Source organism: Clostridium sp. C8, from assembly GCF_001010885.1.
GTDB classification, from domain to species: Bacteria; Bacillota; Clostridia; order Clostridiales; family Clostridiaceae; genus Clostridium; species Clostridium sartagoforme.
This window is the reverse complement of sequence record NZ_LBMX01000045.1, coordinates 1-81,743: the sequence shown is the minus strand read 5'-3', so window position 1 is coordinate 81,743 and position 81,743 is coordinate 1. Positions and strand designations below refer to the sequence as shown.

The following is an 81,743-nucleotide window of genomic DNA, read 5'->3' as shown; positions in this document are numbered from 1 at the left end:
ATTAGTGCGACAGCCCCTTTTATTAATCTCTCTTTATTTGCCAGTAACATCTTTTTGGTGAATAAATCTTTTCTTCTTTTTTAAGTTTATCCATTACCTTTGATACTTCTTTTTTATCTATTCCTGTTCCTTCTGCAACTGCAGTAGCATTTAATGGTTTATCATTTTTAGTAAAGAAATCTAAAACTACATCATAATTTTCCATATTATACATCTCCTTTTCATATTTATATAACTTTAAGTTACTATTATTTTACATAATATTTACTATAAATTTCAACTATTAATTAAAAATATTTATTATATAATTTAAATTAATGATTTTACATAGAACTATAGCTAAATATAAGATAGTCATAATAATTAATATAGTTAAAATTTCATTATGTATTTTTTATTATATACAAAGATTTGCAAGATAAGTAATATTTATTAGCATCAATACTATTTGTATATTTATAACTATTTTTTTAATTCTGCTAGTATATCATTAAATGATTTTAACGAATTCATATCTGAAATTATAGTTTTATTTTCTATTGCTTTCTTTAAAATCATTGAAGCTTTAGTATCTCCCACAAGGATTGCTCCTATTATTTTATCATCTTTAAAGAATAGTCTTTTGTAGACTTTTCCATCCTTCTCATCCTCTACTATTGTTTTATCGAAACTTTCTTCTATATTCCCCACTGAAAATAGTGAAGTATTAAAAGCGTTCATCATTGTAACTGGTGTTAAGATAGAATAACTTGCTTCTTTACCTGCAATGTTATATCCTGCAACCTTTCCTTCTTCAGATGCTACATTCCAAAGTCCACCTATTTGCCCTGATAATTCTGCAACATCCCCTGCTGCATAAATATTTTCTACATTAGTTTGCATTTTATTATTAACTATGATTCCTCTAGCTACATTTACTTCTGTATTTTCTAAAATCTTCGTATTAGCTCTTATTCCAACAGAATAAACTATCATATCACACTTAATTCTAGTTCCATTATTTAAAATAATGCTCTCTGCTTTACCTTCTCCAATTATCTTTTCTACCTTGGAGTTTAAAAGAACTTTTATATTAAACTTTTCTATTAAATTCTGTAAGATTTCAGAAGCTCTCTTATCTAGTTGACGTGGCATTAATCTTTCTAAAGCTTCAACTACAATAACTTCTTTATCTTGTTGGCTAAAAGCCCATGCACCTTCTAATCCCTGAATTCCTCCGCCTATATTTAATATAATTTTTTTATCTATTACACTATCCTTAATAGCCTTTACATCTTCAAGTTCCCTTATTGTAAAAATATTTTCCTTGTTTATTCCATCTATTGGAGGCTTAAAATTACTAGCTCCTGTTACTATTAATAATTTATCATACCCAAAGCAAATGCCATCATTTAAATTAATTTTATTATTTATAGTGTCAATAGAAAGTACTTCTTTATTAAAATATAATTTCACATTATTTAAATCATACCATTCCTTTTTTTGAAGTAATATTTTCTCCTCCTCAAGATTATCAAAAAGACCTTTGGTCAATTTAATTCTATAGTAAGGATAATATTTTTCATTTTGAAATATGTGTATGTTTATTTCTTTATCAACTTCTCTAATTGATTTTACTGCACTTACAGCTGCAACTCCACCACCAATTATAACTACATTTTTGCTCAATTAATTCACCACCAATTATATTATTAAATAATTATTTTTAACTAAAATATAAACATTAATACAAAGTTTTCTTTTTAGCTTTTTAACTACGAATTTATTATAAAATTTTTGTTTTAACTTTTTAATTCTAGTCCTATTATAAATCTATATTAATAATATTGATGTGATTCAAGTCACAAATTGATAACTATTATCAATTTGTATTCTTAGTTAATTTAGTTTGATGATCATAAGAATTAAATATTATAATATAACAAAATAAGAGCCATCAATGGGACAGCTCTTATTTATATTATCATTTTATAAGCTCAAAAATGCTTCAAATCTTTCTCTTGTCTTTTCTTCTCCTATTATTTGCATAATAGTATATAGATCAGGAGTATTACTTCTATGAGATAATGCAGCTCTTACAGCTCCTGCTACATCTGAGATCATTCCTTTGTATCGATCTGGATTTGCTTTGTATTCTTTTCTGTTAGCACAGTATCCTAATTCTAATCCTATTTCTTTTAAATCTTCAAACCAAGCTTCTTGACTTCCTGCATTAAAGTTAAATTTATCTTTATAAACTTTTATTATTTCTTTTGCTGCATCTAAAGTTAAGTTCTTTGGAAGTTCAACATTTTCTGCAGTTTCTTTATTGAATAATTTGTCAAAGAAATAATCTACTTTTCCTCTTACTTCATCCCATTTAGCAAAGTCTTTTCTTGGCTTTGGACCTTCTTTATCTATATTGAAGATTTCCTTAGACATTTCTTCATTTGCAGTTACTAAATCATACATTTCTTTATCAAATTCTTTAGCCCAAGCTATATAATTATTGTAAACTGCATCAGCCTTCATCTTACAAATAACTTCTTTACTTACATCATTTAATTTAACTATATCAAATAATGCACCTGATTTACTCATCTTATCTAAAGCTATTTCAAATTCATGATAATCTACAGTAGAATTTTCAGCTCTCCAATCTTCAAAAGTTGAATTTATTATATTTAATAAATATTCAATAACTGATTGAACAGGATATCCAACTTCTTTATAATATGAAACTGCAGCTTCTGCATCTTTTCTCTTAGATAATTTTCTCTTAGAACCATTATCATTTTTCATTATTGTTGGAATATGAGCATAATTTGGTCTTTCTAAACCTAACACATCAAATAATTGTACATGTATTGGTAATGAAGATAACCATTCTTCTCCTCTTATAACATGGGTAGTTCTCATTAATGCATCATCTATAGCATGAGCAAAGTGATATGTTGGAAGTCCATCTCCCTTTATTATAACTATATCTTGATTATTTTCTGGGAAGCTTATATCACCCTTAATTAAGTCATGGAATTCTACTCTATTTTCTATATTTCCAGGTGACTTAAATCTAATTATATACGCATCTCCATTATTTATTTTTCTTATTGCTTCTTCTTCTGTTAGATTTCTATCCTTAGCATATTCTCCATAATACCCTGGAGTTATTTTAGCAGCTGTTTGTTTTTCTCTAAGCTCTGCTAATTCTTCTGGTGTATCAAAAGCTGGATAAGCTAATCCCTTTTTAATTAAATCCTTAGCAAAGGCTCTGTATATATCTGCTCTTTGACTTTGTCTATATGGACCATATTCTCCCTTAGAAGTATCATCTCCAGTCATTCCTTCGTTAAAATCCATACCAAAGTTATGCATAGTTTGAATAGTATCTTCTATAGCACCTGCAACTTCTCTTTTTTGGTCAGTATCTTCTATTCTTAAATAAAAAACTCCGCCTGTTTGGCTTGCTAATCTTTCATTTATTAATGCTGCAAAAACTCCTCCAATATGTTGAAATCCAGTTGGTGATGGTGCATATCTAGTTACAACTGCACCTTCTTTTAAATTTCTCTTTGGATATTTTGCAATATAATCTTCTGGTGTTTTATCAATATTAGGGAATATTAATTCTGATAACTTTTCAAAACTCATCTTTATCTATCCTTTCCTTTAGTTATAAAATTTTATAAAAATAAAAAGCCCTTCATCCTATAAATATTAGGACGAAAGACAAAATTCCGCGTTACCACCTAAATTGGTTAATAAAAATCAACCCACTCATTCTCTTTAAGGGGAGAACCCACAAACCTACTTGCAAAATTTTTAATATGCTGTTTCAGTTTATAGCTCTAGAGCTTCCTTCAATAGTATCAAATTTTAAGCTTCCACCACTACTTAAATCTCTGTAATATGACTATCTATCTACTTTTCTCTTTCATAGCTTATTATTATACTTTACCATAAACATTATAACTATACCTTTAACATTTGTAAATAATTTTATACCTTTTAGTTAGCTTCAATAGCCTTTTTAATCTAAATTACTTTTATAAATCATCTCTAATTCATCCTTCGGCATTAAAGCATGAACTAAATATCCCATTATTATTACTCCAGGTATATCAATTAAAAGCCTTGCTAATGTAAATTTATATCCTAGTGAAGAAATTTCAAACATTAAAGTAGATATTTTAGTTACACACCAAGCATTCATAAAAATTATTATATTGCTAAATCTAACTCCTTTTTTTAGAAGAACCTTTGTAAATGGAAAAGCTGCATACATAGGTCCTGCAGCTATTGATCCTATCAATATTGCAAGAGAAATTCCTTTTATACCTGAATCATCTCCCATGTACTTCATCATGGCTTCTCTTGGAATCCAAACATCTATAAGTCCAAGTATTATCATTATTGGAGGAACTACAGAAATCATTTGTTTAAAGCTAGAAAATGCAATATTAAATGATCGTAACCCTATATCATCATTAAATACAGTTATCATTATAGTTATTAACAATGCTGTAATAAAGAATATATACCTTTTTGCTAATTTCTTAATCATATAATTTTCACCACCAATCCAACAAAAAATGCTACTATAATAGAAAAAATAAAAGCTACTAAATTTCTATAAATAGCTGCTTTTTTTCCTATATATTTTACTTCAAGAGGTATAGTTACTATCCCTATTAAAGTAAGTGTTGAAATAAGTGCTGCAACTTGCGCTATTCCGGCTCCATTTTTAAGTAGCATATCTCCTGTAGAAAATGCTACAAATGTAGGCATCATAGCAATGCTTCCTAAAATTGCTGATAATAATACACCAAGTATATTGGAGTTGCTTCCTATTATCTTCGATATAATTTCAGGATTTAATATACTAAGGGTTAAACCAACAATTAATATTATTCCTAAAAATTGAGGTAATATATTTTCTATAGCTTTCACCCCAGTTAATAACGCTTTTTTAGTTTTTCTTCTATCCCTTTTATAAGATATTAAAAATAATAAAAAAGCTATTAGATAAAGAATTATACTACTCATGATACTCACTTCTAAAAATTATTCTTATCATTAATATATAATAAATAAATATCTATGTGATTAAGAAATTAGTATAGTTTTATAAACTTACTCATTCTCTAATTAGTTATATACAATTAATTAAACTATTAAAATGGAAATAATATAACTTTTTTTATATTATAATATTGTATTTGTCAATTAATAATTATATTATGGGTATAATTATTAATAAAGTGATTAAAAAATAAAATTGGAGACTTATAACTATGAAAAAATTTATATTAATTGTTCTTTTTGTATCTTTATCAGTACTTTCTGGTTTTTTAGTAAATAAGCTTTTAAATGGTAAGACTATTATTACAGACAAAAATAATATCAGTGATAATACTGATTCTAATAGCAATGACAACAATGATAATACTAGTAATAATAATGATATTTCTGAAAATAACAACAATAGCAGCAATCAAAATAATAATCAGACTAATAATAACCACTTAATATCAAATAAGGAAAAGGCCTCTAAGATTTTAGCTAATATGTCTTTAGATGAAAAGGTTGGCCAAATGTTTTTTGTTAGATGTAGAAAAAATACTGCACTTGAAGATTTACAATTATATAAAGTTGGTGGATTTATTTTATTTGATGATAATGTAAAAAATGAAACAAAAGATTCTTTATCTACTACATTAAAATCTTATCAAGATAATTCTAAAATAAAACTACTTATAGGTATTGATGAAGAAGGTGGAATTGTTAATAGATTAAGTCGATACACTACTTTTAGAGGTGTTCCTTTTTACTCTCCTCAAGATTTATATAATGAGGGAGGAAATCCTTTAATAATTAGCGATACAAAAGAAAAAGCTACACTTTTAAAAAGCTTAGGCATAAATGTTAACTTGGCTCCTGTTTGTGACGTATCTACTAATTCATATGATTATATTTATCCTAGAGCCTTTGGGAAAAATGCAATAGAAACATCTAAATATATAAAAACAGTTGTTACTACAATGAAAGAAAATAATATAGGTTCTACATTAAAGCATTTTCCTGGGTATGGTAATAACTTAGACACTCATACTGGTATATCTATTGATGAAAGGAGTTACGAAATCTTTAAAACTTCTGATTTTCTTCCATTTGAGGCAGGGATAAAAGCAGGTGCTGATAGCATACTTGTTTCTCATAATATAGTAAAATCTATGGATGAAAATCTACCAGCTTCACTTTCTTCTAATGTTCATAATATAATTAGGAATGAATTAAACTATGATAAAGTCATAATGACTGACGATTTGCAAATGGATGCTATTAAAGAGTATATCGGAGATTATAATTCTGCCGTATTAGCTATAAATGCTGGAAATGACTTATTAATAGCTTCTGATTTTGATGTTCAAATTCCAGTTGTACTACAAGCAATACAAAACGGAGAAATAAATGAAGAACGTATTAATGAATCCGTACTAAGAGTTCTTTTATGGAAAATTGATTTAGGACTACTTTAAAATAAATTGCGAAGCAATTTATATAGTTCACAGCGCACAATTCACAGTTCACAGTTTTGGGAATAAAATAAAAACAACTGTGCACTGTGCCTTGTGAATTGTGAACTGAAAAATGCTTCACATTTTATTACTATTTTTATCTAATTATTTTGTTATTAAAATAATTGTATTCGTACCAGTTTTTAGTAGTAACTTTTTTATTAAACCATCTAAAATAATACTGACTTTCTATTATGCCTTTTTCATATCCTTCTTTTACTGCATTTTGAGCATCTAAAGATAGTGTAGATAAATATCCATCATCTATTTCGTATTTTGTACTAATTGTTTCTAGATTTTGTTTAGCTATATAATTATCTATATTAAAATAATTTAAACCTACATATATAACTAACCCTGCAATTACTATTGGCTTGAATAAATATTTATTTTTCCATATAAATATAAGCAATGTAATTAAACAAATACATAAAAATACAGTAAATACTTGAACTAGAATTCTTAGTCTTGTATATCCAAATTCTTTTATATATAAATTCATTTTATATATAGCTGAAGCTCCCATATTTATAGTTAATACTGTTATTAAGCTATATAAAATATTTAAAATATTTTTACTTTTAATGCTATTAACTGCTGTCTTGAAATTCATTGCTGTTATTATTGATATATTTACTACCACTAAAGTTACTAATTGAAAGAATCCACTTCTTGCATAATGTGCAAAATCAAATCCAATTGGCAATTCTTTATTTAAATATAAATATGATACTTGTATCTTAGTAAAAGTTAAATATAAAGCTATTAGAGAAACCAATATTGTTATTATAGTTGTTGAATTAAATGATTTATTGATCTTTCCATTTCCAACCTTTTTTATTTTAGTTGAATTAAGAGTATAATATAATCCAAACACTAAAAACATAATTATTATTGCTATTAAAAATTTTAATATAAAATCATATATATTTTCGATATTCAGAAAATTCCATATATTTTTCAAATAATAATTAAAAACTTCATCAGCACCTGCAAGTAAAATTCCTGTAAATATAAGTAATGGTACTGATATTACTAAACCTATTATTATAGATTTCATATTTTTATTTTCTTTTACATCATTTTTCTTAGATACTTCTTTAACTACTAATGGAAGCTTACTTGTATTTTCTATTGATTGACCTATAATTATTTCTAAAAAAGCCGCTCCAAAATTTAGTAACTTAAAGGGGATATTATTATATGTTAATAATAAAAATCCAGAAAATAATGTTATGGGAATAATTAAGATATTCATGGCTCTAAATAATTCATTTGTAAAGATTCCATAACTGCATGATAGAATAACACTTATTACTAAAAAGAAATATCCCAATATACTATTAGTTTTTATATCTACCGAAAATATAAATATTACTATCATTAAAAGAGTTAATATTGGTACTGAAACTCCTAAATATCCAAAGATAAATCTTGAAAATAATATCCCAATTAATAAAGACAAGATAATAAGTATTATAGCCTTATTATTCTCCATTTTAGTCTTTTCAAAATCTATTAATTGGCTTTTTACTTTATACTTACTTTTCATATTTACAGACTCTCTTAAAGATACGATTGCTGGAGATTTATAACTCTCTATTTCGCATTGAGTTATTATATATCTAAATAATTCATTTTCAAATCTATTTAAATTATTTGCCCACATGCAATCTTCAAAAACTAAATTTTCATCAATTATTTTTATATCTAGATTGGTAGCATCCATAAAAATTAGACTGATATTATAATCTTCTATAGCTACTTTTTTATTATATTTAACACTAGGTAAATTTTCCGATTCAAAATTCTGTTGTTTCCATCTATTTATACATTCCTCTTCTGTTTCCTCATTTTTCATAGTTATTATTGGTAGACGATTTTTTGAACGTTTCAATAAAAGAAGTTTTTTATCTTTCATTAAAACTAAAGCAACTGCATTAATCATATATACCTCCATTAATAATTTATAATGTCAAAACACATTCATCAGTCATTTATAAATTCTAAAATATCCCCTGGTTGACAATTGAGTTCTCTACAAATAGCTTCTAAAGTAGAAAACCTAATTGCCTTCGCTTTGTTGTTTTTTAATATAGATAAATTGGCATTAGTTATTCCAACCTTTTCTGCTAGTTCATTTAATGAAATTTTTCGCTTTGCCATCATGACATCTAAATTTACGATTATTCCCATGCTTTTCTCCTTTGTCATACTGTTAAATCATTTTCTTCTTTAAAGGTAACTGCCTTATCAAAAACCTTTGATAATATAAAGATAAAGGCTGATGCAAATAAAAATATAAATACTTCCATATCAGTATGGATTCCCATATTATCAACATATATAAATTTAAATTCTTTAAAATTAGAATTTATAAATAAATTAATTAAATAACATAAAGCTATAATTAATGATGATATTGATATTTTCTTGAAAGCTATAGCATTTGATCTAACAAAAGGATCGCCTAATATTAATGTTTTTATTATACCTCTAAGCTGGAATACTATATAAAATAAACTGCTTATTCCCACAACTAGTAATAGTACAACTACCCCCTCATTCGTAATAAAATCTACTATATTTCTTTTATAAAATGTAGTATAAAATACTCCAATTGTAAGAATTACTCCAAATACAATGCTAATATTTAAAATTGCTGCCAGTATCTTAGATAAAAACTTTTCATCTTTTAAATTCATAATTTTTCTTTAGTAAGTGAATATATAAAATGTATTCCACCTACCAAAACTCACCTCTTTTCTTTCTATTTTATTAACCTCATACTGTTAAATCATTTTCTGACTTTATATCTATAGCTTCTTGTAAAAGTCTTTGAAGAACAGCAGAGAATACTGTAATTATCATTGAAGCAAATATAGGAACCATTCCAATTATTATAAGCCCTGGTGCATCATCTTTATCTGCTAAAAGATAAACAAATGGCATTATTGCTACATATAAGATACTTATTGTTACTGCGCAGTATTTTATATTGTTTAAAGCTTTTATGGAAATTAGTGAGAAAGCTTTGTTTTTATCAATATAAATTAAAAGTCTAAAAGCCATATATAATGCAATGTAAAATGGTATTGTTGATGCATATATACCTATTAAAATAGGATATAATATATATGAATAATTAGAATCTACTGGATTATTTCCTAACCAATACATCCCAAACATACCTAATGCGATAATAGGAATTCCAATAATAGTAATGGCTAATTTTAAAAATAGTGTTGTTCCTCTTTTCATAAAAACCTCCTCATTTTTTCTAAAAATCATATAATCCTTTGAAAGTATGAAATTGGTAATGCTACTTGTAATAATTAATATATATTTATTCCCATTATCGATAGTAATATATAATTACGTTTCTCTTTTGTAATTTTCATAGCTTTTACCTAACTTTCTGAATCTATTATAGATTACTACTTAATTAATTGTTTTTCAAGTCTTTTTTATTGAAAAACAATATATTTTTATTTGTTATTAATATAATTTTATTATTTATCACGAAACAAAAGTTGTTCCAACCCTAATGTTGAAACAACCCCATTAAAAGCATAAAATAAAAATTGTTAATTATTTTGCTTGCAAAATCCACACCTGTTATCTGTTCCCTCTTCCCTGTTACCTGCCTCTGTTCCCTTTGACCTCATTCTTGTTCCTTGTTATCTAAATAAAAAACTACACTGTACTTTGTGAATATACTGGAAAGTCTCTATCTTACTATCTTCTTCACTAAAGATCCTGTTCCTATTCCCATCATTAATACTCCGATTATCATTTCTATATTGCTAAGCATATATGATATTGGTGCTGGTTGAGCTTCATTCATTCCTACTGCTGCAAACATTCCAACACTTAAATTTAAACTTTCATTATAATCCTTTAAGAATTTTCTTATTATAAATCCATCATTTGTCCAGGTATATCTAATTATTTCTTCATCTACTTTAATTCCAAATAATAAATATAATATGGAGAAAATAAATATTGCAACTAAAGAAAAATATGCAGCATATAAAGGTCTTTCTCCATAACCACAAGTTATTAATCCTAAGAATGATGAAATTTTTGGTAAAGGTTTCAATACTTTCATTTGTGTCTTTCTGCATAAGAAATAATATTCTCCAAAATTATTATTTAAGTTATTATCTTTAAATTTATCTGCTATATTTTCATAAACTGTATATATTCCTTCATATTCTTCTCTGTTCTTTTTTCTTAACTTTATTTTATCTATAAAAGTTTTTTCATCTAATTTACTTTTATATTTATCTCGAAACTCCAAATCTTCTATATATGAACCAACTATCTTTACCCCTGATAAATTAGTATCTATTACTATTATCATTTTTAAATCACAATCAAAAATCATTCCATCGCTCATATCACTTAATTCAAAATTAGTATCTTTTAAATAACATTTCTTAAATATAATATGACTTAAATCGCAATTTAAAAACTTTACGTATATTTTACATTCATTAAATTCACAAGATAAATTATCTTCTTTATTGAGATTAGGAATTGTATCACTTTCCTGCTTAACAAAAATACACTCTTGAAATAATGCTCCTCCTCCAATAAATTCACAATTAGTAAACTTACAGCCAATAAATCTACACCCACTAAATTTTATGTTAGAAAACTTACAATTTATAAATTTAGTACAAATTATATCTATATTGCCTACTTCTTCAAAATCCTCTTCTTTTTTTGAATGTCCCCCGCCAAAAACTACATCATTAAACTCTCTATAACTATACTTTTCATTTGGAATGTAATCATTAGATAGCTTATTACTATCTTTTATTTCATTAAATAACTTTTCATTATTAATAACTCTCTTTTCTAATTGAATTTTAGCTACATATACTTCTTCTTTAAAATTTATATAAGCCATAATATAATTTCTCCTTTTAATAATCATATAATCTACTTATATTATTCCTATATAAAAATTAATTATCAGAATAAATGTTATATATTCCATGCACTTTTTAATAATATTATAGCCTCTTCCATATCACTATTATTTAAACTTGCGTACCCTAAGAAAATTGTTTTTGTATCAAATTTTATATCATCATATGAATTGGATAGTCCCAAAATCCTTATCCCTTTTTCTTCCGCATTTTTAATAAGCTCATTTTCTGACATTCCATTGTTAACCTTTAATAGCAAATGTAATCCTGAATTAGTTCCTATTATTTCGGTATTACTTAAATATTTTTTGATTAATGAAACTAAGAACTCTCTCTTTTTTTTATAAATATTCCTCATTTTATTTAAGTGTCTTTCAAAATACCCATCTTCTATAAATCTATATAATGCTTGTTGATCTAATCTAGAAACTGTACAAATTAGAAAACTAAAATTTTCTCTATATTCTTTTATTAATTCATCTGGCAACACCATATACGCTATTCTAATTGAAGGAGCAAAGGATTTCGAAAATGTTCCAATATATATAACTTTCCCTCTTGTATCTAAGCTTTGAAGGGCTGGTATTGGTTTTCCTTCAAATCTAAATTCACTATCATAATCATCTTCTATTATATATCGATTTACACTTTCTTCTGCCCAAGCTAGAAGTTGCATTCGTCTGCTTATTGGCATTATTTTACCTGTTGGAAACTGATGTGATGGCGTTATATGAACAATTTCAGCATTGCTTTTGTATAATTCATCAACATCAATTCCTTGATTATCCAACCTTATAGACTTAATTTCTGTTTTTCTAATTTTTAATATCTTCTTAATTTTATAGTATCCTGGTTCCTCCACTGCATAAATTTTTTCACTTCCCAAAATGCTTATTAAAATCTGTACTAAATATTCTGTTCCTGCTCCAATAACTATATTGTCTGCATTAGAATTTACTCCTCTTGAAAATCTTAAATACTCCGAAATAGTCTCTCGCAAATTTTTATCACCTTGTGAGTGACCTATTTGTAATAATTCTTTATTTTCTTCATTAATTAAATCTTTATTTATTTTTCTCCACGTTGAATAAGGAAAACTTTCAAGATCCACTCTACTTGAAAAAAACTCATACTTATATTTCTTTTTTACAGATTTTTTATTACTATTTGTAATGTTAGATATATTTATTTTTATTATCCCTTGCAGCTCTGAAACATAATAACCTTTTTTAGGAATAGATGTTATATATCCTTCAGTAATAAGCTGACCATAAGCTGCTTCAACAGTATTTTGACTAATATCAAGATACTTAGAAAGCTTTCTCTTAGAAGGTAACTTACTATTAGATTTTAAATTTCCATTTTGTATCTGAGATTTTATGAAATCATACAGTTGTATATATAGAGGAATTTCACTATTTTGTCTTAAGTTTATGCCAATAATATCCATAATAATTTCCTTTCATTTTACCTAGTTCATATTTAGGTAACAGGGCTCAGGGAACAAGTAGCACGTAATAATAAAATAAATATATAAATTGTTAATCATTATTTTTTAATTATCTTACCTCCAAAAATTTAATACTTATCCCCTGTTTCTTATTCCCTGATAGCTCTGCTACCCTATTTCTTATTAACCATAACCTTGATAATAATTTGCACTGTTAGCTGTAAGAAACTCTTTTCATAAAAAAATCCCTTAATGATTTTTCTCTATAATTTTTTCATTTTAAATTATTTTGCTCCGCAAAATAAAACTGACCTCATTAAATTGATGTAAACTGGTACTTATCAAACACTCAGTTTATGTATATAATAATATCAATGATATTATTAACAAGTCAAATAATAATAAGGAGTTTTAGATATGAATTTATTACATCCAATTTGGGCAGAAATTAATTTGAATAATTTAATATATAATATAGAGCAGATAAAGAAAAAATCTAATAATAGTAAAATAATTGGAGTTGTAAAAGCAAATGCTTATGGTCATGGAGCTGTTGAGGTATCTAAGATTTTACTTAACCATGGAATTGATAAACTTGCCGTTGCAAATATCGTAGAGGCAATTGAGCTTAGAGAAAGTGAAATTAAAGCTCCTATAATGTTACTTGGAATTAGTGAAGACTACGCAATAGATGCATTATTAGATTATGACGTAGAACCAACTATATCTAGTTATGAATTTGCTTTAAACCTTAATAATAAAGCAAAACTTTTAAACAAAATAGTTAAAATTCATATAGCTATAGACTCTGGAATGGGGCGAATAGGCTTTAGAAAAAATGATAATTCAATAGAAGAAATAGTAAAGATATCAAAATTAGATAACTTAGAAATAGAAAGCATTTTCTCTCATTTTTCCACTGCAGATTTTAAGGATAAGAGCTATTCTTTAAATCAACTTGAAATTTATAATTCATTTATGGATGTTCTTAGTGAAAAAGGAGTACCTGTTAATAATAAAAATTTATCTAATAGTGCTGCAATAATGGATTTACCTGATAGTCATTATGATTATGTAAGACCTGGCATAATTCAATATGGTTATTATCCATCAAATGAAGTTGATAAAGTTAACTTTAATATAAAACCTGTTCTAACATGGAAAACTAGGATTATTCACATTAAAGAAGTAGAAAAAGATGAATATATTGGATATGGTAAAGCCTTTAAAACAAAAAGAAAAACAATAGTTGCAACATTGCCAGTTGGTTATGCTGATGGGTATTCTAGAGGCCTTTCTAATAAAGGTAAAGTCATTATTAATGGACAATTTGCCCCAATTATAGGGAATGTTTGTATGGATCAGTTTATGATTGATATAACTGATATAAAAAATGTTTCTCTTGGCGATGAAGTAATTTTACTTGGTTCTGATGGTTCTATAAAATTTGATGCTGACGATATGGCTGAAATTTTAAATACAATAAGCTATGAAATTCTTTGCCTTATTGGAAGAAGAGCTCCTAGAATATATATAAAAGATTATAAGACACTTGGTATAAGATATCTTATGTAATTAAAGTATATTTTTTAATATATAAATTTTATCATGTTTGAATGTATAATTTAGGAGTTGTATTTCTACAGCTCCTTTAATTTTTAATATTATATTATATCATCTAAGTTATCTATCAAAGAATCTAATTTTACTAATAACTCCTTATCTAAATTGCCAGCTGACTTTAAAATATTATTTATATCTTCTTCAAAATTCTTTGGTATTTTAGTACATGTATTTTTAATTATATTTATTAGTCTTTTTTCTCCAGGATGAGGTATCTCATTAATAGCAAATATTATATCAAAATAGCTTGCCATAAAACCTGCTAGTCTATGATTAATACTATTTATATCACTTCTACTTATTGCTTTACTTATTTGATTATAGTAAGAAGAGATATTGTTTTTTAACAAAGGATAATTCTTTTCTATAATATTTTTCTTTAGTTTAACTGGGTACTTGCAGTTTGAAATTTGTTTTAACTTAGCAAATCTTCCTTCTCTATCAAAAATTATGTCTGAATTTTTTATATTATACCAAAAGCACGTACTGTATCCTACAGATGCATTATAGTTAACCAGTATATTATTTACTATATCTTCTATCCATGATATTCCAAAATAAGCTATATCTATTGGAATATTTTTATTTTTTAATATAAATTCATCACCTTGCCCCCAATAATCATTTCCTACTTCTTTATACTCTGCATACTTGCTGATTATTTTTTCTCTTAATTCTACTGAGATATCAGAATAAGTAAATATATCAATATCTATATCTGATAAAGAATCATTTCTTTTTGATGTAGAAGATCCTGCAAAACTTATAGCTGCAACCTCTTTCATATTTTTAAAATCTTTTATTAACTCTTCTAAAATTAATTTTAGTTCTTTATCCATTATCTCTCCCCCTTTTATTCTCTATTAAATTTTACTACGTATATATTTATAAATGAATTATAAATATATACAAAAAATAATCTATTTATATGTATTTTTTCAATAAAAGACTAGTATTGTATATAATTTAGAATTTTAATAAGAGCTGTTATTAAGCAGCTCTCATTAAATCTATATTAACTTTACTTTATATCCACTTAACCAATTATTCATTTGAATTAAATATGCTATCATTTGTGGTCCTGTCATTAATTGACCAAACCAAGGTGTCTTATATGCTGTACCTTTTGTATTTACAATTTCTCTTACCTTATCTTTATCTATTATTTCTAAAATAGGTGAAGATTTGTCATCTAATATTCTTGTCATTATACTACAAACCATATCAGTATATATAGGATTATGAGTCTTTGGATATGGGCTCTTTTTTCTATATATTATTGAATCAGGTAGTATTCCTTCTAATGACTTTCTTAATAATCCTTTTTCTCTGCCATCTAATAGCTTTATATTGGATGGTATATTAAATGCATACTCTACTATTCTATAATCCGCAAAAGGGACTCTAACCTCTAAACTATTTGCCATACTCATTCTATCTTTTCTGTTTAATAAATTAACCATAAACCATCTTAAATTTAAGTAAAATAGTTCCCTCATCCTATGCTCCAATTTACTTTCTCCTGTCAAATGTGGAACTTCTTTTAAAGTATCACTATAAGCTGCTTGAGCAACTTCTTCTATTTTTAAGTTTTTTAAACTTGGATTTAATATTGCTTTTCTTTCACTTATAAATCTAGACCATGGAAAAGTGTTGGCATTTATCATTTCTTCATTTGTGAACCATGGATATCCTCCAAACAATTCATCAGCACATTCTCCAGATAATGCTATTACAAAATCCTTTTTTACTTCTTTACAAAATAAATATAAAGATGAATCTACATCAGCCATACCAGGTAAATCTCTCCCTATCATAGCATCTTCTAAAGAAGTAACTAAATCTTTATGATTTAATACAACCGTTCTGTGATTGCTTCCTATATATTTTGACATAAATTCGGCAAAGTGTTGATCAGAGGTTGGCTGAAATAATGATGATTCAAAATACTTTTCATTATCCTCATAATCTATTGAGTAAGTTGTTAATATTTTATTTTTTTTCTTATATTCCTGAGCTGCGACTGCTGATATGGCTGAAGAATCTAATCCTCCTGATAAAAATGTACAAAGTGGTACATCCCCTACCAATTGTCTATCAATGGCATCAATTAATAATTCCCTTACATGTTCAACAGCTTCTTCTTTTGTTTCTTTAAAGGTCTCTGCTTTAAGTTCCCAGTACATATCTTTTTTTATAACATCTTCCTTAACTATTATATATTGAGCTGGCTTTACTTCCTCTATTCCTTTATATACTGTTGTTCCTGGTATAACTGCAGGTCCCAAAGCAAATAATTCTGTTAAGCCATCTTTATCTACTACTGGTTCAACATATGGATGCTTAAATAATGCTTTTATTTCTGATCCAAAAATAAATGTTTCATTTTTGATAGTATAAAATAATGGCTTAACCCCCATCACATCTCTTGCAAGTAGAACACGTTTTTCATTTTCATCATAAATTGCAAAAGCAAAGATGCCATTTAACCTTTTAAGACAATCTACTCCCCATTTAATATAAGATACAAGTAGTACTTCTGTATCTGAATATGCTTCGAAAGTACATCCTTCCTTTATCAGTTCTTTTCTTAAATCTTCTGTATTATATAATTCTCCATTATATATAATCACATATTCTTTTCCATTTATAACCTTTTTCATAGGTTGTTTTCCACCTTCTGGATCAACTACAATAAGTCTTCTATGTCCAAACATTACATTATTTGATATATAAGTGCCCTCGGCATTTGGCCCTCTATTAATTAGTGTATCTGTCATAGCTTTTAAGGTTGAAATATTATTCTTAATGTTCTCCTTAAAATTTACAAATCCTGTTATTCCACACATAATCATCCTTCTTTCTATATTTCTCTATTATATATAGTTATATGATTATGTTTTGACAATAGTTCGTTAAAAATACGGGAGAGAAATTAAAAAGTGAAAGAGTGCAAAGTGGAAAAGTTGTTGAAATAATCTAGTGAACTAGATTATAGAAAAAAGCTTCTTAGGATAAAATCCTAAGAAGCTTTTTATTATCAATAATTCAGCAAATCTGAATTATTTCCTTAACTCTTTAACTTTTAACTTTTAGCTATTTCCTAGTATGAATTTTTCTATTACCTTAGCAACTCCATCATTTTCATTTGTATCTGTAATGTAATCTGCTATTTCTTTTATTTCATCAAAGGCATTTCCCATTGCAACTCCAAGTCCTGCATATTCAATCATATGAATATCATTTCCTGCATCACCTAATGTTATTATTTCTTCTCTTTTAATTCCTAAATGATTTGCTAATAATTCTACTCCTACACCTTTATTTGCCTCTTTATTTAAGAACTCTAGAAAATACGGTGTACTTCTTACTACTGTATATTTCTCATATACTTCTTTAGGTAACTTTTCAATAGCTGGACCTAAAATCTCTGCTTCATCTATCATCATTATTTTTATCATAACTTCATCATCAGCTATAGAATCTATATTCATTTCATGAATGTCTATATTATTAATTTGAGCTTCAACTTCTGTGTACTTGCTATTTTTAGGAGTTATTAAGCCCTTTTTCTCCCAAAAAGCATGAATATTAACACCTAATTCATCACTTAACTTTTTTAAATAATGTAAATCAGAACCTTTTAGTGCCACTTTAGTTATTGCTTCTTTGCTCTTTGTTTTTTGAACTAATGCACCATTGTAACTAAGTACATAATCATGTTCTGTAAGCATATCCAATTCTTCCAAATATCTCAAAACACCTTCAATTGGTCTTCCAGTTGCTAATACTACCGTAACATCCTTTTCTCTTGCTTCTTGAATAGCCTTCTTAGTTCTATCTGATATACTTTTATCTTCTCTAAGTAAAGTACCATCCATGTCCATTGCTACTAATTTATACATCCTTAGTCCTCCGTTTATAATTGTAGTTATTTTGATTATAACATAACTACAATTATAAATGAATTTTTATATTAAGATTAAAAACACTATAAAATTTAACTTAATTTATCAAATTCCATGTAAGCTTTTAAAATTGATTTAAAGCCATCTCTTTTTAATACTTCAAACACTACACCGATTACTTCATAGCTTGATGTAATTAAAGAATCTTTTCTTATATTTAACAAATATTTTTCAACATCCTTAATTATTATTTTTAAATCGGACTCATTTACCATTGCTCCACTATCTCTTGCTGCATTCTCTATACTTATTTTCACTTTTTTAATATTAAAGTCCTCAAGCCTTCCATTCTTTTTAATTATTTTCATAAAATTCTACCTCCCATAATAAGTATTTTTAAGATTATTAAAATTAAGCTAAAGTGTTGTTGCAACTTCTTTATTATTAATATTTATATTATTAAACCTCACTACAAAATCCTCGAAATCTTTTGAGTTCAACGGCTTACTTATATAAAATCCTTGTATTTTATCACAATTTATATCCTTAAGTAAATCCATTTGACTTTTTATTTCTACCCCCTCACATACTACATCTAAATCTAAAGTATGTGATAACTTTATTAATGTCTCTATAATTGCTAATGTTTTTTTATCAGTTTCAACACTAATTAATAAACTTCTATCTATTTTTATTGTATCCAAAGGTAGCATCTTTATATAATTAAAAGATGAATAACCCACGCCAAAATCATCTAAGGATATTTTAAAACCTAATTTTCTTAAATTATTTAGTACATCAATAACAAATTCCGTATTATCTATTATTTCATCTTCCGTTATTTCTAACTTTATAGATTTAGGAGTAATATTAAATTGATTTAATATTTGAAGAGTTTTTTCTATGAAATCTTCTTGTTTTAATGCTAAAAGAGATACATTTACTGATATCTTAAAGTCTTTTTCTCCTAAAGCTATCATTTTTTCACAGTATTTACAAGCTTCCTTCAATACAAATTCATCTATTCTTATTATTTCTCCATTTTTTTTGGCTAATGGTATAAACTTTATAGGTGAAATTATTTCATTACTCATTATCCACCTAATAAGGGCTTCTGCACCTACAACTTTTTCTTGCTTAACTTTATATATAGGTTGATAATATACTTCAAATTCATTGTTATCTAAAGCCGTTATTAATTTATTTTCTAATTCTATCTCTTCAACCATATCCTTAGAAAATATTTTAGCTATGTTTCCACCATACTGCTTTCCCTTATACATAGATATATCTGCATATTTTAATAAAGTAAATACATCTTTTGAATGCTTAGGATATTGACTTATTCCTATACTTGCTTTTAAATTAAAGCTATATCTATTAATTTGAATTTTTTTATTTAATAAATTCAATATTTTATCAGCAAGCTTTCTAATTGACTCTGAGTCTGAATTTCCCTTTTCTACTATAATAAATTCATCTCCCCCCAATCTACCAACAGTTATATTGTTTGAGGATAATTGAGTCAATCTATCTGATACTATTCTTAAAACTTCATCTCCTGTATTATGACCTACTGTATCATTAATATTCTTAAAGTTATCTAAATCTATAAAATATATGCTAAATTCTTTACTTAAATTTGTTAACTCCATTAAATACTCTAATAAGTTATTTCTATTTAATAAGTTTGTTAAAATATCATAATTAGTTAGATACGTCATATTTTTTTCATATTTCTTTATTTCAGTAATATTATTTATTATTATAGAAAAATACCCATCACTAAGTGAGTATACAGATACTAATCCCCATTTATCATCTATTATGTTTATTTCTCGTGCAATACATTCCGATTTTGATTTTTTAATTCTTTTAAATATTTGTATTATCTCTTCTTCATCTCTATATAAATTCATATATAAGTTAGAAAATCTATTGTTAATAATTTCTTTTCTAGATAATCCCAATAGCTCCATTCCTGCAAGATTTACATCCGTAATTTCACCATCTATATATTCTCCCTTATCATTTACTATAGCTTTCAAAGAGAAAAATGCATTAGACATTGCATTTAATATATTAGAATAATTTTTTTCTTCTTCTTTTAAATTATTAATTGTATTTATAAGTTTTTTCTTAGTTACATTAGCTTCATTACTAAGAGCATTCACTTTATCATAAATGCAATTTATTTCATCGTCTTCAAGGTTTATAATATTTTCTTCTTCAAGTAAACTTGATTCGTTTATATTTTGCTTAATTACTGTTAATCTTTTTATTACATTTTTATTGATGAATATATATGTGCTTATATTTAAAATAACCATTAAAAATATTATAAAAAAGGATATTAGCCTGTAATCTATAATAAAGACTACAGAAGCACTTTTTAATTTGTAAATTATATTTAAAAATATTGCAATTATAATAATAGATATAGATAATGTGGAATAGAATAAAAATGTAGCTAATTTCTTTGAAAGCTTCAAATTTTCCACCATCCCAATTCTTATAATTCTTCTTTGTTTTATTATACAATTTTTTGTATATATCATTCAATACTTTTACTTGATAATTCAATTAATATATATTAATTAATAATTTATATGAATAAATAAACATAAATACCATATTATATTCATTTTTTGTTAACACAAAAAACAAGAGATATATTATACTATAAATAAATATAACATATCTCTTGTAAAAAAATTGAAATACTATCTCTATTAACTTTTAGCCTTACTGATTTTAACTACTTTACCTTTTAATTTTATTTCTTTATATCTCTTTAAAAGTATATTTCCTTTACCATTTAAAATATCTACAAATGAATATCCATCTTGAACGTCTATTATACCTATATCTTCTCCAGTTAGTTCTTCCAAATTACTTAAAGCTCCTAATATATCTATATTTCTTATTTTTTTCTTTTTACCAGCTGATAAGTGTATTTTTATTACTTCGCTATGAATATTTTTCTTTGTGCTTATTTGGTTTCCATAATTATTTTTCTGATTCTCAAAAAATCTTTTTCTTCCATCTATTATTTCTTCATAAGAAGGTATTTTTATTTCTTCTATTTTATAATTAATGTACTCCTCTATCTCTTGTAAAAATCTATTTTCATTTTTTCCTACTAAAGATATAGCTAGCCCCTTTTTATTATCTCTTCCACTTCTCCCTATTCTATGTACATAACTTTCCTTTTCCATTGGAACTTCATAATTAAAAACATTTGTTATATGGTTTATATGTATTCCTCTTGCTGCTATATCAGTTGCTACTAATACCTTAAACTCCTTATTTTTAAAACTATCCATTGTTGATAATCTTTCTTTTTGCTCCATATCTCCATGTAATTCTCTTGCGTTAATTTTTTCTCTTTTTAATAATGTACTTAAGTTTTTAACTGAATCCTTTGTATTACAAAAAATTATTGCAGATTCATCTGTCCAGGCATATAAGGACTTTAATAAAAACTTAAATTTTTCTTCTTTATCTACACTTATATATTTCTCTATTATTTTATCTCTATTAAATACTTTTGATTTTATATTTAGAACTAGTGGATCATTCATATATTTAGAATATAACCCTTCTATTTCTTGTGGTATTGTTGCTGAGAATAAAGCAGTATTTTTTGAATTAGGTAATCTTTTTAATACTTCGGAAATTTGATCTATAAATCCCATATTAAGCATTTTATCCCCTTCATCTATTACTACAAATTCAATATTCTCTATATTTAAATTTCCTCTTTCTATATGATCTATTACTCTACCTGGAGTCCCACATACTATGTGTACTCTTTGTTTAAGTTCTCTTACTTGTTCATTAAAAGGTTGTTTTCCAAAGATAGCTGCACATCTAACTTTTTTTAGTCTTCCTATGTTAGATATATCTTCTTTTACTTGCATTGCAAGTTCTCTAGTTGGAACTAATATTAAAGCTTTCACCTTATTTTCTTCTATATTTACTAATTCACATAATGGAATGCCAAAACTTGCTGTTTTACCACTTCCAGTTTGAGATTTTACTACTAAATCTCTTTTTTTTAACATATATGGAATAACTTCTTGCTGAACTTCTGAAGGTTTTTCAAAGCCTAAATTTTTCAATGCCTTAAGAATTTCTTCACTTAATTTCATATTTTTAAAATTATCTATAACCATTAATTTACCTCACTTTTTTAAACTATTATTTATTTTACCCTATAGCACTAAATTTAACAATGACAGATATTATAATAAAAAGTAGAGACTACATTAATATAAACTTAGTCCCTACTCTATCTATTAAATATTTATATTTAATTGTTTTAAATCTTTCCTTAATTTCTCTGGTGCTTCAAATAATAAAGTCTTTATATTAAGTTTTTTTGCACCTTCTATATTTGCTCTTGTATCATCAATAAATATAGATTCTTCTGCAATCAAATTATATTTATCTAGAATTAAATTATATATAGCTTCTTCTGGTTTAATTAGTTTTTCTTCATAAGATACTACTCCTCCATCAAAAACTTTAAAGAAAGAGTTCCTTTTATTTACTTCCTTAAATGCTAAATCATGAAAATTAGATAGATAAAATACTTTATAATTATTATTTTTTAGATCTTTTAATATTTCTACAGTTTCTTCAATTGGCTTTAATAATCCATACCAATCTTTAAATGCTAATTCAATTTCAGTAGCATAAAAATTATTTCTTTGAATTATATTTTTTACTGCTTCTTCTTCTGTTATAGTTCCTCTATCTAACATAACCCATTCTTGACTTTCAAAAATGACTTTATATATGTCTTCTAACTTTTGTTCTCCTATTTTTTCTCTTAAATATTCCTTTGGATTAAAACTTAGTAATACATTCCCAATATCAAAAATTATGTTCTTATACATTAATTTCTCCCCCATCACTTTCTAAATAAACCAATACCCAAAAGCATACCCTGCATATATAAATACCGCATTCCAAATAGCTATTCCTATTGTTGAATATATTGAAAATTTTATTATGTTCATTCTAAACATCCCAGCTACAAAAGGTATTAGAGTTCTTCCCACTGGAATTAACCTTGTTATTAAAACTCCTTTATCACCATAATTCTCTACATAAAAGCATACTTTATCAATAGATTTCCGAGATTTAGGAAATTTATTATACACTTTTGTTAATATAGGTCCTCCAAACCAATAAGATAGGGCAAATAAAATATAACTTGCTAAGGCTCCTGCTAAGATAGATATTCCTAAAGCTACAAAAAAATTTATTCCCGCCTTAGCAATTGCTATTCCTAGCGCAGGCATTATTATTGCTGCCCCTAATCCGGGGAAATTTAAATATTCTAAAAATATAACTACAAACAAAAATATTAATCCATATGTTGAGAAATATTCTATTATTATTTGTATCTTATCCATATTTATTTACACTCCAAATTTATATTTAATGAATGTTATTATACCCTATCTTTCTTAATATTAAATATAAAGATTCTTAATATTTACTTAACTCTATCTGTATATTTACTGAATTATATATCCAATAAGTAGTTTTATTGTATTTTCTAAAGCCTCATAGTGGGTTCTCTCCATTCCATGAGATGCATGAACTCCTGGTCCTATAAGTGCTCCTCTTATATTATTCCCACCTCTTAATGCAGCTCCAACATCTGAACCATAAAACGGATATATATCAACAGCATAACTTAATTTATTTTCTTTTGCTATATTTATCAAATTAGTTACCATATTATAGTCATAAGGTCCACCTGAATCCTTAGCACAAATTGATACATCATATTCTGTGCAAGTTAAATCATCACCAATACATCCCATATCTACAGCTATCATTTCAGTTATATCTTGTGGAATATATGATGAGCCATGACCAACCTCTTCATATGTTGAAATAAATATTTTAGTTTTATATTTAGGTATTACTTTTTCTCTGTTTAAGAATTCTAATAACCCCATCAATGCAGCTACGCTACCCTTATCATCTATAAATCTTGATTTTACAAATCCACTTTCTGTTATAGTTGTTTTTGTATCTATGAATATAAAATCTCCTGAACAAATTCCTAATTCTTCAACATCTTTTTTGCATAAAACTCTTTCATCTATTCTAACTTCCATATTTTCTGGATCACGCTTTTTGTCCTTACTATCTGCATAAACATGAGCAGCTGGACTTGTACTTAAAAATGTTCCTGTATATATCTTTCCTTCTCTTGTTCTTATTTTACAATACTCACTATCTAAAGTTGCAGGTATTGGACCTCCAAGCAATGTAAACTTCAAAGTCCCATTATTAGTTATGGATCTTACCATTGCACCTAAAGTATCAACATGAGCAGAAAGTCCTATAACTTTCCCTTCTTGTTGACCTTCAATAGTAATTATTCCACAACCTTTATTTGTTCTTTCAAATTTATACTCAAAGCTTGTAGCTATTTCCTCAATAATATTCATAATATCAAAACAAAATCCCGTTGGACTATCAAATTCCAATATTCTCTTTGCTGTATTTAATACATAGTCTTTATTAACATTAAACTTCATATTTTTACTCCTTTTACATTAATTTTCTAAGTCAATTTTATCATTATACTACTATTATTTCTATAATTTAAATATTTAATAATCTAATATAAAATATCTTATTTACTATATCATCTATTTGTAAAAATATATATTTTTATCTAGAACATTAAAGTTCCCCAGCTACTGAATTATAAGTTCTTTTTCAATAAAAAAAAGAACTCTTAATACAATATACTTGTACTAAAAGCTCTTTTTTAACTATTTAAGTATTTTACTATTTAATTTTTTCACAATCCAAAATTTCGCCAAAACTATTTATTACAACAACATAAATAGTTTCTGCTTTCTCAAGGTCAATAGTTTCTTGCTTATTACTATTACCTATAACCCAAGTTATTTTAGCTAACCCTGTTTTTTCGATACTTTCTTTAATGTCGTCAACAATTTGGTATACATTCCCTTTAAATTCATCTATGTCTATTTTATATTTACTTTCTATACATTTCTTAGATATATTAATCAATGTGTTAATTTCTACATCTTCAAATTTTAAGTCATCATCAATATTCTTAATATCACCTAATTCCTTTGATAACTCACTTTCATTCATTAATACATCTTTTTTTATTCTTTCTATAGGCTTTTCTCTTGCTACTATAATAAATAAGCAGCTGCTTATTACTATAAAAGTAAATATAATATACGAAATTATCTTTTTATTAAACAAGTTTTCCTCCTAAATTTTAAAGGTTTATAAATTTTCAGCTAATGAAATTTCTCCATCTTCAATTTTATATACCTTATCACATAATATCCTAACATCTTCATATATATGAGTTGCCATTATTATAGTTTTTCCTTGGGATTTTAATTCTAATAATAAATTTCTTATTTCAGTAATTCCAGACTTGTCCAAGCCATTCATTGGCTCATCAAGTATATATATATCTGGATTTTCCATAATTGCTTGTGCTAGTCCCAATCTTTGTCTCATTCCTAAAGAATATTTACCTACATGCTTTTTACTCTCAGGATCTAAGCCTACTTTTTTAATAACTGCTTTTATTTCATCATTATTTATTTTGTTCTTTATCATAGAAAGCAACTTTAAATTATTAAAACCACTATAATTAGGTAAAAAACCTGGATTTTCAATAATTATTCCAACATTCTCAGGTATATCTATGTCTTTTCCAACAACTTTGTTATTAACTGCTATTTCACCTGTTGAGGGTGGAATAAGCCCACATATACATTTCATTAGCACAGTTTTTCCAGAGCCATTTCTTCCAACTAACCCATATATCTTACCTTTTTCAAAATTTAATGTAACATCTTTCAATACAGTATGCTCTTTAAACTGTTTGCTTAAATTTTTTATTTCTATTATATTATTCATTTTATCATTCTCCTAACTATTTGTACATCAATTAACAATCTTCTTAACTGCTTTAACTAAAATAATAGATAAAATACTAATACTAACTATTCCAAAGGTTAAAGCATGCCATACAGTTGGTGACATTCCATTGGAAACCTTATCTAAAAGATCTATTCTCGATAATGAAACTGGTGAAATATATGCATATTTAAAGTTAGGAAAATTAGCGAATATTGCTCTATCTAGAAACACTATAGAAGTTGCTACAATTATCCCAATTGATTTTTTAAATTTTATGTTTATTATAAACATAATTAATGAAATAATTATTCCTGTTAAACAAGAAAGTAATAAGCTAAGTAATGTTGCAGTAATAGGATTGTATTTAACAAGTATCTTAAAACTTATTAATAACTCAAAATAATCACTTGTATCAGAATTGGAAAATGTTGTTATAAGCCGCCCCCAATCAGATGATATAAATATATTAGGTATTGTCAAAATAACTGTAAAAATAAAAGTTATAACAAAATACGCCATGGTCCCTGTAACCATATATAATATTTGTCCTAAAGCCCACTTTTTTCTTCCACTTCTTATTAATATATATTTATATTCATCATCTATAAATGGTGCATCTGCAAACATAACAATTACACCTAGCATTAAAAATAATTGAGACATTTTATAACTAGTTATATGACTAAATAACCATGGGGTTAATCTTACTCCAACTGTTTTAGATAAATCTACAATTGGTGATATTAAATACCATAAATAAATAAATTGTAATATTAGTAATATATATATTCTAGGGGTATTAAATAATTTTTTATAATTGTATTTCATTATATAATATATAGATTTATCTTTTAACATTTTTAACTACCCCCTTATAAAATATTAATAAGCCTAATGAATAAGTTAATATTCCAATAACTGTAACATAAATAATGTTAGTCATTGGTTTCCCTAAAATAAAATCTCCATTCATAAGTCTATTTACACTTAAATAGGTTGGCAGCTTCATAGCTCTGGAAATTTGATAAAAAATAAAATAGCTAATTATTGGTGCTGTTATAGCTAAAAATTTATTATTTATATAGGTTGTAATTGTTAATCCTATTATTGAAAACATTGAACATATGACCGCTGTAAAAAAGATTTCAATTATGAAGTATAAAATAAAATTTTTATTAATTAAAAGGTAACCGAAAGTTTGATTTATAAATACTTCATAATTTCCAGTAGTTTCAGAAACTAATGGTAATTTAGTCATTAAAAATAAAATGATGCACGCCTTTCCAACGAAAACACTGATAAATGATGATACAATACATACTATTATCTTAGAAAGTGCATATTTAAAGCTATTTCCTCTTATTATTAAAAATCTTATATAGTTATTTTCAATATCCTCACAAAAGCTCATTGTAAAAGGTAATGCTGCTAATAGTATTGTTAATTCTGAAAAATATCCAATAGAGCTGCTAATCTTCATAAATGACAATACATCGAACCTTGATATATTCATTGTTAAGTCTCCAAAATCACCTAAGAAATAACTCAAACTTATTCCTATTACAGCTATAAAAAACCAAATTGACGTAAAACATCTTTTTAAATCTGCCTTGATATATCCCATATACTCTCTCCCCTATATAATTTCTTCTCCAGTTATTGCATTAATGTTTATATAATTAATGGTTTTAGATTCTTCATTTATTTTTTTATTAAAACCATTAATTTCAACCTCAAAACACCAGGATGGAATCATTTCGTATTCTGAAGAATTTTTATTATTTTGTATTGGAATATACTCCAATGAAATATCTGTAATAGTAATTTTATCTTCAGTTATTATATTTGTATAAATTGAACCAACAGTGTCAATAGCTGTATTTATATCTATTAACTTTGGATTTTCTTCTTTAATTTCTTCAATTGAATATATTGAACCATAACTATTAAATTGAGCTACTCCATCTTTATTTATTATGAAAATAATATTTGTTCCCTCAATCATTTTATCAACGCTTTGTAATGTAATATTTTGAGAGTATATAGGCACTTCTTTTAAAATAGCTGATAATTCAATTACATAAGCTTCACTTTCTTTTGAAACTTCTTGATTTAAATAATTCGGTTTTAGCATTCCACTTTCAACCATTTTATTAAATTCATCACTTAATGTTTCATAATCTATAGCTGTTGTATTAATACTATTTTTATCTATGTCAATTCCCAATTTATTACATGTATCAATTGCAATTTGTATTGCAGAATCCTTTGACATAAAATCTAATTCTTCTTTTTTCCATAATTCTGAATCTATCCCTCGCATAATACCTAAAATATAGTTTTCATATTGATTATAATCAATAAATCCATCTTGAACTGTTAATACTTCATTTGAATTACTTTGAAAATCTGTCCTAGTCATTTTTTGTCCAAATATTTCAACAACTTCTTCAGTTTTATTTACTTCAGCATTCTTCATCATAACTTCTTTAACTTCAAGAGGATTAAATTTCCTTTTTGAAGCTTTTAAAATAGATACTTGTTTTACTTCAGGGATTGTAACGTTAGCTTTAACAGTAACATTAGATGCTATTTCTTTTTCATAAAATTCTTCATTATTATATTTCTTATCTTGATTTATATTAGTACTTGTATTTGCTTTATCATTATACTCACTACAAGATATTAAAAATATGCTGCTGCTAAGACATATCAATATTAATAAGCTTTTAATAAACCTTTTATTCATAATATGATCTCCTTCTAAAGTATTTACTTCTATTCTTTGTACTATAATAAGGCATTTACTTAACTTATATTAAATAAATGCCTTAAAATTACTTATGCTTTACTAAGGCTCCCATATTCCTGCTGTACTAACACCTAACACATCACTTTGAGCATATAAGTAGTAATAGTTACCATTAACACCATATTCCTCTGTAAAGTACAAAGTATAGTTTGCATTATTAGAAGTTATTCTCTTAGCTTCAGTAGCATAATTAGCACTAGAATTTCTTACTCGCATTCATACTTCATCTGCTGAAGTTATATCACCATATTGCGTAGTAACTCCTGCATATTGTATTGAATCAGTCTTTTTCACACCAGCACTTGATTTTCTTTCACCAGCCTTTAAAAGGAAGGCAAAGACACCTGTATTAGCATGTGCTTGTGTTACTGCTGTTCCTGCTAGTACTAAACTTAACATTGAAAGTGTTACTAGTTTTTTTAATTTCTTATTCATATTTTCCCCCACTCCTTTAGATGTTATATTTACATATTAATTATAAGGGGGGGCTCTGTATATAAATAACCAATAAGTTGTTTCAAAGTTGTAAACTTATTATATTTGAATATCTTTCTCATCTATTCCTATTCCAAAATCTTTAACAAATAATATTATTCACACAAAAAGAAAAACCATGCGTAGCATGGCTAGGTATCTAAATTTATTAACATTTTAACATTCACCTAAAAAGTAATAGAAACTATAGAAAAGAGACTCAAATTTGTTATGACTATTACATAGATATAAAGATCCAACTCATGAGTAGCTATTAGGACATATAAAACAATATAAAAATATTTTTAATATTCCTCTTAAATTGGTAAAGCACTATTTCTAATAACCTAATTAGAGCATTTCTTTGAGTATATGCTTAAAATTGAATCTAGGAATCTTATAACTTGTTTTGAATTATAGAAAAATTTAATGTATATTATCATTTTTAGTTGTTTTATATAATTCATAAAAATATCCTTCTCGTTTAATAAGTTCTTCAAACTCTCCAGACTCTATAATATTACCTGACTTCATAACTATTATTTCATCGTATTGTTTAAGTAATTTTTCATTTAAATTATGCGTTATAGTTACAATCGTCAAGTCTTTCATGTTAAGCAATAAATTTTCAATCTCATAAGCAGTTTTAGAATCTAAAGCAGATGTACTTTCATCTAAAAATAAAATAGGCATTTTTTGAATAATTGCTCTTGCTATACTTATTCTTTGCTTTTGTCCACCAGATAAATTTGAGCCATTTTCATGGATTAATGTATCTAATCCTTTTGGAAGACTATATATAAAATCTTTTATACCACTTATTGATAAAGCTTCATCTATTTCATCATCAGAAAACTTCTTATTTAAGCAAATATTATCTCTTATACTTTCATTAAACATATATATATTTTGATGAATGACTGCAGATATCTTAGATATATTATTATTGTATTGTTTTAAAGATATATTATCTAAAAGAATATCTCCAAAAAAATTCTTATAATAACCTAACATAGTTTTTATAAAAGTAGTTTTTCCACATCCACTTTCACCTAAAATTATATATTTTTTATTCTTTATAAAATTATAAGATATATTATTTATTGCATTTTTTTTATTATCATATGAAAAGGTTAAATTTTTAATTTTTATATTTTCATTAAATCTATTAATATTATTAGTTTTATCAGTTTCAAATACATTAATTAAACTTAATAGCTTCTTTATTATTCCATTCATACTTTTAATGCTTGTAATATCTTGAGTTATCTTCTTTATTGGTCCAAATACACCATTTCCTAATTGTAAAATAGCAACTAATACACCTGCAGATAAAGTTTTATTTATGACAAAAAAACCAGCAACTATTACACCAGAAAATTGACATGCAACAGATAAAAATAGGGAGGTTGCGTTTGCCTTACCTGTTAAAACTCTATTTTTAAATTTTTTATCTTCTAAATTTCCATTTACTATATTAAATTTATTAATATAATTTAATTCTATATTATACGCTTTAATTATTTCATATCCCCCTAAAATATCTTTAACTTTATTTGTAAAGTTAGTTAAACTATTCGAAACATCATTTTGAGATTTTTGAATATATTTTCCCCATATATATGGAACTAATAACATAATAGTTCCAACTAAACACAAAACAATTGTTACATATATATTTATATATATAAGTACAATTATAGTAAATATAAAGGTAAAAATTTCTTCAAATATATCTATTATTAAACTCAAATAATTATCTTCAACTAATTTTAAATCGTTAGTTAAATTAGATATATATTCAGATGAGTTTTTAGAATTAAAAATTTCATAATCTTCATGTATTATTGAATAAAATATATCTTTTTTAAAAAATGATAATGTTTTTCTTAAATATACAGATTTAGTATATTCATTTAGATAATACACTACTGATAAAATTACAAAGTATGTGATAGAAAACATGGACACTTTTATAAATAAATCCTTATTTCCATTAATTGCTGTATCAACTAATTTTTGAATAACAATAGAAGTAAATACCCATAATAAAGAAAATATAAATCTAAATATTATTGCTACAATTAAATTACTACGATTAGCTAGTATATATTTTCTCATACCTCCTCCTGAACCATGATATTTTCATAGTGTTCCATTAAACTATCATCTAATAAATAGTTTGGGAGATTATTATATATTTCTTCACATTTTTCCCTAATTGTTTTACAAAGACTTTCATTTGCTTCAGCTTTATCAGCTAGGCAAATGTTACAAGTAAATTTTGCTACGCATTTACTGCATTTTTCGATATTTAAATATTTTTTATTAAAAATATTTCTATTTAATAAAAGTTCTTTTTTATTAAAATTATATATATTTGATAATCTTGACTCTTTTTCAGATATAAATCTTTGGCATGGATAAATGCTACCATCTGAATATATTAACATAGACCTATTTGCGGCACCGCATTTAAAATCATTATTTATATAATTAGATTTACTATTTAATATTGCATTAATCGTTAAACCTAATAATACATTCTTCTCATTCATTATGCTATTAATTACATAATTTTCATTTTCTGTATATATAGAATTTTTATTATTAACATCATTTGATATAGTTAAAAATTTAAATTTAAAGTTTTTATCGAAATATTGAACTAAATCATCTTTAGACATATGATTACTTGTAAAATCAGTATATGTCCCTTGAACATTTATAATATCTATATTATTGTCTTTTAACTTTTGTATATTATCCATTATAATCTCAAAAGTAGGCTCCCCTTCTTTTGTTATTCTAGAATTATTATGAATATCAGATGGTCCATCTAAGCTTAGCCCTACCGAAATACTATATTCCTTTAAAACATATAATATTTTATCATTTATTAATGTTCCATTTGTAATTAATTTAAATTTTTTATCTTTAAATTCACTACAAATATATTCAATTATATCTATATTTAACAAAGGCTCGCCACCAAAGAAAAAAATTGTCTCTATGTGATTAAGATTATTTTTTATAAAAGTAACTATATCTTTAGCAACTTTCTTACTCATTAAACTATTGGGCTTTGTATAATTCCCACCATTAGCATAGCAATATTTACACGCTAAATTACAAGCATTTGAAATATTTATTCTAATTGTATCTATATCTAGAATGTTAATATTGTAATTATTTTTTCTTTCTCGATTTGCTTTTATAAAATTATACATTTCTTCTTCATCTTTATTAAGAAAATTATTAGATTTATATATAGATAAAAAAGTTTCTTTATCGTCCAATAAAAATAAATCTCCATTATATAAATCCACTAAATAATTACTATTATCACATAAAAATACTTCAATATCTTCTAAATACATATTATTCCTCCATCTCTAATAATAAAAATATTGTTGGGAAAATTCCCAACAATATTTTTTTATTTAGCCCCCTATTGCACAAATGCAATGTTTTTTACGACCTTCTCTTTTTACAGGCACTTTCATCATATAACCCCACCCCCTATTTGTATGTTATAATTTACATATTAATTATAAATGGGGGGATGTATATAAATAACCAATAAGTTGTTTCAAAGTTGTAAATTCATTATATAATTATCCTTATCTCTGTTCCTTCATTAAGCTTACTATTTATTATTATCTTACCGTTGTGGGCTTCTATTATCTTTTTACATATGGCTAATCCTAATCCAGTTCCATTATTCGACCTAGACCTGGACTTATCTACCATATAAAATGGTTCAAGTACTCTTTCAATATGTTCATTATCTATTCCAATTCCAAAATCTTTAACAGATAATATAAAGTTATTTTCCTCGTTATACATATTTATAATAATTTTTCGACCTTTTTTTGATGCCTTAACGGAATTGGTAACTAAATTAGTAATAACTATTTTAAATAATTCTTTATCAATCTTACATTTATCTGCTGAACATTTTATTTCTAGTTCCATTCCCTTATCTTTTACTAACTTTTCAATTATAGGTTTAATTTCCTCAATAAGTTCCTGTGTCTTTTCTATTTTTAATCCTTCTGCTGCATTAAGTGAAATTAAATCAATTAACTTTCTTGATATATTTTCTAATCTTTTTGCTTCTGAATGTATATATCCCATACCTTTTATCATGTTCTCTTCATTATATTTTGTATCTCTTAATAATTCAGAATAACCTATTATAGAAGTAAGAGGAGTTTTTATTTCATGAGACAAACTTTGTATGAATTGTTCTCTTTCTATTGCAGTTTTATTTAGCTCATTTATCTTTGATTCTATTTCACTAGCCATATTGTTAAAGGACATTGATAATTCTCCAATTTCATCATAAGTAACAATTTTTACTCTTTCTGAATAATTTCCATTTGCTATTAACTTAGCAGTATTTCTTAATTTATTAATAGGAGATATTATTATCTTTAAAAAAATATATAAACTTAAAGAAAACACTATTCCAACAATAATGTTTATTATAAAGAATAAATTATATTGCTCCTTTCTTTCGTTATAGACTAAACTTATATCTCTAATATAACTATATTTATAATCTCTTCCATTTATGGGAAGACTATTAGAAATAAATATATAATTTTTATCTTCAATTTCTCTTATTATATATTTTCTCTCTGAAGTTAATGGGATTTTTAGTTCTTCTCGATTTTCATAATTATTTATATCTAAATTGCTAAAAATTATATTATTTTCATTATCTATTACTTCTAAATATACATTATTAGCTTTATAATACTTCATATAGCTTTTTAAATACATTTCTAAAAATTCATTAAAAAAGCTAAGATTTGATTCAAATTCGTCACTTAAAATATTACTTGTTGTTTCTAACCCTGAATAAATTGTTAACTGTTCATTTAATGCTAATTTTATTTCTTTTTCTAAATTCTTATTGAAACTAGATTCAATTATTATCCATGCTACAACATTAAATACGCTTTCAAATATAATAAATAAGCATAAAAACATTTTTATCCATAATTTCATATATTATGCTCCATTCTATATCCATATTTATAAACAGTTGCTATTCTAACTTTATTATTTAACTTTTTTCTCAATCTTTGAATATGAATATCTACAGTTCTAGTTTCTCCAATAAAATCTATTCCCCATATCTTTTCTAATAACTTTTCTCTAGAAATAGCCTTATTTTTATTTTTAGCAAGAAAAAGTAGTAATTCATATTCCTTATTAGTTAAATCTATTCTTTCTTTATCAATTGTAACAACATGCTGTTCATCATCTATTATTACTTCATCTATAACAATAATACTATTCGTAGGGTTATATCTTCTAAGAACTACTTCTATTCTTGCTAAAAGTTCTAAAGTTTCAAAAGGCTTAGTAATATAATCATCAGCACCTATTTTTAAACCCTTTAATTTATCACTTAAAGACGATTTTGCTGTTAAAAAGATTACTGGTATTTTATAATTTCTAATTTTCTCTAATACTTCAAAACCATCCATCCCATGTATCATAACATCTAATAATATTAAGTCATATGATTCTTCTTGTAAATTTAATATAACTTCTGTTCCATTATATATTTGTTTATATTTATAACCTGCTATATTAAGATTCATAGCTATTAAATCTGAAATAGCCACCTCATCCTCAACTATTAAAATATTTTTCATATTACCCCCGTTAAAATTTAATATAGATTTTTTATTTCATTTAAACTAAGATTTTGATACATATTATACCATATATGTATTAAAGTTAAAAATCCTTGATTTAATAGCCCTTTATATCTATATTATTATTTAAAATAAATATTTTTAACACTTGCAAAATATTATATTCTACTGATAATAATAATAACTTCAATGTTTTTTATAATAAAATTGATAGAATATATAATGAAAATAAGAGCTTTTAATACAATATCTTTTGTACTAAAAGCTCTTTTTTTTGAAAATCCCTCAACTGTGAACTGTGCCTTATGCACTGTGAACTAACTAAACCTGTTCCCTGTTCCCTGTCACCTGTTACCTATTCCCTGTTCCCTGACACCTGTTCCCTATTCCCTGTTCCCTAAATAAACTTCAACACTTCAAGTATTCCCTTGGCAATCTCTCTTTCTTCTCCTTTATATGGATATGAGTGAATATGAATAGCAGGATTAAAATTAAGCTCTATTATTGCATAATTTGAATTTTCATCTTTGTAGTCTTTTATCATCATATCAACACCACAAATATTAGCACCTACAGCTTTTGCTGAATTTACTGCTATATCCTTAAACTTTTTAGGTATTAAATCTGTATAGTCTATGCTATCTCCACCAGTACTAATATTAGAATTTTCTCTAAGATATACAATTTCATCCTTTTGAGGAATGTATTCAAAATCTTTATTTTCTTGCTTTAAAAATAACTTTACATTATTGTCTAAATTGATTTTTTCTAGTGGGGTTTTATATCCCTTACCTCTTAGTGAACTTTTATTCTTTTCTTCTACAAGTTTTGTTATAGTGCTTTTTCCATCTCCTATAACATTAGCTGGAACTCTGTGAAGTATTCCTGGAACTTCATCTCCAACAACTAAAAATCTATATTCTTTTCCCTCTATAAATTCTTCAACTAGAACTGTAGTATCATTTTCAAAAGCAATTTTAAAGGCTTCTTTAATATCTTCTTCTCCTGCTCCATCTTTAAATATAGATATTCCTATACCAAAATTTGTTGACTTAGGTTTAACAACTATTGATTTATTTACAAATTTATTAACACTTTCAAGTGCTTCATTTAGAGAAAAGAATTCAAAACCTGAAGGAACTTTAATATTATTTTTATTTAAGATTTCTTTTGTAACAACTTTATTTTCCATCATTAGAATTGTTATATAACTATCTTTAGAAGTTTTTGTTGCTTGTTTTACATATTCTATATGATTTCCTTTTTGTAATGAAATAAAATTTTCACTTCTATCTATTAAATCGACTTTTATACCTCTTTTTATGGCTTCTTTCATTAGTATTTGTGTTGATAATTCTAAATCCTCAAAACCTCCTAATTTAAACCTGTTTTTATAGGCATCTTCACGATATTCTTTTGCTAATTTAATATGTCCTTCTAAAAATCCTTCTTTCTTAACCATTTCTGAAAGTTTATATGCATAGGTTAATTTAGGATTTAATACCTTTTCTATCATGTTATCTACTACTTCTTCCTTACCTAAACATAACTCATTATTCATAACTCTGATTTCGCTTAATATCTCTAAAGCCCAGTCTTTCTTAGATATAGTCTTTCCATTTTTATTTAAAACCACATCCATTTGCCCATACATAGAAATTATATTTTGATTATTTTGAGCTTCTTGTTGCCAAGTTTCATAAGAACTTTCCTCTTTTATAAGTAAGTATATAGTGAATATATTTATAAAATTCAAGTCTTCTAAGGATATTCCAGCCTTACTAAATGGATTTATATCTATACTTCTTATTTCCAAGTAATTTATTCCATCATTTAATAAAGACTCTAAGAATTTTGTGTTATCTATTGCTTTTAATCTTATCTGTGTATATAACTCTTTATGACTATCTATAAGTTTATCATCTATAAATCTATTAACACTTGTAACATAATCTTTAACTGAACTGTAGTCTGGATATAAATCTATAGGATTTTTATATCCACATTCACTATTCCTATAAGATACTACTCCATCATTACTAAAACCATCTTTTGATACTTTATCTAAGTTTACTACGCACTTATCACCAAAGCTTTCATGCATTATAGTAGTTCCACCTAATAAATATATAAGAAGCCATCTATATCTTAAATAGTTTCTAACTACTTTTAAGTAGATATTATCTCTAAACTCCCTATAATCTTCTTCTTTTCTCAAAAGTTTATATAAGTCCTTTATTAATTCTTCATTAAAGGAAAAATTATAATGTATTCCTGATATTAATTGTTTTTTTCCACCATATTTTTTTAGTAGCTTTTTTCTATAGTCACTTGCACCTTTCCCGTTACCACAATCTCCATAATCTGCAACTGGAATAAAATCATCTTCTGGAATACTACATGGCATAGATTGAGGCCAAAGAAGTTCATCTTTTATTTCTAAAGCTGTAATATCATAAAGTAAATTTAAAAAACTATAGGTCTCTTCTACTGTATTTACGGTAGGAGTTATAAGCTCTATTTGACTTTCTGAAAAATCAGTTGTTATATATGGATGACTGATTTTACATTCAAATACTTTAGGATGCTTAGTTAATGCCAATTTCCCTTCTCTATCTATTCTCAGTGTTTCACGCTCTACCCCAAAATTTCCTTTTAATAATTTATTTTTATATTCAAGTGATTTGATCACATTTAACATCTTTGTACTCCTTCCATATTCTTAATTTATAAATCAAATAAGATATAACTCCTTTTAAAATACTTGAAATTGATATTGCTAACCATATTCCATTTACATCAAAAAACCTTATTAGTATTAAAGCTATAGGTATCCTTAGTATTGTAAAAACTATACTTATTATTGCTGGGATTTTAGGTAATCCAAGGCCTGTAAAAACTCCATTCGATATCATTTCTATAGTTGAAAATATCTGAGATACTCCTATAATTCTTAGATAATTACTTGCAATATGAATAGTATTTTGTTCCCTAATAAATAATTTGACTAAAACTTCTGGAGTAAATATAAAAATTATTGTTATAAATAAAGAATATATAGCTCCAATACCTACTGATGTATTATATCCTTGATTTATTCTTCTAAATTGCTTTGCTCCATAATTTTGTCCTACAAAACTTGTTATGGCTCCATTTAATCCACCAATAACCATATAAATTATTGATTCTATTTGAAGTCCAATTTTTTGTGCAGCTATTGCCTCTGATCCAAATCCTCCAACTATCCTAGCTAAAATTATATTTATTAATGTAAATAAAATTCTTTGCATGGCCATTGGAGTCCCTAAAATTGTTATTTCTTGTATCTTTATTATATCTATTATATTTTCCTTATTTATTTTTAAAACTGTTTTTCCATTATATAAAAGTAATAGAAAAACTATTACTGTTCCTATTAAAGAAGCTATAGCAGCTCCACTTACTCCTAATTTTAAGCCATATATAAATATAGGATCTAAAATTATATTTACTACTATACCTATAATATTTATTATTAAAGCACTTTTATTATTTCCAAAACTATTAAAAATTCTAATAAATAAAGTATTAAAGAATGAAAAGAATAAAATTGGTCCATTTATAGCCAAATACTTATATGCTTCATTTTCCACTATAGGATTCCCTGTATTTAAAAATCCTATAAGATTTCTACCAAATATTAAAACTACAATACAATATATTGATGCAACAAACAAATTTAGAATTATGCCTGAAGATATATACTCCTTAACTTCATTTTCCTTTTTTTCACCTATTGCATGAGCTACCTTTATTCCTGTACCTATTACAACAAAAGAGTTAATAGAATTACCAAGTCCAATAAAAAAACTCGCCGAACCTATACTTGCTACTGCATCACTCCCAAGATTTCCAACCCATATCATATCAATTATATTATATGCAAATTGTAGAAATGAACTTGCCATTATAGGGATTGCTAAAGTTATTAAAACATTAAGAACTTTCCCTTTTGTAAGATCTATCTTTTTCATATTTTCTCCTACTCTAAATTTATTCTGACTTTTTATTTGCGCTACATATACATTTTTCTTTACTATTTAATATTATATTTAGAAATTTCATAAGATCATTACAAATTTCATTATCTAAGCTATAATATATCCAGGTTCCTTCTTTTCTACATTTTACTATTCCACAATCTATTAAAACTTTCATATGATGTGATAATGTTGGTTGAGTAAAATGAAAACTTTCTAATATTATGCAGGCACATTTTTCACCACTTGATAACATATCTATGATTTTTACTCTATTTATTTCTCCAAGAGCTTTAAATATTCTTATATTTTTTTCATAGTTTTTAATCATAGTAACCTCCTTATATAGATTGTTGTCTATATATTAATCTTAAAATATATAGACACATATCTATATATATCATACTTAAATATAGATTATTATCTATATTTAGTCAATATAATTTCATTAATTATATAATAAAATTATAAAATAAAAATGATATTATATCTTTATATAAAAATATAATATCACTTTACCTTGCTACTTTTTACTTAAACTTTTTAGTTTATCTAGCTCTTCTTTTTGCTCTTCTATAACTTTTAAAAATTCTTCCTCTTTGTTAAACCATTCTTTACTAAGATCATTAATTAAAGATGCCATTTCATCAGCACTTCCTACAATTCTGTTAAATAAAAGAAGATTTGATTTTAATATTTCCGGTATTTCTATATGTGAGTATCTTAATCTATGGTCTATTTCTCCATAGCCTTCTTCAAATATTGTTCTAACTTGAATTTCAGCTATAACTTTTTCGTTAGTTGGATAAAACTCAACTAAATAATGAACAGATCTATATCCTGATATTCTTGATCTTACTTCAATATCTAGTTCTTCAAACTTCTTAGTATTATCCCCTTCTCTTACATTTGCAGTAACCTCAATAACCTTCCAAGTCTTAGTAATAAATTCATGAATATCTTGCCATTGATCTTTAAATATGTGTATAACCCTAATCCCAATTAAATCATTTATTTCATTTTTGTAATTTTCTAAAGTGAATTGAAAGTCATCACCATATTTTAGTTTTCTATCTTGAGTTTTTCTTATAACTTTTTCGATTAACCTATCTGGATCCTTTATTCGTGATTTTACGGAATGGATTGCCGGCTGAGATCGTAAGATATTAGATATAAAATCTGCTTGATTGTCATAAGACATCTCATAAGCTACAAAATCATTATAAATATCCTTTAAAACTTCAATATCTATATTGTTTTCTTTAATTATTTTTTCTGTATATGGATATTTTGATATAAATTCATCTATTCTAAAACTCTTTTTCATTTACTTATTCTCCTTTGGCTATAGGATTATTATATATTTCAATTTTATCTTCCTTGTCTGCTAATTTTATTATTTCTTGAACTTGATTTTTTCCCTTTAAATCTTTCATGTTTTTCTCTAGTTGTTAATTTCCCATTTGAGGTAGGTTTATATTCCATTTTTGTATTTGATTTTGCTCCTGCCTTGGAAGAAGAACTTGATTTTGATTTTAACTTAGAATTTGATTTTCTTGATTTTGAATTTACTTTGGCTATTGCTTCTTCTTTTCTCATTTTAGAAATATATCTATCAGCTTTAGATTTTATTAAGCACTTAGGACCATTTCCTATTAAATCTTCTCTTCCTGCTTTAACTAGAGCATCATGAACTAAATTATAGTTTTTAGGATTTTTAAATTGAAGAAGTGCTCTTTGCATAGCTTTTTCTTCTCTTGTCTTTGGAACATAAACTTCTTCGCCAGTTATAGGATTTATACCTGTATAAAACATAGCAGTTGATAAAGTTCCTGGAGTTGGATAGAAATCTTGAACTTGCTCTGGTTGATATTTGGTATCTCTTAAATATTCAGCTAGTTCTACTGCTTCGTTTAATCCACTACCTGGATGGCTTGACATCAAGTACGGTATTAAATATTGTTCTTTTCCTAATTGCTTATTTATCTTAAAGAACTTTTCTCTAAACCTATCATAAGTATCACCCGATGGCTTACCCATATATTTTAAAGCATTAGGTGCAACATGTTCTGGTGCGACTTTTAACTGTCCACTAACATGATGCTCAACAAGTTCTCTAAAGAATGTATCGTCCCTATCCGCCATTATATAATCATATCTTAAGCCTGAACGAACAAAGGCCTTTTTTACTTTAGGAAGTTTTCTTATTTTTCTTAATAGTCCTAAGAATTCACTATGATCTACTATTAAGTTTTTACATGGCTTTGGAGTTAAACATTGTTTGCTCTTACATGCACCTATAGTAAGTTGAGTTTTACAAGCTGGCTTTCTAAAGTTTGCTGTTGGTCCTCCAACATCATGTATATATCCCTTAAAGTCTTTAAGATTTGTTATTTCAACCGCTTCATCTAATATAGATGATTCACTTCTACTTTGAACTGCTCTTCCTTGATGAAATGTAATTGCACAAAATGAACAGTTACCAAAGCATCCTCTTGAGCTTACTATACTAAATTTAACTTCTTCTAAAGCTGCAATTCCTCCAAATTCATCATATATAGGATGACATTCTTTAGTATAAGGAAGAGAATAAACCTTGTCTAATTCTTCTCTTGTAAGTGGCATCTCTGGAGTGTTACAAACTACATATCTATCTCCATGCTTCTGCACAAGAACTTTTCCTCTTACCGGATCTTGCTCTTCGTACTGTATTTTAAAAGCTTCAGCATATTTCATCTTATCCTTTGTAACTTCTTCTCTTGAAGGTAACAATTTATAATCACCATAAATTTCTTCTAATGAATCTATTGCATATGTAGTTCCATTTATATGTCTTATGTATTTTGCTTCAAATCCATCATTTAAAGAATTTGCAACTTCTACAATTTGCTTTTCACTCATTCCATATATTAAAAGGTCAGCACCACTATCTATAAGTATTGAATTTCTTACATTATTATCCCAATAATCATAGTGAGCTAATCTTCTTAAACTTGCTTCTAACCCACCTATAACTATATCTATATTTTTATAAGCCTCTTTTATTTTATTACAATAGACTATTGTAGCTCTATCTGGTCTTGCACCCATTTTCCCACCTGGGGTATAAAGATCTTTATCTCTTTTTCTCTTACTTACAGTATAATGATTAACCATAGGGTCCATATTTCCACCATTAACTAAGAACGCAAGCCTTGGTCTTCCAAGTTTCATAAAGTCATCTGTACTATGCCAGTCTGGCTGTGGAATTATACCCACTTTGTATCCTGCGCTTTCTAAAACTCTTGAAATAATTGCTGTTCCAAAACTATGATGATCTATATAAGCATCACCTGTAACTATAATAAAATCACATTGTTCCCATCCACGTTCTTGCATATCTTCTTTACTGATTGGTAAAAATCTGTTATTTGACATTTAAACACCCACTTTTTTAAATTGAAAATTAATAATGTAATCTTGTATTAGTTCTTATATATCAATATTAACATTACGTCTAATGATTATAACATTTAAAATGAATTTAGGCATTTATTTTTTATATTTTATTAGTCCACAAAAAAATAAATTGTGCATCATTTATAAATAAATAATAAAAAAATAAAAAATGAAAGAATTAAGATTACTCTCCATAACTCTTTCATTTCTCATGCATAATTTTATTTCACAAAATTTAAAATTAACTTCTATTTACTTACTGAAATCTTATCCTTATGGATATATCTAGAATTCTTATTTATTGCTAAAAACATAATTATTGCTGCTATTGATGCAAGTAGAACTAAAGATTGTATATACGGCATAAAGTTATAGCTTCCTTTTTGCCAGAAATCAATAAAATCACCACATATATAAGTTGTTGGCAACAAATATGCAACTTTCATTAATAACTCTGGAAAATCTTTTGCTTGTACTCCAAACATTCCACTTAAAATCATTATTGCAAAATAAAGTAACATTGTTATAGAATAAGTTGGTCCAAACTTCTTAAAAAATAAAGATATCCCATGAGCCAATGCAAAAAATATTATAGCAAGAAAATATAGTGAGCCTATTAAAACTAATGCTGAAGAAAATGATGGAACCTGTATTTTTAATGTTAAAAAAGATACTATTCCATAAATAATTATAGCTACTGTCATAAAAATTAAATAAGCTAATATTTTAGATATAATCAAATCTTTTTCACGATATCCAAACAATCTAAAACGAAGAGGAATTCCTTTTTCAAGTTCTTGTGAAAAAGTTGCTGAATATGATACAAACACAGTAGCTAATGGAATCATTAAACTATTACTTATAAATATACTAGTCATTATAACTTCTCTAAATTCTTCTGGAGATTTTGAAGAAATTATATTCCCTAAAAAAATAGACATGAATATTGGGAAAACAACTCCAAATATTATTGAAAATATATTTCCTACTAAATTTCTTAATTCATACTTAACTAAATTATATCTAACTAATTTTGCTTTCAAGGGTCTCACCATCCTTTTGATAAACTTCATTTTTACTTTTAGCATTAATACTCATTATTTCTATATCTGAATTACTTCTTTTAAAGCTTATATCTTTTTCTATTAAAAGCTTTGATATTTCTAATTCTTCTTCTATACTGAAACTAGGAATTGCTATTAAATGCTTTGGAGATTTTATTTTTCTAAAATCCTTTGTGATTTCAGTATTTTCACTTGTTTTAGATAAAGTTATGATGGAATTTCCACAATATTTTTTAAACAATTCTTCTTTACTTCCAAAATCAATAACTCTACCATTTTCTAATATTAATATTTTATTAGTTAATTGCTCTAGCTCTTCATAATAATGAGATACTATACAAATAGTTGTATTTTTATTTCTGTACCATTCTTCAATTTTACTCATTAATTGCTGTCTTGTTTCAAAATCAAGGCCTGAAGTAACTTCGTCAAAAAATACTAGTGGTGAATCTTGAATTAAAACCAATATTATAGTAAGTCTTTGTTTTTGCCCTCCTGAAAGTGCACTATACCTTTTATTTAAGCACTTATCAAAGTCGAAAAAATTAATTAAATCTTGTAACCTTTTATTCTTATTAATTTTTGTATCTAAAACAGCTTCTATTATATGCTTAACTGCCATTGTCTCTGCATAATTATTGCTTTGCATATGTGCAGATATATCCTCAGGCCTTATATTAGTATTGATAGATCCGTTATAATTAATAAGTCCTAAAATTGATTTAACTAAAGTAGTTTTTCCTGCACCATTTGAACCTATTATTCCAATTCTATCTCCTGCCTCAAATTTAATAGGAGATTTTATTAATAAAGCTACTTCTTTTCCATATTTAACTTCTAAGTTATTTATAGTAATCACTATTGCTCCCCCTTTGTCTTAATTTCTATACTCTAAGTATATTACCTTGGTATGAATTTCCTGTGAATTTAATATGCAAATGTTCTGTAGCTTTAATTCATGTTAATAGGAATTTATTAAAGATTATTCAAAGGGTAAGTTTTTATAAATTCCTAAAAATTAAAATATACTATTGCTTCTACTCCATTGCTTATATTATTAATTTCTATCTTATAACCTAATAAATTTGAATAATAATATGCTATATAAAGCCCTAAACCACTTCCCCTATTTTCTGAATTACTTGATACAAAAGCATCAAATATATTAGGCAAAAGTTCTTCATCTATATGAGCTCCATAATTTACTATTATAAGGCTGCCTTCATTTAAAGTTATTTTTATATTATTTTCTCTATCTGTGTATCTTACTGCATTTGCAATTAAATTATCTATAATCTTATACATTAAATGATAATCTGTATCTAAGTTTATATTCTTTAATTCTCTTTCTACATTTATAAATTTCTCTTTTATTTGGATTTCATGTTGAATTAATATTTCTTCTATTAAATCATTTATATTAATCATTTTCTTATTTATATCTTTATTATTAAGGTTTAATATTTCATCAATAATCTTTCTAATCGATTGGAGTTGAGCTTTAACTTTTGGCAAATATTCCTTTGTATTTTTATATTTTCCTACTTCATCTATCATTCCTTCTACAAGTAAAAGCGATGCAGCAACTGGTGTTTTTAATTGATGCGAAGATGCCCTTAAAAATACATCTTGTCTTTTATTTTCAGTAATCAATAATTTATTTTTTTCTTCTAAACTTTTAAAGCTTTCATTTAATTTAATATATAGTTCGTTTAATGTATTTCCTAAAACCGAAATTTCATCTTCTCCTTGAATTTCTATAGGATAAATATTATTTATGTTATTATTTTTTATAAATTCAGCATGATTAGCTAACCTTTTTATTGGAACTATTATTTTTCTTGAAAAATAATATGTTGAGAGCAATATTATTAATATAAGTACTGATACTATCATTGGTAAGCTTTGAAATACTATTGATGTAATTTCCTCTATCTTTGGAGTCATTACAGATAACAATGAAATTATAATATCTCCATTTCTTATTGTAATTGCAGAGTAAACTGTATAATAATTTATTCCATCAAAGCTATTAAATTCATAAATAATAGTATCATCTGAAGCAATACTCATTTTACTTGAATCCTCAGTAAATACATTAACATTATTACTTTTACTAAATTCAAATTTTACTGGTAATTCTTCAATAAATACTTTTTTATTGAAGCTTTCTTTTAATGTATCCAAAACCTTAATATCATAGTTTTCAAGTTCTTTAATTTCATCAATATTATTAGAATAATATCTAAACTCATCTATTAATTTAATTAAATTGCTATCTTTAATGGTAAACTTTGCTGTTCCAAATCTATTAGCCGCATATACATTATCTCCACTTGATGGAATCATAAGACTTATTGTACCTGATGGATTAGGTGAGTATATACTATTATAATCCTTATTTTCAATATAGTTCTCTTGAATCTTCTTTATAGATTGATAATGACTTTTTCTCAAATGATCAATATATAATGAGGGTAACATAACCACAAAATAAATTATTATTAGTGATACAATTGTCCCTACAAGTATAGAACTATAAATAAAAGTCTTTTTAGATAAGTTCATCAAATATCCTCCTTGTTAAACTGGTATCCTACACCAATTACAGTCTTAATATAATTATGAGGTAGTTTTTTCCTTAAGTTTTTAACATGCGCATCTATTATTCTATCATTTGAAATATAATCTTCATTGAAAATTCTCATTATCAATTGTTCTCTATTAAAAACTCTATTAGGTTCTTTCATTAAAGTTTGTAATAATAAAAATTCACTTAATGTTAAATTTAAACTTTCGCTTTTATAATAAGCCTGATAAGTATTATCATCTATATAAAACTCAGTATCATCATTATCAAATTTACCTTCTGTTAAACTCCTTCTCAAAACCGCTTCAATTCTCTTTAATAATAATAATGGAGAAAATGGTTTAATAACATAATCATCTGTCTTAAGGTTAAATGCTTTAAGTTGAGTTTGTTCATCTCCAAGTGCAGTTAACATAATTGTCGCCATATTCCTTTTGCTTTTATTTATATATTCAAGTACTTCTAAACCAGTAACCTTAGGCACCATTATATCTAAAATAGCTAAATTGAAATCTTCATTTTTTAAAATTTCCAATGCATCTTGTCCATTATTAACACAAGTAACCTCATAGCCTTGCATTTTCATATATTCAGTTGTAACCTCAAGTATATTTGGTTCATCCTCTAAAAATAAAATTTTAATCATGTCTATTCAATCCCCCAAAAAAATAAATTATATATTAATTATACAATAAATATATAATTTATTTATTGTTTGTTTTAATTTACCAATATAAAAACTATGGTAAATTATATCATTTCATAACTGAAGTTGTTACCTGTTCCCTGATAAATGTTACTTTATCTAAGAAACTGTGAACTTTGCCTTGTGCACTGTGAACTATATAAATTCTTTCAATTTTTCAATTTTATTTACTCTAATAATTTTCTATTAATTTTCTAATACTATATATGTAATCTATCTTATTTAGGAGGGAACATTTATGAAAAATGATAATAAAAGAACTCATTCAAAAGAAAATGTGCTAAGAAATGGGACAAAAACACAAAATCAATCTGCAAATAGTTCATATAACTTTACAATTAAGGAACCTGGAATAAATGAAAGTGGTGAAGAAGCAAAGAAAAGAGGCTTTTAGGTCCTAATGCACAATGACTACGTAATGGATAATTAAGGTGCAAACTTCTTTCGTAGTTTAAAAAAATAGTTAGTTTTGTTTTTATACAAAACTAACTATTTTTTACAATCTTAATTTAGCATATGCAAATTTATTATAATTTTCATTTGGTCATCACGTGACTTTATTGCAAATTTAGATTCCCTAAGCCTACGTATATAATTTATTTTTATTACTATAATATTTTAATTCAATTTATTCCACATATTATTAAAGGATTCTTCATCTAATTTAAAAGCAAAATTTAATCCTGAATAGTATATATATCCATTCTTGAATAGTCTTATTTCAGCTTTTGTTCCATCTTTCATTTTCAAAAAAATAAATTTTTGACTTTCTTCATTTATATCAGCATAATCTTCTTCGCTTGAATAGTTACTTTCTTTATCAAACAATTCATTTCTTAAGCTTTCATCCTCTAGTGAATATGGTGTTCCTTTATACATAGAATCTATAAAACTATTTACTGTATCATCTATAGTAATTTCTTTTTCTTCTATTATTCCATTATTCCAGTTATTAAAGCTTTTCCATGTAGCACTCCCTAAGTTTTCTCTTATATTCATCATTCCAAAAACATAACTACCATCAGCTAATATAAAGTCATTTAAACATTCCCATAGATTAACATATTCTCCGTATTCATTTTTAGTATAGGTTATTAATCTAAAGCTTTCATCATAGCCCTTTGCTGTATAAACTTCATCACCTTCGCTTATGCTTGCAAAATCCTTTAAAGCTTCTAAATCTATATATCCTGCTGAAGTTCCATTATCCTGAATTTCACTCATTAGGTCCCATGTAACTCCTATTTTTTTATCTATTAATTCCTTCCCTATTTCCAAAGGAAACTCTACACTTTGGGTGGTATATATTCTTCCTTTATTACTGCAACTATATTCTCATCTAAAGCTATAGTTTTCTTAAACCAAGCTGATGTTAATAAATTCTTACTTAAATTTATAGTTAATTTTATTAACCAAGCTTTTATATGATTATAACTTTCAAAGTTAATATTGCAATTTATAAATTTTATAAATACATTTTGCATTATATCCTCGGCATCATGGACACTTTTAGTCCTTGAAATAGCTAATCTATATACTGTATTTGAATACTTTTCTATAACTCTCAAAATCAGTTCTTCCCTAGGTAAAGAAAACTCATTCATTTTCTCTCCCCCTTTCACCTTTAATACAATTTAACTCTTTAAAATGTTGCATAAATAAAATAATTTTTTATGTTTTAAATTTTATATTTTTATAGTTTACTACATTATGTTAATTACATTAATTTGGCTGCCACAAGGACAGCCAAATTAATGTAATTAATAATCAAAAAATTATTAATAAACAATTATTAGTTTAATTTTTATACGCTAGCAGATTCACTATCTTCTACTTCTATGATGTCTACTACTAGAAGATTGTCTTCTTCCATTATTTGAGTTAGCATTAGCATTATTATTTGCATTACCACCATTCATGGAATTAAAAAGCATTGCTAATGGGTCCATTTGAGCATTGCTATTATTATTTTGAGAGAAATTATTTGCGCTATTTGTATTACTTGAACCATTTCCATTCATTAGCATACTAATTAATTGATTCATATCTACAGTTCCATTATTTGAGTTTCTTTGCTGAGTTCCTGATTGACCTTGATTCATCCCATTCATTAAAGCAGCAAGTGGATTGTTAGCATTGGAATTATTATTAATATTATTCATTCCACCTCTATTTTGATTTAGCATATTTAATCCATTACCACCCATTAGCATACCTAACAATTGATTAATTCCATTTCCTTGCTGATTCATGGGATTATTCATAGGGTTATTTCCCCTATTCATTCCTCCCATTCCATTCATCAGCATAGATAATGGATTATTAGCTCCATTCATTTGGTTTTGGCCTCCCATCATGGAGCCCATTAACATATTCATAAGTGGATTTCCTCCGCCTAGTCCACCTAAAGGATTTCCTCCTCCCATATTAGGCATTCCCATTCCGCCACCCATAAGACCTTTAAAAAGCATGTCCATCATTTGCATATGGCTTTCTCCTATTAAATTATTGTTACTATATAAGTATTTTATATTAACTTGTTTTGCTACAAGTATTTTATTATTTCATCTAAATCTGATATTGTGTATGTTGCCTTTGATTGGTCTAAATCGTAATCTTTTTGTTTTACTCCTACTACTTCTAAGCCAGCTGATACTGCTGAGGCTATTCCTAATGTTGAATCTTCTATAGCTAATGCTTCTTTAGGTAATATATTTAAAGCTTCAATAGACTTAATATATATTTCTGGATTTGGCTTACTCTCAGTACATTCCTCTCCACTTATTACGAAATCTATATATTCAGTTATCTCACATTCATTCATCATTCTTAATATTTCTTTTTTTTCTGATGATGAAGCAATAGCAACTTTTATATTTTTATCTCTTAGATTTTTAATTATATATTTAACTGATTTATTCATGACTTTTTTAAAATTAATTTTATTTATCTCTCTATACTTTTTATATTCTTCTCTTAATCTTTCTCTTTTATTTTTATCATCAATAATAAGCTTTTCCCATATCATACTATCACTTAATCCAATAAAATCAGTGAAATTTCTAGTTCCTGGTTCAATTCCAATACTATCAAAAAATTTCATTCTTCTTAAAAAATAAGCATATTCACTATCAATTAAAACACCATCCATATCAAAAATAACAGCCTTTTTCAATATTTATCCCCCTTTAATAATTAAATACTATATCATGAACTAATCTAATTTCTAAATCTGAAATATTTATACTGTATTCCTTTTGTACTTCTAAAAAGGAATATTTAATAATATCAACTTTCTCTTTTTGTTTATCTAAAAACTCTTGAATATCTAATTGTTCATCTAGTTTTTCTTTTCTTAAAATTCTCTCTATCATACAACTACAATGAAGATACAATAGAAATCTTATGTTATTAGATAACTTAATATCTAGTTTTTCTTCCATTTTATCTACTGCTTGTTCTATAGATTTTAATACTTTTTCAACATCTAATATTGTTAAATTTCCTATTATTTTCTTTATTGAAAAATTAAATAATATGTCCTTTTTTAATTTATCTTCATCGATTTCAAAGTTTTTCTTCAATATATTAATAAAATCTTGAATTTCTTCTCCACTAATTAATTGATCCAATCCAATATACTTAACTCCATCTATTTTAGGATCTGCTGTACCTATAATTGCAAGAACATCGTAAATTTGAAATGGCATTTCTTTTTGTTTATTTTTTTGTAGCTTATGATAATCATATGGAATAATTGCAAATGAATCTTTTGTTTCATTTAAGCTTTTATAAAGTATATCTTGTATTTGAACGGCACTCCCCATTCCAGTATAACAACATGTTAATATAGCCCTCTTCTTATTTCTATTTGGATATACTAGTTTCTTATTAATTTTTATATCCTTTAATATTTCATCATTTATTTCATTAATATTTTTTTCTTGTAATAATAAGCTACCTATCTCTAATACTATAGGTGTTGATACATAATCTATTATTAATATAGGTCCTTTTATTTTATCTTTTAGTCTATTAGTTAAGTCAGAAAGAGAGCCCATGTCTACTAATAAAATTAATCCATTTTCAGTATTATAATTATCAATAAACTCTATAACCTTATTTTCAATATCATCTATTGTTGTATCTATAGGCATATCTATTGCTTGGAAAAAATTCTTCTTTAACATTCTATTTGCAACATTTGCTATACTACTTGCTGTAGAATACCCATGAGCTAAAATTATACTGTTTACTTTATTTTTTATTTTAGGCATTTCTGTACTATTTAGATAAAATGTTATAAATATCAAATCTTCATCTAAAAATCTATAATCTAGATATTTGCTTAAGTTGTTTAACATAAGTTTTGCTAACCATAGAGAATTTTCCATATGAGTTCCAATAAACAAAAGTAATTTAGCTTTTACACTATTCCAATCTGGATGATTAATTAATATTTCACTTTCACCCTTAAAATATAAAAGATTTGCAATAGATAATATTTTATTTCCATCTTGATTAAATCCGTAGTTTTCTTCAAGATATTTGAAGGTATATCTTATATTAAATGTTAGTACTGAAAACAAACTTTGCTCTTTAGTAAATCCAGAATTGAAAACAAGATCATCTAATAATATATTTACATTATTTTTCATTTTATTTACAAAGTGTTCCCTTGTTATATTATTTTTTTCTAATTGCTTAAACTCTTCTATAAATTGGAAGTATGTTGTAGCAATACTCTTTTGTTCATTACTACTTACATTTAATAGTTCAGGACATTCGAAATCATATAATCTATCTTGATATTTGTTAGTAAAATTATAACTATCTTTAATTCTATCTTGACATTCAATAGGTAAATCAGTAGTTTTTACTTTTATTACGTCTTCAGTTCTCATTCTTGCATAACTACTTCCACAGCTATATTTAACAATATTTCTTATTTTTCCTACATTTCCTTCATAGCTACTTGAAAGCAGAAATGAAATAACATTTTTAGATACTTTTATAGTCTTTTTTAATATTTCACTTTCTATTAGAAAAAAGCTATCGATTAAATTAAGCCTTTCTTGTTGAGGCCTTTCCATAAAACTTGGAATATTAACTATGACAGGTAACCTACGGATAAATGTTGGTAAAAAAGTAGATTGTATTGATTCTGTTGTGGCAAAAATTAATCTTACCCTTGATGTTTTCTTTATACTATTATCACCTATAGGCGAATATTCTCCTGAATCCATAAAAGTAAATAGCTTTTCTTGTCCCTCTTCTGTTAATCTATGGACTTCATCAAGAAATAACACTCCTCCATCAGCACTTTCAAGAAGTCCTTTTTTATCCTTATCTGCACCAGTGAAAGTACCTTTAATATATCCAAATAATAAACTAGATAGTAACTCAGGGTTATGATAATATTGAGCACAATTTAATGATATAAATTTTGATTTTTTATCTATTAACTTTTCATTAATACAATAATCATATATACATTTAGCTAAATAAGTTTTTCCAGACCCACTTGGCCCTAAAAGCATTATAGGTAATCCATTGTTTGGATATAAAGATGCTGTTTTTATTTGTTCTATTTGCTCTTTTAAGCTTCCTCTTGCTCCTATAATATTACTTAATATATCCTTATTACATGTTGTTCCTTTATCTTCTTCAAAAAGTTCCTCTAATGATTCGTATTCATTTAAACCTGCTTTAAAATATAGAGTAGAAAATGTTTCTTTATCTAAAAAAATAACAGGATATTCCTTAACTTTAATAATATTTCCTTCTTTTACTTCCTTATTAAGATAACTACTTACAGTACTCCTACTTAAATTAATTTTTTCTGCTATATTATTTGCTGAAAATAAATTTAGATTATCTTTATTAAATTTTTTAGTTAACTCTTTTAAATAACTAGATATATCTATTTTCAATTACAAATCCACCTCTTTTCCTATAAGAATGTAAATATTATAATAATTTTATACTATTTTGTATTATTTAAAAAGCAAAGAAATCATATATATTTGATTTCTTTGCTAAATTAAATTTATCTTAGTATTCTAACTTCCACATATATCTTCTCTTTGTTAATGGATGTTGACGTGCTTCTGACAACTCCTCAGCATATACACGGAATACTGCTGTAAGTATCATAGGATTAAAATAATCAATTACAGTTTTAGGAATAACAGCTGATAATCCATAATCTAAAGCATCTACAACTGTTGCTTTAGCTTCAAAACGTTCTAAGAAAGTTAATGCACGTGAATCAATCTTACGAGTTCTACCATCATTCATCAATAATATAAATGGAACATTTTTGTCTACTATTTCAAATGGTCCATGGAAAAATTCTCCTGAATGGAATGTTCCTGAATTAATCCATTGCATTTCCATCATTAAGCAAATTGATGTAGAATAAGCTACTTCATGAGTTGCTCCACTGCTCATAACATATATTACTGGAGAATCTTTATATTCATTTGCAAATTTCTTTGCATCTAGTATTGCTGATTTTGCTGCTGTATCTGCTAAGTCATATATCTTACTAAAAGCTAATTGCATATCTTCATAGTTATCATAACCTTCAAATTGTTGTAATATCTCAACTGCTAATTCTAAAGCAAATCCCATTTTTTCTAATTTTGCTGAATAGCTTTCTGCAAATCTATGATATACTACATAATCAGCATCCTTTGTAAGGGGTGAGTCTACAGTCCTAGTTAAGCTGATTACGTGAGCTCCTAATTCTTTAGCTCTTGCATTAGCTTGTACAGTTTCTGGAGTTGTTCCTCCTAATGATGCTGTAATTACTATAGATTTATCATTTACAGCTTCTGGAGTTGCATAGTTAAATTCATTAGCTGTATAGTGGCTAACTCTTAACGCCTTAGCATTTCCATCTAAAAAATATTTTGCTGGGTATAAATCTGCTTTTGATGCTCCGCAGCCTACAAAAATTACACTCTTTATTTCACCTTGTTTTTCTTTTATTCCTTGGATAATTTCTTTTGAATTCATTATATTTTCCTCCTACTTATTAACTAGATTTTATTTATATTAATTTATTTTTAATATCATAAATTTTATTTAAAAATTCCTAATACACTAAGAATTATTCCACCTATTATACTGATACTAAGAATCCATCCTGTAGAGACTTTTTTCTTTAGCAGCCAATACATGAAGAAAGTTAATCCCAATGGGATGATTCCAGGAATAATTCCATTTAAAATATCTTGTAATATTAATTTCTCTCCAAATTTTATTGGTGTAGTTATTCCAATCATACTTGCCATCATAGATCCTATAACCATTAATCCTACTATAGAACATATATACATAACCTTATCCATAAGACCTTCATTATAAAGTTTACTTAAATACTTATTTCCCATTGAGTATCCAATCTTTCCCCCATAATAAGTAACTAAATATGATGGTATAAATGATATTATCATGGCTAAGATAGGTCCCAGTATGTTTCCTTCTCTTGCTAAGTTTATTCCAAGCCCAAAAGCTAAAACACGTATAGTTCCTTGAAAAAATGAATCTCCTACACCTGATAGAGGTCCCATCAAAGAAGTCTTCATTGCATTAATAGCCTCTGGATTAAAATTTTCTCTGTCTTCATAATATTGTTCTTCCATAGCTGAACTTAACCCTAATGCAAAAGCACTTGTTTGAGGTGTACAGTTATAAAATGCCATATGCCTTTTATAAGCTTCCTTCTTTAATTCTTCATCTTTAGGATCTTTGTATATTTCATCTAATATTGGGGCAATTCCATATAAAAATCCCATATTCATCTGTCTTTCATAATTCCATGAAGCTTGTATATTCCAAGAACGCCAAAAGAATTTTCTATATTTCCATTTATTTTTATCTTTTTCTTTTAATACATTTTTATCTTGCATATTCCTTTCCCCCCTCAAATAATCTTATAAATCTAAAGCATCTAATTCATCTTCTTGCTTATTTTTCTTAAATTTGAATTCTGACAATATAAACGCAAGTGTACATGCAAATATAGCTATACCTGTAACGCTTAATCCAGAGTATGCAGTAGCAAAAAATCCTATTAATAAGAATGGTAGCATCTTTGTTGAAAGCATTGTATTTAGAAGTAATGCAAAACCATATGCTGGTAATATCTTACTTGCTAGAGTCAATCCGCTAGTTAACCATTCAGGAATCGTATCAACAATACTTTTAACTAAATCTGTTCCAAAATATATCGCTAAGAATATAGGTATAAAATACATTAATGAATATAATATAGGTCCTAATACAATATGAACCCTATATGCTTTTTTATATTCCCCTTTTTCAATTAATGAATCAGCTGTATGAGTTAAATTAGAAAGAATAGTTCTTAATAAAATTCCAATCATTTGACCTAGTATAGCAATTGGTATAGCAATTGTTAATGCTGTTTCTGCATCTGTGTTTGATAAAATTGCAAATGCTGTTGCTATTATAGAACCCATATTCATATCTGGTGGTGCAGCAGCTCCTATATTTACTAACCCTAATGAAATCAATTCGAGAGATGCTCCAACCATTAACCCCTTTTGCATATCCCCTAAAACAATTCCCACTAATGTACTTACAATCAGTGGCCTTTCAAAATTAAGTCTTCCTAAAAGTCTTGAGTCTAAAATACAAAAAACACCAATAAAACCTAGTAATACAGATTTAAGTAACATTTTATAACCTCCCTCTATTTAAATTTAAATTTTAGATAACAAATCTTCTTTTCTTGAAGTAGGTACTTGTTGCATATATAAATTTATTCCCATGTTTTTTAATTTAACTGAATCATTTAATTCATCTTCATTAAGAAAAATTGCATTGCTATATTGTTTTGAATTATCTTTTTTAGCAATTCCACCGTAATTTATTTCTTTAATTTTATTGTAACCTTCACAAAACTTTAGTACTGAATTTGTACCACCAAATATAAACATTATATTTTCATTTAACTTTTCTACTTTTGGCATTTTAGACAAAGCTTCTTCTACAGAAAAAATATTTAATTTTACCCCTGATGGTTTGGTTAAATTTAGTGACATCTTTTTCAATTCATCTTTGGCTGCATTATTATCTACTATTATGATTCTTGAAATACTTAAGCTTTTTGTCCATGCAAAAACTACTTGTCCATGAAGTAACCTATGGTCTATTCTAACTAGTTTTATCATAAATCTTCCTCCTTTCTATCTATAAATTTGTTTAGTAACTTATTACAATTTATAATTGCACTCTGACTATCTTTAATAAATTCATCTAATAATTCATCTGAAATATTATCTGTTGTTGCTATAGAAATAACTAAAGGTAAATTCATTCCTGATATTAAATTTATTTTTGAATACTTCTTCATTAAATCCATAATTTCATTGTTTACACTTCCGCCAAAGATATCTGTTAAAATATAAATTTTATTGATATCATAGTTTTCTATAATTACTTCTTCAATTAAATCTCTTATACTAGTTTCCTCGTCTCTATATGAAGAAAAAACCTTTATTGACTCTGTATTTCCTATAATCATGTTTAAAGTATCTTTCATTCCTTTTGCTAATTCACCATGACTTGCTAAAATTATTTGATTCATATTTCTGCCTCCTTTACTCATTAATTTATTAAGCAATATATATGCCAAAGTTTATTTAAGCTTCATATCCCTTATATTTACTATATTTATATCTTCAATTACTATTGTTTCAACACTTTAAATCATACTAATAAAAGTGTTATGCAAAAGTGTTGTATATTTTGAGTAAAAAAAGACCATATAAAGTCATCTTTACAATGGCACTTTATATGATCCTTAAATTTCATTTAACTATATAACTAATCTTCTGTAATAATCTATATATTTATATTTTCTTTCTATCGCTCTTTTTCTTAAGAAGAGCACTTGTATCTAATGAGTCTTTCTTTGGAGCTTCCTTCTCTAACTTTTTCTTTGGTTTTTTACTTTCTTTATCTTTAATTTCATTTTTCTTAGCTGAATTTTGATTCTCAGCTTCAGCGCTAGATTTAATTTTAAGCTTGTTTTGTTCTTTAGCATCTACTGCTGATATATTATTTCCTTTGATAGCTTTACTTTCTACTTTCACAGAATTATTATTTTTAGCTATTTTTTCTTTTTTAACCTTATCTTTTCTCTTTTTAAAGAATCTAACTAAATCTATATTTAGTCTTCTATAAACTATATCAAGCATAAATAATAAAATACTTATTATTATTAATGGAGTTGTTAAGTTTATCTTTTTATATTCTCTTTGAAGCTTTCCTTCAAAAACTTCCTCTGGCTTATTTATGAAACTTCCCTTTGTTTCTTTAATTACTACATCTAACTTTTCTCCATTAGTATTAAATTTATATTCATCTGAGTATTGAAGAGCAAATGCGCCTTTATAGTTGTTTTTTATTTCTCCACTTTCTTCTTCTCTTATGCTGAAATTATAAAATCCTAATGAACTTAGTGGAATATTAGCCTGAAATTTCCCTGGTTCAACTTGGCTTAATTCAAATTCCCCTTCCTCTCCATTTTCCCCATTATATATCCCTTTAACCTTTGCATCCTTAGATATCTTATCATTATAAAACTCTACTTTTGCTTCATTTCCTTCTTGGCTGATATTAAGCTTTCCTTCTTCTCCATACTTTGGAATCGTAAAGTAAACCATATTTTTTATAAGTTGCGGTCCATACTCCCACGCCAAATAATTTTTACTCCACTGCCCACTAACATCTGAAGTAAAACTTACTGTTCTTCCTATTCCATATTGCATTGCAGCTAAAATTGGCTCATCATGATTAGAACTTAATATTTCAACTGCATTCTCTTTTATAGATGTTCCTATATATCCAAGTAAGCTTGGAATTCCATCTGACGTTTTTACTCCAGCTAATATTTCGTGATTACTTAATATCTTAGGAGTAAACTCTTCATTTATTATATAGGTCCCTGCTGATAAAAGAACTTCCTTTGCAAATATTCTTGGAATATCAGTATATATATCTGTATAATAACTTCTTCCCTTTCCTATTGAAGCAAGCTGATTTAAAAGATCTGCATTAGCGCCTTCACCAACGGCCACCGTTGAAAGAGTAATATTATTATCATTAAAATTCTTAAGAAGATTAGCATAGTTATCAAAGCCATATCCATCTTGACCATCTGTTAATAATATTGTGTGTTTTATCTTTGCACTACTTTTCATTTGCATATTATAACCTTGTTCAAGGGCTGGATAAATTGATGTTCCTCCTCTTATTTGAATTCCTGATATAAGTTCTTTTATAGATTCTTTATCTCCAACCTTTTGAAGAGGTACTACCTCATCATAAGTATCATCAAAAGCTATTACTAATATCTCATCTACTTCTCTTAAATTTTCTAATGCCTTCATTGCAGCTTCCTTAGCTAAAGTTAGTTTACTAACTCCACCACCTTCAGCGCTCATACTACCTGATTTATCTATTATTAAATTAATACTTATTGAAGGAACTTCATTTTTTCCTCTCTTATCCATATAAACTGGCAATACTTTTTCAAGTGAAGTATCTTTATAGCCTCCAAGAGCATAAGAATCCTCACCGCCAAATGTTATTAATCCACCACCATAATCTTTTACATAAGCTTCTATATTATCCATAAATCCATTACTTAAATCATCTCTATGAACATCATTTAAAACTATTGATTTATATTCAAGTAATTCATTTAAAGTACTTGGTGATACACTTGGAGAAATTTTCTTAATATTAGCACCTGAGTTTACTAATATTTCTTCTAATGCTTTTGAATCGCCTTTAATTCCATTAATAAGAAGAATATTTGGCTTATCCATTACATTGGTAAAAGTACTAAATTCATTATTAACTTTATTTGTATCTCCATCTGCTTCTATTAGCACTCTATAGCCTTTAAAGCCACCTGAACTTTGCTTATCTTTAAATACAAAGGAGTTTTTCCCTTTTTGTATTTGTACCTGCTGTTCTCCTACTTTGTTCCTACCTGAAAATAATGTAAGCTTTGCCTTTGTTGCATAATTTGATTTTATATCAATAGAAACAGAAAATTCCTCCCCTACAGATATATTATCTGGTACCTTTACATTATCAACGTAGATTTCATCACCTTTTTCACCAGTAATTTTATAAACTTTAAAATCTATTTTTTGCTCATTTATTAATGGTATGGATTTTAATATATCTCCTTGATTTTCCTCACCATCAGTTATTAAAACTATTCTTCTAGAACCGCCTCTTTCAAATAATCCCAAAGCACTTTCTACTGCCTCTTGAATATTTGTTGCTGTTACAACTGGCTTTTCATTTATTGATTTATATTCTTTTTTCTTATTTAATACCTTATCAATCTTCGAGTTATCACCAAATAAAACTACTCCTGCTTTATTTCCTCTTGGCATTGACTCTATAGCTGTAGATATAAAATCCTTTCCTGATTCTTCAAAGTCACTTGCACTTTCTGATACATCAAGTAAGAATACAGTTGATATATTTCTACCTTTTAAATTTATAGTTATATTTCCAAATGCTAATATTAAAAGTATAAATATTACTACTCTACTTATAAATACTGCAATTTCATTTTTACTCCATGGTTTATATTTTTTAAAGCTATAATACATAAAGGCAAAAATAACTGGAATCAATATTAAAAAGTATAAATTTCCTATTTCTATTTTCATCTCTTCTTTGCCTCCTAATTTCCTCTCTTATACATAATCCATTCAAAAGCTACTACTGAAATAGCCAATATTATAAGCAATGGAGCAAGATTTAAACCTCTTTTTAAATCAGCTTTTGCATTACTTATGTTTTCACTTTCACCAATATTATTTACATTAGTATTACTTTCCTTTTCTGATGGAAAGTTAACTGAAAATAGCTCTTTTTTTTCTAAAACATTTAATTTATAAACTCCAAGTTCCCTATCCTCTTTTATATCATCCCCTGATTTTATTTCTAATGTTTTTCCACTTGGATATGTTAAAGTTATATTATTATCTAAAGATAACCCTTTAGCTATTATCTTTTCTCCAGCTTTGAAATTACTCTTATAAACCATTCCACTTGATATTAAATTTTCTCCAAGTTCATACATTAATATAGGAAATTCCTTTTTAAGTGCAAAATCACTATTATGAAGATCAAATGATAAAGCCGCTATTTTCCTTCCATCAATTTCTCCCTTGAATCCTATATAACTTTCATCTATATTTAAGAAGCCTCTTCCATAGTAAGGAATTTCTATTGCATTATACTTAGCAGCAGTAAATGTTGTATCTTCTAAGTACTTTGAAAGTTCTCCTATAACAGCTTTAGCCTCTCCCCCTTCTCCACCTGAAACAACCTTAAAGAATTCATTGGAGCTTGGATTAATAAATAATATACTTCCTTTCGATGGGATTATATCTGGAGTAACATTATCAAATACATATAAATCATATTCATCTGCACTTGTTAAATTTGATGCATCATTAGTTTTATATACTTCTGTATTTTCAATACTACCAAAAGCTCTTTCTAAAAATACATTTTGTTCTGTAACTATAAGAATCTTATTTACCTTTTTCTTTCCCACCACATTGTTATAAGTATTGTCTCCAGAAATCATATCTTTTCTAGATAATTCTCCCTTTAATACTTCACCATTTATCTTAGGAAAGTCAAAAGTTAAAGTTTTATTTTCTCCTTCTTGCAATTGCAAACTTTCGACAGCTACAAGTTCTTCGCCATCATAAAGAGAAAAATCGCCTTCGTAAACTCCTATTCCTCTATTTGTTATAGTTGCTATAACTCTTACCTTATCCTCTAAAAACTTATGAGATACATTATCCACAGATGCATTTATTCCTGAGTTAGCTAATGATATAACCTTTCCATTAACATCACCTAATGAAAATTCTTTATCTGTAAAAGCTATAACTTCGTATTCTTCTTCAATTCCTTGGCCTATTGCTTTTATAAATGATAAAGTATCATTTATATCTCCAGTATTATAACTTTGAGGTATTGAATCAATTATTTCATTAGAGGCTTCTTTATTAAAATCTCCATTTTGAAGTAAATTACTACTTCCATCAAAGCTTATTATAAAAGCATTAGTATCATCCTTTGTTGATTGTAAAAACTCTTTTGCTAAATTCTTGCTTTCATCTAACCTGGTATTACTGCCATATTCTGCACTCATGCTTGCAGTATTATCTAATACTAAAATAATATTTTTATAACTCTTGCCTCCAAAGTTTAAAAAAGGTCTCATTAAACTAAAAATAAGGGCAATCAATGTTATTATTTGAAGTAGTAACATAATATTTTTTCTTAGCTTTTCCCATGGTGTGTTTGCTCTAGTATTTTTATATACTTCATTCCACAAAAGTGTTGAAGATATAACCTCTTCTTTATACTTTCTTTTCAATATATAAAGCATTATTAAAAGAGGAATTGTTATTAATAAGAATAAGGGCCAAAAATTTGTAAATCCCATGACTTCCTCCTTTTATTGGATTGTGCCTTAATACAATACTCTTTTCTTGCTAAATTCACCTAATATAATATCTTCAATTTCCATAGATGAATTTACACTTATGAATTTACCACCGTATTTTTTTGTAATGTCTTCAATAGATTTTTTATAAGACTTTAAAGTGTTTTTATACTCTTTTATAAGACTTGGAGTCAGACTCATTTTTACATTTTCACTTGTTTCACTGTCTATAAAAGTAATTTCATTATTAAACTCTGGATTAATTTCTTCATTTGATAGTATTTGAACTAGTATTATATCTTGCTTTTTAAATGCTAGATACTTAAGAGCGTCATCTAAACCCTTTAACCCCTCATTATTCAAAAAATCAGATACAACTACAGATACTCCTCTTGGAGTTAATTGTCTTTTCTTTATACTACTTGTAAGATCTGTTTTACCATCAAACTCAACATTTTCTAATTCTTTTAATATTCTTTGAAATGCTTTGTTTCCAGCTGCTGATTTTATACTTTGTATATCACCACTATCCATAGTACTTATATTTACTCTATCTAAATTATTTAAGGCAATATAACTTAAAGCTGCAACTACCTTTAATGCACTATCCTTTTTGTTTTCATTTCCATAATCCATTGATTTACTTTTATCAACAAAGAAATTAAAAATCCCTTCTCTTTCTTCCATGAAAACCTTTATAAAAAACTTGTCAAATCTACCATATGCATTCCAATCTATTCGTCTAAAATCGTCACCTGGAGCATATTCTCTATAATCAGAAAACTCTACAGAAACTCCCTTTGCCTTTGACTTTCTTCCTCCCTGTGTTCCTGAAGAAAGCTTAAAATTTATATGCATATTTATTTTATTTAACTTTTTAAAAAAGTCCTCATTAAATATCCTTTCGCTCATTTTCTACACAACCTTTAAATCTTCTAGTATCTTATCTATAATACTTTCTTCAGTTAACCCTTCAGTTATAGCATCAAAATTTAATATTATTCTATGTCTTAAAACTGGATAAGCTAAAGCCTTAATATCCTCAAATGATACATTTAATCGCCCTTCCATAACAGCTCTTACTTTCGCGCCACTAATAATCCCTTGTGCAGCTCTTGGACTAGCTCCTGCTTCTACGTATTTCTTAACAAATTCTGAGGTTTCTGGAATTTCAGGATGAGTTGCTAATATAAGCTTTAATGCAAATTCCTTAACTGCCTCTGCTAGCTTTATTTCTCTAATTATTTCTCTTATCTTTAATATTTCATCACCTTCAAGAACAGCATCAAATTGAACTTTATTGTTTGTTAATGTTAAATCCATAATTTCTTTAAGCTCCTGAAGATTTGGAAAATCTACATTTAACTTAAATAAAAATCTATCTAATTGTGCTTCTGGAAGTGGATATGTTCCTTCTTGCTCTATTGGATTTTGAGTTGCAAGCACCATAAATGGCTTTGACATTTCATAAGTTGTCTTACCAACTGTTACTGTTTTTTCTCCCATAGCTTCAAGTAATGCAGATTGAGTTTTAGGAGTTGCTCTATTTATTTCATCTGCCAATAGTAAGTTCGTAAATACTGGTCCTTTTTCAAATTTAAATAAAGTTTTATCATTTTCTTTAACTACTATATTTGTTCCAACTACGTCTGCTGGCATTAAGTCTGGTGTAAACTGTATTCTAGAAAAACTTAAATTCAACACTTTTCCTATTGTTTTTACTAATTGAGTTTTTCCCATTCCAGGCATACCTTCTAAAAGTACATTACCATCTGCAAAAATAGCAACTAAAACATTTCTAATTATATCCTTTTGTCCTATAATTCCTTTTGCTATTTCTTCCTCACATCTTTTTATTTTCTCTGAAACCTCTATCATTTCTTTTTCGCTTATTTCCATCTTTCTCACCTCTTAGTTTAATCCTTCAAAATAATCCTTTATAAGATTCTTTAAACTTTCTGGAAGATTACTATTATTTGCACCTTCTAATGCACTATTAGTATAATCTCCTATTACTTTATCATAATTTATTTTATTCCCATCTAAATTGAATCCATTTTCTGTTTCTATAGTTTGAGAATTTCCATCTTGATTTTTGTTTCCAGTTAGATTTTCATCCTTACCAACTTCTCGTCCTGGAATATATATTTGCTCTCCTTTTTTATTATCTAAATCATTTTTATTACCTTCATTGTTCCCTGTATCCCAGCCTGTTCCTCCTTGGCCATTTCCACTTCCATTACCATTTCCATTTCCTTGACCACCTTGACCTTGGCCTTGTCCTTGCCCTTCTCCTTCTCCAGAACCTTCCCCTTCTCCAGCTCCTTCACCACTTTTATCTCCAGGCTTATTTCCACTGCTATTATTTTGTGAATTTTGAATTGCATCCTTTAGACTTTCTGCATCAAGTTTCCCATCTAAAACTGAATTTGAAGCCTCACTCAGCGCTTCTGCAAGATTTTCATCATCCATGCTATTAGCAGCATTTGCAAGAGCTTTTGATAAATTATTTAATTCACTACTACTCATATTCCCAAGGGATTTCTTTAACTTTCCTAAGGCCTTTTCTAGAGCTTCCTTATCCTTGGATAATATTGCATCAGAAAGTTCCTTTCCCTCTTTCTTTTTCATAAGCTCATTAACTAATTTATTTAAATCTTTCTTTGCACTTTCTTCTTTATCTTTATTAAACTCATCTAGTAGGTTTTTCTGAGTTTTTTCTATAACCGCTTTACTTTTATCACTCTTTGCCTCATTCTTTTTATCTTCTAACTTTTTTTCCATTCTTTCTAAAGTCTTATTTACATCAAGCTTCTTTTCACTTTCCTTTAATTCCTTTTTTGCATCTTCCAATATCTTTTTTATAGCTTCTTTTTCTTCTTCAGTTAACTCTTCTGATTTCTCAACTAATTTCTTTTCCTCTTCAATCTTTTTAATAAATTCTTGTTGATATTTATTGAATTCCCTAATTGAATTAGCTTCCTTTTTAGCTGAAGTATCTATAAATGATGTTATAGAACATATTATTATTAATCCTATAACCATAAGAATTTGTTTTTTATCTATACTTATCTTTAAATTATTTTTTATATTAAAACTTTTAATATAAGATACAGTATCATTTTTTTGAGCAATTGAAATACTATCTTCTTCATTTATTAATTCTAAAGAAGTTGTAACTCTTTCTTTTAACCCTTTTGAGTCAACTATTAAAGCTACTTTCTTTTTATCTGGTGATTTTATAAAACCATATATTATTATTGAAATTAGTCCTACAGCTAAAACACCAAATGAAACTTCTTCAACATATGGAAATGTTATAAATAAAGATATTAACAGTAAACATAAGATTAAGCATAGTAGGTATTTTAACCCTACTATGCTTAAATTTATTATAAAGTTCGCTTTAATTCTTTTGGATGCCTTTTTTATAAAGGTTAATATTTCATTATTTAAAGAATTCATAGCTCTACTCCTTTACACTTTTATTTGCCTTAATCTTTACCTTCTTGCTTCTTTTTCTATTTAGAGGATTTAGTCTTCTTGATGCTAAGTATAGCAATATTATGCTTCCTACACTTTGAATCCCTATTGAAATATATTCTGTATATTTTGAAATCCCTAATTCTGCTATCATATAAGGGAAATTATTTCCAAGGCCTACTTGATTGGATAGCATACTTATAAATCCAAGTGCTGGACTTAAATAAGCTATAGGCGATATACTTGGTCGATTAATAGATGGTCCTCCACTCATTCTCATCATAGCAATAATCCAAATTATATAAGCTATAACTATTGTTCCTACAAATAGAAATAATACTATTGCATAAGTTAATGCAGTTGCTACCTTAGATGTTTTTACATAACTAGAAATAAAAACACCAATTGATCCAACAAATATTGTGTTTATTATGAATGATAAAACTAATACAAATATATTACTTATCTTTACTCCACCTATCAATGAACATATAGAATATAATGGTATTGTACAAACTATTAACATTATTACTTTAAGAGAAGAAGCTAATAGTTTCCCAATTATAATCTGAAATGAACTTAACCTAGTTGATAATAAAATATCTAATGTTTGTTTTTCTCTTTCTGAACATATTGAAGTTGATGTTAATGATGGTACTATAAACATTAAAAGTACAGCTTGAGCTATTGCCATTCCTATATATAATGTTACTGATCCTTGCATATTTAATCCACTTGCATATACTTCTTTACTATAAGAATTATAAAAAAGTAGTGTTCCTATTGATAAAATAGCTATATAAATAAATAGCATAATTGTAAATCTTGGTGTTCTTACAGTTAACTTACTTTCATTTCTTAAAACTGGATTCACTCTCATTTTCATCTCCCCCTTCTAATTATTATCCTCTGTTATTTGTATAAATACATCTTCTAAATTACCTATTGCCTTAGCAAAACCTATAACAGACACATCTTGTGTAACTAAAGCTTTTAGTATTTTCTTAGCTTCCTCATCTCCTCCAGTTACACTTGCTGTAATTTTGTTTCCATCTATTGAAATCTCTTTAACATCTGGCATTTGCTTTAAAACTTCTATTGCTTTTTCAGGCTCTTCTATAACAGTGATATTAATAGGTGCTGTACCTGATGCTCTAAGCATAACCTCTTCAACAGTTCCTTCGCATACTATAGACCCATTTTTTATTATTCCTATTCTAGTACATATTTCTCCAAGTTCAGATAGTATATGAGATGATACTATTATTGTCTTTCCCATTTCCTTAAGATTTTTTAATATACCCTTCATTTCAAATCTTGCTCTTGGATCCATACCTGAAGCTGGTTCATCTAGTATTAATAACTCTGGATTATGAACTAAACATCTTGCCAAACATAATCTTTGTTTCATTCCTCTTGATAAACCATCTACATTTGCATCATACTTATCTTGCAAATTAACAAGCTCTAATAAATCCATCGATAATTTTCTAGCTTCTTCACCAACAATTCCATATATTGAAGCATAAAATTCTAAGTACTCTATGGCTCTTAAATTATCATAAACTCCAAAGAAATCTGGCATATACCCTATTTTATCCTTTAAAGCTTTATTGTTTTTTATTGCATCTATTCCATCTACATAAACTTCTCCACTATCTGGGGAAAGTAAGCCAGAAACTATTTTCATTGTAGTACTTTTTCCTGCTCCATTTGGACCTATAAATCCAAATATCTCACCTTTTTCTATTTCTAAGTTTAGTCCATTTAATGCCTTAAACTTACCATAAGATTTTTCAAGGCTTTTTATAACTAGCATTATTTCTCCCTCCCCTTAACTGTTATTTTAGGAACCATTGATTGGCCTTTCATGTCGTCAACAGTCACCTTTATTTTCACTGTGTTGTTATCAATATAATCTTCTATATTTTTTATCTTCTCAAATCCTTGAGATAATGTTATTTTTTCATATCCCTTAGTCTTATAGTTATATATGTGCTTTTCTCCATTTTCTCCGCCATTATATCCATATCTATCAACACCAGATTTTACTATAACTTCTGTAACATCAATATTGTTATCAATCTTATAATCAAATACTATTTCACCTTGACCATAGATATATCCATTATATTCATCTAAATGTACATTAGCTGATGAGTTAACTGAATCAACTTCATATGAAAAATATCCGTCAGGGAAATTTAAAGTTCCGTCCTTACTCTTAAAATCTATATTGACATCTTGGACTATTGCTGTTGTATCAAATTTTGATACAGATTTTTTACCAAAATTCATTCCATATTCTATAGGTAAGTCAGTAATTGCAACTAATTTTATTTGATTGCCTGAAGTTATTTCATCAGAAACTACTGTTAATAAATTTGAATTTCTTAATATATTCTTGTACTCTTCCTTTTTTAAATCGCCCTTACTATTCCATCTTGCATCATAATATTTTTGACTTAATGTATCTGCATAGGCTTGAATACTAAAAGCTCCTGAAACCGATGCTCCTTCTATCGTTTTTTCCTCTCCTTTAGTTAATGCTCCTAAATCCCATACATTTTGCCCTACAACTAAAATTAGTTTATTTATTTGTATATCTAAATTATTTTTTACAGATCCATTTAAATTTCCATCAGATAAGTTAAAACTTGAATCAATTTTAGGCACAACTTGTTCTTTTCCTACAACCTCAAATGTCTTAATATCAAGTGCATCATTATCTTCAAATGTAAAATAAGAATTATTTCCTTTATAAGTAGTTTTTACTCTTAGTCTATCTTGTATTTCTTCCTCTGGATTTCCATAGTAATACATATCATCTGTCATATAGCTCATAGTTAAGTCTTCTGGCTTTTCTATATTTACATCATCCTTATACTTTGTTCCTATTCCTATATATCCTTTTGCTATTCCTTTACCGTCCTTGTCTACTGAAACTATATTATTTTGATTTAAAATTACATCATTCACTCTTGTTGATGACCCTATAAAGTAAATAACTAAAGCAAATATAACTGAAATTGCTGGTACAGCTATCCAAGTTAAATCTCTTTTATTTAACTTCTTTAAAACTATATAAAGTACAATTCCTATAATTAATGCATAGCAAGCAAATACTACTATTAAAGGAGTTGTTCCTACTATTTCATTTGTTGGAATAGTTTTTATAAGTTCTCTAGACCTATAATATCCTTGACCTATATATCCGCCATTCATATTCTTATCAAAGATTCCATTTGCTGCATCTGTTAGTATTAGACCTAAAAATTTACTTGCATCCTTTGATGATATTAATGGTTCTAAACCTAAATCAAAAGTTGTTATTAATATTTGTCCCTTACCTTTTTCAATAGAATATACTAAATCCTTTTCTGATGTTTTATTTTTTATTTGGGAATCTTTAACTTCTAAATTAGAAGTTATAAGCTTTAAGTTCTCCTCTACTAAGGTTATATTTTCTTCTTTAGCTCCATTAGATTTTATTTGTAGAAAATCCTTATCTATACCCCCTACAGTTTTAGCTTCATTTGCTCCTGTTCCTAATACTAAAGTTCCACCTTTATTAATCCATGAATTTATTGCAGTGTACTGCTCCTTTTTTAAATTAGACATATTATAATTATTTATAATCATTACGTCCAATCCATCTATGTTTAAATTATTTTCACCTATTATGTTTTCATCTAGATATGCACTTTCAATTGTTCCTTGAAATCCTTTATTAGAATCAAACTTTACATTTCCAACATATCCAAGTGAAGTAGCGTCATCAGTTAATATTCCAACAAACATATTTGTTTCTGTCACTCTTCCGCTTGATACTAATGTTTTCTTTTGGGCTAAAACCTTTCCATTTCCAACAATATTAACTGTCATCTTACTTGAATTTTCTAATACCTTTACAGGTATTATAACTTTACTAGTTTCACCTTTAGTTAATGAAACTTCTTTACTGTAAGCATCATAAGTTCTTGCATTAGAACTAGCTACTCTTATTTCTACTTCACCTGTAAAATCCTTTTTTAAGCTATTAACCTCTACTGTTACAGGTATATATTTCATAGCCCTATACTTACCTTGAATTCCATAACTAACTTTTATCTCATAGTTCTCTGAACTATCGGCTTTAGCCTTTACTTCCAAAGAAGTAAAAAATAAACTAGTTATTACTAATACTAAAATAGTAGTTATTGCACTTTTTTTATAAAACCACTTCATCATTATTCCCCCTAGGTTTCAATTAACAATTAATTATTATTTTTATTGAAATTTATCTATATTAATAATTGTACCCTATTTAGTATAAATTTCCCTTAACAAATTCTTAAAAATTCCTTATTTTTAACAAATTTAGTAAAAAAGCCAGTATCCTTTATTGAATACTGACTTTTATCTATTATTTAATTTTTTATATGAATATAATTACTAACTATTACTGACCTGAGATTTATTAAAATATGAACCTATAAACAAAGAAGAAATTCTGAAAGCAATATCTCTAATATTAAAAATTTTCTTCTTAAGTATTATAAAATCAATAATATCTCTATTCAAATAACTCTTATTAACATAATCATAAATGTTCCATTTCGTCTTTGTCTATTTCTACATAGTTATTTAGTAATTGTAAAGCATATTCTCTTTTTCACAGGAATACTCCTCTACTTTACATATTTATCTGAAAAGAACTTTTATCATTTGTAAATGTCTAGCACAAATTAATTAGCACTATTATATTTTAAAGAAAAGAGTCAATGAAAATAGCTATTCTTAGCTTCATTTACTCTTTTTCCCTTTTAGAATATATGTCTTTAATCCTTATCCCTTTTAGTCCATATTATTTTTCGATCCTCTACTCCATAAATTTTAATCTTTTTGAATTGATTAATCAATTTTGATATATTAAAGATACTAAGTGAAACTACTACTAAAAATAGAATACCTATAAGATAATTTTTATTTGATTCAAAAAAAAGATATAAAAAGAAAAGTGACATAATGACTGCAATTGTAATAAGAATACAGTTAGATATTAAACATGTCTTTTTCCACTTTCTATAATGTGAATTTAAAATAAAATATCTATAATCTTCAGAACCGGTAACTTCTAGTTTATTATTTATTGTTATTATTGAATTCTCAACTGCTTTTACTTCAATGGCAACAGGGATATGGAATGATCTTGGATCCGGAATTAACAGATCCAAAAGCGAAGCTAATAGTATTAGCCAAGTTTTGTCCTCAAATATACTATTAAAAAATAGAACTTTCTGATCTTCTTTAATATAAACATAATTATCTGCTTTACAATTGACGCTAAACATAAAAACATCTCCTTCTTTTATATCAGAATAACTATATTCCTTTTGCAGAGACTTCATAATATTATGTTTTATAATTTTATTTTCATAAAATATCGTATATTTATTTAAGCTATAAATAAATACTAATATTAAAGAAAGTAAAATAGAATAAAAAATTATAGAACATCTTTTATTTTTTCCCTATAAACTAAATATCTTCTACTAATATTATTAATGATTCTACATGGAATCATTAATAATATTATCGCTGGAATTAAGGAGCATACTGTATTGTCTAATATCTTCATTGTTATTAATAAATAATTGTAGTTAAAGTTTTTAATAAAACTTTCAATTACATAAGTTACTCCAATAACGTATAAAGATAATAATATTACTGTTAAAATTAAAATTCCTAGTCTCTTAAAAAATTCTCCTATTGATCTTGCTTCGAAAAGCAAATTGTATTGATACATAAATAACCTCTGTTCAAAATGTATATTTTGTTAAATAAAACTCTTCCAAGATATTATTAATTTATAGTATTGTAAAACTTTAAAATAACTTTTAATAATATATTAAGTTTTTTATATAAATATATATAGAATTTAATAACCACATACTACATATAATTATGGGAACAACAAGGATTTTTTTATGTGTTTTCTTTAGATATACAATACTAAATATTAACCCAAACAATGGAGCAATAAATTTTATTATTATTGCAATAATAATAAAGGCAAAAAATATTAAGGTTAAAATTCCCTCTTCAATATTTTTATCAGTATTAAGTATTAATGCCACAGAGGAAATTGCTGTAACTATTGATAATAATATTAATATAATTAAAAATCTTTTATTAACTTTTTTTAGATAATTAATTTTCACCTTATCTACATTATTTATACTAAGATTAGAACTTATTACTTCGTATTCTTCCCTACATTTACTGCAACCATCAATATGATCTTTCACTAATTCCTTTCCTTCTTTACTTAAGACATTTTCAATATAATTAGGTAATAAATCTTTAATTATTTCACACGATGCTATATGTTTCATTTTACTCCTCCTACCAAAAATTTAATAAATCTATATATCTATATAGCAAACTGATTATTAAATATATAACTATAATTACTAAAGATATAAAAAATGTATTTGAAACATTATAACTATTACTACCATATGAAGCTTTCTTCCATATCCAACAAAATAATAACGCCATCATTGGAATAAAATAAATACCTATATTTAATACTACCATTAAAATAATTTCTTCAGTAGAAATTCTATACAAACCAATTTGAATGTCTTTACACATCATTGATAAACTTACACAAGCTGCACTTATTATTATTAATGAAATGAATAATAATATAATTTTTAATTTAAATTTTCTAATTGTATCTATTTCACTACTTTTTTCATTAGAATTATTAACATTGCGTATTCTATAATATTCTTTTTTACAAGCATCACATTCTTTTAAATGTTGTTTAATGCAAGCATTCGTTTCTTTGCTTTCAACTTCATCAACATATATAGGTAATAAATCCCTAATTATGGTGCAAGATAATTTATTCTCCATCTTCTAACCTCCTAATAAGCTTAGATTTACCTCTATAAAATGTAACTCTAGCCCAATTTTCTGACTTCCCTAATATCTCACTAATCTCCTTAAAGCTTAAATCTCCTGTTAATCTAAGATAAATAACTTCTTTATACGGATTCTCTAAAGATTGTATTATCTTATATATACTTTTCTTATTCTCATTTGATATAACTAATTCTTCTGTAGAATCACCCTTAATTTGAATATTTTCATCATATGAAACATTTATTGTTTTTCCTCTTTTCTCCCATTCTTGAAATAGAATATGCTTAGCTATTTGACAAAGCCATACTGAAATTTTACACTTTCCGTTATATTTATGAATTGATTTAATTGCCCTTAAGAAAGTTTCCTGTGTTAATTCTTCAGATAAACTCGCATCTTTTGTATAACTAAGTAAAAAACCATATACAATCTTAGAATTCTCTTTATATATTTCACCAATAGTAAGCAATGCTTCACCTCCCATAATATATATCCTATTTTTCGTAAATCCGTTACAAAATAAGAAAAAAGTATTTCTCTATGGTGAATTAACTTCATAATCAAGAAATACTTTTTAAATTAAGTTTAATATTATTTATAATTTAATTAGAATGTATTCCATATTGCATTATAAATACTTTCTCTAGATGCTGAATCACCGCCATCTGCTATATCTATTGGATTTGCATGACTTCTTAAATAACTTAATAAAGGTGCTCCAACAATAGGACCAAGAATTGCTAATGTAGCAGGTGAAGCATAATATATTACTGCATGTGCATATATCTCTTTAGCGATTTGATACTTTGTCATAAGTCTAACTTGATAACTTCTTATTAAAACATCTGCCTTACTTAGGCAAGTATCTTTATTTAAATATGATGTTGACATAGCTAGACTTACCCCCCCCCATCAACATATTCCATTTCATCTCTGTCTATTTCTACATAGCTATTTGGTAATTGTAAAGCATACTCTCTTTTTAATACAAATATACTCATTTTATTCTCCTCCATTTTATACATATATATTTAAAAGAACTTTTAATCCTTGTAAATCTTTCACATAAAATTAATTAATTCGCGCGCTTTTCATGTTTAATTTACCATATTAAAATTTCTTTTAATGCAAAGTAACTAACTAAATTTAATTCCTATTAATTCTAAAATATATTTCATCCTTAAAGGAAACTCCTCCTCAATTCTTCGGATGAGTAACTTCAAGGTACTAAATCATAGATTTAGACTTTCAGTCACTTTTCCTGATATTGTTCCATATTCTGATTGCAATAAGCCTCCTATGACTAAAGATACTTCATCTTCTACATGTATTCTTGGTCGATCACTTGAAGGTAACATAGTTTCTATTATTAATTCTTCTTCTTTACTTGTTATAGTTCCTATTAAGCTTCCTCCTTGTAGTACCATTCCAGAAGTTAATGGCGTATTTAAATGAATAACTCCACTTTTTTGAGCAACTACTTTATATTGTTCTTTTCCTTTTTCTAAGGCTTCCTTTTGTGCTACTAATTTTGATAATTCTAACTGATATTGATTTTTTTCACTTGTAAACTCTGAAATAGTTTTATAGTAGTGCTCATCAGATTTATCTTTTGTGTTTTAGCATATTCTTCAATTTGTTTATCTTCATAGCCTTGATTCTTTATCTATATTAAATTCTTTTCTTCCTATATATGACGCATTTAATTTATTGTAAAATTCGCTTTCTATTTCATCATTTCTATCAAAGTAGCTTGTTTCATAATAATTCCTCCAAAATCTTTTTATAGTATATCATTCCAAAACTACCTACTATCCCCTAATAATTTTAATACTATGCTATAACAATTCCACTTATTATAACCTTCTCATATTTTTGTTACAATACATATATTTCTTCGGTTGCTATAATAAATTTAACTTCTTGTTAATCATTTTTATTGATTTAAGCAATTTATATACTCTATACTATATATTATTATAAACTCTTTCTTTAACTCTAATTCTCCTTCTTCTTGCTTTTGATATTAATTATTATTCCAATTAGTAATATTAAAATACCAAATATTAAACCTGTAGAGCTTACATTAGTTACATAAGATTTTAATATAGAATTTACTATTAAAACAACACCAATACTTATAACGAAAGGTCCTAAAAATTTCATTTTAAAATCTAGCTCCTTCATAACTATGCATTGGATACGGATTATATTCAGTTTCATAATGCCCCGATACATATCTTGTAATATAACCATCACCATCTGTATCTAATGCTTTAGCACCAGACCAACTTCCAATAACTGAGACAGAACCCTGTAAAACGTATTCTAGGATTTTCTGTTTTGTAATCACCAAAATTGCAGTTCCTCCTGTTATAGCACTTATCGCTACACTAAGTGCTAGACTTGAAATACCCACAGCAGTTGCATAAGCACCTACTGAAATACGTATTGTTTGTGCTGGAACCCAAGTTTGACGGCTTGATCTATATCCACCATCAACATACTCCATCTCCCCCCTATCAATATCTACATAACTACATGGCATTTGTAATGCGTATTCTCTTTTTAATACAAAAGTACTCATTTCTTCTCCTCCATTTTTATACATATATTTATTTTAAAAGAATTTTAGAATCCTGTAAATAATTAACAAACAATTATATAATTCGCGCGCTATGTTTATTAAATATTACTTTATCTAATCTTCTTTTAATGCAAAGTAATTAACTAAATTTAGTTCCTATAAGTTCTAAAATGTATTTCATCTTTAAAGGAAACTCCTCCTCAATACTTCAGATGAGTAAGTTCAATTAGCTAAATCAAAGATTTAGAATTTTACTTATCTTTTCATACTTAACCCTTGTTTCAGTTACCATACCTATTGTTAAGTTAACCTTTTCTCCCTTAGAATCTTCTAAATAAGTTTTATCTGGTTTGACTTTAACTTTAAAAAATGCATTTCCTAGCTTTTTTAATGAAACTCATCTTACAGATGAGAAAGTTCCAGTTTCCAAATCAAAGATTTGGACTGTCACTTTTTGTTGCATCTTCAATTTTTTTATAGGAAACTCCTCCTCATATCTTCGGATGAGTAACTTCAAGGAGCTAAATCATAGATTTAGACTTTCAGTGACTTTTCCTGATATTGTTCCATATTCAGATTGAAGCAAACCACCTACGACTAAAGATACTTCATCTCCTACATGTATTCTTGATCTATCAGTTGAAGGTAGCATAGTTTCTATTATTAATTCTTCTTCTTTACTTGTTATAGTTCTTATTAAGCTTCCTCCTTGAAGTACCATTCCTGAAGTTAACGGAGCGTTTAGATGAATAACTCCTCCTTTTTGATCAACTACTTTATATTGTTCTTTTCCTTTTTCTAAGGCTTCCTTTTGAGCTACTAATTTAGATAACTCTAACTCATATTGATTTTTTTCACTTGTAAACTCTGAAATAGTTTTATAATACTGCTCATCAGATTTATTTTCTGAAACTACAACACCTTGTCCTTTTACCATATAGGTTTTTACTGATTTATTTGCCAAAATTAATGCTTATTCTTGCCATTGCATACTATGGTCCATCTTGTTATCCACTTTCTAATAACTTTATATACTAAATTGTCTAAATACTCACGCATGATTTCAAGAACTTTGTACCAATACTTTTCCTTAAACTTTTCATATTTATCTATTGATATTTCTTTTACTGTTATTTTTTCATTTACAATCATCATCTCATTAATTATATCAAGTTATCTATAGGTTCCAAATCTATAATATCCTATAAATTAAAAAGCTCCAGTTTCCAAATTAAATATTTAGAGACTGGAACCTTTTCTTTATATTCGTAAATGCTTGCTACTTAAACTTTGCAAAGTCTTCTGCATACAAGCTTATATACCCGCAATTCAAACATAAATATTTTTTTATCTTTAAACTTTTAGGGCTAACCTCTATCTTCTTTGGAATTTCTATTGCTGTAAATGCCCCTTTTGTTACTATTTCTATTTCCTTTATATCTTCTGATTTACAAACACTACATATTTTCATAATCTCTCCTTAAATACATTGTTATATTTTCTAAAAATTCTTAAACTCTTTAATTTCAAGCTATTTATTAACTATTACTGAACTGAGATTTCTTAAGATATGGAATTATAAACAAGGCTGAAATTATAAAAGCAATATCTCTCATATTAAAAAAAGTCTTTTTATCTAATTCATTGAACATAAAATAGAGATAAATAAAAATAGAAATATTAATCATAGCTCCTATAATCAACGATAAATTTATCTTATTTCTAAAGTTAACAATACTATAATGTTTTTTAAAATTATTGCCTAATATATTTATTGATAAAACAAATAAACAAACTTTAAAAATTAATAAATAAGTCGTTGAGCTAGATATGCCTATAGCAATAAAGTATAATATTATTCCAATAAGACTGTATTTAGTATTAACTATTTTACTATTAACTTCTTTTTTTATATTTATTGTTAATTTATTAATATGCTTAAATGAGTAAATTAAAATACTTATGTTAATTAAAAAAGCTATAATTAATATACTACATACAATCAAACTATTAGATCTTCTATTTAGGTTAGGTAATATTATATTATAAATAAAAAAAATTGATGACTTAATCATTAATTCAACATCTAATATTTTTTTCAATTCTAACGAGCTAATATTTTTATCTTTTCTATTAATTGTAATATTAATTAATATAAGAATTAATTGTCCATAGAATAAAAGCATTAGTAATGGTCCATTTTTTAAACTTGATAAATTTTTCTCACTATTCAATGTTACTGCTATAATTAATGTACTAATATACATCATTAATGTAATTAAAAATAATTTCTTTATACTTTTCTTATTTTCCATTTGTTTCTTCTCCATTTTATTTTAAATAAGATGAGTGATAATTATTCTTTAATAATCACTCATCTAACTTATTTCTATTATATAATTATAGCTTTTAGCTAAACTCTATATTATTTATGATGCATATAAACAAGGTCCTGTAACTCCCCAATAGAATTCTATACCACGCCCTTTATCCAGTGCTTGAGCAATCTCACTCATAAATGTACCAACCTTCCATGATACATACCAAGATAAAACTTGACCTGCAAGTCCTAAAGTTCCAACTAAACCTGCTTTTATTACACCAAGTCCATATTTAATTGCATTATATACCCTAGTAAATCCTACTACTGATGATAAATATGCTGCCTCAATTCCCCATCCTATTAAATTGCTTCTTAATGTATAATTACTCCAATATCCGCCACCATCAACATATTCCATCTCTTCTCTGTCAACATCTACATAGCTATTTGGTAATTGTAATTCATATTTTCTGTTTAGTACAAAAGCACTCATTTCTTCTCCTCCATTTTTATACATATATTTATTTTAAAAGAATTTTAGAATGTTGTAAACAATTAACAAACAATTATATAATTCGCGCGCTATGTTTATTAAAGATTACTTTATCTAATCTTCTTTTAATGCAAATTAACTAAATTTAACACCTATCAATTCTAAAATATATTTCATATAAGTAATTTTTTCATATTTAACCCTTGTTTCTGTTACCATACCTATTGTTAAGTTAACCTTTTCTCCCTTAGAATCTTCTAAATAAGTTTTATCTGGTTTAACCTTAACTTTAAAAAATACATTTCCTAGCTTTTTTAATGAAACTCATCTTACAGATGAGAAAGTTCCAGTTTCCAAATCAAAGATTTGGACTGTCACTTTTTGTTGCATCTTCAATTTTTTTATAGGAAACTCCTCCTCATATCTTCGGATGAGTAACTTCAAGGAGCTAAATCATAGATTTAGACTTTCAGTCACTTTTCCTGTTATTGTTCCATATTCAGATTGAAGTAAACCACCAATTACTAAAGATACTTCATCTCCTACGTGTATTCTTGGTCTATCACTTGAAGGTAACATAGTTTCTATAATTAACTCTTCTTCCTTACTTGTTATAGTTCCTATTAAACTTCCTCCTTGAAGCACCATTCCTGATGTTAATAGAGTATTTAAATGTATTACTCCATTTTTTTGAGCAACTACTTCATATTGACTTTTTCCCTTTTCTAAGGCTTCTTTTTGTGCTGTTAGTTTTGATAATTCTAATTCATATTGATTTTTTTCATTTGTAAATTCTGAAATTGTTTTAAAATAATGTTCATCCGATTTATTTTTTTGAGTTTTGCTAAATTCTTCAATTTGTTTTTCTTCATATCCTTGGTCTTTTAATGCTTGCGTATCTACATAAAATTCTTTTCTTGCTATATAAGCTGCATTTAATTTATTATAAAATTCACTTTCTTCCTCATTATATCTATCAAAATAATTTGTTCCATTTGTTGCATTTTCTTCTGCTATTCTTAAAAGTTCTATTCTTCTGCTATAGCTGTTTATTTGTACATTTATTTGTTCTAATTGAAGATCTGTCTCTAATCCATTAGTTGTAAATAACACATCTCCTTCTTTAACTTCACTTCCTTCACTTATAAAAACATCTTTTATTTCTCCTGAGCCTTTAGTCATAATATGAGATTTATTTTCTGAAACTACTAACCCTTGTCCTTTTACCATATATGTTTTTACTGACTTATTTGCCCAAATTAATGCTGCAACTATTAATGCTGTAACTATTAAAATAACATATTTCATAAAGGCTGGTGGCTTTTTATCATAAAGGATTTTACTATCAGTAATTTCATTTAAGTTATATACTTTCAAGTAAATCTCCACCTTTCAAAGCTTCCATAAATACATCTGCTACTATATCTTCTTCTTCTTGTTTTACAAATACAGTATAAGAATCTCCCTTTAATTTAATATTATTTTCAAAGGCATATACTCCAAGCTTTTGATATGCAAATTGTAAATTTTCTTCTTTTTCTGTAAATCTAGCAAAAAGACAATTAGTTACCCTTAACTGTGACTTTAATTCATAGGGTTTTTCAACATTATTAATTGGATTTTTTAATTGAACCATTAGCTTTATTATTACTTTAACTTGTCCACTTTCATCTACTTCTACTGTAGAATAATTTATCGCTGGTCCTATAGTTGAGTTTCCCTTAGATTTAATATAACTATCCATCATATAGCTAATTTTATTTATATCGATTAATTCATTTTCACTTACTTCTCTAATTAATACATTATTAAGCTTTAAGGTTTTATTTTCTCTTAAAACTATTTTTTCAATTGTACTCATATTCCTCACCCTCTTCTATAAAATCTGCTTCTATATTTTTCTCTATATCCAAGTTATCTTTATATATAATTTCTTTTTCTTCTATTGAACCAACTTGGCTTATATAAAGCTTATAATAATATCCTTTTTTCTTTAATAAACTTTCATGGTCTCCTTCTTCTACAATTTTCCCCTTATCCATAACATAAATTATGTCACAGCTTCTTATAGTTGAAAGTCTATGGGCTATCATAAGCATTGTTATATTCTTACCTTTTTTAAATAAGGTATCAAATATCTTTGCTTCACTTATAAAGTCTAAGTTACTTGTTGCTTCATCTAGTATTAAGAAACTTGGCTTTTTAATTAAAGCTCTTGCCATTGCAATTCTTTGTTTTTCTCCACCAGAAAGTCCTCCTCCTGCTTCTTCTAAGAATGTGTCATACTTACCTGGTAATTTTTCTATAAACTCCTTGCATCCTGCATTTTCACAGGCACTCTTTATTTCTTCATAACTTGAATTAGCTTTTCCTAAGGTTATATTTTCTTTTATAGAACCTGAAAATAACTCAACGTTTTGAGGAACATATGATATATTTTCTCTTAAGTTATATAAGTCTAATTCTTCTATATTGTAGCCATTGATATTTATTTTTCCTTCTTCTGGAGTATAGTACTTTAATAAAAGCTTAGATATGGTTGTTTTACCACTTCCTGATTCTCCAACTAATGCAACCTTTTTTCCCTTAGGAATTTTTATGCTTATATCCTTTAACACTGGAGACCTGCTTCCATACCTGAAGGTAATATTATTTAATTCTATATCTCCATCTATTTTTTCTAATTTTATTTTTTCAACTTCATTATCCTCTTGTTCTTTTTCAACTTCATATATTTCGGAAATTCTTTTTAATGATATACTAGCTTCTTGAATACTTAATTGCAGTCCTATAAGCCTTCCAATTGGATCCATAAAATAACCTGACAATGTTGAAAATGCCATAAGACTACCTAATGTAATATCACCATTCATAATCATCCTAGCTCCAATATACATAAGAACAAGATTTCCTACACTTGATACTGCTCCTGATATTGAGCCTTGAATATTTGATAAAACTCCTTCTTTAAAAGCTATTTTTAAATTTCTTATATACTCTACTTCTAATTTTTCTATGCTATTTTCTTCAGCTGCATGAACCTTTATAGTTTCTATCCCTTTTAAGCTTTCTATAATCTGACTATTTAGCCTTGCTCCTGCTTCCATTTGCTCTAAATTAATTTTTTTATAAGGCCCCTTAAATATATAAATTAATACAGCACTTATTACTGTTAAAACTAAAATAACAATAAATAATTTTTGATTCATTACATATAGTATTGAAGCAGATACAGTTGCTAAAACAATATCCATAATCAAAGATAATGACACTGATGTTAATATATTTTTTATTGTAAATGCATCACTAAATCTAGTAAGTATATCTCCTACTTTTCTTGATGCAAAAAATTTCATAGGTAATTTATATACATGTTTAAAGTATCCTAGCAATAATGGAATATCTATTTTTTGGGATAGATATAAAAGGGTATGCTGCCTTATTGCACCTAATCCAATTTGAGTTATTGCTAAAAGTAAAAATCCTATTACAAATATATTTAATTGATTTTTTAAATTATATGGAAGTATTTCATCCATAAGTATTTTATTAAAAAAGGCTGAGGCGATTCCAAGCACCGTAAGTATTGCTGAAGCAACTATGCTATATATAAAAAGTGATTTTTGAGGCAAAAGTAATTGTATGAACTTAGATAATATCCCTTGTCCCTTCACTTTTCCCGGATTAAATTCATTGTTTGGTATTAATAGTAATAATACTCCATCAAATATTTTAAAGAATTCATCTATATTCTTTTTTTCTTTTCCCTTAGCTGGATCTAATATTATTACTTCTTCCTTTTTAATTTTATGTATAATTACAAAATGGCTTAATCCTTCTTTTGTAATAACATGAGCAACTGCAGGAAGTGTAAATTTTTCTTTAAAGCCCTCCTTATCAACCCTAATTGCCTTGGTATCAAAACCTAATTTTTTTGCTCCATCCTCTAAGCCTAATAAGGTTGTCCCCTTTATATCTGTTCCAAGTATATCTCTTAACTTTGTTATAGTTATTTCTTTTTTATAATACATACAAACCGTTGCAAGACAAGCTGCTGCGCAATCTGTTATATCATGCTGTTTAACTAAGTATTTATATCTCATTAAAACCCTCCCCCTTATTGTAATATTATAATATATTTTACAAATTTATACTTACATTTGGATTTAAACGTAAAAAATAAGACTTAAAAGG

Annotated in this window: 78 protein-coding genes and 1 other annotated feature; of the genes, 3 read left to right on the top strand and 75 right to left on the bottom strand. The window is 26.5% G+C overall.

Going from position 1 to position 81,743, the window contains the following annotated elements:
* Positions 1-22: 22 nt before the first annotated feature.
* The 5 genes from AAT22_RS07055 to AAT22_RS07035 form a co-directional block, all read right to left on the bottom strand.
* On the bottom strand, positions 23-205 hold the full coding sequence (locus AAT22_RS07055; RefSeq protein ID WP_047000698.1) for a MarR family transcriptional regulator: 183 nt from the start codon (positions 203-205) through the stop codon (positions 23-25).
* 257 nt (positions 206-462) lie between these two features.
* Positions 463-1,668, bottom strand: a complete 1,206-nt coding sequence (locus AAT22_RS07050; protein WP_047000697.1) for an FAD-dependent oxidoreductase — start codon at positions 1,666-1,668, stop codon at positions 463-465.
* A 300-nt stretch (positions 1,669-1,968) separates the two neighbouring features.
* On the bottom strand, positions 1,969-3,630 hold the full coding sequence (gltX, locus tag AAT22_RS07045) for a glutamate--tRNA ligase (RefSeq protein ID WP_047000696.1): 1,662 nt from the start codon (positions 3,628-3,630) through the stop codon (positions 1,969-1,971).
* Positions 3,631-3,694: 64 nt separating this feature from the next.
* Positions 3,695-3,926: a binding site (T-box leader), on the bottom strand.
* A gap of 83 nt (positions 3,927-4,009) precedes the next feature.
* Positions 4,010-4,543 (bottom strand): permease, encoded by a 534-nt coding sequence (locus AAT22_RS07040; RefSeq protein ID WP_016206034.1) that lies wholly within the window; start codon positions 4,541-4,543, stop codon positions 4,010-4,012.
* Positions 4,540-5,025, bottom strand: a complete 486-nt coding sequence (locus tag AAT22_RS07035; RefSeq protein ID WP_016206035.1) for a hypothetical protein — start codon at positions 5,023-5,025, stop codon at positions 4,540-4,542. Before AAT22_RS07035 ends, AAT22_RS07040 begins: the two co-directional genes overlap by 4 nt.
* A 248-nt stretch (positions 5,026-5,273) precedes the next feature.
* On the opposite strand from AAT22_RS07035, the gene AAT22_RS07030 reads away from it, so the two are divergent.
* Entirely contained in the window at positions 5,274-6,518 is a 1,245-nt protein-coding gene (locus tag AAT22_RS07030; RefSeq protein ID WP_047000695.1) for a glycoside hydrolase family 3 N-terminal domain-containing protein, read from the top strand.
* 136 nt (positions 6,519-6,654) lie between these two features.
* Here AAT22_RS07030 and AAT22_RS07025 read toward each other — a convergent pair whose 3' ends face one another.
* The 6 genes from AAT22_RS07025 to AAT22_RS07000 all read right to left on the bottom strand — a co-directional run bounded on the left by AAT22_RS07025 (position 6,655) and on the right by AAT22_RS07000 (position 12,947).
* A complete protein-coding gene (locus tag AAT22_RS07025; protein ID WP_052953923.1) occupies positions 6,655-8,505 on the bottom strand; it encodes a DUF4173 domain-containing protein in 1,851 nt (616 codons plus the stop codon).
* 41 nt (positions 8,506-8,546) lie between these two features.
* Positions 8,547-8,753 (bottom strand): helix-turn-helix transcriptional regulator, encoded by a 207-nt coding sequence (locus tag AAT22_RS07020; protein WP_016206038.1) that lies wholly within the window; start codon positions 8,751-8,753, stop codon positions 8,547-8,549.
* A 14-nt stretch (positions 8,754-8,767) separates the two neighbouring features.
* Positions 8,768-9,262 (bottom strand): DUF2975 domain-containing protein, encoded by a 495-nt coding sequence (locus tag AAT22_RS07015; protein WP_016206039.1) that lies wholly within the window; start codon positions 9,260-9,262, stop codon positions 8,768-8,770.
* Positions 9,263-9,341: 79 nt separating this feature from the next.
* Positions 9,342-9,818, bottom strand: coding sequence for a DUF2975 domain-containing protein (locus AAT22_RS07010; RefSeq protein WP_016206042.1), 477 nt, complete (start codon positions 9,816-9,818; stop codon positions 9,342-9,344).
* A gap of 469 nt (positions 9,819-10,287) precedes the next feature.
* Positions 10,288-11,475, bottom strand: coding sequence for a pentapeptide repeat-containing protein (locus AAT22_RS07005; RefSeq protein WP_047000694.1), 1,188 nt, complete (start codon positions 11,473-11,475; stop codon positions 10,288-10,290).
* Between the two features lie 77 nt (positions 11,476-11,552).
* Entirely contained in the window at positions 11,553-12,947 is a 1,395-nt protein-coding gene (locus AAT22_RS07000; protein WP_047000693.1) for a PLP-dependent aminotransferase family protein, read from the bottom strand.
* A 417-nt stretch (positions 12,948-13,364) separates the two neighbouring features.
* On the opposite strand from AAT22_RS07000, the gene alr reads away from it, so the two are divergent.
* Positions 13,365-14,522 carry an alanine racemase gene (alr, locus tag AAT22_RS06995; protein WP_047000692.1) on the top strand — a complete coding sequence of 386 codons (1,158 nt, stop codon included), beginning with the start codon at positions 13,365-13,367 and terminating at the stop codon, positions 14,520-14,522.
* A gap of 89 nt (positions 14,523-14,611) precedes the next feature.
* Here alr and AAT22_RS06990 read toward each other — a convergent pair whose 3' ends face one another.
* From AAT22_RS06990 to AAT22_RS06855, 29 genes are all read right to left on the bottom strand, one after another.
* Entirely contained in the window at positions 14,612-15,409 is a 798-nt protein-coding gene (locus AAT22_RS06990; protein WP_047000691.1) for a DUF4037 domain-containing protein, read from the bottom strand.
* Positions 15,410-15,580: 171 nt separating this feature from the next.
* A complete protein-coding gene (asnB, locus tag AAT22_RS06985) occupies positions 15,581-17,419 on the bottom strand; it encodes an asparagine synthase (glutamine-hydrolyzing) (protein WP_047000690.1) in 1,839 nt (612 codons plus the stop codon).
* A 243-nt stretch (positions 17,420-17,662) separates the two neighbouring features.
* A complete protein-coding gene (gene yidA / locus AAT22_RS06980) occupies positions 17,663-18,475 on the bottom strand; it encodes a sugar-phosphatase (RefSeq protein ID WP_016206051.1) in 813 nt (270 codons plus the stop codon).
* Positions 18,476-18,570: 95 nt separating this feature from the next.
* Positions 18,571-18,846 carry an ATP cone domain-containing protein gene (locus AAT22_RS06975; RefSeq protein ID WP_016206052.1) on the bottom strand — a complete coding sequence of 92 codons (276 nt, stop codon included), beginning with the start codon at positions 18,844-18,846 and terminating at the stop codon, positions 18,571-18,573.
* 48 nt (positions 18,847-18,894) lie between these two features.
* Positions 18,895-20,970 carry an EAL domain-containing protein gene (locus tag AAT22_RS18550; protein WP_172655009.1) on the bottom strand — a complete coding sequence of 692 codons (2,076 nt, stop codon included), beginning with the start codon at positions 20,968-20,970 and terminating at the stop codon, positions 18,895-18,897.
* 240 nt (positions 20,971-21,210) lie between these two features.
* Complete coding sequence (locus tag AAT22_RS06965) at positions 21,211-22,656, bottom strand: DEAD/DEAH box helicase (RefSeq protein ID WP_047000689.1); 1,446 nt, start codon at positions 22,654-22,656, stop codon at positions 21,211-21,213.
* A 123-nt stretch (positions 22,657-22,779) separates the two neighbouring features.
* Positions 22,780-23,382, bottom strand: coding sequence for an HAD family phosphatase (locus AAT22_RS06960; RefSeq protein WP_047000688.1), 603 nt, complete (start codon positions 23,380-23,382; stop codon positions 22,780-22,782).
* Between the two features lie 21 nt (positions 23,383-23,403).
* Positions 23,404-23,904 (bottom strand): DedA family protein, encoded by a 501-nt coding sequence (locus tag AAT22_RS06955; protein WP_047000687.1) that lies wholly within the window; start codon positions 23,902-23,904, stop codon positions 23,404-23,406.
* Positions 23,905-24,009: 105 nt separating this feature from the next.
* The gene (locus AAT22_RS06950) at positions 24,010-25,047 is read right to left on the bottom strand and encodes a M42 family metallopeptidase (protein ID WP_047000686.1); all 1,038 of its coding nucleotides are present in this window, start codon (positions 25,045-25,047) and stop codon (positions 24,010-24,012) included.
* A 256-nt stretch (positions 25,048-25,303) separates the two neighbouring features.
* Positions 25,304-25,756 carry a hypothetical protein gene (locus AAT22_RS06945; RefSeq protein WP_047000685.1) on the bottom strand — a complete coding sequence of 151 codons (453 nt, stop codon included), beginning with the start codon at positions 25,754-25,756 and terminating at the stop codon, positions 25,304-25,306.
* Between the two features lie 24 nt (positions 25,757-25,780).
* Positions 25,781-26,428 (bottom strand): ATP-binding cassette domain-containing protein, encoded by a 648-nt coding sequence (locus tag AAT22_RS06940; protein WP_047000684.1) that lies wholly within the window; start codon positions 26,426-26,428, stop codon positions 25,781-25,783.
* 27 nt (positions 26,429-26,455) lie between these two features.
* Complete coding sequence (locus AAT22_RS06935; RefSeq protein WP_047000683.1) at positions 26,456-27,289, bottom strand: hypothetical protein; 834 nt, start codon at positions 27,287-27,289, stop codon at positions 26,456-26,458.
* Complete coding sequence (locus tag AAT22_RS06930; protein WP_047000682.1) at positions 27,276-28,055, bottom strand: ABC transporter permease; 780 nt, start codon at positions 28,053-28,055, stop codon at positions 27,276-27,278. Before AAT22_RS06930 ends, AAT22_RS06935 begins: the two co-directional genes overlap by 14 nt.
* Positions 28,056-28,067: 12 nt before the next feature.
* Positions 28,068-29,180, bottom strand: a complete 1,113-nt coding sequence (locus AAT22_RS06925; protein WP_047000681.1) for a hypothetical protein — start codon at positions 29,178-29,180, stop codon at positions 28,068-28,070.
* 102 nt (positions 29,181-29,282) lie between these two features.
* Positions 29,283-29,459 carry a hypothetical protein gene (locus AAT22_RS19030; protein WP_156174294.1) on the bottom strand — a complete coding sequence of 59 codons (177 nt, stop codon included), beginning with the start codon at positions 29,457-29,459 and terminating at the stop codon, positions 29,283-29,285.
* Positions 29,460-29,678 (bottom strand): hypothetical protein, encoded by a 219-nt coding sequence (locus AAT22_RS06920; RefSeq protein ID WP_047000680.1) that lies wholly within the window; start codon positions 29,676-29,678, stop codon positions 29,460-29,462. It abuts the gene before it with no gap.
* A 465-nt stretch (positions 29,679-30,143) separates the two neighbouring features.
* On the bottom strand, positions 30,144-31,838 hold the full coding sequence (locus AAT22_RS06915; protein WP_047000679.1) for an ABC transporter ATP-binding protein: 1,695 nt from the start codon (positions 31,836-31,838) through the stop codon (positions 30,144-30,146).
* Positions 31,835-33,097 (bottom strand): radical SAM protein, encoded by a 1,263-nt coding sequence (locus AAT22_RS06910; RefSeq protein ID WP_047000678.1) that lies wholly within the window; start codon positions 33,095-33,097, stop codon positions 31,835-31,837. Before AAT22_RS06910 ends, AAT22_RS06915 begins: the two co-directional genes overlap by 4 nt.
* 229 nt (positions 33,098-33,326) lie before the next feature.
* Complete coding sequence (locus tag AAT22_RS06905; protein WP_047000677.1) at positions 33,327-34,736, bottom strand: HAMP domain-containing sensor histidine kinase; 1,410 nt, start codon at positions 34,734-34,736, stop codon at positions 33,327-33,329.
* Entirely contained in the window at positions 34,733-35,392 is a 660-nt protein-coding gene (locus AAT22_RS06900; RefSeq protein ID WP_047000676.1) for a response regulator transcription factor, read from the bottom strand. Before AAT22_RS06900 ends, AAT22_RS06905 begins: the two co-directional genes overlap by 4 nt.
* 400 nt (positions 35,393-35,792) lie before the next feature.
* Positions 35,793-38,096, bottom strand: a complete 2,304-nt coding sequence (gene gshAB / locus AAT22_RS06895) for a bifunctional glutamate--cysteine ligase GshA/glutathione synthetase GshB (protein WP_047000675.1) — start codon at positions 38,094-38,096, stop codon at positions 35,793-35,795.
* Positions 38,071-39,408 (bottom strand): MATE family efflux transporter, encoded by a 1,338-nt coding sequence (locus tag AAT22_RS06890; RefSeq protein WP_047000674.1) that lies wholly within the window; start codon positions 39,406-39,408, stop codon positions 38,071-38,073. Before AAT22_RS06890 ends, gshAB begins: the two co-directional genes overlap by 26 nt.
* A 19-nt stretch (positions 39,409-39,427) precedes the next feature.
* Positions 39,428-39,745 (bottom strand): metalloregulator ArsR/SmtB family transcription factor, encoded by a 318-nt coding sequence (locus tag AAT22_RS06885; RefSeq protein ID WP_016206064.1) that lies wholly within the window; start codon positions 39,743-39,745, stop codon positions 39,428-39,430.
* A 192-nt stretch (positions 39,746-39,937) separates the two neighbouring features.
* On the bottom strand, positions 39,938-40,741 hold the full coding sequence (locus tag AAT22_RS06880; RefSeq protein ID WP_047000673.1) for a RelA/SpoT domain-containing protein: 804 nt from the start codon (positions 40,739-40,741) through the stop codon (positions 39,938-39,940).
* A gap of 44 nt (positions 40,742-40,785) precedes the next feature.
* Positions 40,786-42,831, bottom strand: a complete 2,046-nt coding sequence (locus AAT22_RS06875) for a YgiQ family radical SAM protein (protein ID WP_047000672.1) — start codon at positions 42,829-42,831, stop codon at positions 40,786-40,788.
* Between the two features lie 269 nt (positions 42,832-43,100).
* Positions 43,101-43,904 carry an ABC transporter permease gene (locus AAT22_RS06870; RefSeq protein ID WP_052953924.1) on the bottom strand — a complete coding sequence of 268 codons (804 nt, stop codon included), beginning with the start codon at positions 43,902-43,904 and terminating at the stop codon, positions 43,101-43,103.
* Complete coding sequence (locus tag AAT22_RS06865; RefSeq protein ID WP_047000671.1) at positions 43,876-44,775, bottom strand: ABC transporter ATP-binding protein; 900 nt, start codon at positions 44,773-44,775, stop codon at positions 43,876-43,878. The genes AAT22_RS06870 and AAT22_RS06865 overlap by 29 nt, the downstream gene beginning before the upstream one ends.
* A gap of 152 nt (positions 44,776-44,927) precedes the next feature.
* Entirely contained in the window at positions 44,928-46,484 is a 1,557-nt protein-coding gene (locus AAT22_RS06860) for a HAMP domain-containing sensor histidine kinase (protein WP_016206070.1), read from the bottom strand.
* A complete protein-coding gene (locus AAT22_RS06855) occupies positions 46,484-47,152 on the bottom strand; it encodes a response regulator transcription factor (RefSeq protein WP_047000670.1) in 669 nt (222 codons plus the stop codon). Before AAT22_RS06855 ends, AAT22_RS06860 begins: the two co-directional genes overlap by 1 nt.
* Positions 47,153-47,450: 298 nt before the next feature.
* Here AAT22_RS06855 and AAT22_RS19275 point away from each other — a divergent pair, with 298 nt between their 5' ends.
* Positions 47,451-47,606: a hypothetical protein gene (locus tag AAT22_RS19275; protein WP_016206072.1), complete on the top strand. Its 156-nt coding sequence runs from the start codon at positions 47,451-47,453 to the stop codon at positions 47,604-47,606.
* Positions 47,607-47,830: 224 nt separating this feature from the next.
* Here the strand turns inward: AAT22_RS19275 and AAT22_RS06850 are convergent, their stop codons facing one another.
* The 35 genes from AAT22_RS06850 to AAT22_RS06685 all read right to left on the bottom strand — a co-directional run bounded on the left by AAT22_RS06850 (position 47,831) and on the right by AAT22_RS06685 (position 81,652).
* A complete protein-coding gene (locus AAT22_RS06850; RefSeq protein ID WP_047000669.1) occupies positions 47,831-48,490 on the bottom strand; it encodes a hypothetical protein in 660 nt (219 codons plus the stop codon).
* A gap of 8 nt (positions 48,491-48,498) precedes the next feature.
* Positions 48,499-48,816, bottom strand: coding sequence for a sigma factor (locus AAT22_RS06845; protein ID WP_052953921.1), 318 nt, complete (start codon positions 48,814-48,816; stop codon positions 48,499-48,501).
* Positions 48,817-49,035: 219 nt separating this feature from the next.
* Positions 49,036-49,698 carry a hypothetical protein gene (locus AAT22_RS06840; protein ID WP_016206075.1) on the bottom strand — a complete coding sequence of 221 codons (663 nt, stop codon included), beginning with the start codon at positions 49,696-49,698 and terminating at the stop codon, positions 49,036-49,038.
* 59 nt (positions 49,699-49,757) lie between these two features.
* Entirely contained in the window at positions 49,758-50,387 is a 630-nt protein-coding gene (locus AAT22_RS06835; RefSeq protein WP_016206076.1) for an HAD family phosphatase, read from the bottom strand.
* A gap of 13 nt (positions 50,388-50,400) precedes the next feature.
* On the bottom strand, positions 50,401-53,145 hold the full coding sequence (locus AAT22_RS06830; protein ID WP_047000668.1) for a sigma 54-interacting transcriptional regulator: 2,745 nt from the start codon (positions 53,143-53,145) through the stop codon (positions 50,401-50,403).
* 121 nt (positions 53,146-53,266) lie between these two features.
* The gene (locus AAT22_RS06825) at positions 53,267-54,235 is read right to left on the bottom strand and encodes an SIS domain-containing protein (protein WP_047000667.1); all 969 of its coding nucleotides are present in this window, start codon (positions 54,233-54,235) and stop codon (positions 53,267-53,269) included.
* Between the two features lie 65 nt (positions 54,236-54,300).
* Positions 54,301-55,131 carry a PTS system mannose/fructose/sorbose family transporter subunit IID gene (locus tag AAT22_RS06820; protein WP_047000666.1) on the bottom strand — a complete coding sequence of 277 codons (831 nt, stop codon included), beginning with the start codon at positions 55,129-55,131 and terminating at the stop codon, positions 54,301-54,303.
* Positions 55,132-55,155: 24 nt separating this feature from the next.
* Entirely contained in the window at positions 55,156-55,923 is a 768-nt protein-coding gene (locus tag AAT22_RS06815; protein ID WP_016206078.1) for a PTS sugar transporter subunit IIC, read from the bottom strand.
* 24 nt (positions 55,924-55,947) lie between these two features.
* The gene (locus tag AAT22_RS06810; RefSeq protein WP_047000665.1) at positions 55,948-56,418 is read right to left on the bottom strand and encodes a PTS sugar transporter subunit IIB; all 471 of its coding nucleotides are present in this window, start codon (positions 56,416-56,418) and stop codon (positions 55,948-55,950) included.
* Positions 56,415-56,834 carry a PTS fructose subfamily transporter subunit IIA gene (locus AAT22_RS06805; protein WP_016206080.1) on the bottom strand — a complete coding sequence of 140 codons (420 nt, stop codon included), beginning with the start codon at positions 56,832-56,834 and terminating at the stop codon, positions 56,415-56,417. The genes AAT22_RS06810 and AAT22_RS06805 overlap by 4 nt, the downstream gene beginning before the upstream one ends.
* A gap of 265 nt (positions 56,835-57,099) precedes the next feature.
* A complete protein-coding gene (locus AAT22_RS06800) occupies positions 57,100-59,946 on the bottom strand; it encodes a VWA domain-containing protein (RefSeq protein WP_047000664.1) in 2,847 nt (948 codons plus the stop codon).
* Between the two features lie 14 nt (positions 59,947-59,960).
* Complete coding sequence (locus AAT22_RS06795) at positions 59,961-61,748, bottom strand: BatA and WFA domain-containing protein (RefSeq protein WP_047000663.1); 1,788 nt, start codon at positions 61,746-61,748, stop codon at positions 59,961-59,963.
* A 27-nt stretch (positions 61,749-61,775) separates the two neighbouring features.
* The gene (locus tag AAT22_RS06790) at positions 61,776-62,660 is read right to left on the bottom strand and encodes a DUF58 domain-containing protein (RefSeq protein WP_047000662.1); all 885 of its coding nucleotides are present in this window, start codon (positions 62,658-62,660) and stop codon (positions 61,776-61,778) included.
* A 3-nt stretch (positions 62,661-62,663) separates the two neighbouring features.
* On the bottom strand, positions 62,664-63,647 hold the full coding sequence (locus AAT22_RS06785; protein ID WP_047000661.1) for a MoxR family ATPase: 984 nt from the start codon (positions 63,645-63,647) through the stop codon (positions 62,664-62,666).
* A 12-nt stretch (positions 63,648-63,659) separates the two neighbouring features.
* The gene (locus AAT22_RS06780; RefSeq protein ID WP_047000660.1) at positions 63,660-65,213 is read right to left on the bottom strand and encodes a pectinesterase; all 1,554 of its coding nucleotides are present in this window, start codon (positions 65,211-65,213) and stop codon (positions 63,660-63,662) included.
* Between the two features lie 4 nt (positions 65,214-65,217).
* The gene (locus AAT22_RS06775; RefSeq protein ID WP_047000659.1) at positions 65,218-66,111 is read right to left on the bottom strand and encodes an ABC transporter permease subunit; all 894 of its coding nucleotides are present in this window, start codon (positions 66,109-66,111) and stop codon (positions 65,218-65,220) included.
* A gap of 15 nt (positions 66,112-66,126) precedes the next feature.
* Positions 66,127-67,050, bottom strand: a complete 924-nt coding sequence (locus AAT22_RS06770; RefSeq protein ID WP_047000658.1) for an ABC transporter ATP-binding protein — start codon at positions 67,048-67,050, stop codon at positions 66,127-66,129.
* Positions 67,050-69,461, bottom strand: a complete 2,412-nt coding sequence (locus AAT22_RS06765) for a hypothetical protein (RefSeq protein WP_242849796.1) — start codon at positions 69,459-69,461, stop codon at positions 67,050-67,052. Before AAT22_RS06765 ends, AAT22_RS06770 begins: the two co-directional genes overlap by 1 nt.
* 590 nt (positions 69,462-70,051) lie before the next feature.
* Positions 70,052-70,564, bottom strand: coding sequence for a hypothetical protein (locus tag AAT22_RS06760; protein ID WP_047000656.1), 513 nt, complete (start codon positions 70,562-70,564; stop codon positions 70,052-70,054).
* Positions 70,565-70,719: 155 nt separating this feature from the next.
* Complete coding sequence (locus AAT22_RS06755) at positions 70,720-71,019, bottom strand: hypothetical protein (RefSeq protein ID WP_047000655.1); 300 nt, start codon at positions 71,017-71,019, stop codon at positions 70,720-70,722.
* A gap of 91 nt (positions 71,020-71,110) precedes the next feature.
* Positions 71,111-71,608: a zf-HC2 domain-containing protein gene (locus AAT22_RS06750; protein WP_047000654.1), complete on the bottom strand. Its 498-nt coding sequence runs from the start codon at positions 71,606-71,608 to the stop codon at positions 71,111-71,113.
* 10 nt (positions 71,609-71,618) lie between these two features.
* A complete protein-coding gene (locus AAT22_RS06745; RefSeq protein WP_047000653.1) occupies positions 71,619-72,137 on the bottom strand; it encodes a zf-HC2 domain-containing protein in 519 nt (172 codons plus the stop codon).
* Positions 72,127-72,615, bottom strand: coding sequence for a sigma-70 family RNA polymerase sigma factor (locus AAT22_RS06740; RefSeq protein WP_084820729.1), 489 nt, complete (start codon positions 72,613-72,615; stop codon positions 72,127-72,129). The genes AAT22_RS06745 and AAT22_RS06740 overlap by 11 nt, the downstream gene beginning before the upstream one ends.
* A 137-nt stretch (positions 72,616-72,752) precedes the next feature.
* Entirely contained in the window at positions 72,753-73,037 is a 285-nt protein-coding gene (locus AAT22_RS06735; RefSeq protein WP_242849795.1) for a hypothetical protein, read from the bottom strand.
* Between the two features lie 341 nt (positions 73,038-73,378).
* Positions 73,379-73,573, bottom strand: a complete 195-nt coding sequence (locus AAT22_RS19590; protein ID WP_052953920.1) for a hypothetical protein — start codon at positions 73,571-73,573, stop codon at positions 73,379-73,381.
* A 571-nt stretch (positions 73,574-74,144) separates the two neighbouring features.
* Positions 74,145-74,312, bottom strand: coding sequence for a hypothetical protein (locus AAT22_RS19025; RefSeq protein WP_156174293.1), 168 nt, complete (start codon positions 74,310-74,312; stop codon positions 74,145-74,147).
* A 1-nt stretch (position 74,313) separates the two neighbouring features.
* The gene (locus AAT22_RS06725; protein WP_047000651.1) at positions 74,314-74,733 is read right to left on the bottom strand and encodes a hypothetical protein; all 420 of its coding nucleotides are present in this window, start codon (positions 74,731-74,733) and stop codon (positions 74,314-74,316) included.
* A 526-nt stretch (positions 74,734-75,259) separates the two neighbouring features.
* Positions 75,260-75,670, bottom strand: a complete 411-nt coding sequence (locus AAT22_RS18540; RefSeq protein WP_242849794.1) for an HlyD family efflux transporter periplasmic adaptor subunit — start codon at positions 75,668-75,670, stop codon at positions 75,260-75,262.
* A 29-nt stretch (positions 75,671-75,699) separates the two neighbouring features.
* Positions 75,700-75,888, bottom strand: a complete 189-nt coding sequence (locus AAT22_RS06715) for a hypothetical protein (RefSeq protein ID WP_156174292.1) — start codon at positions 75,886-75,888, stop codon at positions 75,700-75,702.
* Between the two features lie 124 nt (positions 75,889-76,012).
* Complete coding sequence (locus AAT22_RS06710; RefSeq protein WP_047000649.1) at positions 76,013-76,204, bottom strand: hypothetical protein; 192 nt, start codon at positions 76,202-76,204, stop codon at positions 76,013-76,015.
* A gap of 67 nt (positions 76,205-76,271) precedes the next feature.
* Positions 76,272-77,048, bottom strand: coding sequence for a hypothetical protein (locus AAT22_RS06705; RefSeq protein WP_047000648.1), 777 nt, complete (start codon positions 77,046-77,048; stop codon positions 76,272-76,274).
* A gap of 114 nt (positions 77,049-77,162) precedes the next feature.
* Entirely contained in the window at positions 77,163-77,549 is a 387-nt protein-coding gene (locus AAT22_RS06700) for a hypothetical protein (RefSeq protein ID WP_047000647.1), read from the bottom strand.
* Between the two features lie 453 nt (positions 77,550-78,002).
* Positions 78,003-78,926: a biotin/lipoyl-binding protein gene (locus AAT22_RS06695; RefSeq protein WP_242849793.1), complete on the bottom strand. Its 924-nt coding sequence runs from the start codon at positions 78,924-78,926 to the stop codon at positions 78,003-78,005.
* Positions 78,913-79,410, bottom strand: coding sequence for a hypothetical protein (locus tag AAT22_RS06690; protein ID WP_016206095.1), 498 nt, complete (start codon positions 79,408-79,410; stop codon positions 78,913-78,915). Before AAT22_RS06690 ends, AAT22_RS06695 begins: the two co-directional genes overlap by 14 nt.
* Entirely contained in the window at positions 79,397-81,652 is a 2,256-nt protein-coding gene (locus tag AAT22_RS06685) for a peptidase domain-containing ABC transporter (RefSeq protein ID WP_047000646.1), read from the bottom strand. Before AAT22_RS06685 ends, AAT22_RS06690 begins: the two co-directional genes overlap by 14 nt.
* Positions 81,653-81,743: the final 91 nt, after the last annotated feature.

What these genes read in the sequence shown, in the direction of transcription:
- AAT22_RS07055 (WP_047000698.1), bottom strand. Translation starts at nt 205, where the DNA reads ATGGAAAATTATGATGTAGTTTTAGATTTCTTTACTAAAAATGATAAA.
- gltX (WP_047000696.1), bottom strand. Translation starts at nt 3,630, where the DNA reads ATGAGTTTTGAAAAGTTATCAGAATTAATATTCCCTAATATTGATAAA.
- AAT22_RS07040 (WP_016206034.1), bottom strand. Translation starts at nt 4,543, where the DNA reads ATGATTAAGAAATTAGCAAAAAGGTATATATTCTTTATTACAGCATTG.
- AAT22_RS07035 (WP_016206035.1), bottom strand. Translation starts at nt 5,025, where the DNA reads ATGAGTAGTATAATTCTTTATCTAATAGCTTTTTTATTATTTTTAATA.
- AAT22_RS07030 (WP_047000695.1), top strand. Translation starts at nt 5,274, where the DNA reads ATGAAAAAATTTATATTAATTGTTCTTTTTGTATCTTTATCAGTACTT.
- AAT22_RS07025 (WP_052953923.1), bottom strand. Translation starts at nt 8,505, where the DNA reads ATGATTAATGCAGTTGCTTTAGTTTTAATGAAAGATAAAAAACTTCTT.
- AAT22_RS07020 (WP_016206038.1), bottom strand. Translation starts at nt 8,753, where the DNA reads ATGGGAATAATCGTAAATTTAGATGTCATGATGGCAAAGCGAAAAATT.
- AAT22_RS07015 (WP_016206039.1), bottom strand. Translation starts at nt 9,262, where the DNA reads ATGAATTTAAAAGATGAAAAGTTTTTATCTAAGATACTGGCAGCAATT.
- AAT22_RS07010 (WP_016206042.1), bottom strand. Translation starts at nt 9,818, where the DNA reads ATGAAAAGAGGAACAACACTATTTTTAAAATTAGCCATTACTATTATT.
- AAT22_RS07005 (WP_047000694.1), bottom strand. Translation starts at nt 11,475, where the DNA reads ATGGCTTATATAAATTTTAAAGAAGAAGTATATGTAGCTAAAATTCAA.
- AAT22_RS07000 (WP_047000693.1), bottom strand. Translation starts at nt 12,947, where the DNA reads ATGGATATTATTGGCATAAACTTAAGACAAAATAGTGAAATTCCTCTA.
- alr (WP_047000692.1), top strand. Translation starts at nt 13,365, where the DNA reads ATGAATTTATTACATCCAATTTGGGCAGAAATTAATTTGAATAATTTA.
- AAT22_RS06990 (WP_047000691.1), bottom strand. Translation starts at nt 15,409, where the DNA reads ATGGATAAAGAACTAAAATTAATTTTAGAAGAGTTAATAAAAGATTTT.
- asnB (WP_047000690.1), bottom strand. Translation starts at nt 17,419, where the DNA reads ATGTGTGGAATAACAGGATTTGTAAATTTTAAGGAGAACATTAAGAAT.
- yidA (WP_016206051.1), bottom strand. Translation starts at nt 18,475, where the DNA reads ATGTATAAATTAGTAGCAATGGACATGGATGGTACTTTACTTAGAGAA.
- AAT22_RS06975 (WP_016206052.1), bottom strand. Translation starts at nt 18,846, where the DNA reads ATGAAAATAATTAAAAAGAATGGAAGGCTTGAGGACTTTAATATTAAA.
- AAT22_RS06965 (WP_047000689.1), bottom strand. Translation starts at nt 22,656, where the DNA reads ATGGTTATAGATAATTTTAAAAATATGAAATTAAGTGAAGAAATTCTT.
- AAT22_RS06960 (WP_047000688.1), bottom strand. Translation starts at nt 23,382, where the DNA reads ATGTATAAGAACATAATTTTTGATATTGGGAATGTATTACTAAGTTTT.
- AAT22_RS06955 (WP_047000687.1), bottom strand. Translation starts at nt 23,904, where the DNA reads ATGGATAAGATACAAATAATAATAGAATATTTCTCAACATATGGATTA.
- AAT22_RS06950 (WP_047000686.1), bottom strand. Translation starts at nt 25,047, where the DNA reads ATGAAGTTTAATGTTAATAAAGACTATGTATTAAATACAGCAAAGAGA.
- AAT22_RS06940 (WP_047000684.1), bottom strand. Translation starts at nt 26,428, where the DNA reads ATGAATAATATAATAGAAATAAAAAATTTAAGCAAACAGTTTAAAGAG.
- AAT22_RS06935 (WP_047000683.1), bottom strand. Translation starts at nt 27,289, where the DNA reads ATGTTAAAAGATAAATCTATATATTATATAATGAAATACAATTATAAA.
- AAT22_RS06930 (WP_047000682.1), bottom strand. Translation starts at nt 28,055, where the DNA reads ATGGGATATATCAAGGCAGATTTAAAAAGATGTTTTACGTCAATTTGG.
- AAT22_RS06925 (WP_047000681.1), bottom strand. Translation starts at nt 29,180, where the DNA reads ATGAATAAAAGGTTTATTAAAAGCTTATTAATATTGATATGTCTTAGC.
- AAT22_RS19030 (WP_156174294.1), bottom strand. Translation starts at nt 29,459, where the DNA reads ATGCGAGTAAGAAATTCTAGTGCTAATTATGCTACTGAAGCTAAGAGA.
- AAT22_RS06920 (WP_047000680.1), bottom strand. Translation starts at nt 29,678, where the DNA reads ATGAATAAGAAATTAAAAAAACTAGTAACACTTTCAATGTTAAGTTTA.
- AAT22_RS06915 (WP_047000679.1), bottom strand. Translation starts at nt 31,838, where the DNA reads ATGAGAAAATATATACTAGCTAATCGTAGTAATTTAATTGTAGCAATA.
- AAT22_RS06910 (WP_047000678.1), bottom strand. Translation starts at nt 33,097, where the DNA reads ATGTATTTAGAAGATATTGAAGTATTTTTATGTGATAATAGTAATTAT.
- AAT22_RS06905 (WP_047000677.1), bottom strand. Translation starts at nt 34,736, where the DNA reads ATGAAATTATGGATAAAAATGTTTTTATGCTTATTTATTATATTTGAA.
- AAT22_RS06900 (WP_047000676.1), bottom strand. Translation starts at nt 35,392, where the DNA reads ATGAAAAATATTTTAATAGTTGAGGATGAGGTGGCTATTTCAGATTTA.
- gshAB (WP_047000675.1), bottom strand. Translation starts at nt 38,096, where the DNA reads ATGTTAAATGTGATCAAATCACTTGAATATAAAAATAAATTATTAAAA.
- AAT22_RS06890 (WP_047000674.1), bottom strand. Translation starts at nt 39,408, where the DNA reads ATGAAAAAGATAGATCTTACAAAAGGGAAAGTTCTTAATGTTTTAATA.
- AAT22_RS06885 (WP_016206064.1), bottom strand. Translation starts at nt 39,745, where the DNA reads ATGATTAAAAACTATGAAAAAAATATAAGAATATTTAAAGCTCTTGGA.
- AAT22_RS06880 (WP_047000673.1), bottom strand. Translation starts at nt 40,741, where the DNA reads ATGAAAAAGAGTTTTAGAATAGATGAATTTATATCAAAATATCCATAT.
- AAT22_RS06875 (WP_047000672.1), bottom strand. Translation starts at nt 42,831, where the DNA reads ATGTCAAATAACAGATTTTTACCAATCAGTAAAGAAGATATGCAAGAA.
- AAT22_RS06860 (WP_016206070.1), bottom strand. Translation starts at nt 46,484, where the DNA reads ATGAACTTATCTAAAAAGACTTTTATTTATAGTTCTATACTTGTAGGG.
- AAT22_RS06855 (WP_047000670.1), bottom strand. Translation starts at nt 47,152, where the DNA reads ATGATTAAAATTTTATTTTTAGAGGATGAACCAAATATACTTGAGGTT.
- AAT22_RS19275 (WP_016206072.1), top strand. Translation starts at nt 47,451, where the DNA reads ATGAAAAATGATAATAAAAGAACTCATTCAAAAGAAAATGTGCTAAGA.
- AAT22_RS06845 (WP_052953921.1), bottom strand. Translation starts at nt 48,816, where the DNA reads ATGAATGAGTTTTCTTTACCTAGGGAAGAACTGATTTTGAGAGTTATA.
- AAT22_RS06840 (WP_016206075.1), bottom strand. Translation starts at nt 49,698, where the DNA reads ATGCAAATGATGGACATGCTTTTTAAAGGTCTTATGGGTGGCGGAATG.
- AAT22_RS06825 (WP_047000667.1), bottom strand. Translation starts at nt 54,235, where the DNA reads ATGAATTCAAAAGAAATTATCCAAGGAATAAAAGAAAAACAAGGTGAA.
- AAT22_RS06820 (WP_047000666.1), bottom strand. Translation starts at nt 55,131, where the DNA reads ATGCAAGATAAAAATGTATTAAAAGAAAAAGATAAAAATAAATGGAAA.
- AAT22_RS06815 (WP_016206078.1), bottom strand. Translation starts at nt 55,923, where the DNA reads ATGTTACTTAAATCTGTATTACTAGGTTTTATTGGTGTTTTTTGTATT.
- AAT22_RS06810 (WP_047000665.1), bottom strand. Translation starts at nt 56,418, where the DNA reads ATGATAAAACTAGTTAGAATAGACCATAGGTTACTTCATGGACAAGTA.
- AAT22_RS06805 (WP_016206080.1), bottom strand. Translation starts at nt 56,834, where the DNA reads ATGAATCAAATAATTTTAGCAAGTCATGGTGAATTAGCAAAAGGAATG.
- AAT22_RS06800 (WP_047000664.1), bottom strand. Translation starts at nt 59,946, where the DNA reads ATGAAAATAGAAATAGGAAATTTATACTTTTTAATATTGATTCCAGTT.
- AAT22_RS06795 (WP_047000663.1), bottom strand. Translation starts at nt 61,748, where the DNA reads ATGGGATTTACAAATTTTTGGCCCTTATTCTTATTAATAACAATTCCT.
- AAT22_RS06790 (WP_047000662.1), bottom strand. Translation starts at nt 62,660, where the DNA reads ATGAGCGAAAGGATATTTAATGAGGACTTTTTTAAAAAGTTAAATAAA.
- AAT22_RS06785 (WP_047000661.1), bottom strand. Translation starts at nt 63,647, where the DNA reads ATGGAAATAAGCGAAAAAGAAATGATAGAGGTTTCAGAGAAAATAAAA.
- AAT22_RS06780 (WP_047000660.1), bottom strand. Translation starts at nt 65,213, where the DNA reads ATGAATTCTTTAAATAATGAAATATTAACCTTTATAAAAAAGGCATCC.
- AAT22_RS06775 (WP_047000659.1), bottom strand. Translation starts at nt 66,111, where the DNA reads ATGAGAGTGAATCCAGTTTTAAGAAATGAAAGTAAGTTAACTGTAAGA.
- AAT22_RS06770 (WP_047000658.1), bottom strand. Translation starts at nt 67,050, where the DNA reads ATGCTAGTTATAAAAAGCCTTGAAAAATCTTATGGTAAGTTTAAGGCA.
- AAT22_RS06765 (WP_242849796.1), bottom strand. Translation starts at nt 69,461, where the DNA reads ATGATGAAGTGGTTTTATAAAAAAAGTGCAATAACTACTATTTTAGTA.
- AAT22_RS06760 (WP_047000656.1), bottom strand. Translation starts at nt 70,564, where the DNA reads ATGTTTAGCGTCAATTGTAAAGCAGATAATTATGTTTATATTAAAGAA.
- AAT22_RS06755 (WP_047000655.1), bottom strand. Translation starts at nt 71,019, where the DNA reads ATGTATCAATACAATTTGCTTTTCGAAGCAAGATCAATAGGAGAATTT.
- AAT22_RS06750 (WP_047000654.1), bottom strand. Translation starts at nt 71,608, where the DNA reads ATGAAACATATAGCATCGTGTGAAATAATTAAAGATTTATTACCTAAT.
- AAT22_RS06745 (WP_047000653.1), bottom strand. Translation starts at nt 72,137, where the DNA reads ATGGAGAATAAATTATCTTGCACCATAATTAGGGATTTATTACCTATA.
- AAT22_RS06735 (WP_242849795.1), bottom strand. Translation starts at nt 73,037, where the DNA reads ATGTCAACATCATATTTAAATAAAGATACTTGCCTAAGTAAGGCAGAT.
- AAT22_RS19590 (WP_052953920.1), bottom strand. Translation starts at nt 73,573, where the DNA reads ATGGTACTACAAGGAGGAAGCTTAATAGGAACTATAACAAGTAAAGAA.
- AAT22_RS19025 (WP_156174293.1), bottom strand. Translation starts at nt 74,312, where the DNA reads ATGAAATTTTTAGGACCTTTCGTTATAAGTATTGGTGTTGTTTTAATA.
- AAT22_RS06725 (WP_047000651.1), bottom strand. Translation starts at nt 74,733, where the DNA reads ATGAGTACTTTTGTATTAAAAAGAGAATACGCATTACAAATGCCATGT.
- AAT22_RS18540 (WP_242849794.1), bottom strand. Translation starts at nt 75,670, where the DNA reads ATGGTAAAAGGACAAGGTGTTGTAGTTTCAGAAAATAAATCTGATGAG.
- AAT22_RS06715 (WP_156174292.1), bottom strand. Translation starts at nt 75,888, where the DNA reads ATGATGATTGTAAATGAAAAAATAACAGTAAAAGAAATATCAATAGAT.
- AAT22_RS06710 (WP_047000649.1), bottom strand. Translation starts at nt 76,204, where the DNA reads ATGAAAATATGTAGTGTTTGTAAATCAGAAGATATAAAGGAAATAGAA.
- AAT22_RS06705 (WP_047000648.1), bottom strand. Translation starts at nt 77,048, where the DNA reads ATGGAAAATAAGAAAAGTATAAAGAAATTATTTTTAATTACATTAATG.
- AAT22_RS06700 (WP_047000647.1), bottom strand. Translation starts at nt 77,549, where the DNA reads ATGAGTGCTTTTGTACTAAACAGAAAATATGAATTACAATTACCAAAT.
- AAT22_RS06690 (WP_016206095.1), bottom strand. Translation starts at nt 79,410, where the DNA reads ATGAGTACAATTGAAAAAATAGTTTTAAGAGAAAATAAAACCTTAAAG.
- AAT22_RS06685 (WP_047000646.1), bottom strand. Translation starts at nt 81,652, where the DNA reads ATGAGATATAAATACTTAGTTAAACAGCATGATATAACAGATTGCGCA.